96 protein-coding genes, 1 pseudogene and 2 riboswitches (1 of these 99 only partly in view) are annotated in these 114231 nt (G+C 72.0%); of the genes and pseudogenes, 26 read left to right on the top strand and 71 right to left on the bottom strand.

The window, feature by feature from the left end; genetic code table 11:
* Positions 1–810 carry the 3' portion of an aminopeptidase P family protein gene (locus ACGFRG_RS30085; protein WP_393268944.1) on the top strand. The gene continues 576 nt to the left of window position 1, outside the view, so only the last 810 of its 1386 coding nucleotides appear in the window; its start codon lies beyond the left edge, outside the window; it ends in the stop codon at positions 808–810.
* A gap of 167 nt (positions 811–977) precedes the next feature.
* Here ACGFRG_RS30085 and ACGFRG_RS30080 read toward each other — a convergent pair whose 3' ends face one another.
* Together ACGFRG_RS30080 and ACGFRG_RS30075 are read right to left on the bottom strand one after the other, a co-directional pair.
* Positions 978–1376, bottom strand: coding sequence for a RidA family protein (locus ACGFRG_RS30080; protein ID WP_361426307.1), 399 nt, complete (start codon positions 1374–1376; stop codon positions 978–980).
* On the bottom strand, positions 1373–2482 hold the full coding sequence (locus ACGFRG_RS30075; protein ID WP_361426304.1) for an acyl-CoA dehydrogenase family protein: 1110 nt from the start codon (positions 2480–2482) through the stop codon (positions 1373–1375). The genes ACGFRG_RS30080 and ACGFRG_RS30075 overlap by 4 nt, the downstream gene beginning before the upstream one ends.
* A gap of 163 nt (positions 2483–2645) precedes the next feature.
* Here ACGFRG_RS30075 and ACGFRG_RS30070 point away from each other — a divergent pair, with 163 nt between their 5' ends.
* Positions 2646–4265: an AMP-binding protein gene (locus ACGFRG_RS30070; protein WP_393268940.1), complete on the top strand. Its 1620-nt coding sequence runs from the start codon at positions 2646–2648 to the stop codon at positions 4263–4265.
* A 4-nt stretch (positions 4266–4269) separates the two neighbouring features.
* A complete protein-coding gene (locus ACGFRG_RS30065) occupies positions 4270–5178 on the top strand; it encodes a PaaX family transcriptional regulator C-terminal domain-containing protein (RefSeq protein WP_361426298.1) in 909 nt (302 codons plus the stop codon).
* 130 nt (positions 5179–5308) lie between these two features.
* On the opposite strand, the gene ACGFRG_RS30060 is transcribed toward ACGFRG_RS30065, so the two are convergent.
* The 3 genes from ACGFRG_RS30060 to ACGFRG_RS30050 all read right to left on the bottom strand — a co-directional run bounded on the left by ACGFRG_RS30060 (position 5309) and on the right by ACGFRG_RS30050 (position 9035).
* Positions 5309–5764 carry a TerB family tellurite resistance protein gene (locus tag ACGFRG_RS30060; protein WP_361426295.1) on the bottom strand — a complete coding sequence of 152 codons (456 nt, stop codon included), beginning with the start codon at positions 5762–5764 and terminating at the stop codon, positions 5309–5311.
* A gap of 128 nt (positions 5765–5892) precedes the next feature.
* Positions 5893–8223, bottom strand: a complete 2331-nt coding sequence (locus tag ACGFRG_RS30055) for a bifunctional salicylyl-CoA 5-hydroxylase/oxidoreductase (RefSeq protein ID WP_393268935.1) — start codon at positions 8221–8223, stop codon at positions 5893–5895.
* A complete protein-coding gene (locus ACGFRG_RS30050; RefSeq protein WP_361426289.1) occupies positions 8208–9035 on the bottom strand; it encodes an enoyl-CoA hydratase family protein in 828 nt (275 codons plus the stop codon). The genes ACGFRG_RS30055 and ACGFRG_RS30050 overlap by 16 nt, the downstream gene beginning before the upstream one ends.
* A gap of 326 nt (positions 9036–9361) precedes the next feature.
* Between ACGFRG_RS30050 and ACGFRG_RS30045 the strand changes: the two genes are divergently transcribed.
* The gene (locus tag ACGFRG_RS30045) at positions 9362–9823 is read left to right on the top strand and encodes an ATP-binding protein (protein WP_361426286.1); all 462 of its coding nucleotides are present in this window, start codon (positions 9362–9364) and stop codon (positions 9821–9823) included.
* On the opposite strand, the gene argF is transcribed toward ACGFRG_RS30045, so the two are convergent.
* From argF to ACGFRG_RS30015, 6 genes are all read right to left on the bottom strand, one after another.
* Positions 9783–10829 carry an ornithine carbamoyltransferase gene (gene argF / locus ACGFRG_RS30040; RefSeq protein ID WP_361426283.1) on the bottom strand — a complete coding sequence of 349 codons (1047 nt, stop codon included), beginning with the start codon at positions 10827–10829 and terminating at the stop codon, positions 9783–9785. The two genes, ACGFRG_RS30045 and argF, sit on opposite strands and share 41 nt — an antisense overlap.
* Before the next feature lie 84 nt (positions 10830–10913).
* The gene (locus tag ACGFRG_RS30035; RefSeq protein WP_361426280.1) at positions 10914–12146 is read right to left on the bottom strand and encodes an arginine deiminase; all 1233 of its coding nucleotides are present in this window, start codon (positions 12144–12146) and stop codon (positions 10914–10916) included.
* A 339-nt stretch (positions 12147–12485) separates the two neighbouring features.
* Positions 12486–15131 carry a polynucleotide kinase-phosphatase gene (locus tag ACGFRG_RS30030; RefSeq protein ID WP_393268929.1) on the bottom strand — a complete coding sequence of 882 codons (2646 nt, stop codon included), beginning with the start codon at positions 15129–15131 and terminating at the stop codon, positions 12486–12488.
* Positions 15128–16714 carry a 3' terminal RNA ribose 2'-O-methyltransferase Hen1 gene (locus ACGFRG_RS30025; protein ID WP_393268927.1) on the bottom strand — a complete coding sequence of 529 codons (1587 nt, stop codon included), beginning with the start codon at positions 16712–16714 and terminating at the stop codon, positions 15128–15130. The genes ACGFRG_RS30030 and ACGFRG_RS30025 overlap by 4 nt, the downstream gene beginning before the upstream one ends.
* Before the next feature lie 105 nt (positions 16715–16819).
* Positions 16820–17773 (bottom strand): homocysteine S-methyltransferase, encoded by a 954-nt coding sequence (gene mmuM, locus ACGFRG_RS30020; RefSeq protein ID WP_393269005.1) that lies wholly within the window; start codon positions 17771–17773, stop codon positions 16820–16822.
* A gap of 2 nt (positions 17774–17775) precedes the next feature.
* The gene (locus ACGFRG_RS30015) at positions 17776–18705 is read right to left on the bottom strand and encodes an LLM class F420-dependent oxidoreductase (RefSeq protein ID WP_393268924.1); all 930 of its coding nucleotides are present in this window, start codon (positions 18703–18705) and stop codon (positions 17776–17778) included.
* 248 nt (positions 18706–18953) lie between these two features.
* Here ACGFRG_RS30015 and ACGFRG_RS30010 point away from each other — a divergent pair, with 248 nt between their 5' ends.
* Positions 18954–19184 (top strand): hypothetical protein, encoded by a 231-nt coding sequence (locus ACGFRG_RS30010; RefSeq protein ID WP_393268921.1) that lies wholly within the window; start codon positions 18954–18956, stop codon positions 19182–19184.
* A gap of 74 nt (positions 19185–19258) precedes the next feature.
* On the opposite strand, the gene ACGFRG_RS30005 is transcribed toward ACGFRG_RS30010, so the two are convergent.
* The 5 genes from ACGFRG_RS30005 to ACGFRG_RS29985 all read right to left on the bottom strand — a co-directional run bounded on the left by ACGFRG_RS30005 (position 19259) and on the right by ACGFRG_RS29985 (position 22864).
* Positions 19259–19750: a DUF6099 family protein gene (locus tag ACGFRG_RS30005; RefSeq protein ID WP_361426265.1), complete on the bottom strand. Its 492-nt coding sequence runs from the start codon at positions 19748–19750 to the stop codon at positions 19259–19261.
* Positions 19751–19873: 123 nt separating this feature from the next.
* Entirely contained in the window at positions 19874–20323 is a 450-nt protein-coding gene (locus tag ACGFRG_RS30000; RefSeq protein WP_393268918.1) for a nucleotide pyrophosphohydrolase, read from the bottom strand.
* Positions 20275–21399: an AAA family ATPase gene (locus tag ACGFRG_RS29995; protein ID WP_393268915.1), complete on the bottom strand. Its 1125-nt coding sequence runs from the start codon at positions 21397–21399 to the stop codon at positions 20275–20277. Before ACGFRG_RS29995 ends, ACGFRG_RS30000 begins: the two co-directional genes overlap by 49 nt.
* 56 nt (positions 21400–21455) lie before the next feature.
* Positions 21456–21845, bottom strand: a complete 390-nt coding sequence (locus tag ACGFRG_RS29990; protein ID WP_361426257.1) for a cell division protein SepF — start codon at positions 21843–21845, stop codon at positions 21456–21458.
* A 113-nt stretch (positions 21846–21958) separates the two neighbouring features.
* Positions 21959–22864, bottom strand: coding sequence for an ABC transporter substrate-binding protein (locus ACGFRG_RS29985; RefSeq protein ID WP_393268911.1), 906 nt, complete (start codon positions 22862–22864; stop codon positions 21959–21961).
* Between the two features lie 240 nt (positions 22865–23104).
* Between ACGFRG_RS29985 and ACGFRG_RS29980 the strand changes: the two genes are divergently transcribed.
* Positions 23105–23899 carry a VOC family protein gene (locus ACGFRG_RS29980; RefSeq protein ID WP_393268909.1) on the top strand — a complete coding sequence of 265 codons (795 nt, stop codon included), beginning with the start codon at positions 23105–23107 and terminating at the stop codon, positions 23897–23899.
* Positions 23900–24030: 131 nt separating this feature from the next.
* Here the strand turns inward: ACGFRG_RS29980 and metE are convergent, their stop codons facing one another.
* Complete coding sequence (gene metE, locus ACGFRG_RS29975) at positions 24031–26349, bottom strand: 5-methyltetrahydropteroyltriglutamate--homocysteine S-methyltransferase (protein ID WP_393268906.1); 2319 nt, start codon at positions 26347–26349, stop codon at positions 24031–24033.
* A gap of 178 nt (positions 26350–26527) precedes the next feature.
* Positions 26528–26679, bottom strand: a riboswitch (cobalamin riboswitch).
* A 303-nt stretch (positions 26680–26982) separates the two neighbouring features.
* On the opposite strand from metE, the gene ACGFRG_RS29970 reads away from it, so the two are divergent.
* Entirely contained in the window at positions 26983–31404 is a 4422-nt protein-coding gene (locus tag ACGFRG_RS29970; RefSeq protein WP_393268903.1) for a molybdopterin-dependent oxidoreductase, read from the top strand.
* Here ACGFRG_RS29970 and ACGFRG_RS29965 read toward each other — a convergent pair.
* The 3 genes from ACGFRG_RS29965 to ACGFRG_RS29955 all read right to left on the bottom strand — a co-directional run bounded on the left by ACGFRG_RS29965 (position 31398) and on the right by ACGFRG_RS29955 (position 35654).
* Positions 31398–31889, bottom strand: a complete 492-nt coding sequence (locus ACGFRG_RS29965; protein WP_361426243.1) for a molybdopterin-dependent oxidoreductase — start codon at positions 31887–31889, stop codon at positions 31398–31400. The two genes, ACGFRG_RS29970 and ACGFRG_RS29965, sit on opposite strands and share 7 nt — an antisense overlap.
* A gap of 76 nt (positions 31890–31965) precedes the next feature.
* The gene (locus tag ACGFRG_RS29960) at positions 31966–34800 is read right to left on the bottom strand and encodes a molybdopterin-dependent oxidoreductase (RefSeq protein ID WP_393268900.1); all 2835 of its coding nucleotides are present in this window, start codon (positions 34798–34800) and stop codon (positions 31966–31968) included.
* Positions 34800–35654 carry an FAD binding domain-containing protein gene (locus ACGFRG_RS29955; protein ID WP_393268897.1) on the bottom strand — a complete coding sequence of 285 codons (855 nt, stop codon included), beginning with the start codon at positions 35652–35654 and terminating at the stop codon, positions 34800–34802. Before ACGFRG_RS29955 ends, ACGFRG_RS29960 begins: the two co-directional genes overlap by 1 nt.
* 254 nt (positions 35655–35908) lie before the next feature.
* On the opposite strand from ACGFRG_RS29955, the gene ACGFRG_RS29950 reads away from it, so the two are divergent.
* Positions 35909–37423 carry a PucR family transcriptional regulator gene (locus ACGFRG_RS29950; protein WP_393268894.1) on the top strand — a complete coding sequence of 505 codons (1515 nt, stop codon included), beginning with the start codon at positions 35909–35911 and terminating at the stop codon, positions 37421–37423.
* Positions 37424–37453: 30 nt separating this feature from the next.
* Here the strand turns inward: ACGFRG_RS29950 and ACGFRG_RS29945 are convergent, their stop codons facing one another.
* Both ACGFRG_RS29945 and ACGFRG_RS29940 read right to left on the bottom strand, forming a co-directional pair.
* Positions 37454–37849, bottom strand: coding sequence for a TOBE domain-containing protein (locus ACGFRG_RS29945; protein ID WP_361426232.1), 396 nt, complete (start codon positions 37847–37849; stop codon positions 37454–37456).
* Positions 37850–37859: 10 nt separating this feature from the next.
* The gene (locus tag ACGFRG_RS29940; RefSeq protein WP_393268890.1) at positions 37860–38411 is read right to left on the bottom strand and encodes an ATP-binding protein; all 552 of its coding nucleotides are present in this window, start codon (positions 38409–38411) and stop codon (positions 37860–37862) included.
* Positions 38412–38550: 139 nt separating this feature from the next.
* On the opposite strand from ACGFRG_RS29940, the gene ACGFRG_RS29935 reads away from it, so the two are divergent.
* Both ACGFRG_RS29935 and ACGFRG_RS29930 read left to right on the top strand, forming a co-directional pair.
* Positions 38551–39438, top strand: a complete 888-nt coding sequence (locus ACGFRG_RS29935) for a helix-turn-helix transcriptional regulator (protein ID WP_361426226.1) — start codon at positions 38551–38553, stop codon at positions 39436–39438.
* On the top strand, positions 39435–39650 hold the full coding sequence (locus ACGFRG_RS29930) for a DUF397 domain-containing protein (protein ID WP_361426223.1): 216 nt from the start codon (positions 39435–39437) through the stop codon (positions 39648–39650). Before ACGFRG_RS29935 ends, ACGFRG_RS29930 begins: the two co-directional genes overlap by 4 nt.
* Positions 39651–39724: 74 nt before the next feature.
* Here the strand turns inward: ACGFRG_RS29930 and ACGFRG_RS29925 are convergent, their stop codons facing one another.
* The 4 genes and pseudogenes from ACGFRG_RS29925 to ACGFRG_RS29910 form a co-directional block, all read right to left on the bottom strand.
* The gene (locus ACGFRG_RS29925; protein WP_361426220.1) at positions 39725–40033 is read right to left on the bottom strand and encodes an SCO5918 family protein; all 309 of its coding nucleotides are present in this window, start codon (positions 40031–40033) and stop codon (positions 39725–39727) included.
* Positions 40034–40124: 91 nt separating this feature from the next.
* A pseudogene (locus ACGFRG_RS29920) lies at positions 40125–40403 on the bottom strand (hypothetical protein); the annotation flags it as partial.
* Positions 40404–40449: 46 nt separating this feature from the next.
* Positions 40450–42000 (bottom strand): DEAD/DEAH box helicase, encoded by a 1551-nt coding sequence (locus ACGFRG_RS29915; protein ID WP_393268885.1) that lies wholly within the window; start codon positions 41998–42000, stop codon positions 40450–40452.
* Positions 42001–42312: 312 nt separating this feature from the next.
* Positions 42313–42516: a cold-shock protein gene (locus tag ACGFRG_RS29910; protein WP_361426214.1), complete on the bottom strand. Its 204-nt coding sequence runs from the start codon at positions 42514–42516 to the stop codon at positions 42313–42315.
* A gap of 690 nt (positions 42517–43206) precedes the next feature.
* Between ACGFRG_RS29910 and ACGFRG_RS29905 the strand changes: the two genes are divergently transcribed.
* The gene (locus ACGFRG_RS29905; protein WP_361426211.1) at positions 43207–43551 is read left to right on the top strand and encodes a MerR family transcriptional regulator; all 345 of its coding nucleotides are present in this window, start codon (positions 43207–43209) and stop codon (positions 43549–43551) included.
* A 171-nt stretch (positions 43552–43722) separates the two neighbouring features.
* Here ACGFRG_RS29905 and ACGFRG_RS29900 read toward each other — a convergent pair whose 3' ends face one another.
* Both ACGFRG_RS29900 and ACGFRG_RS29895 read right to left on the bottom strand, forming a co-directional pair.
* Positions 43723–45081 carry a class I SAM-dependent RNA methyltransferase gene (locus ACGFRG_RS29900; RefSeq protein WP_361426208.1) on the bottom strand — a complete coding sequence of 453 codons (1359 nt, stop codon included), beginning with the start codon at positions 45079–45081 and terminating at the stop codon, positions 43723–43725.
* Positions 45082–45235: 154 nt separating this feature from the next.
* On the bottom strand, positions 45236–47287 hold the full coding sequence (locus ACGFRG_RS29895; protein WP_361426205.1) for an APC family permease: 2052 nt from the start codon (positions 47285–47287) through the stop codon (positions 45236–45238).
* A 268-nt stretch (positions 47288–47555) separates the two neighbouring features.
* Between ACGFRG_RS29895 and ACGFRG_RS29890 the strand changes: the two genes are divergently transcribed.
* Positions 47556–48224: a TrkA family potassium uptake protein gene (locus tag ACGFRG_RS29890; RefSeq protein ID WP_361426202.1), complete on the top strand. Its 669-nt coding sequence runs from the start codon at positions 47556–47558 to the stop codon at positions 48222–48224.
* Positions 48224–48901 (top strand): potassium channel family protein, encoded by a 678-nt coding sequence (locus ACGFRG_RS29885; RefSeq protein ID WP_393268881.1) that lies wholly within the window; start codon positions 48224–48226, stop codon positions 48899–48901. The genes ACGFRG_RS29890 and ACGFRG_RS29885 overlap by 1 nt, the downstream gene beginning before the upstream one ends.
* A gap of 130 nt (positions 48902–49031) precedes the next feature.
* Here the strand turns inward: ACGFRG_RS29885 and ACGFRG_RS29880 are convergent, their stop codons facing one another.
* From ACGFRG_RS29880 to ACGFRG_RS29840, 9 genes are all read right to left on the bottom strand, one after another.
* Complete coding sequence (locus ACGFRG_RS29880) at positions 49032–49775, bottom strand: DUF3159 domain-containing protein (protein WP_361426196.1); 744 nt, start codon at positions 49773–49775, stop codon at positions 49032–49034.
* Between the two features lie 3 nt (positions 49776–49778).
* The gene (locus ACGFRG_RS29875) at positions 49779–50129 is read right to left on the bottom strand and encodes an OB-fold nucleic acid binding domain-containing protein (protein ID WP_067165247.1); all 351 of its coding nucleotides are present in this window, start codon (positions 50127–50129) and stop codon (positions 49779–49781) included.
* A gap of 102 nt (positions 50130–50231) precedes the next feature.
* The gene (locus tag ACGFRG_RS29870) at positions 50232–50921 is read right to left on the bottom strand and encodes a response regulator (RefSeq protein ID WP_361426193.1); all 690 of its coding nucleotides are present in this window, start codon (positions 50919–50921) and stop codon (positions 50232–50234) included.
* 31 nt (positions 50922–50952) lie between these two features.
* Positions 50953–53496 (bottom strand): sensor histidine kinase KdpD, encoded by a 2544-nt coding sequence (locus ACGFRG_RS29865; protein ID WP_361426190.1) that lies wholly within the window; start codon positions 53494–53496, stop codon positions 50953–50955.
* Between the two features lie 178 nt (positions 53497–53674).
* Positions 53675–54412 carry an ABC transporter ATP-binding protein gene (locus tag ACGFRG_RS29860; RefSeq protein ID WP_393268879.1) on the bottom strand — a complete coding sequence of 246 codons (738 nt, stop codon included), beginning with the start codon at positions 54410–54412 and terminating at the stop codon, positions 53675–53677.
* A gap of 80 nt (positions 54413–54492) precedes the next feature.
* Positions 54493–55707, bottom strand: coding sequence for an alginate lyase family protein (locus tag ACGFRG_RS29855; RefSeq protein WP_393268876.1), 1215 nt, complete (start codon positions 55705–55707; stop codon positions 54493–54495).
* 162 nt (positions 55708–55869) lie between these two features.
* Positions 55870–56661 carry a DUF3710 domain-containing protein gene (locus ACGFRG_RS29850; RefSeq protein ID WP_361426180.1) on the bottom strand — a complete coding sequence of 264 codons (792 nt, stop codon included), beginning with the start codon at positions 56659–56661 and terminating at the stop codon, positions 55870–55872.
* 1 nt (position 56662) lies between these two features.
* Complete coding sequence (gene dut / locus ACGFRG_RS29845) at positions 56663–57190, bottom strand: dUTP diphosphatase (protein WP_361426177.1); 528 nt, start codon at positions 57188–57190, stop codon at positions 56663–56665.
* Complete coding sequence (locus ACGFRG_RS29840) at positions 57187–57771, bottom strand: PaaI family thioesterase (protein ID WP_361426174.1); 585 nt, start codon at positions 57769–57771, stop codon at positions 57187–57189. Before ACGFRG_RS29840 ends, dut begins: the two co-directional genes overlap by 4 nt.
* A 58-nt stretch (positions 57772–57829) precedes the next feature.
* On the opposite strand from ACGFRG_RS29840, the gene ACGFRG_RS29835 reads away from it, so the two are divergent.
* Entirely contained in the window at positions 57830–58285 is a 456-nt protein-coding gene (locus ACGFRG_RS29835; protein WP_393268871.1) for a DUF3093 domain-containing protein, read from the top strand.
* A gap of 36 nt (positions 58286–58321) precedes the next feature.
* Here the strand turns inward: ACGFRG_RS29835 and ACGFRG_RS29830 are convergent, their stop codons facing one another.
* The 4 genes from ACGFRG_RS29830 to ACGFRG_RS29815 form a co-directional block, all read right to left on the bottom strand.
* Positions 58322–59305, bottom strand: a complete 984-nt coding sequence (locus tag ACGFRG_RS29830) for a hypothetical protein (RefSeq protein ID WP_361426168.1) — start codon at positions 59303–59305, stop codon at positions 58322–58324.
* 12 nt (positions 59306–59317) lie between these two features.
* A complete protein-coding gene (locus tag ACGFRG_RS29825) occupies positions 59318–59614 on the bottom strand; it encodes a DUF4193 domain-containing protein (RefSeq protein ID WP_067165176.1) in 297 nt (98 codons plus the stop codon).
* Positions 59615–60007: 393 nt separating this feature from the next.
* Entirely contained in the window at positions 60008–61255 is a 1248-nt protein-coding gene (locus tag ACGFRG_RS29820; RefSeq protein ID WP_361426165.1) for a HAMP domain-containing sensor histidine kinase, read from the bottom strand.
* 5 nt (positions 61256–61260) lie between these two features.
* Positions 61261–61914 carry a response regulator transcription factor gene (locus ACGFRG_RS29815; protein WP_101390599.1) on the bottom strand — a complete coding sequence of 218 codons (654 nt, stop codon included), beginning with the start codon at positions 61912–61914 and terminating at the stop codon, positions 61261–61263.
* 386 nt (positions 61915–62300) lie between these two features.
* On the opposite strand from ACGFRG_RS29815, the gene ACGFRG_RS29810 reads away from it, so the two are divergent.
* The gene (locus ACGFRG_RS29810) at positions 62301–62474 is read left to right on the top strand and encodes a hypothetical protein (RefSeq protein ID WP_361426162.1); all 174 of its coding nucleotides are present in this window, start codon (positions 62301–62303) and stop codon (positions 62472–62474) included.
* Between the two features lie 96 nt (positions 62475–62570).
* Here ACGFRG_RS29810 and ACGFRG_RS29805 read toward each other — a convergent pair whose 3' ends face one another.
* Both ACGFRG_RS29805 and ACGFRG_RS29800 read right to left on the bottom strand, forming a co-directional pair.
* Entirely contained in the window at positions 62571–63386 is an 816-nt protein-coding gene (locus tag ACGFRG_RS29805; protein WP_393268865.1) for an inositol monophosphatase family protein, read from the bottom strand.
* Between the two features lie 9 nt (positions 63387–63395).
* Positions 63396–64547, bottom strand: coding sequence for a ferrochelatase (locus ACGFRG_RS29800; RefSeq protein WP_393268862.1), 1152 nt, complete (start codon positions 64545–64547; stop codon positions 63396–63398).
* 189 nt (positions 64548–64736) lie between these two features.
* On the opposite strand from ACGFRG_RS29800, the gene ACGFRG_RS29795 reads away from it, so the two are divergent.
* Positions 64737–65972 carry an MFS transporter gene (locus ACGFRG_RS29795; RefSeq protein WP_361426153.1) on the top strand — a complete coding sequence of 412 codons (1236 nt, stop codon included), beginning with the start codon at positions 64737–64739 and terminating at the stop codon, positions 65970–65972.
* Positions 65941–67251, top strand: coding sequence for a D-arabinono-1,4-lactone oxidase (locus ACGFRG_RS29790; RefSeq protein WP_393268858.1), 1311 nt, complete (start codon positions 65941–65943; stop codon positions 67249–67251). The genes ACGFRG_RS29795 and ACGFRG_RS29790 overlap by 32 nt, the downstream gene beginning before the upstream one ends.
* A gap of 3 nt (positions 67252–67254) precedes the next feature.
* Here ACGFRG_RS29790 and ACGFRG_RS29785 read toward each other — a convergent pair whose 3' ends face one another.
* Positions 67255–68076, bottom strand: coding sequence for a hypothetical protein (locus ACGFRG_RS29785; RefSeq protein WP_361426147.1), 822 nt, complete (start codon positions 68074–68076; stop codon positions 67255–67257).
* Between the two features lie 497 nt (positions 68077–68573).
* On the opposite strand from ACGFRG_RS29785, the gene sepH reads away from it, so the two are divergent.
* A complete protein-coding gene (gene sepH, locus ACGFRG_RS29780; RefSeq protein WP_361426144.1) occupies positions 68574–69602 on the top strand; it encodes a septation protein SepH in 1029 nt (342 codons plus the stop codon).
* A 93-nt stretch (positions 69603–69695) separates the two neighbouring features.
* Here sepH and ACGFRG_RS29775 read toward each other — a convergent pair whose 3' ends face one another.
* Positions 69696–70544 carry a sulfurtransferase gene (locus ACGFRG_RS29775; RefSeq protein ID WP_361426141.1) on the bottom strand — a complete coding sequence of 283 codons (849 nt, stop codon included), beginning with the start codon at positions 70542–70544 and terminating at the stop codon, positions 69696–69698.
* A gap of 225 nt (positions 70545–70769) precedes the next feature.
* Between ACGFRG_RS29775 and ACGFRG_RS29770 the strand changes: the two genes are divergently transcribed.
* Positions 70770–71543 carry a VOC family protein gene (locus ACGFRG_RS29770; protein ID WP_361426138.1) on the top strand — a complete coding sequence of 258 codons (774 nt, stop codon included), beginning with the start codon at positions 70770–70772 and terminating at the stop codon, positions 71541–71543.
* Positions 71544–71638: 95 nt separating this feature from the next.
* On the opposite strand, the gene ACGFRG_RS29765 is transcribed toward ACGFRG_RS29770, so the two are convergent.
* The 4 genes from ACGFRG_RS29765 to ACGFRG_RS29750 form a co-directional block, all read right to left on the bottom strand.
* The gene (locus tag ACGFRG_RS29765; protein WP_361426135.1) at positions 71639–72286 is read right to left on the bottom strand and encodes a thymidine kinase; all 648 of its coding nucleotides are present in this window, start codon (positions 72284–72286) and stop codon (positions 71639–71641) included.
* 85 nt (positions 72287–72371) lie between these two features.
* A complete protein-coding gene (locus tag ACGFRG_RS29760) occupies positions 72372–73565 on the bottom strand; it encodes an alkaline phosphatase family protein (protein ID WP_393268852.1) in 1194 nt (397 codons plus the stop codon).
* The gene (locus ACGFRG_RS29755) at positions 73565–74152 is read right to left on the bottom strand and encodes a DUF5998 family protein (protein WP_188275427.1); all 588 of its coding nucleotides are present in this window, start codon (positions 74150–74152) and stop codon (positions 73565–73567) included. The genes ACGFRG_RS29760 and ACGFRG_RS29755 overlap by 1 nt, the downstream gene beginning before the upstream one ends.
* 36 nt (positions 74153–74188) lie before the next feature.
* Positions 74189–77446, bottom strand: coding sequence for a GNAT family N-acetyltransferase (locus ACGFRG_RS29750; protein WP_393268848.1), 3258 nt, complete (start codon positions 77444–77446; stop codon positions 74189–74191).
* A 188-nt stretch (positions 77447–77634) separates the two neighbouring features.
* Here ACGFRG_RS29750 and ACGFRG_RS29745 point away from each other — a divergent pair, with 188 nt between their 5' ends.
* Positions 77635–77916, top strand: a complete 282-nt coding sequence (locus ACGFRG_RS29745; RefSeq protein WP_188275429.1) for an HPr family phosphocarrier protein — start codon at positions 77635–77637, stop codon at positions 77914–77916.
* Between the two features lie 184 nt (positions 77917–78100).
* Here the strand turns inward: ACGFRG_RS29745 and ACGFRG_RS29740 are convergent, their stop codons facing one another.
* The 4 genes from ACGFRG_RS29740 to ACGFRG_RS29725 form a co-directional block, all read right to left on the bottom strand.
* Entirely contained in the window at positions 78101–78778 is a 678-nt protein-coding gene (locus tag ACGFRG_RS29740; protein ID WP_361426125.1) for a GntR family transcriptional regulator, read from the bottom strand.
* A 202-nt stretch (positions 78779–78980) separates the two neighbouring features.
* On the bottom strand, positions 78981–79751 hold the full coding sequence (locus ACGFRG_RS29735) for a M23 family metallopeptidase (RefSeq protein WP_393268843.1): 771 nt from the start codon (positions 79749–79751) through the stop codon (positions 78981–78983).
* A 13-nt stretch (positions 79752–79764) separates the two neighbouring features.
* Positions 79765–79925: riboswitch (cyclic di-AMP (ydaO/yuaA leader) on the bottom strand.
* Positions 79926–80139: 214 nt separating this feature from the next.
* A complete protein-coding gene (locus ACGFRG_RS29730) occupies positions 80140–81507 on the bottom strand; it encodes a M16 family metallopeptidase (RefSeq protein ID WP_393269002.1) in 1368 nt (455 codons plus the stop codon).
* A gap of 17 nt (positions 81508–81524) precedes the next feature.
* On the bottom strand, positions 81525–82883 hold the full coding sequence (locus tag ACGFRG_RS29725; RefSeq protein ID WP_361426119.1) for a pitrilysin family protein: 1359 nt from the start codon (positions 82881–82883) through the stop codon (positions 81525–81527).
* 213 nt (positions 82884–83096) lie between these two features.
* Between ACGFRG_RS29725 and ACGFRG_RS29720 the strand changes: the two genes are divergently transcribed.
* Positions 83097–85550 (top strand): DNA topoisomerase IV subunit A, encoded by a 2454-nt coding sequence (locus ACGFRG_RS29720; RefSeq protein WP_361426116.1) that lies wholly within the window; start codon positions 83097–83099, stop codon positions 85548–85550.
* An 83-nt stretch (positions 85551–85633) separates the two neighbouring features.
* Here ACGFRG_RS29720 and ACGFRG_RS29715 read toward each other — a convergent pair whose 3' ends face one another.
* A complete protein-coding gene (locus tag ACGFRG_RS29715; protein ID WP_393268839.1) occupies positions 85634–86782 on the bottom strand; it encodes a CobW family GTP-binding protein in 1149 nt (382 codons plus the stop codon).
* A 12-nt stretch (positions 86783–86794) separates the two neighbouring features.
* Complete coding sequence (locus ACGFRG_RS29710; RefSeq protein WP_361426113.1) at positions 86795–87943, bottom strand: citrate synthase/methylcitrate synthase; 1149 nt, start codon at positions 87941–87943, stop codon at positions 86795–86797.
* Positions 87944–88061: 118 nt separating this feature from the next.
* On the opposite strand from ACGFRG_RS29710, the gene ACGFRG_RS29705 reads away from it, so the two are divergent.
* The 3 genes from ACGFRG_RS29705 (at position 88062) to ACGFRG_RS29695 (ending at position 91767) form a co-directional block, all read left to right on the top strand.
* The gene (locus ACGFRG_RS29705; RefSeq protein ID WP_393268836.1) at positions 88062–89297 is read left to right on the top strand and encodes a citrate/2-methylcitrate synthase; all 1236 of its coding nucleotides are present in this window, start codon (positions 88062–88064) and stop codon (positions 89295–89297) included.
* A gap of 155 nt (positions 89298–89452) precedes the next feature.
* Positions 89453–91093 (top strand): ATP-binding protein, encoded by a 1641-nt coding sequence (locus ACGFRG_RS29700; RefSeq protein ID WP_393268833.1) that lies wholly within the window; start codon positions 89453–89455, stop codon positions 91091–91093.
* Complete coding sequence (locus tag ACGFRG_RS29695) at positions 91090–91767, top strand: response regulator (RefSeq protein ID WP_361426104.1); 678 nt, start codon at positions 91090–91092, stop codon at positions 91765–91767. The genes ACGFRG_RS29700 and ACGFRG_RS29695 overlap by 4 nt, the downstream gene beginning before the upstream one ends.
* 10 nt (positions 91768–91777) lie before the next feature.
* Here the strand turns inward: ACGFRG_RS29695 and ACGFRG_RS29690 are convergent, their stop codons facing one another.
* From ACGFRG_RS29690 to ACGFRG_RS29680, 3 genes are read right to left on the bottom strand one after another with little or no spacing between them, the layout of a single operon-like run.
* Positions 91778–92821, bottom strand: a complete 1044-nt coding sequence (locus ACGFRG_RS29690) for an ABC transporter substrate-binding protein (RefSeq protein ID WP_393268829.1) — start codon at positions 92819–92821, stop codon at positions 91778–91780.
* 57 nt (positions 92822–92878) lie between these two features.
* Positions 92879–93739: an ABC transporter permease gene (locus ACGFRG_RS29685; protein ID WP_361426098.1), complete on the bottom strand. Its 861-nt coding sequence runs from the start codon at positions 93737–93739 to the stop codon at positions 92879–92881.
* Entirely contained in the window at positions 93729–94559 is an 831-nt protein-coding gene (locus ACGFRG_RS29680; RefSeq protein ID WP_361426095.1) for an ABC transporter ATP-binding protein, read from the bottom strand. Before ACGFRG_RS29680 ends, ACGFRG_RS29685 begins: the two co-directional genes overlap by 11 nt.
* A gap of 134 nt (positions 94560–94693) precedes the next feature.
* Here ACGFRG_RS29680 and ACGFRG_RS29675 point away from each other — a divergent pair, with 134 nt between their 5' ends.
* Positions 94694–95383 (top strand): response regulator, encoded by a 690-nt coding sequence (locus ACGFRG_RS29675; protein WP_361426092.1) that lies wholly within the window; start codon positions 94694–94696, stop codon positions 95381–95383.
* A gap of 183 nt (positions 95384–95566) precedes the next feature.
* Here the strand turns inward: ACGFRG_RS29675 and ACGFRG_RS29670 are convergent, their stop codons facing one another.
* The 6 genes from ACGFRG_RS29670 to ACGFRG_RS29645 all read right to left on the bottom strand — a co-directional run bounded on the left by ACGFRG_RS29670 (position 95567) and on the right by ACGFRG_RS29645 (position 102503).
* Positions 95567–97165 carry a cation acetate symporter gene (locus tag ACGFRG_RS29670; RefSeq protein ID WP_361426089.1) on the bottom strand — a complete coding sequence of 533 codons (1599 nt, stop codon included), beginning with the start codon at positions 97163–97165 and terminating at the stop codon, positions 95567–95569.
* Positions 97162–97659, bottom strand: a complete 498-nt coding sequence (locus ACGFRG_RS29665; protein ID WP_393268824.1) for a DUF485 domain-containing protein — start codon at positions 97657–97659, stop codon at positions 97162–97164. The genes ACGFRG_RS29670 and ACGFRG_RS29665 overlap by 4 nt, the downstream gene beginning before the upstream one ends.
* Positions 97660–97807: 148 nt before the next feature.
* Entirely contained in the window at positions 97808–98536 is a 729-nt protein-coding gene (locus ACGFRG_RS29660) for a response regulator (RefSeq protein WP_393269000.1), read from the bottom strand.
* 5 nt (positions 98537–98541) lie between these two features.
* Positions 98542–99717 (bottom strand): histidine kinase, encoded by a 1176-nt coding sequence (locus ACGFRG_RS29655; protein WP_361426080.1) that lies wholly within the window; start codon positions 99715–99717, stop codon positions 98542–98544.
* Positions 99714–100229, bottom strand: a complete 516-nt coding sequence (locus ACGFRG_RS29650) for a DUF1453 domain-containing protein (protein ID WP_361426077.1) — start codon at positions 100227–100229, stop codon at positions 99714–99716. The genes ACGFRG_RS29655 and ACGFRG_RS29650 overlap by 4 nt, the downstream gene beginning before the upstream one ends.
* Positions 100230–100382: 153 nt before the next feature.
* Complete coding sequence (locus ACGFRG_RS29645; RefSeq protein WP_361426074.1) at positions 100383–102503, bottom strand: DNA topoisomerase IV subunit B; 2121 nt, start codon at positions 102501–102503, stop codon at positions 100383–100385.
* A gap of 433 nt (positions 102504–102936) precedes the next feature.
* Between ACGFRG_RS29645 and ACGFRG_RS29640 the strand changes: the two genes are divergently transcribed.
* Entirely contained in the window at positions 102937–103167 is a 231-nt protein-coding gene (locus tag ACGFRG_RS29640) for a hypothetical protein (RefSeq protein ID WP_067165114.1), read from the top strand.
* Between the two features lie 99 nt (positions 103168–103266).
* Here ACGFRG_RS29640 and ACGFRG_RS29635 read toward each other — a convergent pair whose 3' ends face one another.
* The 7 genes from ACGFRG_RS29635 to ACGFRG_RS29605 all read right to left on the bottom strand — a co-directional run bounded on the left by ACGFRG_RS29635 (position 103267) and on the right by ACGFRG_RS29605 (position 113971).
* Positions 103267–104097 carry a S1 family peptidase gene (locus ACGFRG_RS29635; protein WP_393268818.1) on the bottom strand — a complete coding sequence of 277 codons (831 nt, stop codon included), beginning with the start codon at positions 104095–104097 and terminating at the stop codon, positions 103267–103269.
* A gap of 140 nt (positions 104098–104237) precedes the next feature.
* Positions 104238–105779, bottom strand: a complete 1542-nt coding sequence (locus tag ACGFRG_RS29630) for an RNA polymerase sigma factor (protein ID WP_361426068.1) — start codon at positions 105777–105779, stop codon at positions 104238–104240.
* Positions 105780–106145: 366 nt separating this feature from the next.
* Positions 106146–107033: a FadR/GntR family transcriptional regulator gene (locus ACGFRG_RS29625; RefSeq protein ID WP_361426065.1), complete on the bottom strand. Its 888-nt coding sequence runs from the start codon at positions 107031–107033 to the stop codon at positions 106146–106148.
* Between the two features lie 160 nt (positions 107034–107193).
* On the bottom strand, positions 107194–109011 hold the full coding sequence (locus ACGFRG_RS29620) for an ATP-binding cassette domain-containing protein (RefSeq protein ID WP_393268814.1): 1818 nt from the start codon (positions 109009–109011) through the stop codon (positions 107194–107196).
* Positions 109012–109311: 300 nt separating this feature from the next.
* Positions 109312–110082, bottom strand: coding sequence for an NUDIX domain-containing protein (locus tag ACGFRG_RS29615; protein ID WP_361426059.1), 771 nt, complete (start codon positions 110080–110082; stop codon positions 109312–109314).
* A 185-nt stretch (positions 110083–110267) separates the two neighbouring features.
* Positions 110268–112367: a glycogen debranching N-terminal domain-containing protein gene (locus ACGFRG_RS29610; RefSeq protein ID WP_393268810.1), complete on the bottom strand. Its 2100-nt coding sequence runs from the start codon at positions 112365–112367 to the stop codon at positions 110268–110270.
* Between the two features lie 140 nt (positions 112368–112507).
* Entirely contained in the window at positions 112508–113971 is a 1464-nt protein-coding gene (locus ACGFRG_RS29605) for a DUF4192 domain-containing protein (RefSeq protein ID WP_393268808.1), read from the bottom strand.
* Positions 113972–114231: the final 260 nt, after the last annotated feature.

Below are 114231 nucleotides of genomic sequence, written 5' to 3'. Positions count from 1 at the left end.
CTGGTCAAGGACGCCTGGGAGGTCGAGCAGCTGCAACTCGCGGTCGACTACACCACCGACGGGTTCGAGGACGTCGTGCGCGCCCTGCCGAAGGCCTTCTCCCACGCGCGCGGTGAGCGCTGGCTGGAAGGCGTCTTCGGCCTGCGCGCGCGTGCCGAGGGCAACGGCACGGGGTACGACACGATCGTCGCTTCCGGCGCCCACGCGTGCGTGCTGCACTGGATCCGCAACGACGGCCCGCTGGATGCGTCCCGCCTGCTGCTGCTCGACGCGGGCGTGGAGACGGACACCCTGTACACCGCCGACATCACCCGCACGCTCCCCCTCTCCGGCCGCTTCTCCCCCGTACAGCGCCAGGTGTACGAACTCGTGCTCGCCGCCCAGGAAGCGGGCATGGCGGCGCTGCGGCCCGGCGCGAGCTTCCGCGACTTCCACCGCGCGGGGATGCGGGTCATCTCGGAGGGGCTGACCGAGTGGGGCGTCCTCAAGAGCCCGGACGGCGATCTGCACCGGCGCTACACCCTGTGCAGCAGCGGCCATATGCTCGGCCTCGACGTCCACGACTGCGCCAAGGCGCGCACCGAGACCTATCTGGACGGCGTCCTGGAGGAGGGCCAGGTGCTCACCGTCGAGCCGGGCCTCTACCTCCAGCCCGACGACGAGACGCTCCCCGCCGAACTGCGCGGCATGGGCGTCCGCATCGAGGACGACCTAGTGATCACGGCGGACGGCGCCCGCCTGATGTCGGGCGCGCTGCCGCGCACGGTGGCGGGGATCGAGGAGTGGATGGGGACGCTGTTGGAGGGGTGACGGGAGAGGCGGGAGCCTTGATGCGGGCGCGGGTCCGGGTGCGGATGCCGGTGCGGGTGCGGATGCCGGTGCGGGTGCGGATGCCGGTGCGGGTGCCGGTGCGGGTGCCGGTGCGGGCGCCGGTGCGGGCGCGGGTCGGGGCGGTTGTCATGCCTCGGCCCAGACGTTCACTCCAGCATCGCGAACCCGTCCAGTTCCACCATCGCCTGCTCGTCCCAGAGCCGTACGACCCCGATCACGGCCATCGCCGGGTAGTCGCGCCCGGCCAACCGGCGCCAGATGCGGCCGAGTTCGTGGGCCTGAGCGCGGTACTCGGCGACGTCCGTGGCGTACACGGTGACCCGGGCCAGGTCGGCGGGGGTGCCACCGGCGGCGGCCAGGGCGGCCAGGAGGTTGGTGAGCGCGGTCCGGAACTGCTCGGGCAGCGTCTCGCCGACCACCTTGCCGTCCGCGTCGAGCGCGGTCTGCCCGGCGAGGAAGACCACCCGGCTCCCGGTCGCGGTGACGGCGTGGCTGAAGCCGGTGGGCGGGGAGAGCTCGGCGGGGTTCACCCGGTGCAGGCTCATCGGTACAGCTCCTTCGCGATGATGGTGCGCTGCACCTCGGTCGCACCCTCGTAGATGCGCGGCGCGCGCACCTCCCGGTAGAGGTGTTCGAGCAGATGGCCGCGTTGCAGCGCCCGCGCGCCGTGCAGCTGGACGGCCGCGTCGACGACGTACTGGGCGGTCTCCGTGGCGAGCAGCTTCGCCATGGCCGCGTACTTGGGAACCTCCGCCGCGCCCCGGTCGTACGCGGCCGCCGCCCCGTACACCAGCAGCCGCGCCGCCTCCGTGCGCGTCGCCATCTCGGCGACCTGGTGCGCGACCGCCTGGAGGTCCTTGAGCGGGCCGCCGAACGCGGTGCGGCGCGCGGTGTGCGCGACGGTCGCGTCCAGCGCGGCCTGCGCCATGCCGACCGCGAACGCGCCGACGCTCGGCCGGAACAGGTTCAGCGTGCCCATGGCGACCCTGAATCCCCGGTCCGGCTCGCCGAGCACGTCGTCCGCGCCGACCCGCACGCCGTCGAAGGTGAGCGCCCCGATCGGGTGCGGCGAGAGCATGTCGAGGGCGGCGCCGCCGAGCCCGGGGCGGTCGGCGGGGACCAGGAAGGCGGTCACTCCGCGCGCGCCGGCCCCGTCCGTCGTGCGGGCGAACACCGTGCAGAAGTCCGCCTCGGGCGCGTTCGAGATCCAGCGCTTCTCGCCGCTCAGGCGCCAACCGGCGCCGTCCGGCTCGGCCTTGAGGGCGAGGGCCGCGGCGTCCGAGCCCGCGTCCGCCTCGCTCAGCGCGAAGGCGGCGACGGCCCGGCCGCTGGTGACCTCGGGCAGCCAGCGGGCGCGCTGCGCCTCGGTGCCGTGCGCGGCCACGGGGTGGGCGCCGAGGCCCTGGAGGGCGAGCGCGGTCTCCGCCTCGGTGCACGCGTACGCCAGTGACTCGCGCATCAGACACAGGCCCAGCGCGCCGGAGGTGAACAGTCGCTCCAGCAGACCCAGCTCGCCGAGGGCGGCGACGAGTGGCCGGTTGACGCGCCCCGGGTCACCCTTGTCGACGAGGGGACGGAGCCGCTCCTCGGCCGTGCCGCGCAGCCGTGCGCACCACTCCAGCTGTTCCGGCTCCAGCGCGAATGCGGGCATGGCGGCCCCTCTCGTCTCGCGTCCAGTCTCGCTGTGGTCCGCGCCGCGCGCCCCTGTGTCCCGCTCTGACCGCGCGTGTTCCCCCTACCCCACTCCTATCGCGAACCGTTGACTGTCGTCATCCAAACGATACGCTCCAGATGCGACAAGGGGGCGATCCCGTATGGAGCTGAAGACCTCAGCGCATGCCGACACGTTTTCCCGCGACCATCTGCCGCCCGCCGATCAGTGGCCGGAACTGGTCTTCGACCTCCCCGAGCTGCGCTACCCCGAGCGGCTCAACTGCGGCGCCGAGCTCCTGGACCGCACGATCGAGCGGTTCGGCGCGGACCGGCCCGTCTTCCGCACCGCCGAGGGCGGTCTGTGGACGTACGGGGAGCTGCGCGGCCGGGTCGACCGGATCGCCCACACCCTCACCAGCGGCCTCGGCGTGGTCCCCGGCAACCGGGTGCTGCTGCGCGGGCCGACCACGCCGTGGCTGGCCGCCTGCTGGCTCGCGGTGATGAAGGCGGGTGCGGTGGCCGTGACCGTACTGGCCCAGCAGCGGGCGCACGAGCTCGCCACCATCTGCGAGATCGCCCGGATCGAGCACGCCCTGTGCGACGCGCGGTCGCTGGCGGACCTGGAGCGGGCCGCCGTTCCGGGCCTTCGCGTCACCCCCTACGGGGGTGACGGCGGCGACGATCTGCTGCGGCTCGCCGACGCGCGCGTGCCGGACACCCCGTACACCGCCGTGGCCACGGCCGCCGACGACGTCGCCCTGATCGCCTTCACCTCGGGCACCACCGGCCGCCCCAAAGGGTGCATGCACTTCCACCGGGACGTGCTGGCCATCGCGGACACCTTCGCCCGCCATGTGCTGCGGCCAGAGCCCGACGACGTCTTCGCGGGCAGCCCGCCGCTCGGCTTCACCTTCGGCCTCGGCGGGCTCGTCGTCTTCCCGATGCGGGCGGGCGCCTCGTCGCTGCTGCTCGAACAGGCCGGTCCCCAGCAGCTGTTGCCCGCGCTCGCCCGCCACCGGGTCTCCGTCCTGTTCACCGCCCCGACCGCCTACCGGGCGATGCTGGACGAGCTGGACGGATACGACGTGGGGGCGCTGCGGCGCTGTGTGTCGGCCGGCGAGAACCTGCCCGCCGCGACCTGGCGCGCCTGGCGGGAGCGGACCGGGCTGAGCATCATCAACGGCATCGGGGCCACCGAACTGCTGCACATCTTCATCTCGGCGGCGGACGACGACATCAGACCGGGCGCCACCGGCAAGCCCGTGCCGGGGTGGCACGCGCGCGTGGTGGACACCAAGGGTCAGCCGGTGCTCGACGGCGAGCCGGGCCTGCTCGCCGTGCGCGGACCGGTCGGCTGCCGCTATCTGGCCGACCCCCGCCAGTCGGAGTACGTCAAAGGAGGCTGGAACCTCACCGGGGACACCTATGTGCGCGAGCCGGACGGCTACTTCCGCTATGTGGCCCGCGCCGACGACATGATCATCTCGGCCGGTTACAACATCGCGGGCCCGGAGGTCGAGGACGCCCTGCTGCGCCACCCGGATGTGGTGGAGACGGCGGTGATCGGCCGCCCGGACGAGGCGCGCGGACAGGTGGTCGTCGCCTACTGCGTGCTGCGCGAGGGCGTGGTGGCGGGCGAGGCCACGGCCGGGCTGCTGCGCGACCATGTGAAGGCCGAACTCGCCCCGTACAAGTGCCCGCGCGAGGTGGTGTTCCTGGACGCGCTCCCCCGGACGCCGACCGGCAAGCTGCAGCGCTTCCGGCTGCGGGCCCTAGAGTGATCACGTGGCCGAGCAGCACACTCCCCGATCCCTGATCGTCACCCTCTACGGCGCGTACGGACGCGAGAAGGAGGGTTCCCTCGCGGTCGCCGAGCTGATCCGACTGCTCGCCGCCGTCGGCGTCGACGCGCCGTCCGTGCGGTCGTCGGTGTCCCGGCTCAAACGGCGCGGGCTGCTGGTGCCAGAGCGGACCACCGCGGGCGCCGCCGGGTACGCGCTCTCCGCCGACGCGCGCCAGCTGCTCGACGACGGCGACCGCCGCATCTATCCGCACCCGCGGCCACGCGCGCGTGAGGGCTGGGTGCTGGCCGTCTTCTCGGTGCCGGAGTCCGAGCGCAACAAGCGCCATGTGCTGCGCTCCCGCCTCGCGGGGCTCGGCTTCGGCACGGCGGCGCCGGGTGTGTGGATCGCCCCCGCGCGGCTGTACGAGGAGACCCGGCACACCCTGGAACGGCTCCAACTCGCGCCGTACGTCGATCTGTTCCGGGGCGAGCACCTGGGCTTCGCACCGACGGCCGAGGCGGTCGCCCGGTGGTGGGACCTGGCGGCGATCGCCAAGCAGCACGAGGAGTTCCTGGGCCTGCACGAGCCGGTGCTGCGGGGCTGGGAGACGCGCGCGCACACCTCGCCCTCGGCCGGGGTACCTCCCGAAGAGGCCTACCGGGACTATCTGCTGGCCCTGGACTCCTGGCGCCGCCTGCCGTACGCGGACCCGGGCCTGCCCACCGCGCTGCTGCCGCCCAACTGGCCCGGCGAGCGCTCGGCGGAGGTCTTCCGCCGACTGCACACCAAGCTGCGGGACGCGGGCGCGGCGTTCGTGCAGGGACCTGACGCCGCCGTGCAGGGACCTTCCGCCAGCGAGGAGGGGCCCGACACCACCGTCCGGGGGCCTTCCGCCACGGACACGATCTGACGGATCAGGGCGGGCGCGCCCGAAGGCGAGAGGGCAGGGCGAGCCGGAAGCCACTGCCGTCGGCGAACGCGACCGTCGTACTCGTCGTCGCGCTGCGGGTCACGACGACGAGGGTGACGGAGTGGCGTCCCTACAGGTCGAACTCGGCCGGGGGCAGGTCCAGCGTGTAGCAGGCCTCGCGGACGACGGCCTGCTCGGTCTTGTCGAAGTCGCCGTCGGCGCCGCCGATGACGATGCCTATCTGGATCACCGCGCGCGCCTCGGCGGGCTTCTTCTTCGCCTTGGCGACCTCCTGGAGCACGCTGACCTTGCCGAAGTCGAAGTCGGCGGTGAGCTTGTTCAGGTAGTCGTCGAAGCGGCGCTGAAGGTCGTCGGCCGGGAAGTTCTGCAGCACCTCGTTGGTGGCGATGAGCTGGGCGACCCGGCGACGCTCGGAGGGGTCGACGGTGCCGTCGGCGGCCGCGACGAGGGCGCACATCGCCATGCTGGCGTCCCGGAACGCCCCGCTCTTCAGGTCGTTCTTCTTGGCCACGAGCTGCGTCTGCATCGTCGACGCGGACTCCTTGAAGCGGTCCCACAGGGCCATCGGTACTCCATCTGCTTTCGCTGGTCACTTCTACAACGCTGTGGAAACTCATGGAGCGGCCGAATGGTTCCCACGGCGCGGCACATGCCGTGCCCTTTGCCGCGTCAGGTGCCGTGTCACGTGCCGCGTCACTTCAAGGTGAGCCTCGGCCGGGGTGCGTCGGTACGCCCCGTCGGCGGCTTGCGGCTGCCCGCGCGGTACGGCTGCGGCCAGGGCGCGCCGGGGCCCGTGTATCCCTGCTCGGCCGCCGCGTGCAGCGTCCAGTTGGGGTCGTAGAGATGGGGGCGGCCCAGGGCGCAGAGGTCGGCGCGGCCCGCGAGCAGCAGGGAGTTCACGTCGTCCCAGGAGGAGATCGCCCCGACCGCGATGACGGGGATCCCCAGCGTGTTGCGGATCCGGTCGGCGTACGGCGTCTGGTACGAGCGGCCGAACTCGGGGCGCTCGTCCGCGACGACCTGGCCGGTCGACACGTCGATCGCGTCGGCGCCGTGCGCGGCGAACGCGCGGGCGATCTCGACGGCCTCCTCGGCGCTGGTGCCGCCCGCCGCCCAGTCGGTGGCGGAGATCCGCACCGTCATGGGCCTGTCGTCGGGCCAGATGCCCCGCAGCGAGTCGAACACCTCCAGCGGAAAACGCAGTCGGCCCGCGAGGGAACCCCCGTATCTGTCCGTGCGTTGGTTGGTGAGAGGGGAGAGAAAGCCCGAGAGCAGATAACCGTGGGCGCAGTGCAGTTCCAGCAGGTCGAAGTCGCAGCGGGCGGCCCGCCAGGCCGCCGCGGCGAACTGCTCGCGGATGTCGGTCAGCCCCGCGCGGTCGAGCGCGTGCGGGACCTGGTTGACACCCGGTCGGTACGGGATCGGCGAGGCGGCGACAACGGACCAGTTGCCGTCGTCCAGCGGCTCGTCGATGCCCTCCCACATCAGCTTGGTCGAGCCCTTGCGCCCGGAGTGGCCGAGCTGGACACCGATGGCCGTCCCCGGGGCCTGTCGGTGGACGAAGTCGGTGACCCGGCGCCAGGCCTTGGCCTGCTCGGGGGTGTAGAGGCCGGTGCAGCCCGGAGTGATCCGGCCCGGCGCGCTCACGCACACCATCTCGGTCATCACCAGGCCCGCGCCTCCCAGGGCCCGGGCGCCGAGGTGGACGAGATGGAAGTCACCGGGGACGCCGTCCACGGCGGAGTACATGTCCATGGCGGAGACGACGACACGGTTGCGCAGCTCAAGTCCGCGCAGCCGGAAGGGGGTGAACATCGGAGGCGTGTCGGGCGGGCAGTCGAAGGCGCGCTCCACCGTGCCGGTGAACGCGGGATCACGCAGCCGCAGATTGTCGTGCGTGACCCGGCGGCTGCGGGTGAGCAGGTTGAACGCGAACTGCCGTGGCGGCTGGTCGAGGTAGAGCCTCAGCTCCTCGAACCAGCGCAGGCTGGCCACGGCCGCGCGCTGGGTCGACTCGACGACGGGCCGGCGCTCGCTCTCGTACGCTGCTAGGGCGGCCGGCAGACTCGGCTGCTCCTCGACGCAGGCGGCCAGCGCCAGGGCGTCCTCGACCGCGAGCTTGGTGCCGGAGCCGATGGAGAAGTGCGCGGTGTGGGCGGCGTCGCCGAGCAGGACGGTGTTGGCGTGCGACCAGTGCTCGTTGACGACCGTGCGGAACGCGGTCCAGGCGGATTTGTTGCCGCGCAGGGACCGGCCGTCCAGGGTGTCCGCGAAGATCTTGGCGCAGCGGTCGGCCGAGGTCTGCTCGTCGAGCTCGGCGAACCCGGCGGCCCGCCACACCTCTTCGCGCATCTCGACGATGACGGTGGAGGCGTCGGCGCTGAACGGGTAGCCGTGCAGTTGCATCACGCCGTGCTCGGTCTCGGCGATCTCGAAGCGGAAGGAGTCGAAAGCGAAGTCGGCGGCGAGCCAGATATAGCGGCAGCGGTGGCCGGTGACGCGCGGCGCGAAATGCGCGGCGTGCGCCTCACGGGTGAGGCTGTGCACTCCGTCGGCGGCGATCACCAGGTCGTACTCGGCGGCGAGTTCGGCGGCGGGCGGGGCCTCGGTCCGGAACCGGAGCTCCACACCGAGCGTGCGGCAGCGCTTGTGCAGGATCTCCAGGAGCCTGCGTCGTCCGAGCGCGGCGAAGCCGTGTCCGCCGGAGGTGAGCGTGCGACCCCGGTGGACGATGTCGATGTCGTCCCACCGTACGAACTCGGCGCGCAGCGCCTCGTACACCACGGGGTCGGCGTGCTCGATCCCGCCGAGGGTCTCGTCGGAGAGGACGACACCGAAGCCGAAGGTGTCGTGCGGGGCGTTGCGCTCCCAGAGGGTGATCTCGCGGTCGGGGTCGAGCCGTTTGAGCAGGGCGGCGGCGTAGAGCCCGCCGGGGCCGCCGCCGACGACGGCGATCCGCAGCGCTCGTGCGGCGGGGTCGGGGCCGTCGTCCCGGCGGCCCGGCACGGTCAGCGCCCCTGCCATTTGGGGGGCCGCTTCTCGGTGAAGGCGGCGTGGAACTCGGCGTAGTCCTGGCCGTTCATCAGCAGGGCCTGGGTGGCGGCGTCGAGTTCGACGGCGGCCGCGAGCGGCATGTCGAGCTCGGCCGTGAGCAGCGCCTTGGTCTGCGCGTAGGCGAGGGCGGGGCCGGCGGCGAGGTGCCGGGCGAGCTCGGCGGCGCGCGCGTCGGCCTGCCCCTCGTCCGTCAACTCGCTGATCAGGCCGATCCGTTCGGCCTCGGGGGCCCGGACCGGTTCGCCGAGCATCAGCAGCCGGGTGGCGTGCCCGAGCCCGACGACGCGCGGCAGCAGATAGGCGGCGCCCATGTCGCCGCCGGACAGGCCCACCTTGGTGAACAGGAACGAGAACCGGGCCGAGGGATCGGCGATGCGGAAGTCGGCGGCGAGCGCCAGGACCGCGCCCGCTCCGGCCGCGACGCCGTGGACCGCCGCGATCACCGGGAAGGGGCATTCGCGGAGGGCCCGGACGACCTGTCCGGTCATCCGGTTGAAGTCGAGCAGCTGGGAGGTGTCCATCGCCAGGGTCGCGCCGATGATCTCGTCGACGTCGCCGCCGGAGCAGAACCCGCGCCCCTCGCCGGCGAGCACCAGGGCCCGCACGGCGCGCTCCCGGGCGAGCTCGGCGAGCAGATCACGCAGGTCCGCATAGGCCCCGAAGGTGAGCGCGTTCAGCTTCTCGGGCCGGGCGAGGGTGACGGTCGCGACCCCGTCCACCACGGTCAGCCGCAGGTGGCGCCAGTCTTCGGTGCGGGGCGCGGAGCTGGGAAACGGGCTCATGGAGTGCGGCCTCCTCAGCAAGCCGACAGATGCCTGCCCCTCGAAGGTATCACCGTTATGTGACTGTCGTCATGAGTACGCGATACGAGGGGTAGAGACCCAGAAGGCACAGCGGCACAGCGGCACAGCGGCACAGAGGGGCGAACGGCCCGCTCCCGATGTGGCGCACGTCCCTTTTTCGGCTGCCGGGGGCCTCTACTCGCCCGCGCACCGCACTTCGTAAAGTTGAACGAAGCACCAGAGCCCGGGCCCGTCCCCATCCACGTCCGGGAATCACCCCATCCGGTCCGAGACGACCCCACGCGACCCGAACGGAAACCTCCGCCTTGCCCGACCCCTCCGGCCCCGCCCGCGAACCGGCCGGCACCCCGACCTCCTGGCGTATCGCGCTCCCCCACACCAACGCCGCCGTGCCGATCGCGCGCGCCCTGATCCGTACCGCGCTCGCGGACATCGAGGCGTCGGCCGACAGCGACACCGCCGAGCTGCTCACCGCCGAACTGGTCGCCAACGCCGTCGAGCACACCGCCGGTGACCAGCCGATCGAGCTGGTCGTGGAGCTGCTGGCGTCGGGCTGCCAGGTCGAGGTGCACGACCGCTCGCCGCTGCCGCCGGGCGATCTCTCCGCGCCGGGGCCGCGGGACGAGCCCGACCCCTGGCAGGAGCACGGACGGGGTCTGCTGCTGATCCGCACGCTGAGCTCGGCGTGCGGTCACCGCCCCACCGCGCACGGCAAGGCGGTCTGGTTCACCCTGCCGACGCGCCCGCCGTTGCCGCCGCGCCGCTGAGGGTCGCACCGGCGAGGGTCGCGACCATCACCGCCTTGATGGTGTGCAGCCGGTTCTCCGCCTCGTCGAAGACGACCGAGTGCGCCGACTCGAAGACCTCGTCGGTGACTTCGAGCTCGGCGAGTCCGTACCGCTCATGGATCTCCTGGGCGACCGCCGTGCCCAGGTCGTGGAACGCGGGCAGACAGTGCAGGAACTTGACGTCCGGGTTGCCGGTGGCCCGCAGGACGTCCATGGTCACGGCGTAGGGCGCGAGCGTCTTGATGCGCTCGGCCCAGACCTCCTTGGGCTCGCCCATCGACACCCAGACGTCGGTGGCGACGAAGTCCGCGCCCGCCACGCCCCGCGCGATGTCCTCGGTGATCGTCAGACGCGCGCCGCTCTGCCCGGCGGCCTGGTGCGCGAGGGCGACCACGTCGTCGGACGGCCAGTACGCCCGGGGCGCCACGATGCGTACGTCCATACCGAGCAGGGCGCCGGTGACCAGGTAGGAGTTGCCCATGTTGTACCGGGCGTCACCCAGATAGGCGAAAGACGTCCGCTCCAGCGGCTTGTCGGTGTGCTCGGTCATGGTGAGGACGTCGGCGAGCATCTGGGTGGGGTGCCAGGCGTCGGTGAGCCCGTTGTAGACCGGCACACCCGCGTGCGCGGCCAGCGTTTCCGCCGTCTTCTGGGCGTCACCGCGGAACTGGATCGCATCGAACATCCGGCCCAGCACGCGCGCGGTGTCCCGCGCCGACTCCTTCTTCCCGATGTGCGAGCCCGCCGGGTCGATATACGTCGTGGAAGCGCCCTGGTCGGCGGCCGCCACCTCGAAGGAACACCTGGTCCGGGTCGACGGCTTCTCGAAGATCAGCGCGATGTTCCGGCCACGCAGCCGCTGGACCTCGGTCCCCGCCTTCTTGGCGGCCTTGAGCTCGGCGGCCAGCTCCACCAGAGCGCGGAACTCCTCGGCGGTGAAGTCCAGCTCCTTGAGGAAGTGGCGGCCTGCGAGATCTGTCGCCATGGTGGCTGCTCCTGGGTGACGGATACGGGGAGGCTGGAAGTATATACGATTGAACGCATCTCTATACGTCGCAGCTGTTCACGGCTATACGGCATCGCGCTCCACCGGGCAGCTCATACAACGCGGCCCGCCGCGCCCGCGCCCGAGCTCGCTGCCGGGAATCTCGATCACCTCGATGCCCTGCTTGCGCAGATGCGTGTTGGTGGTGACATTGCGCTCGTAGGCCACGACCACGCCCGGCTCGACCGCCAGCACATTGCAGCCGTCGTCCCACTGCTCGCGCTCCGCCGAATGCACGTCCTGCGTGGCCATCAAGACCCGGATCCCGTCCAGGCCCAGCGCGGCCGCGATGGCACGGTGCATGTGCTCCGGCGGATGGTCGGTCACCTTGAGCTCCTGCTCCCCGGCGCCCGGCTCGATCGTGTACGAGCGGAGCATGCCGAGCCCGGCGTACTGAGTGAAGGTTTCTCCGTCCACCATCGTCATCACCGTATCGAGGTGCATGAACGCCCGCCGCTTGGGCATGTCGAGCGCCACGATGCACTGCGCCGAACCGGCCGCGAACAGCCCGCGCGCCAGCATCTCCACGGCCTGCGGCGTGGTCCGCTCGCTCATCCCGATGAGCACCGCGCCATTGCCGATCACCAGGACGTCACCGCCCTCGATCGTCGACGGATAGTCGCTCTGCCCCTTCGACCAGGTGTGGAAGGAGCCCGCCTCCGGACCCGTGAAGAGAGGATGGTGGCGGTAGATCGCCTCGAAGTGCACGGTCTCGCGCTGCCGCGCGGGCCAGCGCATCGCGTTGATGGAGACGCCGTCGTAGATCCAGGCCGAGGTGTCCCGGGTGAAGAGGTGGTTGGGCAGCGGGCCGAGCAGGAAGTCGTCCAGCTCCAGCGCGTGGAAGCGGACCGAGACCGGCTCCGCGTGCCGCTCCAGGAACTCGCGCTTGGTCATCCCGCCGACCAGCGCCTCGGCGAGATCGGCGGCGGACAGATCGTCGAAGGCCGCCCGCAGATGCCCGGTCGCCAGCGGGCCGTACTCCTTCTCGTCGAAGACCCGGTCCAGTACGAGCCGTCTCGCCTGCGGGATCGCCAGCGACTCGCGCAGCAGATCGCCGAAGAGATGCACCTGGACCCCGCGGTCGCGCAACACATCGGCGAAGCCGTCGTGCTCCTGACGTGCCCGGCGCACCCAGAGCACATCGTCGAAGAGGAGAGCGTCCTTGTTGCTCGGCGTGAGCCGCTTCAGCTCCAGATCCGGCCGGTGCAGGATGACGCGGCGCAGCCGCCCGGTCTCGGAGTCGACATGGAATCCCATGCCCCCATCCTGTCCCGCCCAAAGCCCCCGCACCCGACGAACGCAGACGCCGGGGCGAGCGGGGCCGAGGCGAGCGGGGCCGAGGCGAGCGGGGCCCGGACGAGCATCGACAGCAGGCGGTCCCACCGAGGCCGACGGCCCGGACCGGACCGTGCCGAACCGGACCATGCCGTGCCGGGGCAGGCCGGGCCGGGGCAGGCCGGGCTGGGGCAGGCCACACCGGCCCGGCGCGGCCGGAAGGGCGAAGCCGCGCGGGCGAGCCATGGGCGCGGCGGGGCCGGGCAGGCCGGACCCGCTGGCCCGTAAGGCGGAGCCGCACCGATCCGCCCCCCGGCCGCGTCAGAGGCGGGGGTCCACCGGTTCCGACTCCAGGGCCAGGACCGCGAAGACCGCCTCATGGACGCGCCACAGCGGCTCGCCCGACGCCAGTCGCTCCAGCGCCTCCAGACCCAGCGCGTACTCACGCAGCGCGAGCGAGCGCTTGTGGCCCAGCGAACGGTGCCGCAGCCGGTCGAGGTTGTCGGGCCGCACGTACTCCGGACCGTAGATGATCCGCAGGTACTCCCGGCCGCGCACCTTGATACCGGGCTGTGCCAGACGCCCCTTGCCGTCCCGGGCGAGCGCCTGGAGCGGCTTGACGACCATCCCCTCGCCGCCCGCGCCGGTCAGCTCCAGCCACCAGTTCACACCCGCCCGCACCGACTCCTCGTCGCCGGTGTCCACGACGAGGCGCCGGGTGACCTGGAGCAGCCCGGTCGGGTCGTGCTCGACCAGGCGGTCCAGCCACGCCAGTTGCTCGTCGTGGGGCACCCCGGCCAGGCTGCGCCCCTGGGCGGCGAGGATCTGGAACGGTGCGAGCCGCACCCCGTCCAGACCGTCCGTCGTCCAGCAGTACCGCCGGTACGCCTCGGTGAACGCGGCCGCGTCATCGGCCCGTTCCCGCTGGCGCGCCAGCAGCCCGGCCACGTCGACCCCGCGCTCCCCGGCCGCCTCCAGGGCCCGCAGCGCGTCCGGGAAGACCGCCCCGGACGCGGCACCCACCGCCGCGTACTGCGAACGCAACAGGCCGGAGGCCTTCAGGGACCACGGCATCAGCTCGGCGTCGAACAGCAGCCAGTCCGTGCCGAGCTCGTCCCACAGCCCCGCGGCGGACACAGCCGTCCGCAGCCGCTCCAGCACCGCCTCGGTGACCGCCGCGTCGTCGAAGAACGGGCGTCCGGTACGGGTGTGCAGCGCCCCGGTGGGCCCGTCCACTCCGAACCGCTCGCGCGCCACCTCCGCGTCCCGGCACACCAGCGCCACCGCCCGCGAGCCCATGTGCTTCTCCTCGCACACGACCCGCGCGACACCGTCCGCCCGGTACTGCGCGAACGCCTCCGCCGGATGCTCCAGGTAGCCCTCCTCTCGGGAAGTCGCCGTCGGCGCCATCGTCGGCGGCAGATACGCGAGCAGTCTGGGGTCGACCGCGAACCGGCTCATGACTTCGAGCGCGGCCGCCGCGTTCTCCTCGCGCACCGCCACATTGCCCAGCTCCCGCGTCTCCACGACGCGACGGCCGTGCACATCGGCCAGGTCGAGCGGTCGGCCGTCATGGCCACCGGGCGCCTCGGTGGCCAGCGGACGGACCGGCTCGTACCAGACCTTCTCCGCGGGCACGTCGACGAGCTCGCGCTCCGGCCAGCGCAGCGCCGTCATCTTTCCGCCGAACACCGCACCCGTGTCCAGGCAGATGGTGTTGTTGATCCACGATGTGTTCGGCACCGGCGTGTGCCCGTAGACGACTGCCGCGCGGCCGCGGTAGTCCTCGGCCCACGGGTAGCGCACGGGCAGGCCGAACTCGTCGGTCTCGCCGGTCGTCTCTCCGTACAGCGCGTGCGAGCGGACACGCCCCGACGTACGCCCGTGGTACTTCTCGGGCAGACCCGCGTGACAGACGACCAGCTTGCCGCCGTCGAGCACATAGTGGCTGACGAGCCCGTCGATGAACTCCTTCACCTGTTCCTTGAATCCATCGTCCTCCTTCTCCAACTGCTCGATGGTTTCCGCCAGTCCATGGGTGCGCTGGACCTTCTTGCCACCCAGATAACGTCCGAGCTTGTTCTCATGGTTCCCGGGCACGCACAGAGCGTTACCGTCGGCCACCATTTTCATCACGCGCCGCAACACACCCGGGCTGTCCGGGCCGCGGTCGACCAGGTCGCCGACGAAGACCGCTGTACGGCCCTCGGGGTGGACGCCATCCACGTAACCCAGCTTGGTGAGCAGGCTGTCCAGCTCGGAGCGGCAGCCGTGGATGTCACCGATGATGTCGAAGGGGCCGGTGAGGTGTGCGAGGTCGTTGAAGCGTCGCTCGATCACGATCTCGGCGCGGTCCACCTCCGCCTCGGTGCGCAGGACGTGCACCTTGCGGAACCCCTCGCGCTCCAGGCCGCGCAGCGAACGCCGCAGCTCACGGCGGTGGCGTGCGATGACCTGACGGGGCATGCCGGCTCGGTCGGGACGGGCCGCGTTGCGTGCGGCGCACACCTCCTCGGGCAGATCGAGGACGATCGCGATCGGCAGCACATCATGCTCCCGGGCCAGCCGGACCAGCTGTCTGCGGCTCTCCACCTGCACACTCGTGGCGTCGACAACGGTCAGCCGCCCGGCCGCCAGCCGCTTACCGGCGATGTAGTGGAGCACGTCGAACGCGTCGCCGCTCGCGCTCTGGTCGTTCTCGTCGTCGGCCACGAGCCCCCGGCAGAAGTCGGACGAGAGGACCTCGGTCGGCTTGAAGTGCCGTCGGGCGAAAGTGGACTTACCCGATCCGGTGGCACCGATGAGCACGACGAGGGACAGGTCGGGGACGGCGAGCGTGCGCTTCGCGGGCGCGGTCTCTTCCGTACCGGTGGTGGCACTGGTGCTGGCGGTGGTACTGGTGCGTGCGCTGGTACCCGTACGGGCATCCGCGCTGTTGTCTGCGCTGTTGCTGGACTCGGCACTCATGCGGCGTTCGCCTCCTTCACGGTCGTCTCGGCCTCGGTGGGCGTCAGGGTCTCGGCGGGTGTCCCGCTGTCGGTGGATGTCTGGTTCTCCGTGTGCGCCGGGCCCTGGTTGCGCGTCGCGGCCCGGCGGGGCGGCTCGTCGCTCTTGATCACCTTGAATACGGCCATCTGCGTCGGCGGCCCCACCTCGGGATCGTCCGGCCCGACAGGCGCGAACTCGACGTCGTATCCGTGCCGTTCGGCAACCGCACCCGCCCAGTCGCGGAACTCCGCGCGAGTCCACTCGAACCGGTGATCACCATGGCGCACATGCCCGGCCGGAAGGGTCTCCCAGCGCACGTTGTACTCCACGTTCGGCGTCGTCACGATCGCCGTCCGCGGGCGTGCCGCGCCGAACACCGCGTACTCCAGGGCGGGCAGCCGGGGCAGATCGAGGTGTTCGATCACCTCGCTGAGCACCGCCGCGTCGTACCCCTTGAGCCGCTTGTCCGTGTACGCGAGCGAGCCCTGTGTCAGCGTGATGCGGTCGGCCTGCCGCTCGCCCATTCGCTCCAGCCTGAGCCGGCGCGCGGCGATCGTGAGCGCGCGCACCGAGACATCCACGCCCACGATCTCGGTGAACCGGACGTCCTTGAGGAGTTCCTGTATCAACTGACCCTGACCGCAGCCGAGGTCGAGCACACGGCTCGCCCCGGCCGCCGTGAGCGCCGCCATGATCGCCTCACGGCGACGCACGGCGAGCGGCACAGGCTTGTCCTCGGTGTCGGTCGTCTCGTCGACGGCGTTGTCGATGGCCTCGACCGCGATATCGTCGGCCTCGGCGAGTCGGACCAGCTCAAGCCGCTCCATCGCCTGCCGGGTGAGCCCCCAGCGCCGGGACAGATAGCGGCTGGTGATCAGCTTCTGCTCGGGGTGGTCGGCCAGCCAGCCGTCACCGGCGCGCAGCAGCTTGTCCACCTCGTCGGGCGGGACCCAGTAGTGCTTGGCGTCGTCGAGCACCGGCAGCAGCACATACAGCTGACGCAACGCGTCCGCGAGCCGCAGCTCCCCTTCCAGTACGAGCCGTACGTAACGCGACTCGCCCCACTGCGGGAACCTCTCGTCCAGCGCCAACGGCTGCGCCGACACCGAGGCCCAGCCCAGCGGCTCGAACAGCTTGCATACGAGGTCGGCGCCGCCGCGCGCGGGCAGCGCGGGCACCTCGATCCGCAGCGGCAGCGGCGCCTCGGCCCGTTCCGGCAGCGCGTTGCACACACCGCGCAACGCGCTCTTGAAGACGGTGCTCAGCGCGACGGACATCAGCGAAGAGGCCGCGTACGGACGGTCGTTGACGTACTGAGCCAGCGCGGAATCGGGCGCGCCGCCGCGCCCCTTGCCCTTGCCCCGCCGCACCAGCGCGACCGGATCCACCTCCAGGAGCAGCGCGGCCGTGCAGCGCTCGGCGCTCGCCTCGGGGTAGAGGACGTGCGCGATGCCATGGGAGGTGGAGAACGCCTGCGCCTTCCCGGGGTGCTTGTGCAGCAGGAAACCGAGGTCGGTGGCAGGGCGCTCAGGGGTACCGGTCGTGGTGATTGTCAGGAACACGCATCGAGTATCACCTGGTTCGCCCGGCTTCTACCAGGCATTTTCACCCAGGTCGGCCATCCCGGCACCCCTTGGTCGCATGCCGACGCCGCCCCGCCCCCGGCCTCACACCCCCTTCGCCACGCAGTCGGCCAGCTGTGCGATCTCCTGCGGACCCACCCGGCAGCAGCCGCCCACCAGACGGGCACCGGCGGCGCGCCAGGCCTCGACGCGAGACGGGTCGAAGGTGCTTCCGCCCCGCCAGGAATGGGCCTGTGCGTCCCAGCGCTCCCCGCTGTTGGGATAGACGACGACCGGCTTCCCGGTCACCGAGGCCGCCAACTCCACCGCCCGGTCCGCGTCGGCGGGAGTGCAGCAGTTCACGCCGACCGCGATCACCTGGTCGAGCGCCGCCGCCAGCTCGAACGCCCGGTCCAGCGCCTGGCCCGCCCGGGTGCGCAACCCCTCGACGCCGTACGAGAGCCACACCGGCACCCCGCATCCCTCGACCGCCCGCAGCAACGCCTCGGCCTCATCGGCGTCGGGCACCGTCTCCAGGGCGAGCACATCCGGCCTGGCCTCGGCCAGCGCCTCCACGCGGGGGCGGTGGAAACGCTCCAGCTCCCGCACCGTCAGCCCGTACCGGCCCCGGTACTCGCTGCCGTCGGCCAGCATGGCGCCGTAGGGGCCGATGGAGGCGGCGACCCAGACTTCGCGTTCGGGGGGCTCCCCCTCCCCTCCCCCCACCCCCTCCACCCCTGCCCCTGCCCCTGCCCCCGCCCTTCTCGCCAGCTCCACACTCCGGGCAAGGAGTGTCGTCGCCTCCTCGTGGGACACGCCTCGGTGGGCGAAGCCCTCGTAGGTGGCCTGGTAGCTGGAGGTGATCAGTACCTGTGCGCCCGCCCGTACGTACGCCCGGTGCGCGGCCTCGATCTCGCTCGGGTCGTCGGCGAGCAGCCGGGCCGACCACAGAGGATCAGACAAGTCACAGCCCTGGGCCTCCAGTTGGTTGGAGAGACCGCCGTCCAGGACCACGGTCCGTTCGGCGAGCGCGGCCGCGAGCGGACGGGCGGGACGCACGGTCACGGCCGGTTCAGCTGGGACTGGACCTGTGAGGCGATCAGTTCCAGGTGATCGAGGTCCTTCAGGTCGAGGACCTGGAGGTAGATCCGGGACGAGCCGACCGCCTCGTACGTACCGATCTTCTCCACCACTTCGGCGGGCGAGCCTGCCAGTCCGTTCGCCTTGAGTTCTTCCACTTCCCTTCCGATGGCGGCCGCGCGGCGCGCGACCTCCGCGTCGTTCTTCCCCACGCAGACGACCAACGCGTTGGAGTACACGAGGTCGTCCGGACTGCGTCCGACGCTCTCGGCCGCAGCGCGCACCCGCCCGAACTGGCGCTCGCTGTCGGCGAGTGAGGCGAACGGGATGTTGTACTCGTCCGCGTACCGTGCGGCCAGCCGCGGGGTGCGGGTCGCGCCGTGGCCGCCGATGAGGACCGGCACCTTGGCCTGGACGGGCTTGGGGAGCGCGGGCGAGTCCGTGAGCTGGTAGTACGTACCTTCGTGGCTGTAGGTCTTGCCGGTCTCGGTCGCCCAGAGTCCGGTGATGATCTCCAGCTGTTCCTCAAGGCGGGCGGACTTCTCCTTGGGGAAGGGGATCCCGTACGCCTTGTGCTCCTGCTCGAACCAGCCTGCTCCCAGGCCGAGTTCGATGCGGCCGCCGGACATCTGGTCGACCTGGGCGACCTGGATGGCCAGCACGCCGGGGAGCCGGAAGGTGCCGGCGGTCATCAGGGTGCCGAGGCGGATGCGCCGGGTCTCGCGGGCGAGGCCGGCCAGGGTGATCCAGGCGTCGGTGGGGCCCGGGAGGCCGTCGGACGAGCCCATCCGCAAGTAGTGGTCGGAGCGGAAGAAGGCGTCGAAGCCGAGATCTTCGGTGGCTCGGGCGACGCTGAGGAGGGTGTCGTAGTCGGCCCCCTGCTGGGGCTCCGTGAAGATGCGAAGATCCATGGATCCATCCTGCACCTTCGAACTGCCGTCAACCCTGCCCTTGCAGCGTGCCGTATGGCTGCCCGGTCGGGTGAATATGCGTCAACCTGGCGGGCGGCACACGTCCTGACCAGTGACTGTCGCGCTGAGTGGTCGTTTGCTGTGGCGGAGCCGGACCGCCCGGCCCGCGTGCCGGCGGCCGTTGCCGGTGCGTCTGCCGATCCGCCGTCCCGCAGCAGCGCGGGAGGGCTTGGGCCGAGGAGGCCGCCATGTCCCAGGAAGCCGTGCCCGAACAGGCCGCGCCGCAACAGCCGGCCGCGCAGTCCGTTCCCGAGCAGCAAGGTGCGCCGAAGGGGCTGCTGCAGCAGATGGAGGAACTGATGGCGGCGCTGACCGCCGATCTCTCGCAGCTGGACGCGGATCTGCAGTCCTCCGCCGACCGGACGCCGCCGGGCGGGGACGGCGAGGCACTCAGCGGGGGCCGCGCCTCGGGCAGCTGAGTCTGCCGCGCCCGCATCCCGGGGCACATCCCGCCCCGTATTCCGTTCTCGTCTCTTGTTCGCGCCCCATCCGTTCATGACGGCCTCGCCGTCGAGTCGCGCAGGACACCGGGCCGTCTCTCCTGCTCCCGTACGGTGAGCCGGCGGAGCATTCCGCGGACCCGGTCGCTCGACTCGTCGGCGGCGTCTATGGCTTCGATGCACTGCCAGTAGAGCCCTTCCTCGTCGGTGGCGCAGGCCACGCCGACCAGGGCCATCCCGACGTCTCCGAGCAGTCCGCCGAGCCCGGTCAGGGCCTGTCTGGCATCACTGACTTCGGAGAGCTGGGCCGCGCGGATGCCGCCGATGCGCAGCGCTGGGTGGTCGAGCGCTCCGCAGCCGCGTCCGCCGGTCTCGCTGAGGCCGAGGGCCTCGCCCCTGAGCTCCGGCGGGCCGGTGGCCGCCAGATGGCTGCCGATGGCCTGGGCGAGGGCTTGCGCCTGCCAGGCCTCGGCGACGATTTCGAGCACCGCGGTGCTTTGCGCGAGCGCTGACCTGCTGACCCCGATGAGCCGTACCGCGTCCATGAGCCGCCCCCGTTCATACGACGATCCGCTTCCCCGTTCACTACCTAGAGTGAGCTTTTGCGGCCCGGAAAGCCAGGGTAATTGGGAAATCTGTGGACAGGCAGGGGGTTTTGAATAACTCGCTCACTCCGAAGAGTGACCGTTTGGGCTTTCTTCGGGATTCTGTACAGGAGTTGTGCTGGTCGGGTGCGCGAGGGGCGGGGCGGTGGGGAGGGGGAAGCGGAGCTCATTGCGGTCGATCTTGGCGGAGAGCGCGGCGAGCGGGTCGATGCCGAGGACTTCGCAGAACTGGAGGAGATAGGCGAGGACATCGGCGACCTCGTCCCGCACGCGGTGGGCCGTGTCCGGGTCCTCCATGACGTGGTCCGACTGATCAGGAGTCAGCCACTGGAAGATCTCCAGGAGTTCGGAGGCCTCGACGCTGAGGGCGGAGACGAGGTTCTTGGGGGTGTGGTAGGGCTGCCAGTGGCGCGCGGCCGCGAAGTCGGCCAGCCTGCGCTGCAGTCCCGCTACGTCCGGTGGGGTCACGGCTCCAGGTCTACCACTGACACCCCGGCCACCCCACGCGCACATCCGGCGTCCGCCACGGCCCCGAGGAGGCGGATGTGGCCGCGTCGGCACATCTCGACGGCCAGCGCCACGAGTTCACCGGCCTGGCGCCGGTCGAGGCCGCGGTCGAAGCCGTCGGCGAGCACGGTGAGGGTCTGCATGGCGGACGGGACCTCGGCGACGGTGTCCATGGCGAGGACGCCGGGGCCGGTGAGCAGCACCAGGGCGAGCGCGAGGTAGCGCAGTTCGCCCTCGCCGAGGCGGTCGACGGGGGTCGGTGTCCGCTCGCCCCGGCCCACCTCGGCTCGTAACGTGCCGTCGGCGAGCGCGTGGCCGACGAGGGCGGTGACGGGGCCGGCGCAGCCCGCGCGGGCCGCCGTGACCAGGCGGGCGTGGCGGATGGCGCACTCGTCGGCGGTGCGCATCAGGACTTCGGCGAGGTTGTCGCAGCCGCGCCGCAGCCGCCCCTGGCCCGGCACCACGGGTTCGCGCATCCGCTGCGGCTGGGGGTCGCAGGCGAACACCGAGCGCAGCGCCACCACGACCTGCTCGGCGGCGGCGAGCACCCGCCGCTGCCCTTCGGTCTTTCCGGCGACCCGCAGCGGCAGCAGGGCTGTACCGAGCCGGTCGTCGGGGAGCGGGGCGCGGGTGACGGGCACCGCGCCCGCGGTGTGCCAGGCGGCCTGTACGGTCGAGCGCCCGGGGTCGCGCAGGGCCGTGGACAGGAGGGTCCGTCCGTCACTGGTCAAACGTTCGCCGACGACGCGGAGTTCCGGCTCGGCCTGAACGGCGAGGTCGAGCCGGACGGGACCGGCGGGGCCGTCGACGGTGCAGCCGATACGGAACCCGCGCCGGCCCTGGGCGTCGGCCTCGGCGCGCTCGGGCACGCATCCCTCGGGATCGCTGAAGACCGAGGCCAGTGAGGAGCCGGAGCCGAGCCGGGCCAGCGCCTCGTACGCCTGGAGGACGCTGGACTTGCCGCTGCCGCTCGGTCCCGCCAGGAAGGTCAGCGGGCCGAGCGGGAAGGACGCGCCCCGGTGCGACTTGAAGGCGGAGAGCCGCAGTTCGGTGACGGTGGGCCGGTCGCAGGTTCCGTTCATGGAACGGAACCGTACGAGCACAAAAAACGACGAACCGTTACGCCGCGATCATCTTCCTACGAATGAGGGACGACGGCCTCCGCGATGCCCTCCACCTCCGTGCCGACCGGGGCCAGCAGGAAGACGTTGCGGTCGACCCGGTGCATTCCGCTGCCTATGCCGAAGACGACTCCGCTGCTGAAGTCGAGGATCCGCTTGGCCACTTCGGTGTCGGCGCCGGTCAGATCGAGCAGGACCGGGGTCTGCGCCATCATGTACTCGGCGACCTCGCGCGCGTCCGCGAAGACCTGTACGCGCAGGACGACGAAGCGCCGCTGCTCGACGGCCGCGTACTCGTTGGGGATGGTTCGGTGGTCGACCCGCGACGGCCACTCGTTGCGGCTGCGCAGCGGAACGACCTGGGCGAGCCCCTCCCACTGTTCATCGGTGACGTCGTACCTGCTCACCGGACCACCTCGCCCATGTGCTGTATCTGCATCCGGCCATGATGACGCCGCTCACCCGTTCAGCCCAACTCCGACACGGCTCTGAGCTGTGAAGTTGTCCGGACCGAGGCGTACTAGCGTACGACGGTGGCCGCCACCGCGTCCGCGACCAGGACGAAGAAGCGGGCGTGGGCACGGGCGCTGCACGGTGTCTCGGGGTTCCACGGCAGCACCTGCGACCGGTCCTCGATCGACCGCCAGTGCGCATCGGCGCGCAGCTCCTCGATCGGAGTGGCGTTCACCCGTATGTCCGAAAGGATGATTTCGGCGGGCAGTGCCGCTGCCTCGGCCCAGGTGAGGGTGGCCCAGCTCGCCCCGGTGCCGGCGGGTGGCTCGACGAGATGGACGCCGTGTTCCGCCAGTGCGCGCAGTTCGGGCCAGGCGCCCGGGCGGGCCACATGGACCTGGTCGGTTCCGGCAGGCGACAGGGCGAGCACCCGGGGCCGCCCGGTCGTGTCCGCCGACGCGGACGCGCGCGTAGCGGCCGTCACCGTGCGCAGCCGCCGTCGCGCCGCGTCCAGGAGACGGGCGCCCTCTTCGTGGTGGTCGCCGCCGAGCGAGCGGGCCAGTTCGGTGAAGCGGTCCCTGATCCCGGCCAGGTCGCGCGAGTGCCCGACGTCGATCACGACGACCGGAACGTGCTCCTCAAGGTGCTTGGCGGTCTCAGGGGCGAGCCCGTAGACCTGGCCGCCGCCGTAGCTGACGGCGACCACGAGGTCGGGCCTGCCCTGGAGCAGGGTGTCCAGGTCCAGGGCGTGGCCCGCGCCCAGGTAGCGGATGCTGTCCAGGGGCAGCCCGCCCGCCTTGGCCCGGTCGGGCTCGGCGCCGTCGTGGAAGGAGCCGAAGGCCGCTTGTACGCCCACCCCGTTGTCCCACAGCGTGGCCGCGGCCTGGATGTAGGCGGTCACCCGGGCGGGCGTCCGCCCCGCCGTCGCCCGCTGTCCACGGTCGTCCGAGAACTGCCAGACCGGCTTTTCCATGAGGTCACCCGCTCCTGTACGTGTGCTGCGCGTCGGCGCCAGGTCACGCCGTACGCCCGAGTCGTCCCGCCCCGCCAGGATCCGTACCCGGGTACCTGCCCGGCCAGGCGGCGCGTCACCCCTGTCCGCGCGCTCCGGGCGTCCGCGCCCCGGCGGGTGGAAGCGCTCGACGCGCGGGCCGCGGCACTGCTGGCTAGCGTGGCAGGCCGGACCGACTGTCACACAGGAGAGAGCACTGTCATGGCCGCAGAACCCGAGGGCACTCCGTGTTGGGCCGATGCGATGTTCAGCGATGTCGAGAAGGCGAAGAGCTTCTACAGCGACGTGCTGGGCTGGACGTTCGGCGAGGCCAACTCCGAGTACGGCAACTACACACAGGCGTACGCGAACGGCAAGGCGGTGGCCGCCATCGTGCCGCCGATGCCCGGGCAGGAGGGGCAGTCGGCGTGGTGCCTGTACCTCGCGTCGCCCGATGTCGCCGCGACCGCGAAGAAGATCACGGACAACGGCGGCGAGGTCCTGATGCAGCCGATGCAGGTCGGCGACTTCGGCTCGATGGCCATCGCACGCGAGCCCAGCGGCGCGGTCTTCGGCGTCTGGCAGGCGGGCAGCCACGAGGGCTTCGAGGCCAAGGGGGTGCCCGGCGCGTACTGCTGGGCGGAGTTCTTCACCCGTGATCCGGCGAAGCTGGACAGCTTCCTGCCCTCCGTCTTCCCGTACAGCGCCAAGCAGATGCAGGACGACGCGGCTGACTTCCGGGTCTTCAGTGTGGGCGGCGACATGGTCATGGGGCGGATGAAGATGACCGACGACTTCCCGCCCGAGGTTCCGCCGTACGTCAATGTGTACTTCGCCGTCGACAACTGCGACACGGCCGTAGAAAAGGCGACGAAGCAGGGCGGCATCCTGCGGTTCGGGCCGATGGACACGCCGTTCGGCCGGTTCGCGGCGCTCACCGACTCCCAGGGCGCGGCCTTCTCGGTGATCGACATGTCGACGACGCAGGGCGACATGCCGCAGATGACCGACGTGTAGCGGGACGCACGCAGTACCGGGGAGGGCCTTCACGCGCGCGTGAAGGCCCTCCCCGGCCGTTTCACCGCCCTGCCATCTCCGTCCTCCCCGGCCGTTTCACCGCCCTGCCGTCCCCGCCGTCACCGGCCGGTTCACCTGCCCGCTGTCTCCGCCCTCACGGTGCGGGCCGCCGCGACCAGGTTCTCCAGGGACCGCCGGGTCTCGGCCCAGCCACGGGTCTTGAGCCCGCAGTCCGGGTTGACCCAGAGCCGGTCGGCCGGGACGGCCTCAAGTCCCCTGCGCAGCAGGGCGGCCGCCTCCTCGGCGCTCGGTACGCGCGGCGAGTGGATGTCGTAGACACCGGGGCCCACCTCGCGCGGGTAGCCGGCGGCAGCGAGCTCGTCGGCCACGCGCATATGGGAGCGCGCCGCCTCCAGGCTGATGACATCCGCGTCGAGGTCGTCGATGGCGCGCAGGATGTCGCCGAACTCGGCGTAGCACATGTGCGTGTGGATCTGGGTCTCCGGACGTACGCCCGCGGTGGTCAGGCGGAACGATTCGGTCGCCCACGCGAGGTAGGCCGCGTGGTCGGCGGCGCGCAGGGGCAGTGTCTCGCGCAGGGCGGGCTCGTCGACCTGGATGACCGAAGTCCCCGAGCGCTCAAGGTCGTTCACCTCGTCGCGCAGGGCGAGCGCGACTTGGCGGGCGGTGTCGGCGAGCGGCTGGTCGTCGCGGACGAACGACCAGGCCAGCATGGTGACCGGCCCGGTCAGCATGCCCTTGACCGGCCGACTGGTGAGCGACTGGGCGTACCCGGTCCAGCGCACGGTCATCGGATGCGGCCGGGAGATGTCGCCGGCCAGGACCGGCGGGCGCACATAGCGCGTGCCGTACGACTGGACCCAGCCGTGCTGGGTGGCGAGGTAGCCGGTCAGCTGCTCGGCGAAGTACTGCACCATGTCGTTGCGTTCGGCCTCGCCGTGGACCAGGACGTCCAGGCCCGCCTTCTCCTGGAAGGCGACGACCTCGCGGATCTCGGCCCTGATCCGCTCCTCGTAGCCCTCGGAGTCGATGCGTCCGGCCCGCAGATCGGCGCGCGCGGTGCGGACCTCGGCCGTCTGCGGGAACGAGCCGATGGTGGTCGTGGGCAGCACGGGCAGGCCGAGACGGGCGCGCTGGGCCGAGGTCCGCTGCCCGTACGGCTGGGAGCGGCGGGCGTCCGCCTCGGTCACAGCGGCGCTACGCACGCGTACCGCCGGGTCGCGGGTGAGGGCGGAACCGGCGCGCGAGGCCAGGTCGGCCCGGTTGGCGGCGAGTTCGGCGGCGATGGTGTGGGGGCCGTGGGCGAGCCCCCGGGCGAGCGTGGCGATCTCGGCCGTCTTCTGGCGGGCGAACGCCAGCCAGCGGGCGATCTGCGGGTCGATGTCGCGTTCCGCCGTCGCGTCGAGCGGGACGTGCAGCAGCGAGCAGGAGGCCGCGACGTCGACGCGGTCGGCAAGGCCCAGGAGTGTGCCGAGGGTGGCCAGCGACTTCTCGTAGTCGTTGATCCAGATGTTGCGGCCGTTCACCACGCCCGCGACCAGGCGCTTGCCCGGCAGACCGCCCACGGCCGCGAGGCTGTCGAGGTTGGCGGCGGCCGCTCCCGTGAAGTCCAGGCCGAGGCCGTCCACGGGCGCCTTGGCGAGGACGGGCAGGGCGTCGCCGAGCCGGTCGAAGTAGGACGCGACGAGGAGCTTGGGGCGGTCGGTGAGGCTCCCGAGCACCTCGTACGCGCGCGTGGCGGCTGCCAGTTCGGCGGGTGTGCGGTCCTGGACGAGGGCGGGCTCGTCGAGCTGGACCCACTCGGCGCCCGCCGCCCGCAGATCGGCGAGCACTTCGGCGTAGACGGGCACCAGCCGCTCCAGCAGGGTCAGCGGCTCGAAGTCCGCGGCGACCGAGGGGGCGGGCTTGGCGAGCAGGAGGTAGGTGACCGGCCCGACGAGGACGGGCCGGGCGGCGAGGCCCAGTACGAGCGCCTCGGTGAGCTCGGCGACCTGCTTGGCGGAGTCGGCGCCGAAGACGGTGTCGGGGCCGAGTTCGGGCACCAGGTAGTGGTAGTTCGTGTCGAACCACTTGGTCATCTCCAGCGGTGCCACGTCCTGGGTGCCGCGCGCCATGGCGAAGTAGCCGGCCAGCGCGTCGGCCTCGACGGCGGCGCGGTGGCGGGCGGGGATCGCGCCGACCATCACGCTGGTGTCGAGGACATGGTCGTAGTACGAGAAGTCTCCGCTGGGGACCTCGTGGATGCCGCTGTCGGCGAGCTGGAGCCAGGTGGCGCGGCGCAGCTCGCGAGCCGTGCCGCCCAGCTCCTCGGCGCTGACGCGGCCCTTCCAGTAGCCCTCGACGGCCTTCTTCAGTTCCCGGTGGTGGCCCTGGCGCGGGTAGCCGTACACGGTGGCGCGTGCCGCCGCGGCTGCGGACTCGGTGGTCACGGATCTCTCCTTCGCGAGAATGTCCCGGAACGACCCCGGCACGGGTCGCGGACGCGAAGGGATGACGGACAAGGCGCCACGCGCGCGAAGTGCCGCGCCGATACGCCCGCCGTGCACGCCGACCCGCCCACGAGGTCACCGGGATCTCCGCGCGCAGGTCCGCGCGCGGGCAGCGGGCAGGTCTTCGGACTCGCGGGCGCGCACGCCGGTCTCCCGGCGGACTCCTAGTGGCCGTCGCTTCCCGGACCCGGTCGGGCCCAGTGCGTATGACGGCGGTCGTTCCCGCTCACCGCTGCGGGGCAGTCCCGGATTCCCACCGGGTTCCCTCTTGCGACGCGCCTGCCTGGCGGACAGGGGCGAACCAGCTGCGTGAGCCACCCTACAGAGTGGGTCGGACCACCCGCTCGGGTAATAAAACGGGCCGCCCGCGGCCGATTTCGGCCCCCCTTTGTCGTCTCTCCGACGGCCCGTCCTCGCGCGCGTTGCCGCAGTCGAACACTCATGCTCACACCCTCGGGTCGCGGTTAGTGTGGCCGGTGTAACCACGCACGATCTGCGCGCGTGACATCGACGTAACGGGCATTTCGTACGGTCGGAACACAAGGATCCGGCCGGGACGAGAGGGGACACCCGTTGACCGCACAGGACTCGCGGACCGGCACCGAGCAGGTCCGCACGGTCTGCTCGTACTGCGGTGTGGGCTGCGGGCTGGTCCTCGACATCGGTGCGGGCCCCGACGGACGGCGCACCGTGCTCAAGGCGTCCGGCGACAAGAACCACCCCGCCAATTCCGGCCGACTGTGCACCAAGGGCGCGACCACCGCCGACATGCTGGCCGCGCCCGGGCGGCTCACCACCGCGCTCGTGCGCGGCGAGCGCGGGGACGGGCCCGTTCCCGCCCCGGTGGACGGGGCGATCACCGCCACGGCGCACCGGCTGCGGGCCATCGTCGACGCGCACGGGCCGGACGCCGTCGCGCTGTACGTCTCCGGCCAGCTCAGCCTGGAGGCGCAGTACCTGGCGAACAAGCTGGCCAAGGGATTCATCGGGACCAACCAGATCGAGTCCAACTCCCGGCTGTGCATGGCCAGCGCGGGCAGCGGCTACAAGCTGTCGCTCGGCGCGGACGGCCCGCCCGGCTCGTACGAGGACTTCGACAGGGCGGACGTCTTCCTGGTCATCGGCTCCAACATGGCCGACTGCCACCCGATCCTCTTCCTGCGGATGATGGAACGGGTCAAGGCGGGGGCGAAGCTGATCGTCGTCGACCCCCGGCGGACCGCGACCGCCGCCAAGGCCGACCTGTTCCTCCAGATCGAGCCAGGAGCCGACCTCGCGCTGCTCAACGGGCTGCTGCACCTCCTCCACGAGAACGGGGACACCGACCCCTCCTTCATCGCCGAGCACACCGAGGGCTGGGAGGCGATGGAGGGGTTCCTGGCCGACTACGCCCCCGGCGCGGTCAGCGAGATCACCGGGATCCCCGAGGAAGACATCCGTACGGCGGCGCGCTGGATCGGGGCGGCCGGGGAGTGGATGAGCTGCTGGACGATGGGGCTCAACCAGTCCACGCACGGCACCTGGAACACCAACGCGCTGGTCAATCTGCATCTGGCGACCGGGGCGATCTGCCGCCCGGGCAGCGGGCCGTTCTCGCTCACCGGCCAGCCGAACGCGATGGGCGGCCGCGAGATGGGCTACATGGGCCCCGGGCTGCCCGGACAGCGCTCGGTCCTCGTGGACGCGGACCGGGCGTTCACCGAGGAGCTGTGGGAGCTGCCCGCGGGCACCCTGCGCACCGACGGGGCGGGGCTCGGCACGATCGAGATGTTCCGGCGGATGGCCGAGGGGGACATCAAGGCGTGCTGGATCATCTGCACCAACCCGGTCGCCTCGGTCGCCAACCGCCGTACCGTCATCGAGGGCCTGGAGGCGGCCGAATTCGTCGTCGCCCAGGACGCGTTCGCCGAGACCGAGACCACCGCGTACGCCGATGTGGTGCTGCCCGCCGCGCTGTGGACCGAGGCCGAGGGCGTGCTGGTCAACAGTGAGCGCAACCTGACGCTGGCCCGCCGCGCCGTCGACCCGCCCGGCGAGGCGCTGCCGGACTGGCAGATCATCGCCCGGGTGGCCCGCGCGATGGGGTACGAGGAGGCGTTCGCCTACGCCGACGCCGAGGAGATCTTCGAGGAGATCAAGCGCGCCCACAACCCCGTGACCGGCTACGACCTGCGCGGGATCAGCTACGAGCGGCTGCGGTCCACACCCGTCCAATGGCCTGCCGCGAACGCCGGGGAACCGGACCGCAATCCCATCCGTTATGTGGACGGGAAGGGCGGCGGCCCGGAGTTTCCGACCGCGAGCGGGCGGGCGGTGTTCCACGCACGGCCGCACGTCCCGGCCGCCGAAATGCCGGACGACGCCTTTCCGTTCGTACTCAACACCGGGCGCCTGCCGCACCAGTGGCACACGCTCACCAAGACCGGAAAGGTGAACAAGCTCAACAGGCTCAACCCGGCGCCGTTCGTCGAGATGCATCCGCAGGATGCCGAGGCGCTGGGCATCGCCGACGGAGACTCGGTGGAGGTCGCCTCGCGGCGCGGGCGGGCCGTGCTGCCCGCGGTGCTGACCGACCGGGTGCGGCCGGGGTGCTGCTTCGCGCCGTTCCACTGGAGCGACCTGTTCGGTGAGTATCTGAGCGTCAACGCGGTGACCAGTGACGCGGTCGACCCGGTCTCGCTCCAGCCCGGGTTCAAGATGTGCGCCGTGTCGCTGGTCAAGGTGGCGACGCCGACGGGACCCGTGGCGACGGCGACGGGTGCGGGCGCAGGTGCGAACACCGGCACGGCCGCCGGCGCGAACATCGGTGCGGCCACCGGTGCGGGCGCAGGCACAGACGCAGGCACAGGCACGAGTGCGGGCATGGGCACGAGTGCGGACACGACAGGTGCGTCGGCACACCCGACTCCCCACACATTGGAGGCAATTGACACGAATCCGCCGAGCGGAGCAGGCAGCCCCGCTGCCGTGTTCGGGCTCGACGTCCAACCGCCGGTCCTCGCCGAGCACGAACGCCGATACCTGGCCGGATTTCTCGCCGGGCTGGAATCGGGGGCGCCCGGGGTTCCCGTACTGCCACCGGGAGCGCCGTTCTCCGAGGAGCACGCGCTGTGGGTGAACGGCGTGCTGGCCGGGATGTACTCGCGGGCTTCACGAACCGCCGTGGAGCCGCAGGAGGTGCCCGCCGAGCCCTCGGGCCGTGACGTGGTCGTCCTGTGGGCCTCGCAGACCGGCAACGCCGAGCAGGTCGCGGCCGTCACCGCCGAACGGCTCACCGCCGCCGGGCACCGGACCGCGCTGCTCGCCATGGACGACACCGCCCCGGGCGCGCTGTCCCCGGACGCCGATCTGCTGCTGGTCACCAGCACCACCGGTGACGGCGACGCGCCCGACAACGGCACCGGGTTCTGGGAGGCCCTGGCCGGGGCGGGCGCCCCGCGCCTGGACGGGCGGCGCTATGCCGTGCTGGCCTTCGGCGACTCGTCGTACGACGAGTTCTGCGGGCACGGGCGGCGGCTCGACCGGCGGCTGGACGAGTTGGGCGCGGTGCGGCTGCTCGCGCGCACGGACTGCGAACCGGACTTCGAGGAGCGGGCGCGGGGGTGGCTGGACGAGGTGCTGACGGTGCTCGACGCACCCGCGCCCGGGTCCGGCTCCGCGCCCGGGTCCGGGACGCCCGGCGCACCGGGGGCACCGGGGATGCCTGGCGCGTCCAGCCCGTCCAACTCGTCCGGCGCGCCCGGGATGACGGGCACGGCCGGCACGGCGGGCACGGCGGGCGCCGATGCTGGGCCGCATGCGGCGTCCGTCGCGCGTCCGGCCGGGGCCTCGCTCTCCCTGTCGAGTTCGCGGGCCGCCGCCGTCAGTGCCAAGCTCACCGGGAACTCGCTGCTGAGTCTGCCGGGCGCGGGCAAGGAGGTGCGTCGGTTCACGTTCGACACCCGTGAGAGCGACACTCCGCTCACGTACGCCGCCGGGGACGCGCTCGGCGTGCACCCCGTCAACTCCCCCGCGCTCGTGGCTGAATGGCTCGCGGTGACGGGGATCGACGCCGGGGCGCCGGTCGAGATCAGTGGGCTCGGCGGGGGCGGTGGGGCGGGCGAGGGCGGCCCGGTCGCGTTCGGTACCGCGCTGCGCGAGCATCTGGACATCACCACGGTCAGCCACGACCTGCTGAAGTTCCTCGCCGAGCGCACGCACGACCGTGACCTGCGGCAGTTGCTGCGGCCCGACAACAAGTGGCAGCTGACGCGCTGGTCGTGGGGGCGGCAGGCCATCGACGCGATCGCCGAGTACGGGGTGCGGGCGAGTGCGCAGGAGTGGGCGGGTGTGCTCAAACGCCTGCGCCCCAGGCTGTATTCGATATCGTCCAGCCCGCTGGCCGACCCGTACGAGGTGTCGTTGACGGTGTCGGTCGTCCGGTACGAGAACCGGCTCGGGCGCCCGCGCCAGGGGGTGTGCTCGGCCCTGCTCGCGGACGCGCCGCCGGACACGCCGATGCCGGTGTACGTGCAGCGCACCCGGCACTTCCGGCCGCCCTCGGACCCCGCGACGCCGATGGTGATGGTCGGCCCGGGCACCGGCGTCGCCCCGTTCCGGGGCTTCCTCTACGAGCGCCGGGCGCTCGGCCACACCGCCCCGAACTGGCTGTTCTTCGGGGAGCAGCACCGCGCGAGCGACTTCTACTACGAGGACGAGCTCGCCAAGCTCAGCGCCGAGGGCACGCTCACCCGGCTGGACACCGCGTTCTCGCGTGACCAGCGGGCCAAGGTGTACGTCCAGGACCGTATGCGCGAGCACGGCCCGATGCTCTGGTCCTGGCTCCAGGACGGCGCGCACTTCTACGTGTGCGGCGACGCCTCCCGGATGGCCAAGGACGTCGACAGGGCGCTGCGCGACGTAGCGACAGCGCACGGCGGGCTCGACGAGGAGTCGGCGACGGCGTACGTGAAGCAGCTGAGGGCCGAGAAGCGCTACGTACGGGACGTCTACTGACCCGCCGCCCTCCGCTCTGCGCCCGCCACTGACCCGCCCTCCACAGCAGCAGCCGGGAACGGGCCGAGCCAGATGCGGGTGATCGCGCTGACATAGCGCGCCCCGCACCGGTCCGACGGCACCACCAACTGGCTTCCCTCGGCGTCCAGTTCGCGCCCGTCCATGCGCGTGGCCAGCAGGACCGGCCGGTCGCCGAAGTCGGCGTCGATCTCCGCCCAGGCCAGGACGGTGTGATGGCCGTCGCCGCCGTCGACCGTCAGCAGGAAGCGCGCGCGGTCCTTGCGGCGCCGGATGTCGAACCCCGGCCCGGCGTCGCCCACCACCTCGCGCAGCAGCGGCCCCTCGAACGAATGGCGCTGCGGGCCGCTGGTCGCGCAGTCGAAGACGACGTCGGCCCGGTGCGCCGCCCAGCCGCCGCGCAGATCCGCGACGGTGAGCGCGGCGGGGCGGGCCACGTCCCCGCACAGCGCGAAGGTCCTCGGCACGGACCTCGCCGACGACTCCGGCAGGAGACTCGACTGCGAGCCGAGATCCCGTATCTGCCTCGCTGATGTGAATCCACTACCCGTCATGGTCCTGCACATGCCCATCCGGGGCGAGCCATACACGGTCCCGGGTCACGGGCAGTTCGGTGAAGCGGATGCCGGTCGCGTCGCGCAGCGCGTTGGCGAAGGCGGGGGCGACCGGGTTGAACGGGCTCTCGCTCATCGACTTGGCGCCGAGCGGTCCGATCGCGTCGGCGGTCTCCATGAAGTGGACCTCGGTGCGCGGCACGTCCGCGTACTGCGGCAGCCGGTAGCGGCGGAAGGCGGCCGTGGTGACCTCGCCGCGCTCGTCGACGCGTACGTTCTCGAAGAGGGTCGCGCCGAGCGCCTGGGCCACTCCGCCCTCGACCTGGCCCCTGCACTGCATCGGGTTCATCACCCGGCCCGCGTCGGCGGCGTGCACGCTGCGCAGGATGCGTATCTCGCCGGTGCCGGGGTCGACGGCGAGGCGGAACCACTGGGCGTTGAAGGCGACCGAGCGGGGCGAGCCGCCCCAGTGGCCGTCGGCGCTGAGCTCGCGTCCGGCCGCGCGGGCCGCCTCGTACAGCTCCTTGAGCGCGACCGTACGCCCGGCGCACTCGACCGCGTCCTCGGTCAGCCGGCATGCCTCGACGGGTACGCCGGTGTGCTCGGCGGCGTATGAAAGCACCTGATCGGCAAGGGAGTCGGCGGCGCGCATGACGGCCTTGCCCGCGACGACCGTGCCCGCGGAGCCGAAGGCTCCGGTGTCGTGGCGCACGACGTCCGTGTCCGACTGGCGGATCGCGATGCGCTCGACGGTCGTGCCCAGCGCCGAGGCGGTGATCTGCTTGTGCACGGTCGTCGTGCCGTTGCCGAACTCGGCGGTGCCGACGGCGATGTCGTACGTGCCGTCCTCCAGGAGTTTGACGGTCGCGTCGGCGAAGTGGCCGCCGGGCGGGCCGGTCGCGATCATGGACATGCCGGTGCCCTGGCCGACCAGCCAGCCCTCGGGCGCGTCGGCGGCGCTGCGGTCCTCGCGGATGGCCTCGCGTACGACCTCCAGGCACTGGTCGAGGCCGTAGCTGGCGATCTCCAGGTCCTCCTCCTCGCCGCCGGGGCTGATCATGTGCTCGCCGGGGCCGATGATGTTGCGCTCGCGCAGGACCAGCGGGTCGATGCCGAGGCGGCGGGCCAGCTCGTCCATCGCCGACTCCACGGCGAAGGTGACCTGGCCGAGGCCGTAGCCCCGGAAGGCGCCCGCGGGGACGGTGTTGGTGTAGACGGAGAAGGCGTCGACCTTCTTGTGCGGGGCACGGTAGACGGCCATCGACTCGCCGACGCTGTGGAACATCACGGCGGGCCCGTGGTTCCCGTACGCCCCCGTGTTGGCCACCACCCACAGCTGAAGCGCGGTGAGCGTGCCGTCCGCGCGGGCGCCGATCTTCACGCCGACCAGGAACGGATGGCGGGTGGTCGCCCCGTAGAACTGCTCGGCGCGTGTGTACTCCAGCTTCACCGGGCGGCGAAGGCGCAGCGCGGCGAGCACCACGATGTCCTCGACCAGCATCTCCTGCTTGCCGCCGAATCCGCCGCCGACCCGGCCCGCGACCACCCGCACCTCGTCCGGCGCCAGATCGAAGAGCGCGCACAGGGCGCGGCGGGTCAGGAACGGGGTCTGGGTGCTGGAGCGCACGGTCAGCCGCTCGCCCTCGCCGCCCTGACCTCCCTCGCCGCCCTGGCCTCCCTCGCCGCCCTGACCTCCCTCGCCGCCCTGACCTCCCTCGCCGCCGTCCTCGGACCCGGACCCCTTGGGCTCGAAGTACGCCAGCGCGCCGTGCGTTTCGAGGCTGGCGTGCTGGACGCGCTGCGTGCGGAAGGTCTCCTCGTAGACGGTGTCGGCCTCGGCGAAGCCGTCCTCGACCGAGCCGATCTCGCCGTGCACCTCGCCGACGACGTTGTTCTCGGGCCGGGCGATGCGCGATGCGGGCCCCTTGTCGTGGATGACGGGCGCCCCCGGCCGCATCGCCTCCTCGGGATCGACGACGAACGGCAGTTGCTCGTACGTCACGTCGATACGTCGACAGCCCTCCTCTGCCGCCGCCTCGCTGTCGGCCACGACGGCGGCGACCCGTTGCCCGATGTAGCGGACGGTGTCGTCGAGCAGCCGGGTGTCGTCGGGGTCCTCGGTGGGGTGCTCGTGGCGGGCGCTCGAATAGAGCCGCTCCGGCGCGTCGTGGTGGGTGAGGACGAGGTGGACGCCGGGGACGCGCAGGGCGGCGGCGGTGTCGATCGCGACGATCCGGGCGTGCGGATGCGGCGAGCGCAGCAGCTTCATGTGCAGCAGGCCGGGGACATCGACGTCGAACGTGTAGCGGGCGGTACCGGTGACGACCTGTGGCCCGGCCGGCGCCCCGAGGTTGCGCCCGACGGCCTGGCCCGCGCACGGCCGCTCGGTGTGCCGCACTCCCCGTACGGCGTCCTCGACGGCACGGTAGCCGGTGCAGCGGCAGATGTTTCCCTTGAAGGCGCGCGGCAGATCGGTGAGCTGATCCTCGTCGAGCGCGGCGGTGGTCATCAGGAACCCGGCGGTGCAGAACCCGCACTGGAAGCCCTGCGCGTCGAGGAACTTCTGCTGTACGGGATGGAGTTCGCCGCCCCGGGCCAGGCCCTCGACGGTGGTGACGGAGCGGCCGTCGGCTCGGACGGCCGGGTACAGACAGCTGTGCACCGGCTTGCCGTCCACATGCACCGTGCAGGCCCCGCAGTCCCCGGCGTCGCACCCCTTCTTCACCCCGAACCAGCCGCGCTCGCGCAGATACGTCCGCAGGCACTGGCCGGGGCGGGGCTCGGCGTCGAACTGCCGGTCGTTCACCTCGATCTGATACGTCATCACACACCTCGGCCGTTGGCGGGCTGGTAACAGGCGGGCTGGCCGTCGGTCAGCTCGCGGCGGATCTCCTCCGCGAAGCGCAGCGCCATATGGCGGCGCCAGGCCGGGAGGCCGTGGATGTCGTCGAACCAGTCGTCCTCGCCCACGGCCCACTCGATGGCGCCGCGCAACCGGGCGGCGTCCGGCGGCAGCGGGAACCAGAACCGGAACGGGCGCACGGTGGCGGCGGTGACCGTGACCGTGAGCGAGCCGTCCCCGGGGTCGAGCGTGCCGATGACGAGCGCTGCGGAACGCCCGAGTCCGTACAACGACGCCTGCCGGAAGGCCGTACGGCAGCGCAGGGCGCGGGCCGGAAGGGTGACCGAGCGCAGCAGTTCGCCCGGAGCCAGGTCCTTGCGTCCGGCCCCGACGACGAAGTCGGCGACCTTGACGCGGCGCAGCGAGCCGTCCTGGGCCTGGAGCAGACAGACGCCGTCGAGGGCGGCGGTCAGCGAGATCATCGGCCCGGCGGGCAGGCCGTTGCAGAGGTTGCCGCCGACGGTCGCCATGTTCCAGATCTTGAAGGAGGCGAGGAACGCGCGGCAGCACTGCTCGAAGAGGGGGGCGGCGGGGCCGCGCAGCTGCTTCCCGAAGCAGGAGAGTTCGGCGATGGTGCAGGTCGCGGCGATCTCGACCGAGCCGTCCGGCAGGCCGCGCACCGGCTCCCACCCCATCCGGCCGAGGTCCACCAGCCGGCGCAGCTGCGGCTGGGGCTCCGAGAAGAGGTAGGTGCCACCCCCCAGCCAGGCGTCGCCGGGCCGCCAGGGCCCGCGCCGCCGGGCGTCGCACACTTCGACGACCGTGTTCAGATCCATGGCTCCGCACCGTCTCCCCTGTGCCCGCCGCCGCGTTCGGCCGCAGTGTTCCAGCCAGTGAAGCCCGGGCGTACGGCCGGAAACGACTGGTGCGGCACACGGAAAACCTCCCAGTCCCACGATCATGAACTGGAGGATCCACCAGGAGTCATTCTCACTTCATCAACTGGCATTTACGATGTCGGAACTCGCACTCGCCTCGTGAATGTGAGAAGTCGGGCCGTCCGCCCGGCAGCCGCGCAAGGAGCCAGAGCATGCATGTCGGACACCTCCTCCAGCTCGACAGCCTGGACCTCGCCCTGCTGTGGGGCGAGGAGCCGCTCCTCGGCCGCGAGATCAGCGGCGTCACCGCCACCGACCTGGAGGACCCGGCGCGCTTCCTCCAGGAGGGCGAGATCGTGCTGAGCGGTCTGGTGTGGTGGAGTCCGGGCGAGGACCGCGCCAGGACCGACCGCTTCGTCTCCGCCCTGCGCACGGCGGGCGCGACCGCGCTGCTCGCGGGCGAGGAGACCCATGGCACGGTCCCCGCCGACCTCGTCGACTCCTGCCGCGAGCACCGCGTCCCGCTCCTGTCGGTGCCCGCGCGGACGAGCTTCAGGGCGATCACCGAGGCGGTGTACCTGCGCCAGTGGGGCGACCTCAGCCGCCTGCCCGCGCCGCACTACGCACTGCCCGAGAACGTACGCACGGAGCTGAGCCGGCTCCTGGAGCGCGGCGCGGACCCCGGCGAGCTCCTGGACCGCGCGTTCTCGCCGCTCGGCGCGCCGCCCTGCTATCTGCTGACCAGCAGCGGCCGTACGGTCGCCCGCACCCCGTCGGCTCCGCCCCTGCCCGCCCGGCGCGCGGCCCTCGGTCTGCGCGGCAGCTCCGGCGTGACCCTGCGGATCCGGGCCGACAGCGGCCCGTACGACACCTGGCATCTGCATCTGCCGGACGCAGCGGACGTCCCGCCGCGCGTGCTGCACGAGATAGCCGAGATCGTCACCCAGTCGCGGGACGACCACGACCGCCGCAGGACGGTGGCGCGCCGGGCGCAGGACGACTTGATGACATTGATCGCGTCAACTCATGACGAGGTGAAGGCGGTTGATCCGGCCGCCATGGCCGCGTGCGGACTCCCGGCCGAGGGGCCGTACCGGGTCCTGGCCGCGTCGACGCCCGGCACGGAGGGGCACGGGGCCGCCGACGCCCTCACGGAGGCGCTGAGCCACTTCGCCCCGGCGCCGTTCGCGGTGGGGGCGGCACCGGACGGCGGGGCGATCGCGGTCGTCCACGCACCGGACGCCGACGGGACCCAACTGGCCGCGATCTGGCCCCTGTTGGAGGACTGCCGTCCCGGTGTGCCGCTGCACGCCGGGGTGAGCGCGCCCGTGGAGGCGTCGCAGCTCGGCTCGGCGCTTGAGCAGGCGCGTTACGCGCTCGCGGCGGCCAGAACCGGGTCGCCCGGCGGCGCGGGCGTCACGGCCGTGGAGGACCTGTCGACCCTGGAGTCACTGCTCGCGGGGGTCCCGGCGGACGTACGGGCGGCGTACTGCGCCCGCACCCTGGGCCCGCTGCTGAAGACCGACACCCCCTCGCACACGACGCTCCTCGAAACACTGGAGGTCTTCCTGGCGCACAACTGCTCATGGGCCCGGACCGCCGAGGCACTGCACCTGCACGTCAACACGGTCCACTACCGCATCGAGCGGATCGAGCTGCTGACCGGCCGGGACCTGTCCCGCCTGGACCACAAACTGGATCTGCGGGCGGCGCTGCTGTGCAGGTGAGGGGGGCGGTCGCGGGGCTGAAGGTCGACGTCACGTCACATCAACATGGACGTTGGTCGACTTGACCCGTGCGGTGACGGTCACCCCGACCTCGATGCCGAGCTCGTCCACCGACTCGCGGGTCACCAGCGAGACCACCCGGTGCGGCCCGCACTGGATCTCCACCTGCGCGGCCACGTCGTCGACGACCACAGCGGTCACGATCCCGACGAACGAGTTCCGCACCGAGGTGGCCACCGCGCCGGGCACCTCGTGCTGCCCGACGGCCCGCTCGCGCGCGAACCCGGCGAGCCCGACCCCGTCGATCACCCGGTTCCCCGTACCGTCCCGCTCCATCCGCAACCGCCCGCCGTCGGCCCATCGCCGAACGGTCTCGGAACTCACGCCCAGCAGCCGCGCTGCCTGGCCAATGCTGTAGGTCGGCACGGGGAGCACTCTAGGGCCCGTCCGGCTGGGGCTCGGCCGGTGGATCCTGCCCGGGACGCCCGGTCACGGCCGAAACCTCGGCCCACACCGTCTTTCCGGGACCGTCGAGCCGTGGATGCCAGCCCCAGCGGTCGGCGAGCCCGGCGACGAGGAGGAGCCCCCGGCCCCCGGAGTCGTCCGCGTCCGGCGACCGGAGCGCGTCCGGCCTGGGCGGCAGGCGTTCGGCGCGGGCGTCGGTGACCTCGATCCGGGCGGTCCGCGAGTGTGCGGTCACTCGCAGCCGCAGCCGGAAGTCCCGGCCGGGGACATGGCCGTGCCGTACGGCGTTGGCGGTCAGCTCGGCGACGATCAGCACGATCGCGTCGTGCGCGTCGGCGCCGTACGGGATGCCCCACGCGTCCAGCCGGTGCGCGGCCAGTCTGCGGGCGAGGCGGGCGCCGCGCGGGGTGGAGGTGAAGCGCATCTCGAAGATGTGGTCGAGCGGCGCGTGAGGAGCGGTCAAGTAGCCGGTGGGGCAGGCGGGTTGGGTGATGTGCCCGGAGCTTGCGGGATTGGTCGTCACACCGGCAACGGTGTCGCCGGTCGCGTAGCGTGACCAGTGGTGACGCACCGACGCAAGCCGTTTGTACGCACGGTGTCGGTACGAGTACGAGACACGCGGCGTGACGACGCCCCCGGAGGGGCGTTGGGCCAGGGAGGCGATGGTGGTGACCAACACCAACGGTACGGGCAGGGAAACAGAGGCTGCCGTGACGGTCGACGACGGTGCCGGAGGGCAGGCGGCGGACAAGTCCGGCCAGGGCGTGGTCACGGCGTTCGGCCAGAGCATGAAGACACTGCGGGTGCGGGCGGGTCTGGAACGCGAGGAGTTCGGGCGGCGGCTGGGGTATTCGGCCTCCACTGTCGCGTCGTTCGAGCAAGGACGGCGGATTCCCTCGCCCAGGACGATCGACCAGGCGGACGAAGTGCTGGGGGCGGACGGGTTGCTGACGGTGTGGAAGGAGCAGGTGGAGCGGGCTCAGTATCCGGTGTTCTTCCAGGGGATGGCGGAGCTGGAGAAGGAGGCCGTCGAACTGCTCGCGTACGACACCCACGTACTCAACGGCCTGCTCCAGACCGAGGAGTACATGAGGGCCGTGCTCGACATGCGGCGCCCTGTCCTGGATCAGGAGACCATCGAGCAGCGCGTGACGGCCCGCATGGCCCGGCAGGACATCTTCAGCCGCTGGCCCGCGCCGCTGCTGAGCTTCGTGCTCGAAGAGGCGGCATTGCAGCATCCGTGGGGAGGCGAAGCCGTGCACCGGGGGCAGCTTGAGCAACTGCTGCTGATCGGCGACAAGCGGAACGTCGAGATTCAAGTCATGCCGACCGACCGCGAGTACAACGCGGGTGTGGACGGCGCGTTCACGGTCATCACACGCAAGGACGGAAAGAGGTTCGTCTACACCGAAGCGCAGGGAACCAGCGCCCTCCAGACCGAGCCGGAACAGACCACTCTCGCCGCCGCCCGCTATGGGATCATCCGATCACAGGCTCTCCCGTCGCGAGAGTCGCTCGCCTTCATGGAAAGGTTGCTGGGATCGCTATGAACAACTCTGAGTCCTCGGCCATCGCGTCCAACCTCGCTTGGTTCAAGAGCAGTTACAGCGGAGCCGAGGGCGGCCAGTGCGTCGAGGTCGCGGCCGGTACGGGAGTTGTGCACATCCGGGACTCCAAGGCCGTGGCCGGGCCGGTCGTCCGTGTGTCGCGCGAGGCGTGGGCGGGGTTCGTCGGGTCGGCCGCGTCGGAGCGGGACGCCTGACGGCCGTACGTACACGAGAGCCCTGCCGGTCCCTTGGGGCGGCAGGGCTCTCGTACGTGCGACGCAGCACCGGGTCAGACGGATGCGGGGGTGCCGAGCATCGCGGAAGCGCGCTGAAGGGAGCTGAGGCCGCGTGCGGGCGCGGCTGCGGGAAGGGTGCGGCAGGTGAAGCCGAGCTGGGTCATGGCCCGGAGGACTTCGGCGGCGCTGAAGTCACGGCGGTCCTGACGGGTGATGACCTGGCCGACCTGCTTGACCGGGTAGTGGCGACGGCCGATGGTCACGGATTCGCCGGCGTCCGGTTCGGGCTTGATGCCCTTCATCGATTCCAGCACACCGCTCTTGGTGAGCTCGAAGGGGAAGCGGGCGATGACGCAGCGCATATGGCCTCACAGGGAGAGCGGGGAAACGGACACGGACCTGCCAGGGTGCGGCGGTTCAGTGGGAGAGGGCGAGGAGGCGCCCCTGGGTGCTGCCTTGTTCGTCGAAGATGTCACGCAGGCGGACGCGGTCCGAGTAAGCGGAGCTGTCGCGGGCAGCGGTGAGGTCGGCGCGGGTGACCAGGCGGGTGCACTGGCCGTCCTGGTCGCAGACGAGGAGTCGACCCGTGCGAGCGGCGGCCAGGACGGCCAGTGCCACCTCGACGCTCATGTCGTCGGATACCTGCGGTCCGGCCGCGTCCATGACCTCGGGCACTGTCCTGTGCACGGAGTCGGCGCCCGCCGGGCGGGGCTGCATCTGGGTCGGCGTCAAAAGGTACCTCCTGCAGAGATGGGTCGGCCTGCCGATCGCGAAGGCTCTAGGCCGCCGCCGCGTTGGCGCCGGAGCGGTGTGCGGACGTGCGCCGGGCCGCCGGAGCGGGGCGACGTCGGCCCCGGGAGGAGGCGCTGCGCTTGGGGCGTTCGACCACGGGTGCGGTGATGACCACCGGAATGCCGGAGGGGGTCCGGGCGCCGGTGATGCGGCTCAGTTCCGCCTCGCCGGAGCGGACCTGGGTGATCGTCGGGGTGATCCTGGCGGCCGTCATCAGGCGGCTCATCTCGCGACGCTGGTTGGGCAGGACGAGGGTGACGACGCTGCCGGACTCGCCCGCGCGGGCGGTGCGGCCGCCGCGGTGGAGGTAGTCCTTGTGGTCGGTCGGCGGGTCGACGTTCACCACGAGGTCGAGGTTGTCGACGTGGATGCCCCGCGCCGCGACATTGGTCGCCACCAGCACGCTGACGTGCCCCGTCTTGAACTGCGCCAGTGTGCGGGTGCGCTGCGGCTGTGACTTGCCGCCGTGCAGCGCGGCCGCCCGGACGCCGCTGGCGAGCAGGTCCTGGGTCAGCCGGTCGACGGCGTGCTTGGTGTCCAGGAACATGATCACGCGGCCGTCGCGGGCCGCGATCTCGGTCGTGGCGGCGTGCTTGTCGGCACCGTGGACGTGCAGGACGTGGTGTTCCATCCGCGTGACCGCACCGGCCGAGGGGTCCACCGAGTGCACGACCGGGTCGGTCAGATAACGGCGCACCAGCAGGTCGACGTTACGGTCCAGGGTGGCGGAGAACAGCATCCGCTGCCCCTCCGGACGCACCTGGTCGAGCAGCGCGGTGACCTGCGGCATGAAGCCCATGTCAGCCATCTGGTCGGCCTCGTCCAGCACGGTGACGCCCACCTGGTTCAGCCGGCAGTCCCCGCGGTCGATGAGGTCCTTGAGCCGGCCGGGGGTCGCGACGACGACCTCGGCCCCGCCTCGCAACGCGCCGGCCTGCTTGCCGATGGACATCCCGCCCACCACCGTGGCCAGCCGCAGCTTGACCGAGCGGGCGTAGGGAGCGAGCGCGTCGGTCACCTGCTGTGCCAGCTCCCGGGTCGGTACGAGGATCAGCCCCAGCGGCTGGCGGGGCTCGGCACGCTGTCCGGCGGTGCGGGCGAGCAGGGCGAGGCCGAAGGCGAGGGTCTTGCCGGAACCGGTGCGCCCGCGGCCCAGGACGTCACGACCCGCCAGGGAGTTCGGCAGCGTCGCGCCCTGGATCGGGAACGGTACGGTCACGCCCTGCTTGCCGAGTTCGGCCAGCAGCGGCTCGGGCATGTCGAGATCGGCGAAGCCGTCGACGGCGGGCAGCGAGGGGGTGATCGTCTTGGGAAGCGCGAACTCGCCCTGTATTGCGGCGGGGCGGCGGCCGTAACCACCGGAACGGGTCGACCCACCGGAACGGGCCGATCCGCCGGAACGGGCCGATCCGCCGGACTGGGCCGATCCGCCGGACCGACGCGGCGCCTGCGAGCCGAAGCGGCTGCCGCCCTGTCCGGCGTCGGCACTGCCGTTACGGGTGCGGGCGGAGCGGTCGTTCATACGTGTGCGGTTCATGTGGAACCTTCCTCGATGTGGCACATATCAAGGAATTCCCGCAGCGATGAGCGGCGCGGATAATCACAGGTATGAACCGGTGGTAAAAGAATGCAACCCCGGCCGGCGGACATTCACGCGGGCGCAGTTGCCGAAATGGGCGACGCGATGGGGACGTGATGGGACCGCGGACTCACGGGGCCGCAGATTCACGGGGCTGCGGATTCATCCGAGCCGTTCGCTCCGCCAGGCGGAACGAGTGCGGGAAAATGCGTATAGCTGGGGCCCGCACCCCGAAGGATGCGGGCCCCAGCTACAAAGTGCGCGTCAGCGTCAGGCCGGAACGATGTTCTCGGCCGTCGGGCCCTTCTGGCCCTGCGCGATCTCGAAGGAGACCTTCTGGCCTTCCTGGAGCTCACGGAAGCCCTGAGCGGCGATGTTCGAGTAGTGGGCGAACACGTCAGGGCCGCCACCGTCCTGCTCGATGAAGCCGAAGCCCTTTTCCGCGTTGAACCACTTCACGGTACCAGCAGCCATGTCATATCTCCTTTGGGGCAGTGCATCGGAATCCACACCGCGTGGACACCGAGTCGCCGCAATGATTACCCCGCCCGGAAAATGACCGGAAATAAAGCACTCCCGTCGACAGAAACCGGCTGACCGGCTGACCGACTGGAGGAACTTGAAGTTTTGGGAACCACAACTGCAACTGAGATCGACAGTAGCACGCCTCAACGGTCTGCGTACGGTGAATAATCCACCCTCCGTCATTGCACCAAAAACCCTGGTCGTCCGGCCCGCCAAACTCTCACCTCGCGGGCGCAGATATTCGTTCCGGCTGCGACAGATATTCCCGGGCGGGCGCCGGGCGCCCCGCGCACCTCGCGCATCCGATACGGACATCGCGCACCCGATGTGAAAATCGGCGGAGTCCGGCGCGAGGGCGGGCGGGACGGGGCCGGGCCGGGGCGCCGGTGCGCCTGTGGCCGCCGCCACGACCTGCCCGAGCATCGCGCGCGACCGGCGGTCCGCCACGCCTCCCGAAGAAAAACTATCGTGACGAAGATAGACATTTACTCATCGCGGGGTTAGTCTTCCCGACGTAGCCGGGAAGCCTGAAGGCGGCACGGCGCTACACGGCACGGCAGACACGAAACTTCACAGCTCGGGGCCCGGGTGCCAGCACGGCACTCGGGCCCCCGTACGCGTCCCCGAAAGAAGAGGTCTATGCCCCCTCGCAGTACCCGCCCCGCCGACAAGTTCGACGACGACGACTACCCCGCGTACACCATGGGCCGGGCCGCCGAGATGCTCGGCACCACCCCCGGCTTCCTGCGCACCCTGGGCGAACACCGCCTGATCACCCCGTTGCGCTCGGAAGGCGGTCACCGCCGCTACTCCCGCTACCAACTGCGCATCGCCGGCCGCGCCCGCGAACTCGTCGACGCAGGCACCCCGATCGAAGCCGCCTGCCGCATCATCATCCTCGAAGACCAACTCGAAGAAGCCCGGCGCATCAACGAGCAACTGCGCACCCAGGGCCACGAGTCGCAGCCGAAGATCTCAGGCTGACCGGAACACAGGACCGCGACGGCCCGCCGGGAAGGCGACCTGACGCCTCATCAGAACAGCCTCAGATGTGCGCCAGTAGGGCCTCACGTGCGTCGAACATGCGTCAAAATGTCGCGCCCAACGCACGTGACGCCCGTGGCGCACGTGCCGCACACCCAGAGAAACCGCAGATCAGCGGCCCTTCTCAACAGGCTCAAGGATCGCCACGCACTCCACGTGATGCGTCATCGGAAAAAGATCGAACGCCCGCAGCGTCCGCACCTTGTACCCGCCCGTCGCGAAGTACGCCAGGTCGCGGGCCAGGGCCGCCGGGTCGCAGGCCACGTAGGCGATGCGGCGGGCGCCCAGGGCCGCGAGGTACTTCACCGTCTGCTTGCCCGCTCCCGCGCGCGGCGGGTCGAGGACGATCAGGTCCGCCTCGGTGATCTTCGTGCGGGGCAGGACCTGTTCGACCTTGCCCTGCTCGACGCGGACCCGGGGCAGGTCCGCGAGGTTGTGGCGGGCGTCCTCCACCGCGCGCTTGGAGGACTCGATGCCCAGCACCGCGCCCTGCTCGCCCACGCGGTCGGCCAGCGCGCCCGCGAACAGGCCGACGCCGCAGTACAGGTCCAGCGCCATCTCGCCCTTGCGCGGCATCAGGCCCTGCATCACGGCCTTCACCAGCGTGTTGGCGGCCTGCGGGTGGACCTGCCAGAAGCCGCCCATGCCGACGCGGTAGGTGCGCTCGTCGGCGTCCAGACCGGCGCGCTCGCGCACGAACGCGCGGCCGTGCACGCGGTGCACGCCGCCGTCCTTCTCCTCCACCCGCAGCACCGAGACCGGCTTGTCGAGCTCCACCAGGGGCAGACGGCCGCCGGGGCGCGGGGTCAGGACCACCTGGCGGTCGTGCGAGCCCGTCGCGGCGATCGCCTCGACCGACTCCATCTGCGGCCACTCGCGCTTCTCGATGCCGAGCTCGGTGACCCCGGGCGCGGCGATCATGCAGTGGTCGATCACCTGGACGTCGTGCGAGCGGTGCTTGCGCAGGCCCGCCCGGCCGTCCTCGTCGATGGCGTACTGGACGCGGGTGCGCCACGCCGGGACCTCGCCGGCGGGCAGCTTGTCGCCCTCGGCGGGCATGACCGTGCCGTCCCAGCCGGCCTCCTCGGGGGTGAGCCCGGCGAGCCGCTGGAGCTGTTCGGCGATCACCTCGCCCTTGAGGCGGCGCTGGGCGCCGGGCTTGGCGTGCTGCCAGTCGCAGCCGCCGCACTTGCCGGGGCCCGCGAACACGCACGGCGCCTCGACCCGGTCCTTCGACGCCTCGATGATCCGCACGGCGTCCGCGCGCAGGAAGCGGGAATCCTCCTCGCCCTCGGTCACCCGGGCGACGATCTTCTCGCCGGGCAGCGCGTGCCGCACGAACAGGACGCGGCCCTGCTCCGTGCGGGCGATGCAGTGGCCGCCGTGCGCGACGGGGCCGACCTCGACCTCGTACTCCTCCCCGACCAGCGAAGACGAAGCGGAAGACGAGGAATCGGACTCGTTCTGCATGGCGGGGGGACTCCAGAGGTACCAGGGATGAGGGGCCGCCGTCCGCGTACGGACGACAGCCCCTCAGTCTACGTGTGCCGATCGGTCGGGCCGAACGCTACGTGTGGCCCGTCGGCCGGGCCGACCGCTCGACCGTCGCCATATACGCGGCGGGTCACTTCTTGGCGCTCTGCTCCTTGGATCGCTGCGCCGCGACCGGGCCGCGCCGCACCGAACCCGGCGCGTTCCACTCCTGCCGCCTGCGGGCCCGCTTCTTGGCGGCCTCGGAGGACTGGAGCTGGTACGGGACGGACGTCACCATCACGCCCGGCGTGAAGAGCAGCCGGCCCTTCAGGCGCAGTGCGCTCTGGTTGTGCAGCAGATGCTCGTACCAGTGGCCCACCACGTACTCGGGGATGTACACGCTGACCGCGTCGCGCGGGCTCTCGCGGCGCAGGCCCCTGACGTACTCGATGACCGGGCGGGTGATCTCGCGGTACGGCGAGTCGATGATCTTCAGCGGTACGTCGATGCCGCGCCGCTCCCACTCGGCCTTGAGCGCCTTGGTCTCCTCCGCGTCCACGCTGACGCTGATCGCCTCCAGCTGGTTGGCGTGGAGCAGCTTGGCGTAGGCCAGCGCGCGCAGCGTCGGCTTGTGGAGCTTGGAGACGAGGACCACGGAGTGGACGCGGGAGGGGCGGACGTACTCGTCCGGGTGCTCCTCGGCCGCCGCGATCTCGTCCGAGACCTTGTCGTAGTGCTTCCGGATCGCGGTCATCGTCCCGTAGAAGATCACCATGCCCAGCAGGGCGACCCACGCGCCGTGGGTGAACTTGGTGGCGAGGACGACGACCAGGACGAGGCCGGTGAAGAAGGCGCCGAAGGCGTTGATCGCACGGGAGCGGACCATGTGGCGGCGCTTGGCCGGGTCCTGCTCGGTGGCGAGGTGCCGGTTCCAGTGCCGGACCATGCCGGTCTGGCTGAGTGTGAAGGAGACGAAGACGCCGACGATGTAGAGCTGGATCAGCCGGGTCGAGTCGGCGCCGTATATCACCGTGAGCAGGGCCGCGGCCCCGGCGAGCAGCACGATGCCGTTGGAGAACGCGAGCCGGTCGCCGCGGGTGTGCAGCTGGCGCGGCAGGTAGCGGTCCTGCGCGAGGATCGAGCCGAGCAGCGGGAAGCCGTTGTACGCGGTGTTCGCGGCCAGGAAGAGCACCAGCGCGGTGGCGGCCGCCAGGATGATGAAGAGGAAGTTCCCCTTGCCGAAGACGGCCTCGGCGACCTGCGAGATCACCGGGTTCTGCACATAGCCGGAGCCGACCGGGACGCCGTTGCTGAGCAGGTCGGAGGCGGGCTTCTCGGCCATCCGCACCTTGGTGACCATGGCCAGCGCGATGATGCCGCAGAACATCGTGACCGCGAGGCCGCCCATGAGGGCCAGCGTGGTCGCCGCGTTCTTCGACTTCGGCTTGCGGAAGGCCGGGACGCCGTTGCTGATCGCCTCGACGCCGGTGAGCGCGGCACAGCCGGAGGAGAAGGCGCGCAGCAGCAGGAAGACGAGCGCGAAGCCCGCGAGGCCCTGGTGCTCGGCGTGGATGGTGTAGTCGGCCGTCGGGGCCTTCATGGTGTCGTCGAGGACCAGGCCCCGGAAGGCGCCCCACGCGATCATGATGAAGACGCCGCCGACGAACACATAGGTCGGGATGGCGAAGAGGTTGCCCGACTCCTTGACCCCGCGCAGGTTCATCAGCGTGAGCAGCACGATGACGACCACGGCGCAGAGCACCTTGTGCTCGACGACGAACGGGACCGCCGAGCCCAGGTTCTCGATGCCGGAGGCGATCGAGACGGCGACGGTCAGGACGTAGTCGACGAGGAGCGCGCTGGCCACCGTGAGCCCGGCCTTGGGGCCGAGGTTGGTGGTGGCGACCTCGTAGTCGCCGCCGCCGCTGGGGTAGGCGTGCACGTTCTGCCGGTACGAGGCGACCACGGTGAACATCAGCACCACGACCGCGACCGCGATCCAGGGGCTGAAGTGGTACGCCGACACACCCGCCACGGAGAGCACCAGGAGGACTTCTCCGGGCGCGTACGCAACGGACGAGAGCGGGTCGGACGCGAAGACGGGGAGCGCGATGCGCTTGGGGAGGAGCGTTTCTCCCAGCTTGTCGCTGCGCAGCGCCCGGCCGATCAGGATCCGTTTGGGCACGTCGGTCAGTTTGGACACAACAGAGAAGCGTAAGGGTTCCGTATGGAGGTCTTGACCCGGGCCACCCGATAGTGTCCATCACCCGGTCCACAGCCGCTCACAGGACTGTCACGGGCCGGTTCCCGGTGGCGATGAACGCCACTTCGGTTTCATGCGTCTCAGCTTGCGCGGCGGGGCGTCGCCGAGGGGACGCCGTGGGGAAGTACGGACGCTGGTGAGTACATCCCGCCGCTCGCCGCATAAGCTCGTCACCGGGCACCGCCGACAAGGAAGTATGTGAGGGGACGTGCACATCGTCATCATGGGCTGCGGGCGAGTGGGAGCCGCTCTCGCGCAGACCTTGGAGCAGCAGGGGCACACGGTCGCCGTGGTCGACCAGGACCCCACCGCCTTCCGCAGGCTCGGTTCCGGGTTCGGCGGGCGCCGGGTCACCGGTGTCGGCTTCGACCAGGACACCCTGCGGGAAGCCGGGATCGAGGAGGCGGGCGCGTTCGCGGCCGTCTCCAGCGGCGACAACTCCAACATCATCGCGGCCCGGGTGGCCCGTGAGATGTTCGGGATCGAGAACGTCGCGGCCCGTATCTACGACCCGCGCCGCGCCGAGGTCTACCAGCGGCTCGGCATTCCCACGGTCGCCACGGTCAGCTGGACCGCCGACCAGATGCTGCGGCGGCTGCTGCCGTCCGGCGCGGAACCGCTGTGGAGCGACCCGAGCGGCGCGCTCCAGCTGGCGGAGGTGCACACCTCCACCGCCTGGATCGGCCACAAGATCAGCAAGTTGCAGGAGGAGACCGGCGTACGCGTCGCGTTCCTCACCCGGCTGGGCGAAGCGGTACTGCCGACCTCCCAGACGGTTCTGCAGGAGGGTGACCTGGTCCACGTGATGATGCGTACGGACGAGGTCGAGAAGGTCGAGGCGGCCTTCGCCCAGGGTCCCGAGGAGGGCGGTCACTGATGCGCGTCGCGATTGCCGGGGCCGGCGCGGTGGGTCGTTCCATCGCGGGCGAGCTGCTGGAGAACGGCCACGAGGTCCTTCTCGTGGACAAGGCGCCCACCGCCATCTCGGTGGAGCGGGTGCCGCAGGCGGAGTGGCTGCTCGCCGATGCCTGCGAGATCACCTCGCTGGACGAGGCGGCGCTGCAGCGCTGCAACGTGGTCATCGCGGCCACCGGCGACGACAAGGTGAACCTGGTCGTCTCGCTGCTCGCGAAGACCGAGTACGGCGTGCCGCGCGTGGTCGCCCGGGTCAACAACCCGAAGAACGAGTGGCTGTTCAACGAGTCGTGGGGCGTCGACGTCGCCGTCTCGACCCCGCGTCTGATGTCGGCGCTGGTCGAGGAGGCGGTGAGCGTCGGCGACCTCGTACGGCTGCTGCGCTTCAGCCACGGCGACGCCAACCTGGTCGAGCTGACGCTGCCGCCGGAGTCGGCGCTGGCGGGCACTCAGGTCGGCGATGTCGCCTGGCCCGAGGACACCTCGCTGGTCACGATCATCCGGGGCACCCGGGTGCTCACTCCGACGTCGGAGGAGACGCTGGAGGCGGGTGACGAGCTGCTGTTCGTGGCGGCGCAGGCGCGGGAGGAGCAGCTGGAGGATCTTTTGTCGGTCCGCCGCGAGGACTCTGCGAGCTGACCTCACGGGCGGGGGGCGGTCGTGTTTTGGCTGCGGGCCGTCTATGGCTGGTCGCGCAGTTCCCCGCGCCCCCAAGGGCGCGAAAAGGGGCCCGGGGTGCGTATCGCACCCCGGGCCCCTTTTCGCGCCATCAGCTCTCGGCGGCTTTCGCCGCCTTCGCGGCCTCTTCCTCCGCTTCCATCTCCGCGAACACGTCGATGGGCGGTGGGGCCTTGGCCAGGAAGATCCAGGTCAGCCAGACCGCGAGCAGGAACGGGGGGATCTTCAGGGCGATCAGGACCCAGCCCAACTGGGATGTGTTGGCCCACCAGTAGAGCGGGAACAGGACCGCGCACTTGGCGAGCAGGATCAGGCCCCAGGCCCAACTCGCCTTCGCGTACGCCTTCTTGCGGCCCGGGTTGCGGGTCCGCCAGGACAGGTTCTCCTTGAAGACCGGGCCCAGGATCAGGCCGATCAGCGGGACGCCGCAGACCGTCGTCACCAGGTACGCGACGGCCAGGCCGAGGGTGTAGAGCATGCCCGGCAGATAGAAGTCCTTCGCGTTGCCGGTCATCATCGCGAAGACCACGCCGAAAGCCACGCCGAAGACGCCGCTGAAGGCGTGCTTGACCGTGTCCTTGCGGGCCAGGCGGACCACCAGGAGCAGCAGCGAGACCGCGACGGCGGCGATCGCCGAGCTGTGCAGGTCCTTGTTGACCGTGAAGATCGTGACGAAGAGGAGCCCGGGCAGGCACGTCTCCACCATGCCGCGCACGCCGCCGAACGCCTCGAAGAGGGCTGCCTCGGTGACGGCTTTGGCGTCCGCGTCGGTGTCGGGCGCGGTGCGCGCGTGCCGTGCGGCGGTCGTGGTGGTCGGCTTGTCGACTGACGTCACCGGCTACTCCTGTCCGAGCGGTCGCAGTTCGTATTTGGGGTTGAACAGCACCCGCCGGCCGTGACTCATCGAGATCCGGCCCGAGGCGATGAGCTTGCGGCCGGGCTCGATGCCCACGATCGAGCGCCGTCCCAGCCACACCACGTCCAGCGGGGCGGTGCCGTCGAAGAGCTCGGCCTCCAGCGCCGGAACGCCCGCCCTCGGACGCAGGGTGACCGTCCGCAAGGTACCAGTCACCTTGACTATCTGGCGGTCGTCGCAGTCGGAGATGCGCGTGCACCCCGTGGCCTGCGTGTCCTCCTGCAGTTCCGCGGAGTGCAGCTCCTCCTGCGAGGTGGACAGCCGGTCGAGCATCCGGCGGAACCGCCCCGCGCGCTTCTCGGTTCCAAGGTCAGCACTCATACAGAAAGCGTACCGGCCCCCACCGACACGGGAGCAGCCCGCGCCGCCCTGGGCTCACGCCTCGAAGCGGTAGCCCATCCCCGGCTCGGTGATGAAGTGCCTGGGGTGCGCGGGGTCCAGCTCCAGCTTGCGGCGCAGCTGGGCCATGTACACGCGCAGATAGTTCGTCTCGGTGCCGTAGGACGGCCCCCAGACCTCCTGGAGGAGCTGCTTCTGGCTGACCAGGCGGCCGGTGTTGCGCACCAGCACCTCCAGGAGGTGCCACTCGGTGGGCGTGAGGCGTACGTCCCGCCCGTCCCTGTGGACCTTCTTCGCGGCCAGGTCGACGGTGAAGCCCTCGGTCTCCACGGTCACCACGTCGTCCGCGCCCTCGCCGCCGACCGGCTCGGCCCGCCGGACCGCCGCCCGCAGCCGGGCGAGCAGTTCGTCCATGCCGAACGGCTTGGTGACGTAGTCGTCGGCGCCCGCGTCCAGCGCCTCGACCTTCTCGTCCGAGGTGTGGCGGGCCGAGAGCACCAGGATCGGGACCCGGGTCCAGCCGCGCAGTCCCTTGATCACCTCGACGCCGTCCATGTCGGGCAGGCCGAGGTCGAGGACGACCACGTCGGGGTGGCGGGCGGCGGCGAGCTGGAGCGCGGTCGCCCCGTCGGGGGCCGCGTCCACCTCGTACTTCCGTGCCTTGAGGTTGATCACCAGCGCTCGGACGATCTGCGGCTCGTCGTCCACCACGAGCACCCGGGTCATGCGGGTCCTGCTTTCTGTCGAGGGCCGCGGGTCATGAGGTGACCTGGGCGGAGAGGTCGGCGACGACCGGGCTGGGGCCGGGCACCGCCTTGAGGGTCAGAACCATGGTCATACCGCCGCCGGGGGTGTCCTCGGCGGTGAGGGTGCCGCCCATCGACTCGACGAATCCCCGGGCGACCGCGAGCCCCAGTCCGACGCCGGCGCCGCGCGGAGCGTCACCGTACCGCTGGAAGGGCTCGAAGATCCGCTCTTTGCTCTCGTCGGGCACGCCGGGGCCGCGGTCGGCGACGCGCACTTCCACGCGGTCGCCGAGCGCGCTGGCGCCGACGACGACGGGGACGGCGTCGGGGCTGTACTTGACGGCGTTCTCGACGATGTTGGCCACGGCCCGCTCAAGGAGGCCGGGGTCGACGGCGACCATCGGCAGGGTCTCGGGGATGTCCAGCTCCACGCTGTCCTCGGGGACGCCGCCGAGCGCCATCGGGACCACCTCGTCGAGGTCGATCTCGCGGATGATCGGGACGACGGTGCCGGTGTTGAGGCGGGACATGTCGAGCAGGTTGCCGACGAGGTGGTCGAGCCGGTCGGCGCCGTGTTCGATGCCCGCGAGCAGCTCGGCCTCGTCCTCCTCGGACCACTCGACGTCACCGGAGCGCAGCGAGGTGACGGCCGCCTTGATGGAGGCGAGCGGGGTGCGCAGGTCGTGGCTGACGGCGGCGAGCAGCGCGGTGCGGATGCGGTTGCCCTCGGCGAGCTTGCGGGACTCCTCGGCCTCGTCCACCAGGCGCTGGCGGTCCAGCACCACGGCGGCCTGGGCGGCGAAGGCGCCGAGCACCCGGCGGTCCTCGGCGGGCAGCACCCGGCCGCTCAGGGCGAGCGCCATGTGGTCGCCGACGGGCATGTCGACATCGGCGTCCTCGGGCCGGGCGACGGGGTGCGGGCCGACGCTGCCCGCGCAGGTCCACGGCTCGACGTCGCTCGCGCGCTCAAGCAGGGCCACGGACTCCATGGCGAAGGTCTCGCGGACCCGCTCCAGGAGGGCGTCCAGGGTGGTCTCGCCGCGCAGCACGCTGCCGGCCAGGAACGACAGGATCTCGGACTCGGCGCGCAGCCGGGCCGCCTGGTGGGTGCGGCGGGCCGCGAGGTCGACGACGGAGGCCACCGCGACCGCCACGAACACGAAGATCACGATGGCCACGATGTTCTTCGGGTCGGCGATCGTGATCTTGTGGATCGGCGGGGTGAAGTAGTAGTTCAGCAGGAACGAGCCGACGGCCGCCGAGGCGAGCGCCGGGACCAGCCCGCCGAGCAGCGCGGCGGCCACCGTCAGCGTCAGGAACAGCAGCATGTCGTTGGCGAGCCCGAGGTCCGCGTCGACGTTGGTGAGCAGCAGGGACAGCAGGACCGGCCCGACGACCGCGGCCGCCCAGCCCCAGATGATCCGGGCCCGCCCCAGGCGTGCGCCGCGTGCCACCGGCAGCCCGCGCCCCTTGGCCACCTCGTCGTGGGTGACGATGTGGACGTCGAGGTCGGGCCCCGAGTCCCGGGCGACGGTCGCGCCGACGCCCGGCCCGAACATGTACTGCCAGGTCTTGCGGCGGCTGGAGCCGAGGACGATCTGGGTGGCGTTGACGCCCCGGGCGAATTCGAGCAGGGAGGCGGGCACGTCGTCGCCTATGACGTGGTGAAACGATCCGCCGAGGTCTTCGACCAGGGTGCGCTGGACGGCCAGCTCCTTGGGCGAGGCCGAGGTCAGGCCGTCGCTGCGGGCCACGTACACCGCGAGGATCTCGCTGCCGGAGCCCTTGGCGGCCATGCGGGCCGCGCGCCGGATCAGGGTGCGGCCCTCGGGTCCGCCGGTCAGTCCGACGACGATCCGCTCACGGGCCTGCCAGGTGGAGCGGATGTTGTGCTCGCCCCGGTACTGCTGGAGGTATTCGTCGACCCGGTCGGCGACCCACAGCAGCGCGAGCTCGCGCAGCGCGGTCAGATTGCCGGGGCGGAAGTAGTTGGACAGGGCCGCGTCGACCTTGTCGGACTTGTAGATGTTGCCGTGCGCCATCCGGCGGCGCAGCGCCTGCGGCGACATGTCGACGAGCTCTATCTGGTCCGCGCGCCGCACCACCTCGTCGGGCACGGTCTCGCGCTGGCGTACGCCGGTTATCGACTCGACGACATCGCCCAGCGACTCCAGATGCTGGATGTTGACGGTCGAGACGACGTCGATGCCCGCCTGGAGCAGCTCCTCGACGTCCTGCCAGCGCTTGGTGTTGCGCGAGCCGGGGACGTTGGTGTGGGCGAGCTCGTCGACCAGCGCGACGGCGGGTCTGCGCTCCAGGACCGCGTCGACGTCCATCTCGGTGAAGGCCGAGCCGCGGTACTCGATCTCGCGGCGCTGGATCTGCTCCAGGCCGTGCAGCATCACCTCGGTGCGCGGGCGGCCGTGGTGCTCCACGAACGCGACCACGCAGTCCGTGCCGCGCTCCACACGCCGGTGGCCCTCGGACAGCATCGCGTACGTCTTGCCGACGCCCGGTGCCGAACCGAGGTATATCCGAAGCTTGCCGCGTGCCATGGCCCCATTGTCTTTCAGGAAATCGCTGCGTACGCGATGCAGACCTTACGGCCACCGATCCGGGCAAATCGGACCGGGGGGTGGCCTGGCGTGCGTATTGACGCGATTCTGATGGCGCGGGCGGGGCGGCGGGCGTCAGCCGTGGTCGACGATCCGGTCAGCCGTGGTCGGTGAACGGTCAGCCGTGGTCGATGATCTGTCCGTCGCTGAGCTCCAGGACCCGGTCCGCCAGGCCCAGGAGCTGGGTGTCGTGGGTGGCGACGAGGGCCGTGACGCCCTCGCTGCGCACCACCGCGCGCAGCAGCTCCATCACCGCGAGGCCGGTCTCGGCGTCCAGCTGGCCGGTCGGCTCGTCGGCGATCAGGAGGGCGGGCCGGTTGGCGAGCGCGCGGGCGATGGCGACCCGCTGCTGCTGGCCGCCGGAGAGCTCGCCGGGCCGCTGCTGGGCGTGGTCGGCGAGCCCGACGAGCCCGAGCAGCAGCTCCACGCGCGCGTCGCGCTCGGCGGGATCGGTCCGGCGCAGCCGCATCGGCACGCCGACGTTCTCGGCGGCGCTGAGGATCGGTATCAGTCCGAAGGACTGGAAGATGAAGCCGATACGGTCGCGGCGCAGCGCGAGCAGACCGTCCTCGCCGAGCCCGGCCAGATCCGTGGAGTCGACGCTGACGCTGCCCCCGTCCGGCCGGTCGAGCCCGCCGACCAGGTTGAGCAGGGTCGTCTTGCCGGAGCCCGAGCGGCCCTTGAGCGCGACGAGTTCCCCGCGCGGCACCTCGAAGGAGACCCCGCGCAGCGCGTGCACGGCGGCCGCGCCCTCGCCGTACGAGCGGCGCAGGCCCTCGACGCGGACCATCGGACCGGCGCCCGGCTCCTCGGCGAGCGCCGCCGCGCCGCCGCGTCCGCTGGTGCTCTCGCTCATGCCCGCTCCCCCGTACGTCCGTGATGCCCCGCCGGGCGCCAGTATGGGCGGACCGCGCCCGGCCGGGCAATGGCTGTGGATCAGTTCGGGTTGTCGCCGTGCGTCAGCGTCTCCCAGGCGACGAAGAGGTTGTCGGATCCGGCCGGACGGTTCTGCTCGGTGAGCGTCTGCGTGTGGGCCATGGCGATGCCGAGCCGGTTGTGCAGGGCGTTGTAGCCGACCTCGGTGACCGGGCCGAGGCCGCGCTTGACGCTGCCGCCGCAGAGCCAGCCGGGCACCGCCGCGCCCAGCTCGTAGGTGGCCTGGAAGCCGAGCGCCTGCCGCAGCCGCTCGCCGACGTCCGTCGAGTAGAGGTCCTGGCCCTGGATACGGCTGGTCTCGGCGACGTGCGAGATCGCGGAGATGCCGTATCCGGTGTGGGTGAAGTCGCGGCAGGTCTCCTGCGTGAGGCCGGTGACGAAGGTGGACTGCCCCTGCCAGTACGCGACGATCTTGTCCCGGGTGTCGAGGTGCTGAGAGGGCACGGTCCTGGGCAGCGCCCCGTCCGAGGCGAGGTAGACATAGGCGGCGGCGCGGGTACGGAACCTGGCCATGGCCCTGTCGTACGAGGTGCGGTCGTCCAGGAAGACGGAGATGCCGACGGCGGCCTCCGTCATCGACAGCTCCCAGTTGCCGTTGGAGTTCGAGCCGTTGATCACCTCGGGCAGATAGACCGTGCGCAGCATGGTGGCGAACCGGCCCTGGTCGACCCAGCCGCCGTCGTACGTGGCCCGGACGATCTCGGCGGCGCGCGGCCACACCGAGCCCGCCCAGCCGGTCTGGAGGGGCGCGTTGGAGTTGGTGTGGGCGGTGAGGACGCCCGACCAGGCGTCCATGAGCTCAATCGCCTTCTTCGCGTACCGGCTGTCCTGGGTGATGTACCAGGCAAGCGCGTCGGTGTACGCGGCGAGGGCGTCCTCGCGCTCGTCGGTGCAGCCGTGGTTGGGGTGGGAGTACGAGCCGCACTCCACGACCGCGCGGGGCTTCGCCGTCCGGTCGAGCGAGGCGTACGGGCTGGCCGCCAGTTGCTCGTACGCGCTCTTCCAGGGCTGCGCTCCGGCGTCGACCTGCTCGCGGGCGAAGTCGAGGGAGGCGCGGGAGTCGAGGACGCCGGGGTGGACGAAGCCGGTCGGGGCGGGAGCCGCGGTTGCGGGGCGGGTCGTGGTGGTGAGGCCGACGGTGACGCCGAGCAGCGCTGTGGCCGCGAGCAGCGCGCCTGCGGTGCGGTGCCTGCGGTGGGCTGAGCGTGGGGGCATGTGGGGGCCATCCGTTCTTGTACATGAACGATGGGCGTCCTTTTGAACGCTCGTGATGGCCCGTGAACCTAGGGGGCGGTTATGGACACGTCAAGAATGCAGACGCCAAATGGGCCGCACCCCGCGTAGGGGTACGGCCCATCGGTTCAACCCGTTGTCGGGTCAGCGCACCTCGGTGATCTCCGGGCCGCGCTGGAGCTGGCCCATGCCGCCGGAGAAGCGCGAGCCCTCCTGCTCCTCCTGCTGGACGCCGTCGGGCATCATCTGCGCGTCCTCCGGGAGCTTCAGGACGATCGGGTCGCGCGGGGCCATCGGGCCCTCGCCGCGGACGACGACCGTGTCCTGGAAGATCTGCTCAAGCAGGCCCGCGGCCTGCGGCTGCACCGCGCCCTGGCCGGAGATGACACCGCGCAGGAACCAGCGCGGCCCGTCCACGCCCACGAAGCGGACCAGCTGCACCCCGTTGGTCCCGTCCGGCAGCTGCACCGGCACCTGGGCCCGCAGCTCCCAGCCCAGCGGACCCTCGACCTCGTCGATGATCCCGCCCTGCTGGGTGATGCCGGAGGCGATCTCCTCGCGGACCTCGCCCCAGATCCCCTCGTTCTTGGGGGCCGCGAAGGCCTGCAGCTGCACCGCGCTGTCGCGCAGCACGACGGTGGCCGCCACGATCGCGTCGCCCGCGACCTCGACCCGCAGCTCCATGCCCTCGACCCCGGGGACGAACAGGCCGCCCAGGTCGACCCGGCCCTCGCCGGCCTCCGACACCTCGGAGATGTCCCACGGACCGTCCGGCCGGGGGGCCGGCGGCAGGTTCACCCTACGCGGCCCGTCCTCGTCGGCGGCATCGTCGGCGTAGTCGGCATCGGCGCCTTCAGCATCGATGCCGTCGACGACCTGCTCGGCCTCGCCCGCCATGTCCTCGGCGGATCCGCTCTTCTTGCGACGTCCGAACACGTCACTGTCCTTCCCGGTCGGATACGACCGAAGCGTATCGATTCCCACCCTGTTCACTGCCGAGGGCCCTGCCCACCGCGGCATGACCGCCAGTGGAACCGAAGCCCCCCTCGGCCCGCGCCGAGCCGGGAAGCTCCGCCACCTCGTGGAAGCGCACCTTCTCGACCTGCTGGACGACCAGTTGGGCAATCCGGTCGAATCGCTCGAACCGCACGCTCTCGCGCGGGTCGAGATTGACCACGATCACCTTGATTTCCCCACGGTACCCGGCATCCACCGTCCCCGGGGCATTCACCAGGGCGACACCGCAGCGTGCGGCCAGGCCGGACCTCGGATGCACAAAGGCCGCGTACCCGTCGGGCAGGGCGATACTCACCCCCGTCGCCAGCACGGCCCGCTCCCCCGGAGCGAGTTCGGCGGCCTCGGTGGTCACGAGGTCGACGCCGGCGTCACCGGGGTGCCCGTACGCCGGAATCGGCACCTCCGGGTCGACACGGCGGATGAGGACGTCTACGGGATTACGGGTCACGGGTTCACCTCGAAGGCGCGGGCGCGCCTGACCTGGTCGGGGTCGGACATGACGGCCTGGATCTCCTCGGCACGGCCGTTGTCGATGAAGTGGTCCACCTTCACCTCGATGAACAGCGCGTCGGCCCGGACCGCCACGGGCCCGTCGGGGCCGCCTATCCGGCCGGTCGCGGTGGAGTAGATCTTCCGCCCGGACACGGCGGTGACCTCGGCCTCCAGGAACAGCACGGTGTCCACCGGCACCGGACGCACGAAGTCGGTCTCCAGGCGGCCGGTCACGGCGATGGTCTGGAGCAGCCAGTTCAGCGAGCCGAGCGTCTCGTCGAGCGCGGTGGCGAGCACCCCGCCGTGCGCGAGGCCGGGGGCGCCCTGGTGGGCGGGGCGCACGGTGAACTCGGCGGTCACCCGCACGCCCTCACCGGCCCGCGCCTGGAGGTGCAGCCCGTGGGGCTGTCCGCCGCCGCAGCCGAAGCAGTGCTCGTAGTGCGCGCCGAGCAGCTCTCCCGGGGCGGGCGCGCCGGGGTGCCTGACCGGCGGCGCGGCGTCGGCCGGGGGCGTCAGGGACGCAGATCTAGCAGTCACAGCCGCTGACCTTACCCGCGCTCCCGGGCGCGAAGCGCGTCGTGCCAAGCTTGCTGTCATGCAGCCGAACGCCCCTCAGTACACCGAACGCCTCACCGCGCCCCGCTCCTGGTGGACGATCGCCGCCCTGGTGGGCGTCGCGTGCGCGCTGATGCTGCTGCCGCTCGGCGGCCTGCCCCTCCTCGGCGGCCTCATCGGAGGCACCGCCGCGGCCGCCGTGGTGGTGAGTTCGTACGGCTCGGTGCGCATCCGGGTCGTCGCCGGCACCCTGGTCGCGGGCGACGCCAGGATCCCGGTGACGGCACTGGGCGAACCGGAGGTCCTGGACGCGGAGGAGGCCCGGGCCTGGCGGCTGCACAAGGCCGACCCCCGCGCGTTCATGCTGCTCCGCAGCTACATCCCGACGGCGGTACGGGTGACGGTCACCGACCCCGAGGACCCGACCCCGTACGTCTACCTGTCGACGAGGGACCCGCAGGCGCTGAAGGCGGCGCTGGACGCGGTGCGGGCGTAGCACCCCGCCCCTGGGGCGCCGCGGGCCCCCAGGCGGCTAACGGCCGAGCTCCTTGGGCAGCTCGCCCGGCCGCAGCGGGTCGGCGGGCTGCTCCAGCGGCGGAAGTTCGGGCAGCGCGTCCCACGGCACCTGCCGGGCGCGCAGATCCGCACGGACATGCGCGGCGAGCTTCTTCGTATCGCGCCGGTTCATCACGGCGCCCACCGCCGCCCCGACCATGAACGGCGTCAGGTTCGGCACATTGCGCATCATGCGCTTCATGATCTGCTGACGCAGCTCGCGCTTCATCTGCCCGCCGAGCGCGACGTTCACGGTCGACGGCTTGGTCACCCGGACACCCCGCTCCTCGGTCCAGGACGTCAGATACGCCGTGGAGCGCTGGGTGAGATTTCCGGACGGCCGCATTCCGTAGACCTCGTGGAGCTCGGCGATCAGCTTGAGCTCGATGGCCGCGACTCCGGTGACCTCCGCCGCCAGCTCGGCCGGCATCGCGGGCGGAACGGGCAGCATCGCGGCGGCGCCGATTCCCGCGCCCACCGCCGAGGTGGCGTTCGCGGCGCCGGTGATGAGTTTGTCGGCGATTTCCTCCGGGCCGAGACCCGGAAAGTGGCGGCGCAACGTCGCCAGGTCGCGCACCGGAATGCGCGGGGCGATCTCGATGACGCGATCGGCGAGGTGGCCAAGCCCTGCCTTCGCGCTCGCGCCGCTCTTGCGCACCCCGTTCTTCAGTGCCGGTACGCCTTTGTGGGCGGCGGCTTTTCCCAGGGCGCCCAGGCGTCGGGCCCCGGCCGCGGGCCCCGCCTGGTCGTCCGGTACTGCTTCGAGCGAGGCCGGCCGGCCCCGCTCGTCGTCACGTGCACGAGCGGCAGAGCTCTCCGCAGGGAGGGCGGAGGGCTCGACGGGCGTCTGGACGCCCTCTGCCGGGCCTGTGCCGCCCTGTGACGCCTCGGGCGTACCCGGGGCACCCTTTCGCCGGAACGGTCGCTTCCGGGGCGGTTCGGCGCCTTCCCCGCCTTTCACGGACGTGCCTGATCAGTCGCAGTCGCGGCAGATCGGCTGACCGTTCTTCTCCCGGGCCAGCTGGCTGCGGTGGTGCACGAGGAAGCAGCTCATGCAGGTGAACTCGTCGGCCTGCTTGGGCAGGACCCGAACGGCGAGCTCCTCGTTGGAGAGGTCCGCGCCGGGCAGTTCCATGCCCTCCGCGGCCTCGAAATCGTCGACGTCGACCGCCGAGGCGGACTTGTCGTTCCGGCGGGCCTTCAGTTCCTCAAGGCTGTCGGAATCGACGTCGTCATCGGTCTTGCGTGGGGTGTCGTAGTCCGTTGCCATGTCGCTCTCCCCCTCTGGGTGGTTGCGGTGTCTCCAGCGCACGTAACGCGTGAGAGGCCGGACTTGTGCCCGACCCGAGGCGGAGATTTTGCCTCACATCAAGGTCTGTTACTCAATCGACACCCAGCCGCACTCCTCAAGAGTGATCGTCTTGGATGGCGATCGGGACCGTACACGGTCCGAATGTCGCACTTCACGGGCGTCACCCCGTGTACTTCCCGTGATCTCGCCCCCCGGAAACCCGGACTTTTCCCGGTTTTCCGGCGGAGGCAATGATCACGGAGAGTAGATGGCCGGAAATTTGCCCTTGTGATTGATCACACACGGACAACTTCGGAACGGGTCCCGAAAATTCCGCTCAAAGCGAACTTCTCGACGGCATCGAAAAGCATCTCAAACTGGCATGGTGACACGCATCACGAGGCCGCCGCCCTCGCGGGGCTCCGCGATGATACGGCCTCCGTGGGCCCGCGCGACGGATCGCGCGATGGAAAGCCCGAGCCCGACCCCCTTGTCGCTGCCCGTGCGCTCCGTGCGCAGCCTTCGGAACGGCTCGAAGAGGTTGTCGATCTCGTACGCGGGAACCACCGGCCCCGTGTTCGAGACCAGCAGGACCGCCTGTCCCTGCTGGAGCTCGGTGGTCACCGAGACCCAGCCGTCCTCGCGGACGTTGTAGCGCACCGCATTCTGCACCAGGTTCAGCGCGATCCGCTCCAGCAGGACGCCATTGCCCTGGACCACGGCGGGCGCCCGCTCGCCGCGGATCTCCACGCCCTTGGCCTCGGCCTCCCCGCGCGCCTGGTCGATGGCGCGGGAGGCGACCTCGGCGAGGTCGACGGGCTTGCGGTCGACGATCTCGTTGTCGCTGCGGGCGAGCAGCAGCAGGCCCTCCACCAGCTGCTCGCTGCGCTCGTTGGTGGCCAGCAGCGTCTTGCCGAGCTGCTGGAGCTCCACGGGCGCCCCGGGATCCGAGAGGTGGACCTCCAGGAGCGTGCGGTTGATCGCGAGCGGGGTTCTGAGCTCGTGCGAGGCGTTCGCCACGAACCGCTGCTGGGCGGTGAAGGCCCGCTCCAGGCGGTCCAGCATGTCGTCGAAGGTGTCGGCGAGCTCCTTGAGCTCGTCGTCCGGACCGTCCAGCTCGATCCGCCGGGTCAGGTCGGTCCCGGCCACCCGGCGGGCGGTGCGGGTGATCCGGCCCAGCGGCGACAGGACGCGGCCGGCCATCGCGTATCCGAACGCGAACGCGATGACGCTGAGGCCGACGAGCGCCATCAGCGAGCGGGTCAGCAGGTCGTCCAGCGCGTGCTGGCGCTGCTCGGCGACGCACGCCTTCAGCGCGGCGTTCGCCTCGTCGGCCGACAGGCCGGGGGTGAGCGCCGGGCACGAGTTGCTGGTCAGCTGGATCTTGCTCTCGGGGAGCAGCTTGAAGGGCAGCTCGTTGGCCGAGTGCAGGGCCGTCGCCGCGAGCAGGTAGATGATCGAGAGCAGCAGGATGCCAGCGATCATGAACATGCCGCCGTAGAGCAGCGTGAGCCGTATCCGGATGGTCGGGCGCACCCACGGGAACGGGGGCTCGGCCCCTCGGGGGTCCCAGGTCGGTTTCGGTGGCGCCGCCGGTGGCGGCACGGGGGTCGTGGCCATCGGGGTCAGATCCGGTATCCCGAGCCCGGCACCGTGACGATGACGGGCGGCTCGCCGAGCTTGCGGCGCAGCGTCATGACGGTCACACGCACCACGTTGGTGAACGGGTCGGTGTTCTCGTCCCACGCCTTCTCAAGAAGCTGCTCGGCCGAGACGACGGCTCCCTCGCTGCGCATCAGGACCTCCAGGACCGCGAACTCCTTCGGAGCCAGCTGGATCTCCTTGCCGTCGCGGAAGATCTCGCGCCGGTTCGGGTCGAGCTTGATGCCGGCGCGCTCCAGGATGGGCGGCAGCGGCACGGTCGTGCGGCGGCCCAGCGCCCGCACGCGCGCGGTGAGCTCGCTGAAGGCGAAGGGCTTGGGCAGATAGTCGTCGGCGCCGATCTCCAGGCCCTCGACGCGGTCGCTGACGTCGCCGGAGGCGGTCAGCATCAGGACCCGGGTGGGCATCCCGAGCTCGACGATCTTGCGGCAGACGTCGTCGCCGTGCACCAGCGGGAGGTCCCGGTCGAGCACGACCACGTCGTAGTCGTTGACGCCGATGCGCTCCAGGGCGGCGGCGCCGTCGTAGACGACGTCGACGGCCATGGCCTCCCGGCGCAGTCCGGTGGCCACCGCATCGGCGAGCAGCTGCTCGTCCTCGACGACGAGTACGCGCACGGCGCTTTTCCTTCCTCTGAGCCCTCGCGGGCCGCAGTGCCCCGGGGGCACGTGGGCCCACGCGGGCGGTTCTCCTGAGCCCGTGTGGGCCGTTCTGTGGGCACTGAAGCAGTGACTGTGCGCTTCCATCCTGCCCCTTACGGCCATAAACCGGCGGTAAGACGGTGCCGTCGCACAGTCACCCCCCGACCTGCGGCTTCGCCGTCGGCGTCGGAATTCGCCGGATTCCCACGCGAGTTGAGGTTTCTGTGGGACGTGGCCTGGGGAGGACGACTGCACACCCGCGATCACGCCCTGTATCTGGCATGCCACATACAGGCTGCTCCTGATCGTGACCCACCGTCGGCACACCCCCGTGCCACCGACCCACGACGAGGGGGCGCACCATGGACGCATTCACCGCAGGACTCCTGCAGCGCATAAGGGCCACGGAGACGGACCTCACGCGGGCCCGCGAGAACGGCGACGACTTCCTCGTGGAAGTGGAAGAGGCCGAGCTCGACGATCTCCATCGTCTCGCCGCCGAACACGGCGTCGAGGTGGCGGCCACGGCAAGCTGAGCACGCACGCGAACCCCCGGCACCGCGGGACGGTGCCGGGGGTTCGCGCTGTCCGCGCCGGCGTCGGGGCGCAGGCGGGGGTTCAAAGACAGGCTCTCAGTCGTGCCAGGCGCCGTACTCCTCAAGGAGGGCCTGGAGCGGGGCGAAGAGCTCCGGGCTCGCCGCGATCGTCAGCTCCCGCGACGGCGGGTCTCCCGGGCGCCCACCGGTCAGGGCGCCCGCCTCGCGCGCGATGAGGTCGCCCGCCGCCAGGTCCCAGGGGTTGAGCCCGCGCTCGTAGTACGCGTCCAGGCGTCCGGCCGCCACGTCGCACAGGTCGATCGCCGCCGAGCCCCCGCGCCGCACGTCACGGAACCGCGGGATCAGCTTGGCCGCGATCTCCGCCTGGTGGGCCCGCACCGACTGGACGTAGGCGAAGCCGGTCGCGAGCAGCGACTGGGCGAGCGGGGCCGCCGGACGGCAGCGCAGCGGCCGCTCGCCCACGAACGCGCCGCCGCCGAGCACGGCGTGGAACGTCTCGCCGCGCATCGGCACCTCGACCACGCCCGCCACCCGCACCCCGTCCCGCTCGGCGGCGATGGAGACGGCCCAAGTGGGCAGACCGTAAAGGTAGTTGACGGTTCCGTCGAGCGGGTCGATGACCCAGCGCACCCCGCTGGTGCCCTCGCTGGAGGCGCCCTCCTCGCCGAGGAAGCCGTCGTCGGGGCGGTGCTCGACGAGGAAGCCGGTGATCAGCTTCTCGGCCGCGATGTCCATCTCGGTGACGACGTCGATCGGGCTCGTCTTGGTGGCGGCGACGCCCAGGTCGGCCGGGCGCCCGTCGCGCAGCAGCGCCCCGGCCCGCCGGGCGGCCTCCAGGGCGAGCGCTAGAAGTTCGCGGTTCTCGGTGTGTTCGGTGTTCTCGGCGGTCATCGTCGCTCCCTACGCGTACGGGCTGTCGGCGCCGGCCGCGGCGGGCCGCGGGGCCCGGGCGGGGCAGCAGCCGACCGGGCACAGGTCGTGCGAGGGGGCGAGCGCGCCCAGGGCGCAGCGCTCCACCGGCTCCCCGCGCTCGGCCGCCGCCCGCTCCAGGACGAGCTCGCGCACGGCCGCGGCGAACCGGGGGTCCGCGCCGACCGTGGCCGACCGGGCGATCGGCAGACCGAGCTCGGCCGCCTTGGCCGTGGCCTCCGTGTCGAGGTCGTACAGGACCTCCATGTGGTCCGAGACGAAGCCGATGGGCACCATCACGACCGCCGGGACGCCGTCCCCGTGCAGCGCCTCCAGGTGGTCGCAGATGTCCGGCTCCAGCCACGGGATGTGCGGGGCCCCGGAGCGGGACTGGTAGACGAGCCGCCAGGGCCGCTCCACGCCGGTCTCCTCGCGGACGGCGTCGGCGATCACGCGGGCCACGTCCAGGTGCTCGCGCACGTACGCGCCGCCGTCCCCATGCTCCTGAAGCGGGCCGGAGGTGTCGGCGGCGGCGGTGGGGATGGAGTGCGTGGTGAACGCGAGGTGGGCGCCCGCGCGGACCTCCTCGGGCAGCGCGGCCAGCGAGGCGAGCACGCCGTCGATCATCGGGCGCACGAAACCGGGGTGGTTGAAGTAGTGCCGCAGCTTGTCGACACGGGGCGGCTCGATGCCCTCCGCCTCCAGCGCGGCCAGCGCGTCCGCCAGGTTCTCGCGGTACTGGCGGCAGCCCGAGTACGACGCGTACGCGCTGGTCGTGAGCACGGCGATGCGGCGGTGGCCCGCCTGGGCCATCTCGCGCAGCGTGTCCGTGAGGTACGGCGCCCAGTTCCGGTTGCCCCAGTGGACCGGGAGGTCCAGGCTGTTCTGCGCGAAGTCCTTGCGCAGGGCGTCGAGCAGGGCGCGGTTCTGCTCGTTGATGGGGCTGACCCCGCCGAACCGGAAGTAGTGCTGACCGACTTCCTTCAGCCGCTCCCGGGGGATGCCCCGGCCGCGCGTCACGTTCTCCAGGAACGGGACCACGTCGTCGGGACCTTCCGGGCCGCCGAAGGAGAGCAGCAGCAGGGCGTCGTACGGAGCCGCTTCGGGGGCCGCTCCTGGAGCTTGATCGCGCAGATCGGACATGGCATCGATCCTGCCATCCGCCACTGACAACCGGGGCACCGGGAACGGGGCACGGCGAACCGGCCGCATCGGCGCCCGGGGAGGACGGCGCCCGGAAAACGTGGTGCGCACGCGCCACTCTGCACCGTAAGTTCAACACCGTAAGGTTTAGGAATTAACTGCTCGGTTGAGCCGGAAGCCGGAGCCCCCATGGCCAGTCCCTACCGCGCGATATTCGCCGCCCCCGGCGCCCTGGGGTTCTCCGCCGCCGGTCTGCTCGGGCGGATGCCGCTGTCCATGATGGGCATCGGCGTCGTCACGATGGTCTCCCAGCTCACCGGCCGCTACGGGCTCGCCGGCGCGCTCTCGGCGACGCTCGCCATGTCGGCCGCGGTGCTCGGCCCGTACATCTCGCGCCTCGTCGACCGGCACGGGCAGCGCCGGGTGCTGCGGCCCGCCACGCTCGCCGCGGTGGCCGCCGTCGCCGGACTGCTCGTCTGCGCCCAGCAGAAGGCGCCGGACTGGACGCTGTTCGTGTTCTCGGCGGCCGCGGGCTGTGTGCCGAGCGTCGGCTCGATGGTCCGGGCCCGCTGGGCCGAGATCTACCGGGGCGACGGCCAGAGCCTGCACGCCGCGTACTCCTGGGAGTCGATCGTCGACGAGCTCTGTTTCATCGTCGGCCCGATCCTCTCCATCGGGCTCTCCACCGCCTGGTTCGCCGAGGCGGGGCCGCTGATGGCGGCCGCCTTCCTGGTCGTCGGCGTCTTCTGGCTGACCTCCCAGCGCGCCACCGAGCCCGTCCCGCATCCGCGCGAGCACCACAGCGGCGGCTCGGCGCTGCGCTCCCCGGGCCTGAAGGTCCTGGTCGCCACGTTCGTGGCGACGGGCGCCATCTTCGGCGCGGTCGACGTCGTCACCGTGGCCTTCGCGGACGAGCGGGGCCACAAGGCGGCGGCCAGCCTGGTGCTCGCGGCGTACGCGCTCGGCTCGTGTCTGGCGGGGGCGGTGTTCGGGCTGCTGCGGTTCAAGGGCGCCATCGCCACCAGGTGGCTGGTGGGCGTGTGTGCGATGGCGGTGAGTATGATCCCGCTCCAACTGGCCGGGAGCCTGCCGTTCCTGGCCGTGGCGCTCTTTGTCGCGGGCCTGTCCATCGCGCCGACGATGGTGTCGACCATGGCCCTCGTCGAGCAGCACGTACCGCGCAGCAAGCTCACCGAGGGCATGACCTGGACCAGTACCGGGCTCGCGGTCGGTGTGGCGCTCGGTTCGTCGGCCGCCGGGTGGGCGGTCGACGCGGCGGGCGCGCGCTCGGGGTATCTGGTGCCCGTCGTGGCGGGAGCACTCGCGGCCGCGGTGGCGTTCTCGGGGTACCGCCGGCTGCGCAGGCCGGCGCGGCGACGGGAAGGGCTGGCAGATGAGCGGAGCGAGCAGCAGCACGTGGCGTAACTGGGCGGGCAACGTCACGGCCCGACCGGTCCGGGAGGTGTCCCCCGCCTCGGCGGCCGAGGTGGCCGCGGTCGTCCGCCGGGCCGCCGAGGACGGTCTGAAGGTGAAGGCGGTCGGCACCGGCCACTCCTTCACCACGGCGGCGGCCACCGACGGCGTGCTCATACGCCCCGATCTGCTCACCGGCATACGGGAGATCGACCGTACGGCGATGACCGTGACCGTCGAGGCGGGCACGCCCCTGAAGCGCTTGAACGCGGTCCTCGCGCGCGAGGGGCTCTCCCTCACCAACATGGGCGACATCATGGAGCAGACGGTCGCCGGGGCCACCGCGACCGGCACCCATGGCACCGGCCGCGAATCGGCGTCGATCGCCGCCCAGATCACGGGCCTTGAGCTGGTCACCGCGGACGGCTCGCTCCTCACCTGCTCGGCCAAGGAGAACCCGGAGGTCTTCGCGGCCGCCCGGATCGGTCTGGGGGCGCTCGGGGTGGTCACCGCGATCACCTTCGCCGTGGAGCCGGAGTTCCTGCTCACCGCGCGCGAGGAGCCGATGACGTTCGACCGGGTGACGGGCGACTTCGACGAACTGTTCGCGGAGAACGAGCACTTCGAGTTCTACTGGTTCCCGCACACCGGCAACTGCAACACCAAGCGCAACAACCGCAGCGCCGGCCCCGCCGCCCCGCCCGGCCGGGTGAGCGGCTGGGTCGAGGACGAACTGCTCTCCAACGGGGTCTTCCAGGTGGCCTGTTCACTGGGCCGGGCCGTGCCCGCGACGATCCCGGCCATCGCCAGGATCTCCAGCCGCGCCCTCTCCGCCCGGACGTACACCGACATTCCGTACAAGGTCTTCACAAGTCCGCGCCGGGTGCGGTTCGTGGAGATGGAGTACGCCGTCGCGCGCGAGGCCGTCGTCGACGTGCTGCGCGAGGTGCGGGCACTGGTCGACCGCTCCGGGCTGCGGGTGAGCTTCCCGGTGGAGGTGCGCACGGCGCCGGCCGACGACATCGCGCTCTCCACGGCGTCCGGCCGGGACACCGCGTACATCGCCGTGCACATGTACAAGGGCACGCCGTACCAGGCGTACTTCACCGCCGTGGAGCGGATCATGACCGCGCACGGCGGCCGCCCGCACTGGGGCAAGGTGCACACCCGCGACGCCGAGTACTTCGCCGCGGCCTATCCGCGCTTCGGCGAGTTCACGGCCCTGCGCGACCGGCTCGACCCGGAGCGGCGGTTCGCCAACGCGTATCTGCGGCGGGTGCTCGGCGACTGACGCTCAGGCGGCGGGCGGGGTCGCGGAGGACCCGGTGGACGGGGTCGCACCTGTGCCGCCGTCGGCCGTCCCCTTGCCGGTGTCGCCGCTCGGGGACGGGGAGGGCGGCGGGCTCGGGGTGCCGCCGGTCGTGCCCTGGCCGCCGGTGGTGGTGCCGGGCGAGGTGGACGGGGTGGGCGAGGGGCTGGTGCCGGTCGAGCCGCCGGACGTACCGCTGGTGCCGGACGTCGAACCGCCGCCCTGCCCCGGGTCCTTGGAGGACGGCTGCCCGCCGTCGGTGCCGGTGTCCGGGGTGCGCCGGTTGTCGCGGTCGGTCTCCGGCGCCTTGTCCGACGACCTGGCGCCGCCGCCGCTGACCACCGAGCCGAAGGTGGTGCCGCCCTTGCCGCCGCTCAGCTCCCCGCCCGACGCCAGTTCGTACGTGGTGATGCCCGCCATCGCGATGACGAAGACGACGGCGGCGCCGAGCGCGGACCGCTTCCAGCCCCGGATCCGGGTGCCGTGGACGGTGGCCGCGCCGAACTCCCCCTGGCGCGTCTCCTCGTACGCGGGCAGTCCCGGCGACTGACGGGCCTTCGGGATCGCCTGGACGGTGACGTCGCGCAGCTGCTCCCCGGTCCGCCGGAACAGATGCTGGAAGACCGTGCCGCCACAGGTGGCGACGATGCTCACCACACCGGCGCCGAGGATCGTCCCGTAGACGCCGAGCTTGGAGGCGAGCACGGCGGCCGCGATCGCCGCGAGCGCACTGCCCGCGACCTGGGGGACGCTCAGGTCGAGGCGCTTCTCGTCCTGCTTCGTCCCGGTATCCGGCTTCTCACCCATCTGAGCCTCTGTTCGCCCTTCTCCGCCAGCTTGTACGTAGAGGGGACCTATGGGCGAAGCGAATAGTTCCGTTTCTGGCGATTGTGTGAAGCACGACACGTACGAAGTACGTGTCGTCACGGCGCACGGCGTCCAACTCCCGCCCCCCGGGAGAACTTCGGCGGCGCGGCGGTCCACCCAGGTGGCCCGAATGGAGTACTGTGGCGAGCCCTGGGCCTGGTCTCCCTCACGGGTTTCCGGGTCCTGCGGGAGGGGGCCGAAAGCGGCACTCGAACCGGCGGAGCCGTGGCACCGTACGGGCGCCTGCTGGTGGAGCGACCACATCGGTCACTCTGCGTTGCAAACAGGTAACCGTGCCATAACGGCGTACCAGGGCACATGCCCGACACGCCGGGCAACTCGGCAATGTTGTGGCAGGCTGAACCCGGGCAGGCCACACTCGACTAGCGGAAGCAGCGACGCAGGTGACGTCGGCAGGCACCACCCGGGAGGTCCCCATGCCCGAACTGCGTGTCGTGGCCGTCTCCAACGACGGCACACGACTGGTGCTCAAGGCTGCGGACAGCACGGAATACACGCTTCCGATCGATGAGCGGCTGCGCGCCGCCGTGCGCAACGACCGTGCTCGCCTGGGCCAGATCGAGATCGAGGTGGAGAGCCACCTCCGGCCGCGCGACATCCAGGCGCGTATACGAGCCGGTGCCTCGGCCGAAGAGGTCGCCCAGCTCGCCGGGATCCCCGTCGACCGGGTGCGCCGCTTCGAGGGCCCGGTGCTCGCGGAGCGCGCCTTCATGGCCGAGCGGGCCCGCAAGACCCCGGTCCGGCGTCCCGGCGAGAACACCGGACCGCAGCTCGGCGAGGCGGTCCAGGAGCGGCTGCTGCTGCGCGGCGCCGACAAGGACAGCGTCCAGTGGGACTCCTGGCGCCGCGACGACGGCACCTGGGAAGTCCTGCTCGTCTACCGCGTGGCCACCGAGCCGCACGCGGCGAGCTGGACGTACGACCCGCCGCGCCGTCTCGTCCAGGCCGTCGACGACGAGGCCCGCTCGCTGATCGGCGAGAGCGACGACACCCCCGAGCCGAGCTTCCCGTTCGTGCCCAGGATCGCCCGGCTGCCCCGGGACCGGCCGCTGGACCGCGCCCTGGACCGGCAGTTGGAGCGGCCCACCGCGCCGGAGCCGGTGGCGGACGAGAGCGACTCGCTCACCAGCCTCCTGGAGGCGGTGCCCAGCTTCCGGGGCGACATGGTCGTGCCCGAGCGGCCCGCCGCCCCGCCCGAGCCGCCGGCGAGCGAGCCCGAGGCCGAGCCGGAGGTCGAGGAGCCGCCGGCGCCCGCCGCCTCGGCGGGTGCGGGCGCCGCGTACGCCGATGTCCTGATGCCGCGCTCGGTGAGCGGTCACCGCGACCGGCTCACCGGCACGACCGACCGCCAGGCCGAGGCGGACGGCGTCCGGCCCGGGCGCCGCGCCGCCGTGCCGAGCTGGGACGAGATCGTCTTCGGCACGCGCCGCAAGAAACAGGAGTAGCCGCGCCTGCGCGCAGGCTGTCGCTTCCCCGTAGGGGAAGCCCGTACGACCCGAGGGGCCCGCGCGCGGCGCGGGCCCCTCGGTGCACATGCGCTACTGCGGGTCGGGGCCGGTCGCCACCGGGCGCGACTCGTCCGAGGACCAGTGCGACCAGGAGCCCGCGTAGAGCGCGGCGGGGATGCCCGCGACCGCCAGGGCCAGCACCTCATGGGCGCCGGAGACCCCGGAGCCGCAGTAGACGCCGACCTCGGTGCCGGAGGCGCCCAGCGCCTTGAAGCGGTCGGCGAGGACGTCGGCGGCCAGGAAGCGCCCGTCGGGGCCGACGTTCTCGGTGGTCGGCGCCGAGACCGCGCCCGGGATGTGGCCGCCGACGCGGTCGATCGGCTCGACCTCGCCCCGGTAGCGCTCCCCCGCCCGGGCGTCCAGGAGCAGCCCCGAGCGGGCGAGGGCGGCCGCCGCGTCCGCGTCGAGCAGCCCCAGCGCGCCGGGCACGGGCTCGAAGTCGCCCTCGGCGGGCGTCGGGAGCTCGGTGGAGAGCGGGCCGCTCCAGGTGGCGAGGCCGCCGTCGAGGACCCGTACGTCCTGGTGCCCCGTCCAGCGCAGCAGCCACCACGCGCGCGCGGCCGCCCAGCCCTGGCCGCCGTCGTACACGACCACCGGCGTCCCGGCCGACACGCCCGCGCGGCGCATCACCGCCCCGAAGGCGGCGACATCGGGCAGCGGATGGCGCCCGGCCGGGCCGGGCGGGGCGGCGAGCTCCGCGTCGAGGTCGACGAAGACCGCGCCGGGGATGTGCCCGGCCGCGTACTCGGCCCGGCCGTCGAAGGGGGCGGCGCCGGCCGCCTTGGCCAGGCTCAACTGCCAGCGGATGTCGAGCAGGACCGGCGGCCGCGTCCCGGCCAGCTCGCTCGCCAGTTCGGATGCGCTGATGATGGCGTTCATGGGGCCATCCTCGCGCAGTGCCCGCCGCAACGTCATGGGCGCGAAACGGATGAGAAATGCCAAAGTGGGCATCCCTCCTGCGGGAACGCGCCAAAAACGGCGCGGCCGGGGCGCGCATCGCCTCCGGTGGTGCAAGCATCTGCGAGGGGGTGGGCGCGCGGCGCGGCCGGCCGCCCACTTCTTTAGGGCGCGTTGTCACAGCGATGGTCCGAGGAGAGAGTCACGATGTCCCAGGCAGAGACCCGGCACACACCCGGAACACCCTGCTGGGTGAGCCTCATGGTGCACGGCCTGGCGCCTATCCAGGAGTTCTACGCGGCGCTGTTCGGCTGGGAGTTCCGCCCCGGGCCCGCCTCGCTCGGCCCGTACGTACGGGCCTTGCTCGACGGCGCCGAGGTCGCGGGCATCGGGCAGCTCCCGCCCGACCGCCATCTGCCGATCGCCTGGACCACGTATCTGGCCACCGACGACGCGGACGCGACGGCCGAGGCGATCCGGCACTGCGGCGGCACGGTCGGGGTGGGCCCGCTGGACGCGGGCGACGCGGGCCGGCTGGTGATCGCCTCGGACCCGGAGGGCGCGGTCTTCGGCGCCTGGCAGGCCGAGGCGCACGTCGGCAACACGGTGGCGGGCGCACCGGGCACGCCCGTCTGGAACGAGCTGGTGACCCGTGAGACCTCCGCCGTCGGCAAGTTCTACGAGTCGGTGTTCGGCTACGAGGAGGAGGCGGTGGTCTCGGCCGACTTCGACTATGTGACGCTGCACCTCGACGGCCGCCCGGTCGCGTCCCTGCACGGCGTCGGCCACGCCCTGCCGCGCGACAAGGGCGCGCACTGGATGACGTACTTCGAGGTCACGGACGCCGACGCGGCGGCCCGCCGGGTCACCGAACTCGGCGGCCACGTGATCAAGCCCCCGCGCGACGGTTCGAGCGGCCGGGTGACAACGGTCGCGGACCCGGAGGGCGCGGTCTTCACGCTGGTGCGGTCGGCGGCCTGACTCAATCGGGCAGTCCGCACGCGGTACCGGGTGCCCTACAGGGGCGCGAGCAACCCGGCACGGTCCGCAGCCGAATACCCGCCCTCGCGAGGCGGCTACGCATCCACCGGAAGCACGTCCGGCGACAGCGCCGCCGCGCGTGCGGCCGCCGCTGTCATGCGCCGGCGGTGGTGGCGCCTGCACAGCACCTCGTAACCGATCTCGTCCTCGGACTGGTTGACGTCGCCGACCACCACCTGGGCGCCCTCGACGACCATCTCGCCGCCGACCGTGCGGGCGTTGTGCGTGGCCCGCGCGCCGCACCAGCACAGCGCCTCGACCTGAAGGACCTCGACGCGGTCGGCGAGCTCGACGAGCCGCTGGGAGCCGGGGAAGAGCTTGGAGCGGAAGTCGGTGGTGATGCCGAAGGCGAAGACGTCCAGGTCGAGGTCGTCGACGACCCGGGCGAGCTGGTCGATCTGGCCGGGCGCGAGGAACTGCGCCTCGTCGGCGATCACATAGTCGCAGCGGCCGCCCTTGGAGAGATGGGCGACGAGGTACGCGTAGAAGTCGAAGCCCTCGGCGGCCTCGACGGCGTCCGTCACCAGCCCGAGTCGGGAGGACAGCTTGCCCTCGCCCGCGCGGTCGTCCCGCGTGAAGATCATGCCCTGGAGTCCGCGCGCGGACCGGTTGTGCTCGATCTGAAGAGCGAGGGTGCTCTTTCCGCAGTCCATCGTTCCGGAGAAGAACACCAGCTCGGGCATGGGAGGGTGACGGCCTTTCGGGTCTGCGCACGCGCACGCGGCACGCGCGCGTGGCGGGCGGGAGAAGTACGGGAAGGGTGAAGGGTTACGAGCGTACTTCGATGAGCGGCACCAGCTGCTCGACGGGGGTCATCGAGCCGTGCATGCCGACCATCGCGGACTCGTTCGGCTCGTTGCGCGACGCGGTGATCACCACATCGGCGTGCGCGGCCGCGACGACGTCGCCGATCCGTCCGTGCACCCGCTCGTCGCAGGCGCCCGGCTGCCCGAACCAGCCGGCGGCTATGGCCTCCTCGCGGCCGGCCACCCAGAACTGCTCGCCGAGCACCTCGCGCCAGACGGCGAGGACGTCGGCGTGGGCGCCCGGGACCGCGTACACATGGCGGGCCCGGCCCTCGCCGCCGAGCAGGGCGACGCCCGCGCGCAGCTCCCAGTCCTCGTCGAAGTCGATACGGGACTGCTCGTCGAAGGGGATGTCGATCATGCCGTGGTCGGCGGTGACGTACAGCGCCGAGCGGGGCGGCAGCTGCTCGGCGAGCCGCTGGACGAGCCGGTCGACGTACATCAGCTGGCCGCGCCAGGCGTCGGAGTCGACACCGAAGCGGTGGCCCTTGCCGTCGACCTCGCTGTAGTACGTGTAGACCAACGAGCGGTCACCCGCGGCCAGTTGCTCGGCCGCGAGGTCCATGCGCTCCTCGCCGGAGAGCCGCCCGTGAAACGTTCCGCCACTGAGTGCGACCTTGGTCAGCGGGGTGTGCTCGAAGGTCGGCGACGACACCTGCGCGGTGTGGACCCCGGCCGCGTCGGCCAGCTGGAAGACCGTGGGGTACGGCTGCCACACATGCGGGTCGGTCCACGGCCGCCAGCGCAGCTGGTTCATCAGCTCCCCGGTCTCGGGGTTGCGCACGGTGTAGCCGGGCAGGCCGTGCGCGGCGGGCGGCAGGCCGGTGCCGACGGAGGCGAGCGAGGTGGCGGTGGTGGCCGGGAAGCCCGCGGTGATCGGGCGACCGGTGCCGCCGCGCGAGGTGCCGAGCAGCGAGTGCAGATAGGGCGCCTCGTCCGGGTGCGCCTTGATCTGCTCCCAGCCGAGGCCGTCGATCAGGAAGACGCAGTTCCGGTCGGCCGGGGCGAGCTCGGGGATCGCGGCGCTCACGCCGGGCACGCCCTGGCCCGCCGCGAGTGTGGGCAGCAGGTCGGCGAGCGAGCCGCTGCCGTACTCGGGCAGGGGGGCGGTGTCGAGGGCGAGGGGTTCCGGATCCTGCCAGTAGGGCTGGGCCATCAGCGGCCGGTCGCCGCGGTCGCCTCGGAGAGCGCCTGCGCGAAGGCGAGGGTCTGGCGCACGGTGTCCGGGCCGTCGCCGGCCTCGCTGACCCGCAGGCTCAGGTCGTCGGCCGTGGCGTTGCCGGTGTAGCCGTGGTCGGCGTCGCAGTTGGGGTCGCCGCAGGCGGCGGGCTCCAGGTCGATCCGGGACACCGCGCCCCAGCCGATGGTGAGGACCACCTCACGGGGCAGCACGCCCGGCGTGTACGACTCGGGGTTGGCGACGACGCGGCTGACCACCACGGACGAGATCCGGCCGATCTTCACGGACTCCGTCGAGGTCGTCGCGTACGGCGTCGGGGAGCTGGTGTCGGCGTTCTGCTCGTCGGTGTGGCTCACGATGAAACGATTGTCCGTGAGGACGAGGACCGTGACGTGGCGGCGCACCTCGTTGGCGTCGAAGGTGGTCTCCTGGTGCACCAGGTACGACGCGATGGGCTCACCACCGACGGCGGCCTCCACCGCCTCGGCCACAAGGGCCGGGTAGTAGCCGCTGCGCTCGATCGCCGCGCGCAGCCCCTGGGTCATCGTGCCGGTCTTCGCCATGGACTCCATCCTACGGGGCCCCGGGGCCCGATCGTTTCAGTAGCTGGGCAGGCGGCGGGGGCCGAGGTCGGTACGGGCCGGGGGCGGGGCGAGACGGACGGTGGCGCCGAGGGCGGTGAGGCCGTGCTGGGCGACGACGACCGGTTCCAGGGTGACCGCGACGATCTCCGGGTGGTCGTCGACCAGGCGTGACACCCGCAGCAGGAGCTCCTCCAGCGCCGCCGTGTCCACCGGGGCCGAGCCGCGCCAGCCGAACAGGAGCGGGGCGGTCCGGATCGACCGGATCAGCTCGGCGGCGTCGCGGTCGGTGGCCGGAACCAGCCGGTGGCCGGTGTCGCCGAGCAGCTCGGAGGCGGCTCCGGCGAGACCGAACGAGAGCACGGCGCCGACGGCCGGGTCGATGGCGGCGCGCACGACGGTGTCGACCCCGCGCGGCGCCATCGCCTGCACCACCGGCTGCAGCTCCTCCGGCTTGCCCAGCGCCTGGGTCAACTCGGCGTAGGAACGCCGCAGTTGCTCCTCGTTCGCGAGGTCGAGGCGGACTCCGCCGAGGTCGGGGCGGTGGCGCAGATGCGGGGCGGTGGTCTTGAGCGCGACGGGGTAGCCGAGGCGGGTGGCGGCTTCGACGGCGGCGTCGGGGTGCGGGGCGGGGTGGGCGGGGCGTACGCGGATGCCGTAGCGGGCGAGCAGCGCCTCGGCCGCGTCGCTGCCGAGCGTCACGCCCCTGGGGTCCGGGGCGTCGCCGAGCAGCCGCGCGATGTCCCGGGCGACCCCGGCCTCGTCGATGTCGTCGTACTCCGCCACCTTCCCCTGCTCGACGGCCTGCCGCCGCCACTGTCCGTACCGCACGGCCTGCGCGAGCGCCCGCACGGCGCGCTCGGCGGCGGGGTAGGCGGGGATGCGGTGGGGTGGGGGCGGGGGTTCGGGTGCGGGTTCGTCGTGGTCGGCGCTGTTCGATCCCCCACCCCGCCCCTTCCCGAAACCCTCCGGGGGTGGGGGTGGGGAGGGGTGGGTGGACGGGGGCGGGGCCCCCGGGCCCCCGGAAGGAGTGGGCAGGGACGCCGTTCCCTGGTCGCCGGAAGACGTGGGCGGGAGCGCGGTCCCCGGGTCGCCGGAAGACGTCGGCATGAGCGGGGCCGCTGGGCCCCCGAACGGCGTGGGCGGGAGCGCGGTCCCCGGGCCCCGGGAAGCGGGGGCTTCGCCCCCTGCTGTCCCGGCGGGGGTGCGGCCCTGTGCCCCCTCCGGCAGGCCGACGGGCGGCGCCGTGGGAGCCGACTCGGGCGCGCCGCCCTCCGGGCGCGGTGGGGTCACCCTCGCCCTGTTCGCCGTCGGCGTCCGCGGGGCCGTGTCCGTCGCGTTCGCCAGGGCTTGGGCCAGGCCGCCCAATTCCACATGGACCACCGCCACCGGCTTGGACGGGGCCGTGGACGTGGCCTGTTTGAGGGCGGTGGCCAGGGCCTCGTCGGGGTGGCCGGGGGTGCCGACCCAGGGGATCGCCGTCACCACCACCGCGTCGCAGAACTCGTCCGCGAGGGCCTGCGCCAGCGCGTCGCGGAAGTCGGCCGGGGTGGCCGCCGTCGTCAGGTCGCGGGGCGGCAGGGGGCGCAGGCCCTCGGTCAGGCAGGCGTCGTACGTCAGCAGGCCGAGGGATTCCGAGTTGCCCAGGATCGCCACGCGCGGGCCCGCCGGGAGCGGCTGGTCCGCGAGGAGCACGCCGACGTCGACCAGCTCGGTCACCGTGTCCACCCGGATCACCCCGGCCTGGCGCAGCAGTGCCGAGACCGCCGCGTCGGGGACGCGGGTCACCGGGACCGCGTGGCCGGGCGGGGTCGAGCCGCTGTGGCGCCCGCCCTTCACCGCCACCACCGGCTTCACCGCCGCCGTCCGCCGCGCGAGCCGGGTGAACTTCCTCGGGTTGCCGATGGATTCGAGGTACAGCAGAACCACGTCCGTATCGGCGTCCTCGTACCAGTACTGGAGGATGTCGTTGCCCGAGACGTCCGCCCGGTTGCCGGACGAGATGAACGTCGACAGGCCCGCCCCGCGCCGGTAGAGGCCCGAGAGCAGCGCGATGCCGATCGCTCCGGACTGGGTGAACAGGCCGATCCGGCCCCGGTCGGGCGACTCCGGCGCCAGGGACGCGTTCAGCCGTACGCCAGGGGCGGTGTTGATCACGCCGAACGCGTTCGGCCCGATCAGCCGCATCCCGTACGACCGCACCTGCCGCAGCAGTTCGCGCTGGCGCTCGCGGCCGGCCGCGCCGCTCTCCGCGTAGCCGGCGGAGAGGACGACGAGCCCCTGCACCCCGTGCTCGCCGCACTCCGCGACGGCCTCCGGCACCCGCTCGGCCGGTACGGCGACGACCGCCAGGTCGACCGGCTCGTCGATCTGCGCCAGCGAGCGGACCGCCGGTACGCCGTCGACCGTCAAGCCGCCATCGGCCGACGAACCGCCGTCGGGCGCGGAACTGCCGTCCCCGAACGCCCGGTTGACCGCGTACACCCGCCCCGCGAACCCCGCCCCGAGCAGATTGCGCAGCACCGTGCGGCCCACCCCGCCCGGCGCGCGGCCGACGCCGATGACGGCGACCGAGCCGGGGGCGAGCAGCCGCTGCACCGAGCGCGCCTCGGCGCGCTGCTCACGCGCGCGCTGCACGGCGAGGGATTCGGCCGTCGGCTCCAGGTCTAGCGTCAGATGGACCGAGCCGTCCTCGAAGGAACGCTTCTGCTGATACCCCGCGTCCGTGAACACCTTGATCATCTTGTTGTTGGCGGGCAGCACCTCCGCCGCGAACCGCCGGATCCCCCGCTCGCGCGCGACCTCCGCGATGTGTTCGAGCAGCGCGGACGCCACCCCGCGCCCCTGGTGGGCGTCCTGCACCAGGAAGGCCACCTCGGCCTCGTCGGCGTCAGAAGGGGCGGGCGCGAAGCGCCCTCCGGCAAGGGCGGCGGTGGGAGACGGGTGGGCAGAGGCGGGCCGGCCCTGCGCGTTGATCCGGTCGAAGCGGACGGTCGCGATGAACTCGCCGCCGACCGTCGCCGCGAGTCCGACCCGGTCCACATAGTCGTGATGGGTGAAGCGGTGCACGTCCTTGGCGGACAGCCGGGGGTAGGGCGCGAAGAAGCGGTAGTACTTGGATTCGTCCGACACCTGCTCGTAGAAGGAGACGAGCCGCTCGGCGTCGGCGGTCGTGATGGGCCTGATCCGGGCCGTGCCCCCGTCGCGCAGCACGACGTCGGCCTCCCAGTGGGCCGGGTACGCGGGGTCCTGCGTCTTCTCCTGCGGAGCCTGCATACGGGCAGCCTACGGGTCGCGGGGCCGGTTGGGGCGGGCCAAGGTAGGGAGCCGGAGCAGGGGGCCAGGGCAGGAGAGGAGCACAGGGCCGAACGGCCTTCGAGCCGGGGTCCGAGGTCGGTATGAGCACTCCGCAGGGCATGAGAGAATGGTCTAGACAACCGTCAGAGATTTCGAAGGGCATCACCATGGCTGAGCGCCGCGTCAATGTCGGCTGGGCCGAGGGCCTGCACGCCCGCCCCGCTTCCATCTTCGTCCGCGCCGCCACGGCGTCCGGCGTCCCCGTGACGATCGCCAAGGCCGACGGCAACCCGGTCAACGCCGCCTCCATGCTCGCGGTGCTCGGCCTGGGCGCGCAGGGCGGCGAGGAGATCGTGCTGGCTTCCGAGGCGGAGGGCTCCGACGCGGCCCTGGACCGTCTGGCGAAGCTCGTCGCCGAGGGCCTTGAGGAGCTGCCGGAGACGGTCTGACCGCACCCGGTCGGCCGACCCCGCGCTTCATCGAGCGAGCCGTGCACCCGAATTCGGGTGCACGGCTCGCTTTCTTGTGCGCGACTTCGCGACTTCACACCTTCGCGACTTCGCGTACGACGCTGATTTCGGGCAGCCGAAATCCGGCCCCTCGAATTACTTCTCTTTGTATACGGCGGCTTTGTTAAGCACGGGCGCTCGCGGTGTTTACGGCATGTTGCGAACTTCTCACGTCCGCCGGGCGACGCAGGCGATAGGCGGAAAAGGCACGCTCGGCGTGGAGGGCGGCGACGGACCTGGCCCGCTCGGCGTCGCCGCGCGCCACCGCGTCCACGATCGCCGCGTGCTCGGCCCAGGACTCACCGGGCAGCGCGGGCCGCTCCACCACGTACATCCAGGCGACCTTCTGCCGCAGCTGGGTGAGCAGCGCGATCAGGCCGGGGCTGCCGGACGCCTGGGCGAGCGTCTCGTGGAACCAGACGCCCAGCGAGCGCAGGTCCTCGCCCTGGGCCCGCCGGATGCGCTCCTGCCCCAGCCTGACCAGGCCACGCAGCACCTTGAGATGCGCCTCGGTGTGCCGCGTCGCCGCGCGCGCGGCGGCCAGCGGCTCCAGCAGCACCCGCATTTCGAGCAGGTCGGCCGCGTCCTGCTCGGTGGGCTCGGCGACACAGGCCCCGGCGTGCCGGCGGGTGGTCACGAAGCCCTCGGACTCCAGGGTGCGCAGCGCCTCGCGGACCGGGACGCGCGAGACTCCGTAACGCCGGGCGAGCACTTCCTCGGTGAGCCGGCTGCCGCGCTCGAAGAGCCCCGCGACGATGTCGTCGCGGATTGCCGTGCATACCGATTGCGCCGGAATACGCATGACCGAACCTCCGCCTTAATCCCCGCGAAACGCGGTCGATCGACGCCTGTTCGGCGACTCTATTCCAGCGGCTGTTAATTCCCGGTGACATGGCCTATTCCAGCGATACCTTTTGGCCAACGCGCCGACGCGGCAACGCACGAAGCCCCGGCACGAGGTGCCGGGGCTTCGATGACAGGGGGACGCTCGGCGCGTCGGTGGCTCAGACGGACACGCCGTGCGCGCGCAGGTACGCGACCGGGTCGATGTCTGAGCCGTACGTGGCGGCCGTGCGGGCCTCGAAGTGGAGGTGCGGGCCGGTGGTGTTGCCGGTGTCGCCGGAGAGGCCGATCTGCTGGCCCGGCTCGACCGACTGGCCGACGGAGACACCGATGGACGACAGGTGGCCGTACTGCGTGTACGTGCCGTCGTTCATCCGGATCACGATGTTGTTGCCGTACGCCCCGCCCCAGCCCGCCTCCACGACGGTGCCGAGCCCCACGGCGTGCACCACGGTGCCGCTGTCCGCGTGGAAGTCGATGCCGGTGTGGCTGCCGGAGGACCACAGCGAGCCGCCGGTCTTGTAGCCGGTGGAGACGTACGAGTCCGCTATCGGGGCGACGAAGGTGTTGAGGCGCTTGCGCTCGGCCTCGCGGGCGGCCCGCTCCTTGGCGGCGCGCTCCTCCTTGGCCCGGGCCTCGGCCTTGCGCTTGGCCTCGGCGGCGGCGCGGGCCTTGTCGGCGGCGTGCTGCTGCGCGGCGGCCTGGGCGCCGATGCGGTCGGCGAGCGAGTCGCCGATGACGATGGCCTGGGTGAGGCCGGTGTCCTCGACGGAGGCCGCGGCGGGGGCGGCGTGCTCGGCGGCGAGGGCCGGCGAGGCGAGGGTGCCCACGACTCCGGCGGTGGCCAGGGTGGCGATGCCCGCTATGTTCGTGCCCTTGCGCGACATGGCGCTGGGACGCCGGTGCTTCCCGGTGGCACGGGTGAACGCCATGAAGTGGCGGTGTCCTTTCCTTCCATCTCGCCTACCGGGTTAGCTGACGGGTTCGGAGCTGGAAGGTCTCCTACGGGCCCCTCCGCGGGCGGAGGTGTCCGATTCACCCCAGGGACTGAGTGGGTCCCCGGCTCCCCTGGCTCGCGCCAGTTGGGGACTCGGCGATCGCTGTCCGGTGCCGCGGCTGCGGCGGGTGGTGACGGACAGCCCGACCGACGCTAGACGGCTGATCTTTCAATCGCCAAACAGACGCCTGGTTTTGTAGCGCACGCCACATGACAGACAGGCAACCTCCCCAATAAACCGGACATACGGGAGGACCCCGGCGGCACAGCTGCCACCGGGGTCCTCCCCGTACCCGACGCCGCGCGCGCGGCGCGGCGCCCAATCAGCCCGCGACGACGGTGACTTCACCGATTCCGAGGGCCTTGACCGGCTCCTCGATCTGCGCCGCGTCACCCACGAGGACGGTCACCAGACGGTCCACCGGGAAGGCGCTGACGACGGCCGCCGTCGCCTCCACGGTGCCCGTCTCGGCGAGGCGCGCGTACAACTGCGCCTGGAAGTCGTCCGGGAGGTGCTGCTCGACCTGGTCGGCCAGCGTCCCGGCGACGGCCGCCGCCGTCTCGTACTTCAGCGGGGCGACGCCCACCAGGTTCTGCACGGCCGTCTCGCGCTCGGGGTCGGTCAGACCCTCGGCGGCGAGCTTGCGCAGCACCGTCCACAGGTCGTCGAGGGCCGGGCCGGTGTTCGGGGTGTCGACCGAGCCGCTGATGGCGAGCATGGCCGCGCCGGTGCCCTCGGCGCCGGAGCGCAGCACCTGACCGTACGCACGTACTCCGTACGTGTAGCCCTTCTCCTCGCGCAGGACGCGGTCCAGGCGGGAGGTGAGCGTGCCGCCCAGGCAGTACGTACCGAGCACCTGGGCGGGCCAGACGCGGTCGTGGCGGTCCGGGCCGACCCGGCCGATGAGCAGCTGGGTCTGGACGGCGCCGGGCCGGTCGACGATGACCACGCGGCCCGTGTCGTCGGCGGTGACCGGCGGCATCGGGCGCTCCTCGGCCGCGGTGCCGGTCCAGGCGCCCAGCGTGTCCGCGAGGACCGCGTCCAGGTCGGTGGCGCCGAGGTCGCCGACGACGACCGCGGTGGCCGCGGCGGGGCGCACATACGCCTCGTAGAAGGCCCGTACGGCGGCCGCGTCGATCCGCGTCACGGTCTCCTCGGTGCCCTGGCGCGGGCGCGACATGCGCGAGGTGGCCGGGAACAGCTCGCGGGAGAGCTGCTGGGCGGCGCGGCGGGCCGGGTTGGCCAGCTCGTGCGGGATCTCGTCGAGGCGGTTGCGGACCAGGCGGTCGATCTCCGCGTCGGCGAACGCGGGCGCGCGCAGCGCCTCGGCGAGCAGACCGAGCGCCTTGGGGAGCCGGGAGACCGGCACCTCCAGGGAGATCCGCACGCCGGGGTGGTCCGCGTGCGCGTCCAGGGTGGCGCCGCAGCGCTCCAGGTCGGCGGCGAACTCCTCGGCGGAGCGCTTGTCGGTGCCCTCGGAGAACGCGCGCGCCATGATCGTGGCGACGCCGTCCAGACCGGCCGGCTCGGCGTCCAGCGGGGCGGCGAGGAAGATCTCGACGGCCACCACCTGCTGGCCCGGGCGGTCGCAGCGCAGCACGGTCAGCCCGTTGGGCAGGGTGGCGCGGCCGGGGGCGGGGAACGCCCAGGGGCGCGCGGTGCCGGCCGCCGGCTGCGGGTGGAACTCCATGGTCACGCCGGTCTGGCTCACTGCTCTGCTCCCTTGGCGTCGGCGTCGGCCGCCTCGTCCTCGTCTGCTTCGGCGGTGGTCGGCTCGTAGACGAGCACCGCCCTGTTGTCCGGGCGCAGGGTGGCCCGGGCGACGTCCCGCACCTCTTCGGCGGTGATGTCGAGCACCCGGTCGACGGCGGTCAGGGCGAGCTGGGGGTCGCCGAACAGCACCGCGTACCGGCACAGTTCGTCGGCGCGGCCCGCGACCGTGCCCAGCCGGTCCAGCCACTCGCGCTCCAGCTGGGCCTGGGCGCGCTCCATCTCCTCGGCCGTGGGGCCCTCTTCGGCGAACCGGGCCAGCTCGTCGTCGACGGCCGACTCGATGTCCGGGACCTCGACACCGCCGGACGTCTTCACGTCCAGCCAGCCGAGCGAGGGCGCACCGGCGAGCCGCAGCAGGCCGAAGCCCGCGGCCACGGCGCTCTGGTCGCGGCGCACCAGGCGGTTGTGGAGCCGGGACGACTCGCCCCCGCCGAGCACGGTGAGCGCCAGGTCGGCCGCGTCGCACTCGCGCGTGCCGTCGTGCGGCAGCCGGTAGGCGGCCATCAGCGCGCGCGCCGGCACGTCCTCGTGGACGACCTCGCGCAGCTGCTCGCCGATCACACCGGGCAGCGCGCCGTCACGCGGCGGCTGCTTGCCGTCGTGGGTCGGGATCGAGCCGAAGTACTTCTCGATCCAGGCGAGCGTCTGCTCCGGGTCGATGTCGCCGACGACGGCGAGGACCGCGTTGTTCGGCGCGTAGTACGTACGGAAGAAGTTCCGCGCGTCCTCCAGCGTCGCCGCGTCCAGGTCGGCCATGGAGCCGATCGGCGTGTGGTGGTACGGGTGGCCCTCGGGGTAGGCGAGGGCGGTCAGCTTCTCGAAGGCGGTGCCGTACGGCACGTTGTCGTAGCGCTGGCGGCGCTCGTTCTTGACGACGTCGCGCTGGTTCTCCATGGACTCCTCGTCCAGGGCGGCCAGCAGCGAGCCCATCCGGTCGGCCTCCAGCCACAGCGCCAGCTCCAGCTGGTGCGTGGGCATGGTCTCGAAGTAGTTGGTGCGCTCGAAGCTGGTGGTGCCGTTGAGCGAGCCGCCGGCCCCCTGCACCAGTTCGAAGTGGCCGTTTCCGTGCACCTGGTGGGAGCCCTGGAACATCAGGTGCTCGAAGAGGTGAGCCAGGCCGGTACGGCCCTTGACCTCGTGGCGGGAACCCACGTCGTACCAGAGGCAGACCGCGGCGACCGGGGTCAGGTGGTCCTCGGAGAGCACCACGCGCAGGCCGTTGGCCAGCCGGTGCTCGGTCGCTGTCAGGCCGCCGGAGCCGGCCTGGGCGGTGGCCGTGTGACCCATGGGCATGTACGTCCCTTCGATCGCGGTGAAGAAGTCAGGAAGAAGTCCTGCCACTGTATGCAAGCGCACCGACACCTGGCGAAGTTCCCGGGTCGCGGTCCCTTGTTCCCGGGTCGCGGTCGGCGTTGTCAGTGGGACGGTCCACAATGGTCGGCGTCAGGAGCAGACCTTGTTGGTGGTCGCTGAGAAGAACTCGTTGGTGAAGGAGCCGCAGCCGCGATGGCCCGCCGCAGCACGAAGACCCCGCCGCCGGACGATTTCGAGGAGAAGATCCTCGACATCGACGTCGTGGACGAAATGCAGGGCTCCTTCCTTGAGTACGCCTACTCGGTGATCTACTCGCGGGCCCTGCCGGACGCCCGCGACGGCATGAAGCCGGTCCACCGCCGCATCGTCTACCAGATGAACGAGATGGGCCTGCGCCCCGAGCGCGGCTATGTGAAGTGCGCGCGCGTGGTCGGCGAGGTCATGGGCAAGCTGCATCCGCACGGCGACGCGTCGATCTACGACGCGCTGGTGCGGATGGCGCAGCCCTTCTCCATGCGCCTGCCGCTGGTCGACGGCCACGGCAACTTCGGCTCGCTCGGCAACGACGACCCGCCGGCCGCCATGCGCTACACCGAGTGCAAGATGGCGGACGCCACCTCGCTGATGACGGAGTCGATCGATGAGGACACCGTCGATTTCGCGCCGAACTACGACGGCCAGGAGCAGGAGCCGGTGGCGCTGCCCGCCGCGTTCCCGAACCTGCTGGTCAACGGCGCCACCGGCATCGCGGTCGGCATGGCCACCAATATGCCGCCGCACAACCTGGGCGAGGTCATCGCCGCCGCCCGCCATCTGATCCGGCACCCGGCCGCGGACCTGGAGGCGCTGATGCGCTTCGTCCCCGGTCCCGACCTGCCGACCGGCGGCCGCATCGTGGGCCTGTCGGGGATCAAGGACGCGTACGAGTCGGGCCGCGGCTCCTTCAAGATCCGCGCGACGGTGTCGGTGGAGAACGTGACGGCCCGCCGCAAGGGCCTGGTCGTCACCGAACTGCCGTTCACGGTCGGCCCGGAGAAGGTGATCTCCAAGATCAAGGACCTGGTCGGCTCGAAGAAGCTCCAGGGCATCGCCGACGTCAAGGACCTCACCGACCGCTCGCACGGTCTGCGCCTGGTCATCGAGGTCAAGAACGGCTTCGTCCCCGAGGCCGTCCTTGAGCAGCTCTACAAGCTGACGCCGATGGAGGAGTCCTTCGGCATCAACAATGTGGCGCTGGTCGACGGCCAGCCGCTCACCATGGGGCTCAAAGAGCTCCTGGAGGTCTACCTCGACCACCGCTTCGACGTGGTGCGCCGGCGCAGCGAGTTCCGCCGCACCAAGCGCCGCGACCGGCTGCACCTGGTCGAGGGCCTGCTCGTCGCGCTGCTCGACATCGACGAGGTCATCCGTCTCATCCGGTCGAGTGACAACTCGGCACAGGCCAAGCAGCGCCTGATCGAGCACTTCTCGCTGAGCGAGATCCAGACGCAGTACATCCTGGACACCCCGCTGCGCCGGCTCACCAAGTTCGACCGCATCGAGCTGGAGAGCGAGCGCGACCGGCTCACCGGTGAGATCGACGAGCTGACCGGGATCCTGGAGTCCGACACCGAGCTGCGCAAGCTGGTCTCGGCGGAACTCGCGGCGGTGGCCAAGAAGTTCGGCACCGAGCGCCGGACCGTCCTGCTCGAATCGGCCGGCGCCCCGGTCGCGGCGGTGGCCCTGGAGGTCGCCGACGACCCGTGCCGGGTGCTGCTCTCCTCCACCGGCCTGCTGGCCCGTACGGCGAACGCGGAGCCGCTGGCGGCGGGCGACGAGCGGCGGGCCAAGCACGACCTGATCGTCTCGGCCGTGCCCGCCACCCAGCGCGGCGACGTCGGCGCGGTGACCTCCACCGGGCGGCTGCTGCGGCTCGCGGTGATCGACCTGCCGCAGCTGCCGGACACGGCGGCCGCTCCCAACCTGTCGGGCGGGGCGCCGGTTTCGGAGTTCCTCTCGCTCGACGCGGACGAGAAGCTGGTCTGTCTGACGACGCTCGACGAGTCGTCGCCGGGGCTCGCGATCGGCACCGAGCAGGGTGTCGTCAAGCGTGTGGTGCCCGACTACCCGGCGAACAAGGACGAGTTGGAGGTCATCACCCTCAAGGACGGCGACCGGATCGTCGGCGCGGCCGAGCTGCGCACCGGCGAGGAGGACCTGGTCTTCATCACGGACGACGCCCAGCTGCTGCGCTACCAGGCCTCCCAGGTCCGCCCGCAGGGCCGCCCGGCGGGCGGTATGGCGGGCATCAAGCTGGCCGACGGCGCCAAGGTGATCTCGTTCACCGCAGTCGACCCGGCGGCGGACGCCGCGGTGTTCACGGTCGCGGGCTCGCGCGGCACGCTGCTCGGGGACTCGGCGGCGACCGCCAAGCTCACCCCGTTCGACCAGTATCCGCGCAAGGGCCGGGCCACCGGCGGAGTGCGCTGCCAGCGGTTCCTGAAGGGCGAGGACATGCTGGTGCTCGCCTGGGCGGGCGCGGCCCCGGCCCGGGCGGCGCAGGCCAATGGCGCGCCCGCCGAGCTGCCGGAGCCGGACCCGCGCCGCGACGGCTCGGGCACGCCGCTGGCCCACCCGATCACGGACCTGGCGGGCCCGGCCTCGTAACAGGGCCAGGGTCGTGACACGGCCCGCGAACACGACGGCGCGGCCCGGCTTTCGAAGAAGCCGGGCCGCGCCGTCGTGCGCGCTCACACGTCCGCGTCCGCCTCCTGTTCGGCCTCGTCGCGTCGTACGTACCGCAGGACGCCCCACATGGCGGCCTCGTCCGCGGCGTCGTGCGGGCCGCTCGCCACGGCCGCGTCCAGGGACTTCTCCAGCCCCTCGGCGTCGATGCGGGAGCCGATGAGGACGAGCTGGGTCAGCCGCTCCTCGCCCGGCGCCCAGGGCTGCGGGTAGAAGCGCAGGAAGCGGCCGACGGCGTGGACGGCGTACCGGTTGCGCGGATCGGCGGCGCCGAAGTCGACGAACCCCTTGATGCGGTAGAGCCCTTCGGGGCGGCTGTCGAGGAAGGCCATCAGCCGGCGCGGGTCCATGGGCGCGGCCGAGGTGAAGGCGACGGACTCGTACGCGGTGTGCAGATGTGCGGCGTGGCCGCAGCCGGAGCCGCAGTGGTCGCCGTGGTCGCCCTCCGGGCCGTGCGCGTCGTCGTCCAGCAGGTCCTCGAAGGCGAGCTGGCCGACCCGCTCGGCGGCCGGTCGGCGGTCGAAGAACAGCTCCGGGTCGACCCGCCCGTACCGCGCCTCGACCACCGAGGCGCCGCCCAGCGACTCCCGCAGCCGGTCAAGCCGGGACCGCTCCACCCGGTCCGTCTTGTTGAGCACCACGAGGTCGGCGACGGCGAGATGCCGGTCGATCTCGGGGTGCCGCTCCCGGGTGTCCTCGTACTCCGCGGCGTCGACGACCTCGACCAGACCGCCGTAGACGACCCGGGGGTTCTCGCTGGCCAGCACCATCTTGACCAGTTCCTGCGGCTCGGCGAGACCGCTCGCCTCGATGACGACGACGTCGAGCCGGGCGGCGGGCCGGGTCAGTTTCTCCAGATAGACGTCGAGCTCGCTCGCGTCGACCGCGCAGCACAGGCAGCCGTTGCCGAGCGACAGCGTGGAGTCGCCGAGCTGCCCGGCCACGGTCATGGCGTCGATCTCGATGGACCCGAAGTCGTTGACGATCGCGCCGATACGGGTCCCCCGGCTGGCCCGCAGCAGGTGGTTGAGCAGCGTGGTCTTGCCCGAGCCGAGGAAGCCCGCGAGGACCACGACGGGGATCTCCCGGCCCGGCCGGCTCGCGGACCCGCTCGCGGACTGGCTGGAATGCTGGCTCGGACCGGTCGGGCTCAAGGGGGACCTCTCTCAGGGCGCGGGCACGGGCTGCGGCGGGGGCGGGCCGACATAGCGGGCCGCCGGGCGGATGATCTTCGAGTCCTCCGCCTGCTCCAGGATATTGGCGCTCCAGCCGACCACCCGGGCCGCACAGAACGTCGGCGTGAACATCTCGCGCGGCACCCCGCACAGCTCCATGACCACGCCCGCGTAGAACTCCACGTTGGTGTGCAGCTCACGGCCGGGCTTCAGCTCGGCGAGGATCGCCTCGACCTGCTTCTCGACCTCGACCGCGAACGTGACGAGCGGACCGCCGAAGCCCTCCGCGATGGAGCGCAGCATCCGCGAACGCGGGTCCTCGGTGCGGTAGACGGGGTGGCCGAAGCCCATGATCCGGTCACCGGCGAGGACGCGCTCGCGCACCCAGCCGTCGATGCGGTCCGGGCCGCCGATGGCGTCGAGGGTGTCCAGGGCGCGGCTGGGGGCGCCGCCGTGCAGCGGCCCGGAGAGCGCGCCGACCGCCGCGACCAGGGACGCCGCCACGTCGGCGCCGGTGGAGGCGACGACGCGGGCGGTGAAGGTGGAGGCGTTGAAGCCGTGGTCCACGGTGGAGATGAGATACCGCTCGATCGCCCGCACCCGGTCGGGCGAGGGCAGCGAACCGGTCATCATGTAGAGGTAGTTGGCCGCGTACGACAGGTCGTCGCGCGGCTCGACGGGCGCGAGCCCCTGCCCCAGCCGGTAGAGCGCGGTGAGCAGGGTGGGGACGGCCGCGCAGGCGGCGAGCGCGTCCTCGCGGCGCCGGTCGGCGTCGAGGTCGTAGACCGGCCGGAAGCCCTGGGCCGCGCCCAGCAGGGACAGCGCGGTGCGCAGTCCGGCGAGCGGCCCGGAGGCCCTGCCCGCGGCGGCGATGCCCGGGAGCGCGGCGCCCACCTGCGGCGGCAGATGGCGCAGCGCGGCCGTGCGGGCGCCGAACTCGGCGCGGGCGGCGGCGTCGGGCAGCTCGCCGTGGAACATCAGGTGCCAGACGTCCTCGAAGCTGCGGGTCTGCGCGAGCTCGACGGCCGAGTACTGGCGGTAGTGGTAGAAGCCCTCCGTGCCGCGGACGTCTCCGAGTGCGGTGTCCGTGACGACGACGCCCGCGAGTCCGCGGGGTACTGCCGTGGTGGTGGTCGGCATGTCTGTTCCTCCCTCAATCTTGATTTCGACTGTCTATGATTGACGATACGGCTGTCAATATTGATTGAATCAATATGACCCTCTGTGGATACGGTGACCTCATGACGGATCAGGTGCGATGACGGATCAGACGCGACTCACCACCCGCGAGGCGGCGGACCGGCTCGGCGTGAAGCCGGAGACGGTGTACGCGTATGTCAGCCGGGGCCAGCTGAGCAGCGAGCGGGCGCCCGGCGGGCGCGGCTCCACCTTCGACGCCAAGGAGGTCGAGGCGCTGGCCCGGCGCGGCGGCCGCCGCGAGCCCGCCGGGGGCGGCGCCGAGCTGAGCGTGCGTACCGGCATCACCCTCATCGACCGGGACCGGTACTACTACCGGGGCGTCGACGCGGTCGAGCTGTCCCGGACGTACGGGTACGAAGAGGTCGCCGAGTGGCTGTGGACCGGCGAACTGCGGCCCGGCGTGCGCTTCAGCGCGCCCCGGGAGTCGCTGGACGCGGCCCGGCTCGCGGTCGGCGCGCTGCCCGCGCACTCCGGCGCGATGGACCGGCTGCGGGTCGCGGCGATCGCCGCCTCGGCCGCCGACCCGCTGCGCTTCGACCTCTCGCCCGAGGCCGTCCTCGGCTGTGGGCGCGCCCTGATCCCGACCCTGGTCCGCGCCCTGCCGAAGGCCGGCGGCTCCGAGCTCCCGGACCGCCCCGGCGACCGGAGCCTGGCCGCGCGGCTGTGGCCGCGCCTGACCACCCGTACAGCTGATACAGCGTCAGTCGACCTGCTGGACACGGCACTTGCCCTGCTCATCGACCACGACCTCGCGGCCTCCACGCTGGCCGCGCGGGTCGCCGCCTCCGCGCGGGCGCATCCGTACGCCGTGGTCTCGGCCGGGCTCGGGGTGCTGGAGGGGCCGCTGCACGGGGCCGCCAGCGGGCTGGCCCACCGGATGCTCGCCGAGGTCCTGGAGCGCGGCGGCGCGGCCCCCGTCGTCGCCGACCACCTCCGCTCCGGCCGCCGCGTCCCGGGCCTGGGCCACCGGCTCTACCCCGCCAAGGACCCCCGCGCACAGGCGCTGTTCGCGCTCCTGGAAGAGCTTCCGTACGCCGCCCGCGCGCTTGACGCGGCCCGCGACGTGGTCGCCACCACCGCCCGCCACACCGCGCTGCACGCCAACGTCGACCTGGCGCTGGCGGTGCTGACCGTCGCGGCGGACATGCCCGCCGAGGCGGGCGAGACGGTGTTCGCGGTGGCACGCACGGCGGGCTGGCTCGCGCACGCCCTGGAGGAGTACGAGGAGCGCCCCCTGCGGATGCGCCCGAGCGGCCACTACACGGGCCCGAAGCCGCCGCAGCCGCTTCCCTGACGTGGCGGCCGGGAAACGGCGGGCGGGGCGGACGGCCGGCGGGTCAGGGAGACCGGTCCCTCCCGAGGGCGGTGACCGGGGCGAGGGCGGTGACCAGGGCGGCCCGGGCCGAACAGATTTCGGAATGCGCCGCACGGCGTCTACCGTGCACAGCCATGAGCGCCGTCCCCAGCCCGCCCGCGCCGAGACGGCGGCGGTTCGGCTGGCCCCAGCGCGTCTTCTCCCAGGTGCTGCTGATGCAGCTGGCCATCGCCGCCGGTGTCGCCGTGGTCGCGACCGGCCTCTTCCTCGCCCCGCTCAGCCATCAGCTCGACGACCAGGCGATGCGCCGCGCGCTCGCCATCGCCCAGTCGACCGCCGCCCAGCCGCTCATCACGGCCGATCTGCTGGCCTCGCGGCCGAGCGCCGACGGCCCGGTGCAGCGGGAGGCCGAGCGGGTACGGCGGGCCACCGGCGCCGAGTACGTGGTGGTCATGGACCGGCGCGGGGTGCGCTGGTCGCACCCGGACGTCCGGCAGATCGGCAAGGTCGTCTCCACCGACCCCAGCGACGCGCTCGCGGGCCGCGACGTCATGGAGATCGACAGCGGCACGCTCGGCCGCTCGGCACGCGGCAAGGTGGCGCTGCGCGACTCCGGCGGGGCGATCGTGGGCGCGGTCTCCGTCGGCATCGAGTACGACAGCGTGCGCGCCCGGCTGCTCGCCGCGATCCCCGGGCTGCTCGCGTACGCGGGCGGCGCGCTGGCGGCGGGCGCCCTGGCCGCGTATCTGATCTCCCGCAGGATCCAGAAGCAGACCCGTGACCTGGCCTTCTCCGATATCTCGGCGCTGCTCGCGGAGCGCGAGGCGATGCTGCACTCGATCCGCGAGGGCGTGGTCGCGCTGGACCGGTCCGGCCGGATCCGGCTGCTCAACGACGAGGCCCAGCGACTGCTCGGCGTAGGCCCCGAGGCGCGCGGCCGCCCCCTGGACGAGGTGCTGGGCGCCGGGCGGACCACCGATGTGCTCGCGGGCCGCGTCTGGGGCACCGATCTGTTGACCGTACGCGGCCATCGCGTCCTGGTGGCCAACCGGATGCCGACCGACGACGGCGGCGCCGTGGCGACCCTGCGCGACCGCACCGAGCTGGAGCGCCTGGGCCGCGAGCTGGACTCCACCCACGGCCTCATCGACGCCCTGCGCGCCCAGGACCACGAGCACGCCAACCGGCTCCACACCCTGCTCGGCCTTCTGGAGCTGGAGATGTACGACGAGGCGGTCGAGTTCGTCACCGAGGTCGTCGGGGTGCATCGCACCACCGCCGAGCAGGTCACCGAGAAGGTCCGCGACCCGCTGCTCGCGGCGATGCTGGTCGGCAAGGCCACGGTCGCGGCCGAGCGGGCCGTCGCCCTGCGGATCTCGGCGGACAGCCTGCTGCCGGACCGGCTCGTCGACCCGCGCGGTCTGGTCACGGTGGTCGGCAACCTCGTCGACAACGCGCTGGACGCGGCGGCCGGATCCCCTGGCGCCTCGGTCGAGGTGATGCTGCGCGCCGAGGGGCGTACGGCCGTACTGCGCGTGCGCGACAGCGGCCCCGGCGTCCCGGCCGGGCAGCGCGAACAGATCTTCACCGAGGGCTGGTCGACCAAGGCGCTGCCCGCCCACGGCAAGCGGGGCCTGGGCCTCGCGCTGGTACGGCGGTTCGCCGAGCGGCAGGGCGGCCACGCGCGCGTGGCGGCCGCCGCGGACGGCGGCGCCGAGTTCACCGTCGTCCTCCCGGAGGCACTGAGCGAGGCGCTGGACGGGGAGGCGCGGTGATCGACGTCCTCGTCGTGGACGACGACCGCCGAGTCGCCGACATCAATGCCGCGTACGCCGGGAAAGTTCCCGGTTTCCGGGTGATCGCGACGGCGCATTCGGCCGCCGAGGCGCTCGCGCTGCTCGCCGAGCGCCCCGTCGATCTGATCCTGCTCGATCACTATCTGCCGGACGAGAACGGCCTCGCCGTCGTACGGGAGCTGCGCCGCCTGGGCCACCACACCGACGTGATCATGGTGACGGCGGCCCGCGACGTGACCACCGTCCAGGCCGCGATGCGCCAGGGCGTGCTCCAGTACCTCGTCAAGCCGTTCACCTTCGCGGGACTGCGCTCCAGACTGGAGGCGTACGCGGCCCTGCGCCGCACCCTCGACGGTGGCGGCGAGGCCGAACAGGCCCAGGTGGACCGGATCTTCGGCGCCCTCTCCGTCCCCACCGAGCCCGGCCTGCCCAGGGGCCACTCCCCCACCACCGCCGAGCTGCTGCGCCAGGTGCTCCTGGCGGCCGACGGCCCGCTCTCGGCGCAGGAGATCGCGGAGCGGGCGGGGGTGAGCCGGCAGACCGCCCAGCGCTATCTCAAGCTCCTGGAGCGGTCCGGCCGGGTGCGGCTCGGCCTGCGGTACGGGGAGACCGGCCGCCCCGAGCACCGCTACGAGTGGGCGACCGGCCGCTGACCCGCGTGCCTCAGCCCTTGGGGACCTTGTTCACGAACTCGGTGGTGAACGTCTTGGCGAGATCGACATCGGCGTTCTTGAGGTTGGGGCTGAACGCCTTGAGCACCTTCTCGACCGTCTCGGGCCCGTTGGCCGGCATCACCCCGTCCTTGGTGAACATGGGCAGAGTGGCCTTGATCGACTCCGCGTAGAGCGCCTTGCCGCCCTTCGCGTAGTCGGCCGGCATCTTCGCGGCGATCTCCTGCGCGCTGTGCGAGGACATCCAGCGCAACGTCTTGACCAGCGCGTTCGCCAGCTTCTGGACGGTCTCCTTGTGCCCGTCGACCCAACTGGCGTTCATGTAGAGGCTGGACGAGGGGTACGGGCCGCCGAGCGCCTGCTGCGAGCCCTCCGGCGTGCGCATGTCGATCAGGACCTTGCCGAGCTTCTGGTCGAGGATGGTGGCGACCGTCGGATCGGTCGTCATCCCGCCCTGGATCGCGCCCTGCTTCAGCGCGGCGATGAACGTCGGGCCCGCGCCGACCGCGACCGGGGTGAAGTCGCTGGTCTTCACGCCGTCGCGGACCGCCAGGTACTTGGTGAGGAAGTCGGTCGACGAGCCGAGGCCGGTGACACCGAGCTTCTTGCCCTTGAAGTCCTTGGGACTCGCGATGTCGCCCGCGGCCTTGGTGGAGACGACCTCGACCTCGCCGGGCGCGTGCGAGAACTGCACCACGGACGTGACCTGCTTGCCCTTGGTCTGGAGGTCGAGCGTGTGGTCGTAGAAGCCGACGGTGCCCTGGACGTCGCCGGAGATGAGCGCGGTCTCCGCCTGCACCCCGGCGGGCTCGCTCATCAACTGGACGTCCAGGCCCTCGGCCTTGAAGTAGCCCAGCCGCTCGGTGAGCATCGCGGGCAGATAGATGACCTTGTCGAGCCCGCCGACCATGATCTTGACCTTGTTCGACGAGCCGCCGGCGGAGTCGTCCGAGCCGCAGGCGGTGAGGGTGGTGGCGGCGAGGGCGCCGGCCAGAACTGCTGTGGTGAGGGAGCGGAGGTGGTGGTGGCTGCGCATGTCGTCACGTCCCGTGAGAGGGGGAAGGGCTACTGGGGTGCTGCGGAGTGGGGAAGGTCAGCGGTCGCTGCCCGGCTCGGCGGGCCGCCAGCGGAACAGCCGCCGTTCGGCGAAGGTGAGCAGGCCCTCGGTGAGCAGCGCGACGACCGCGAGGATGACCATCGCCGCGTAGACACCGGCGGCGTTGAACGTCCCCTGCGAGGAGGCGACGAGCAGGCCGAGGCCCTTGGTCGCGCCGATGTACTCGCCGACGATCGCGCCGATCAGGGCGAAGCCGAAGCTGACGTGGAGGCTGGTGAAGATCCAGGACGTGGCGGAGGGGATGACGACCTGGAAGGTGACCCGGCGGTTGCTCGCGCCCAGGACGCGGGCGTTGTGCACGAGATTGCGGTCGACCTCGCGGGCACCCTGGAAGGCGTTGAAGAAGACCGGGAAGAAGACCAGGACGACCGCCGAGGCGACCTTCGACGCCGGGCCGAGCCCGAACCAGATGAGGAAGATCGGCGCGAGAACGATGCGCGGGATCGCGTTGAGGACCTTGATGTACGGGCCGAGCACATCGGCGAGGAAGCGGATCCGGCCGAGCGTGATGCCGAGGACGACACCTCCGGCGACGCCCACGACCCAGCCGAGCAGTGCCTCGTAGAGCGTGTACCAGATCTGCTCCCACAGGGAGCCCTGGGCGGTGCCGTGCACGGCCCAGTCGCGCATCTGGTCCCAGATCTTCGACGGCATCGAGAAGTTGAACGGGTCGATGGCCTTGGTGCGGGCCAGGATCTCCCAGAGCGCGAGCACCGTGACGAGCAGCAATACGCGGCTGCCGTGGACGAGGAGGCGACGGTTGCGGGCGGCGCGCGCCCGGGCCTTGGTGCGCTCGGCGGCCCGGACCGGGACGGCGGCGATGGCGTCAGGCGACATGGGCGGCACCCCGCTCACGGGTGATGCGTACTTCCTCGCCGAGCGACTCCCAGATCTCCCGGTAGATCTCGATGAACCGGGGTTCCAGGCGGATCGACTCGACCTTGCGGGGGCGCGGCAGATCGATGGCGAAGATCTGCTTGACGGTGGCGGGGCCCGCGGTCATCACGACGACCCGGTCCGCCAGGGCGATGGACTCCTCCAGGTCATGGGTGACGAAGACGACGGAGGACCCGGTGCCGGACCACAGGTCGAGGAGTTCGTCGGACATCAGCGCCCTGGTCTGGACGTCGAGCGCCGAGAACGGCTCGTCCATCAGCAGGATCTCGGGGTCGTTGACGAAGGTCGCGGCGAGCGCGACGCGCTTGCGCTGGCCGCCGGAGAGCTGGTGCGGATAGCGGTCCTCGAAGGCGGCGAGACCGACGCGGGCGAGCCATTCGCGCGCCCGCTCCTTCGCCTCCGCCTTCGGTACGCCCCGAAAGCGCGGCCCGGCCATGACGTTCGACAAGACGGTCCGCCAGGGGAAGACGGCGTCCTGCTGGAAGACGAAGCCGACCTTGTCGCCGATGCCGTCGACCGGCTCGCCGCCCACCAGGACTTCGCCTTCGGTGGGCTCCTCCAGGCCGCTGACCAGCGTCAGCGTCGTGGACTTCCCGCAGCCGGTCGGGCCGACCACGGCGACGAACTCACCGCGCTCCACGGTCAGGTCCAGGTCCCGTACGGCCGTGTGCAGCGCGCCGGACGGCGTACGGAACGACTTGCCCGCGCTCCGCAGCTCGATGGCGGGGCAGGTGCTGGGGCCCCTCTGCTCAGTACTCATGGAGCGGGACCGTAGATGTGGCCCGCGGCACAGCGGCAGCCTTGTGGGCGCAAGACGTTCTTCTGCTCGCAAACCCCTGTTGTGCTCGTTTTGCTCGCGCTACAACTGCGGGGATTCAACGGGAGGGAAACACGTTGATTGACGTCCTGGTCGTGGACGACGACTTCCGTGTCGTCGAGATCAACGCCGCATACGTCGGGAAGGTTCCCGGGTTCCGGGTCGTCGCCCGGGCGCACAGCGCTGCCCAGGCGCTGGCGACGCTGGAGCGGCACCGGGTCGATCTGGTGCTGCTCGATCACTTCCTGCCGGACGAGACCGGTCTCGCGCTGGTCCGCCGGATGCGCCAGCTCGGCCATCACACCGATGTGATCATGGTGACCGCGGCGAGCGATGTGGCCACCGTCCAGGCCGCGATGCGCCATGGCGCGCTGCACTTCCTGGTGAAACCGTTCACCTTCGCGGGCCTGCGGGCCAAGCTCGACGCGTACGCGAGCCTGCGCCGCACCGTCGACCGGGCGGGCGAGGACGGCGCCGAGGGCGCCGGACAGGACCAGGTGGACCGGATCTTCGGGGCGCTGCGGACCGCCGCCACCGCCCCCGGGCTGCCCAGCGGCCACTCGCTGCCGACGGCGGAGCTGATCCGCGAGGTCCTGCACCACGCGGACCATCCGCTCTCCGCCCATGAGGTGGCCGGGCGCACCGGACTGAGCCGCTCCACGGCCCAGCGCTATCTGCGCCTGCTGGAGCAGTCCGGCCGCCTCCGCCTCACCCTGCGGTACGGCGAGACGGGCCGCCCGGAACACCGGTACGCCTGGGCGGTGTGAGGGGTAGCCGGTGCGGTGCCGGGTGCCCATGGGGCCGCGGGGCTGTGTCATTGTGCGGCTCCGCCGCGTGGGCGCGACCAGCCACGCACGGTCCGCAGTCGAAATCCCCTCCCCAGCGGGATGCTTGGAAGCGGGCTCACCCGGAACGGGGAAGCGGCCGGGGCGGATCGATCCTGCTGATCACTACACCGCCCCCGCCCCCGTCAGCGACCGCACCTCCGTCTCCGCGTGGCGGGCCGCGTCCGCGGGCTCGTGCGAGGTCAGCGTGCCCAGCCAGCCCGCCAGGAAGCCCAGCGGGATGGAGACAAGGCCGGGGTTCTCCAGCGGGAAGAACTGGAAGTCCATCCCGGGGAAGAGCGCGTGTGGCCCGCCGGAGACCACCGGCGAGAGCACCACCAGGACCAGCGCCGGAACCAGTCCGCCGTACACCGACCACACCGCGCCCCGGGTGGTGAAGTTCCGCCAGAACAGCGAGTAGAGCAGCACCGGCAGATTGGCCGAGGCGGCCACCGCGAAGGCGAGACCGACCAGGAACGCCACGTTCAGATCGCGGGCGAGCAGCCCCAGCGCGATGGCCACGGCTCCGATGCCGACGGCGGCGACCCGGGCCACCGCGACCTCGCTGCGCTGCCTGGCGTGCCGACGCCGCAGCGACGCGTACAGGTCATGGGCGACGGAGGCGGAGGAGGCCAGGGTGATACCGGCGACGACGGCCAGGATGGTGGCGAAGGCGACGGCGGCCACGACCGCGAAGAGAACCGTTCCGCCTGTGGAAGCCGCGCCGCCGCCCAGATTGAGGGCTAGCAGCGGAACGGCCGTGTTCCCGGCGGCGTTCGCCGACTTGACCTCGGCGGGGCCGACCACGGCGGCGGCGCCGAAGCCGAGCACGATCGTCATCAGATAGAAGCCGCCGATGAGCCCGATCGCCCAGACCACCGAACGCCGGGCGGCCCGCGCGGTCGGCACCGTGTAGAAGCGGGAGAGGATGTGCGGCAGCCCCGCCGTACCCAGGACCAGCGCGAGGCCCAGGCTGATGAAGTCGAGCCGCGCGGTCCAGCCGCCGCCGTACCTCAGCCCCGGGGAGAGGAACTCCTTTCCATGGCCGCTCCGTTCGGCCGCCGTGTTGAGCAGCAGGTTGATGTTGCCGTGGAAGCGCATCAGCACCAGCACGGTGAGCGTGATCGCACCGGCCATCAGCAGGACGGCCTTCACGATCTGGATCCAGGTGGTGGCCCGCATCCCGCCCAGCGACACATAGATCACCATCAGCGCGCCCACACCGATGACGGTCCACGAGCGCTCGGCGGAACTGGCCCCGCCGAGCAGCAGCGCCACCAGGCTGCCCGCGCCGACCATCTGCGCCACCAGATAGAGAACGGACACGGTCACCGAAGAAGTTCCCGCCGCGATCCGCACCGGGCGCTCCCGCATCCGGGCCGCGACCACATCGGCGAGCGTGAACCGCCCGCAGTTGCGGACCAGTTCGGCCACGAGCAGCAGCACCACCAGCCACGCCACCAGGAAGCCGACGGAGTAGAGCATCCCGTCGTAGCCGAAGAGGGCGATGAGCCCGGAGATGCCGAGGAAGGAGGCGGCCGACATATAGTCGCCCGCGATGGCGAAACCGTTCTCCATGGGGGAGAACAGCCGCCCGCCCGCGTAGAACTCCTCCGCCGAGCCATGGCGGTCCCGGCTCACCCAGGTGGTGATCGCCAGCGTCGCCGCGACGAACGCGCTGAACAGCAGGAGCGCCAGCGCCTGATGGTCCCTGCCGACGCTCACCTGGCGATCCCCCCGCTCATGTCCTGTTCCCTCTTCTGCTCGAACACGGCCCAGCGCAGCTCAAGTGCCGCCCGGTCCCGGCGCAGCCGGGCATGCCGCGCGTACGCCCAGGTCAGCAGGAACGTGGAGAGGAACTGCCCGAGCCCGGCGAGCATCGCGACATTGACCGCCCCGAACACCTGACGGGCCATCACGTCGGGTGCGGTGGTGGCCGCGACGACATACGCGACGTACCAGGCGAGAAAGGCGAACGCGGCCGGGACGACGAACCGGCGGTAGCGGCTGCGGACTTCCTGGAAGGCGGCGCTGCGCTGCACCTCCAGATAGATGTCGGCGGCGCTACGGCTCTGGTCCGCGCCGGTGGTCTGCTGTTGCTGCGGGACGGGCACCGGCGCCGTCGTACCGTCCAGCTCGCCCCACCCGGAGGCGAGCGCGTCGTACCAGGGGTCGTCGATCCGTGCCGCCGCCGGTTCGTGCCCTTCCTGTCTGTCCACCGAACAACTCTCCTTGTCCACGACCCTGTTCGGCCGCGTGCCCAAGGATGGGCAGAGGGGACGCCCCCGCACTCTTCAACGCCCCCTCTTCACCCCATTAGGTGATGGCGGAACTCACCCGGCGGCGGAACTCAGGTGGCCGTGGAACTCAGGCGGCGGGACCCGGTGGCCGCGTGAGGCCGTGCTGATACGCGTACCGCACGGCCTGCGCCCGGTCCCTGGCACCCGTCTTGGCGAAGATGTTGTTGATGTGGGTCTTCACGGTCGCGGTCGAGATGTGCAGCGCTCGGGAGATCTCCGGGTTGGACAGCCCCTCGGCGACCAGGCCGAGCACTTCGCCCTCGCGTCCGGTGAGCCCGTCCGGCAGCACCACCGGAGCGGGCGCGGGCGGCGGCGACGTCACCCTTTCGAGCAAGCGCCGCTGTACCGAGGGCGCGAGCCCGGCCTGCCCGGCCAGCACGTCCTGTATCGCCCGGACGATCTCGTCGCCGCCCGCGTCCTTGGTCAGATAGCCGCGCGCCCCGGCCTGCAGCGCCGGGAAGAGCGAGTCGTCGTCCGCGTAGGTCGTCAGGATCACCACCTGCGTCCCCGGGTACTGGGAGCGGATACGGCGGGTCGCCTCCGCCCCGTCGCAGCGCGGCATCCGCAGGTCCATCAGCACCACGTCCGGGGCCACTTCGGCCACCAGCGCGACCGCCTCCTCCCCGTCCTTGGCCGCGCCGACCACCTCGACGCCGGGCAGCAGCCCGAGCAGCATCACGATCCCCTCGCGCACCACCGACTGGTCGTCCGCCACGACCACTCGTATCGCCCGGGCCCCCGCGTGCCCCTCCCCCGCCCCGGCGCCCCCGCCGGTCGCACCGCCCCCGCCGGTCATGTCGGTCATGCCGGCACCCTCAGCCGCACCACGAAGCCCTCCTCGTCCGGTCCCGCCTCCAGAGTCCCGCCGAGCAGTTCGGCGCGCTCCCTCATCCCGAGCAGACCGTATCCGGAACCGCTCGCCGCCAGCTCGTCCGCCACCCGGCCGCCGCCGAAGTCCCGCACCTCCAGCGCCACTTCGTCCGGCAGGTATTCGAGCCGCATGGCGACGGTGGCACCCGGCGCGTGCTTGCGCACATTCGTCAGGGCCTCCTGCGCCACCCGCCGCACCGCCTGCGACGCCTCGGCCGCCAGCGCCCGCCGCTCCCCCGACACCTCGACGCCCGCCGGTCCCCCGGGGCCGGTGCCGTCGACGAGCGTGCGCAGAAAGTCCTCGACCGGTGTCATCTCGCCGCGCAGCGCCGAGAGCGCCTGCCGGGTCTCGGCCAGCCCGTCCCGCGCCATCGACCGCGCCGCCACCACCCGCTCCAAGATCTTGTCCCGGAACTCTCCGGCGGGCTCGCGCTCGATCATCAGCCGGGCCGCCTCCAGATGCACCAGCTGCGCGGAGAGGCTGTGGGCCAGCACGTCGTGGATCTCCCGGGCGATCCTGGCCCGCTCGGCGAGCGCGGCGGACTCGGCCTCCGCGGCCCGCGCGGCCCGTTCCTGGGCGAGCAGCCGCTGGGCGGTGCCGCGCGCCTCGGCGTCGAGCCGCAGCACATACCCGGCGAGCCCGAGCCCGGCGGTGCTGATGGCGGTGGTCAGCGCGCCGTCGGTGTTCACCGCCGCGTACGCCCCGAGCGCCACCATCGTGCACGGCACGGCGGCGCCGAGCGGGAGCCGTTCGAGCGCGGAGACCGCGGTGCCGCACCACACGATCACGGCGAGGATGTGCCAGCCGGTCTGCTGGGCCACCACCGCCACCGTCATCAGCGACGCCAACAGAGCGAGCGAGGGCCACAGCCGGTGCGCGAGCGTCTGCCGCCAGAAACCGCGGGCCAGCGCCACCGTCGCCGCGACGATAGCGACCCCGGCGACCCACGACCAGCCGTGCGGCCCCCGCTCACTGACCGCCGTCCACAGCAGCGCGCCGAGCAGCACCGTGCGCACGGCCCAGGCGATGCCGCGCCGCACGGGGCTCAGGCCCTCGTGGGTGAGCGCTTCCCGCGAGGGCCAGGCGAACCAGACGTCCTGGGTCACACGCGGTCCTTCCACAGCGGGCGGGCCATGCTGTCGTCGGCAACACCGTACGACGCGCGCACGGACCGGGCCCGCCATACCAGGATGCCGCTGCGGACCAGGATCGCGGCCGCGAGCCCGAGCAGCAGCGCGCCCGTGCCCATGTGGATCCCGGCCAGGACGCCGATGCCGGCGAGCCCCACCCGGACGGCTATGCCCACGACCCAGACGAACGCGGTCGCCCTGGTCCCCCTGCTCCACACCGAGCCGTCCGGCTCGGCCCACACCTTGGTGGTCCAGCCCCAGGCCGCGCCCATCAGCAGCCCGGTGACCAGCTCGGCGCCGAGCAGCAGCACCGACAGGGCGTGATGGTCCGGGTCGACCAGGCCCTTCTCCCGTATCGACAGGTACACCAGCACCGCCGGGACGAGCCACCAGCGCTTGGCGTCGGCCAACCGCTGGGGCCGCACCTGACGCGAGACGATCAGCGCGATGACGGCCACCGCCACCAGCACATTCACGAGCGCGGACATCTGGGCCTCCGAACGACGACTGCGAGGAAATCCCTACGCCATCGAAGTTACGGAAACCGCCTGGTCAGACACATCGGAGCTGGGGTTGAACGTGGGTGGAGCCAGCAGCTCCACCCACGGGTGGACACCCGCCCCGGACCCGGGACCGGGCGGCTACGCGTCGATGCGTGAGCGGTCCAGGGTGGCGGCGGAGCTGGTGATGAACTCCTTGCGCGGTGCCACCTCGTTGCCCATGAGGAGGTCGAAGACCTGCTCGGCGGCGTCCAGGTCGCCGATGTTGATGCGGCGCAGGGTGCGGTAGCGGGGGTCCATGGTGGTCTCCGCGAGCTGGTCCGCGTCCATCTCGCCCAGGCCCTTGTAGCGCTGGATGGCGTCCTTGTACCGGATGTTCTTGCGCTGGAACTCCAGGAGTGTCTGGCGCAGCTCGTTGTCCGAGTAGGTGTACACGTACTTGTCCTGGCCCTTCTTGGGCTGGACCAGTTCGATGCGGTGCAGCGGCGGCACGGCCGCGAAGACCCGGCCCGCCTCGACCATCGGGCGCATGTAGCGCTGGAAGAGGGTCAGCAGCAGGATGCGGATGTGGGCGCCGTCGACATCGGCGTCGACGAGCAGCACGATCTTCCCGTAGCGGGCGGCGTCGATGTCGAAGGTGCGGCCCGAGCCCGCTCCTATGACCTGGATGATCGCGCCGCACTCGGCGTTCTTCAGCATGTCCGACACGGACGCCTTCTGAACGTTGAGGATCTTGCCGCGGATCGGCAGCAGGGCCTGGAACTCCGAGTTGCGGGCGAGCTTGGCGGTGCCCAGCGCGGAGTCGCCCTCGACGATGAACAGCTCGCTGCGCTCCACGTCGTCGCTGCGGCAGTCGGCGAGCTTGGCCGGCAGCGAGGACGACTCCAGGGCGGTCTTGCGGCGCTGAGCCTCCTTGTGCTGGCGGGCGGCGATCCGGGTCCGGGCGGCGGCCACGATCTTGTCGAGGACCGCGCGCGCCTGCGCCTTGGCGTCGCGCTTGGTGGAGGTCAGGAACTCCTTGAGCTCCTTGGCGATGACATTGGCGACGATCCGGTTGGCCGCCGAGGTGCCCAGGACCTCCTTGGTCTGGCCCTCGAACTGCGGCTCGGCCAGGCGCACGGTCACCACCGCCGTCAGGCCCTCCAAGGCGTCGTCCTTGACGACGTCGTCCTCCGCGACGCGCAGCAGCTTCGCCGAGCGCAGCACCTCGTTGACGGTCTTGGTGACCGAGCGCTCGAAGCCGGTGACATGGGTGCCGCCCTTGGGGGTGGCGATGATGTTCACGAACGACTTCACATTGGTGTCGTAGCCCGTGCCCCAGCGCAGCGCCACATCGACCGCCAGCTCCCGGGTGACCTCCGTCGGGGTCATATGGCCGCGGTCGTCGAGAACCGGGACGGTCTCCTTGAAGGTGCCCTGACCGGTCAGCCGCAGCACATCGCAGACACCCTTGTCCTGGGCCAGGTACTCGCAGAACTCGCTGATCCCGCCGTCGAAGCGGAACGTCTCTTCCGTCTTGCCCTCACCGTCGAGACCACGTTCGTCCCGTACGACGATGGTCAGACCCGGCACCAGGAACGCCGTCTGACGCGCACGCTGGTGCAGCGTCTCCAGGGAGAGCTTCGCGTCCTTGAGGAAGATCTGGCGGTCGGCCCAGTAGCGGATGCGCGTACCGGTACGGGTCTTGGGCACCCGCTTGCCCTTGAGGAGGCCGCTGGAGGGGTCGAAGGGCGCGTCGGGGCCCTGCTCGGTGAACATGCCCGGCGTGCCGCGGCGGAAGCTGATCGAGTGGGTCGCGCTGTTGCGGTCGACCTCGACGTCGAGGCGGGCCGAGAGCGCGTTCACCACGGACGCGCCCACGCCGTGCAGACCGCCGGAGGCGGCGTAGGAGCCGCCGCCGAACTTGCCGCCGGCGTGCAGCTTGGTCATGACGACCTCGACACCGGAAAGGCCGGTCTTGGGCTCGACGTCGACCGGGATGCCCCGGCCGTTGTCCCGCACCTCGACGGAGCCGTCGTCGTGCAGGATCACCTCGATGAAGTCGCAGAACCCGCCCAGGGCCTCGTCGACCGAGTTGTCGATGATCTCCCAGAGGCAGTGCATCAGGCCGCGGCTGTCGGTGGAGCCGATGTACATGCCGGGGCGCTTGCGGACCGCTTCGAGGCCTTCAAGGACGAGCAGGTGCCGCGCGGTGTAGTTGGAGCCGTCCCGGTCAGCGCCGGTCAGCAGCGCAGTGGACGGAACGGACGTCTCGGCGGTCACGCAGTTCGCTCCTCGCTGAATTTCACTTCGCCCCCGATGGGCAGGGGGCCGGCGTCGGTCGCCGGTCAGAGGGTACCGAGGCCTGGTAGAGCCGTTGTCACGCCACCCTCGCGATTACTCATGCTAGTCCAGTGTCGTATACGTGTTCGATCCCTCGTTGGAGTGATGCGGATATCACGTTCCCATCCAGGCATGAACCATTTAGGCTCCGGGCACGTCCTCATGAACAACCGGCAACCCCGCCGGGAGGGCCAAACGAGACAAGCAACGCGAAACCCGTAAAGCAACGCAATACGGCTCATTCGCCGCCAACCGGCAGCAGACAGCCACCTTGACCAAGAAGTTTCGAGGAAAAGGCACGAGCGGGAACGTTTTCGGCCTGGTTGGATGTTGACCCTGGTACGACAGCTCGTCGAGCTAGAGAAGAGGCGACGTGACTACTGTTCTGACCCCCGCGAGCCCCCTGACGGCCGCCGACCGTTGCGACCGCTGCGGCGCACAGGCATACCTGCGCGTCCTTCTGACCAGCGGCGGCGAACTGCTCTTCTGTGCTCACCACGGACGCAAGTTCGAGCCGGAACTGAAGAAGATCGCCGCTGAGATACAGGACGAGACGGACCGCCTCACGGCGGTGCCCGAATCCGCAGGTGAAGAGGATCGCTGAACCTCGCACTGACGACGAGCCAGGGCCGGTCCAGGACCGGCGACGGGCGGCCGCCCCCGCGTGCGGGGGCGGCCGCCCGTTCTCATACCCGTACGCCCGCTACAGGGGCGCGGCGTTGCGGGACGACGCCGTGAACGCCGAGATCCGGGTGTAGACACCGGGGCTCTCGGCCTCGCCGCAGCCGCTGCCCCAGGACACCAGACCGATGAGCCGCCCCCGGGCGACCAGCGGCCCCCCGCTGTCGCCCTGGCAGGCGTCGTGGCCGCCCGCTGGGTCGCCTGCGCAGAGCATGGTGGCCCCCAGGTACTCACCGTCCGAGTTCCCCGGGTAGGCGCGCGCACAGACCCCGTCCGAGAGCACCTTGACCCCGGTCGCCCGCAGCCCGGAGGCATAGCTGCCCCGGCCCGAGGTGTCCCCCCAGCCGTAGACGGTGGCCGACGTGCCCACCGCGTAGGCGCCGTCATTCGGTCCGGCGAGCCCGATCACGTACGACTCGGGCAGCGTCTCGGCGAGAGTGAGCACCGCCAGGTCACCGGCGTTGGTGACCGGGTCGTACTTCGGGTTGACCCAGGTGTCCCGTACGGCGAGCTCCCGGCCGCCTTTGCCGCGCAGCTGGGTGCGGCCCGCGATCACCTTGAGGTCGCGCACCCCGTTCGCGCCCAGCACCTCCCGGCTGAGGCAGTGCGCGGCGGTGACCACCTTCGTGGGCGTCACCACCGCTCCCCCGCAGAACTGGCCCGCGCGCGTACGTCCGAACCGGTCACGGCTGGAGAGCGCGACGACGTACGGACTGTCCTCGACGCGTACGGGCATGCCCCCGATGACCACACTGTCGGCGGCGGCGGGGACGGGCGCGGCCAGGGGCACGGCGGTCGCGGCGGCCGTCAGGGCCAGCACTCCTCGCAGCGCTCGGGCGGTGGGACGTCGCATACCTTCTCCTGACTCCGGGTGGGGCGGGCACACCTCAGAGTCAACGAGCCGATGACGCCCCGCACCCGCTCAGACACGCGCGAGGGCCCGGCTCCTGACGGAACCGGGCCCCAGTGGCGCAGGGATACGCGGGGTACGACCTAGTCGAGGTAGTCGCGCAGCACCTGCGAACGCGACGGGTGGCGCAGCTTCGACATGGTCTTCGACTCGATCTGACGGATGCGCTCACGCGTCACTCCGTAGACCTTGCCGATCTCGTCCAGCGTCTTCGGCTGACCGTCGGTGAGGCCGAAGCGCATGGAGACCACGCCCGCCTCACGCTCGGACAGCGTGTCCAGGACCGAGTGCAGCTGCTCCTGCAGGAGCGTGAAGCTCACCGCGTCGGCCGGCACGACGGCCTCGGAGTCCTCGATGAGGTCACCGAACTCGCTGTCGCCGTCCTCACCCAGGGGGGTGTGCAGCGAGATGGGCTCGCGGCCGTACTTCTGGACCTCGATGACCTTCTCCGGGGTCATGTCGAGCTCCTTGGCCAGCTCCTCCGGGGTGGGCTCGCGGCCCAGGTCCTGGAGCATCTGGCGCTGCACGCGCGCGAGCTTGTTGATGACCTCGACCATGTGCACCGGGATACGGATGGTGCGGGCCTGGTCGGCCATGGCGCGGGTGATCGCCTGACGGATCCACCAGGTGGCGTACGTGGAGAACTTGTAGCCCTTGGTGTAGTCGAACTTCTCGACCGCGCGGATCAGACCGAGGTTGCCCTCCTGGATCAGGTCCAGGAAGAGCATGCCGCGGCCGGTGTAGCGCTTGGCCAGCGAGACCACGAGGCGGAGGTTGGCCTCCAGCAGGTGGTTCTTGGCGCGGCGGCCGTCCTCGGCGATGATCTCCAGCTCGCGCTTCAGCTTGGGGGCGAGCTTGTCGGCGGCCGACAGCTTGTCCTCGGCGAACAGGCCGGCCTCGATGCGCTTGGCGAGCTCGACCTCCTGCTCGGCGTTGAGCAGCGGGACCTTGCCGATCTGCTTCAGGTAGTCCTTGACCGGGTCGGCGGTGGCACCGGCGACGGCGACCTGCTGAGCGGGAGCGTCGTCCTCGTCGTCGTCGGAGAGGACGAAGCCCTTGTTCTCGCCCTCGGCCTCCTCTTCGTCGCCCTTGCCGGGCGCGACGTCCTCAAGCAGCTCCTCGCCCTCAAGGACCTCTTCGTCGCCCTTCTTGCCGGCGGTCTTCTTCGCGGCCGTCTTCTTGGCCACGGCCTTCTTGGCGACAGTCTTCTTCGCGACCGTCTTCTTGGCGGCGGCCTTGGGCGCGCCGACCTCGTCGGCCGACACGTCCACGGTCTCGGCCGCCGGAGCGGCGGTGGCCGCGACGGTCTTGGTCACGGTCGTCTTGGCCGCGACAGTCTTGGTGGCGGTGCGCTTCGCCGGGCTCTTTGCTGCGACGCTCTTCCGGGTGCGCTTGGGAGATTCCGCGGCACTGACCATCAGCGTCACACCCTCTTCCTCGAGGATCTGGTTGAGGCTGCGCAGAACATTCTTCCACTGGGTTGGCGGAATCTGGTCGGCTTCGAAGGCCCGACGCACGTCATCGCCGGCGATCTGCCCATCAGCCTTTCCCCGCTCGATGAGCGCCATCACAGACTCTGACTCGGCGATCTCCGGCGGGAGCGTACGGGATGTGCTGGCCGACACGAACAACCTCTCGGAACGATGGAAAACGGCTTCCGGCTCCGCCCATGATCGGGCCGGAGCCGACGACCGTCGGCTGGGGATTGTGCCGACGGCGCGGGCTGAACCTCGGAGCTGCACAGCGCCGCGAGCGGCCGCTGTATTCCTTCCTCGGCTGTTACCTCTTAGGTCATCGCACGGTTTCGAAGAGTGTTACGCCCAATCTACGTGGCCCGAGTCACACCCCATTCGCGATATAGGTGACCACATAGGGACAAAGTGCCCGCAATCGTGTCGCCGGACCCCCGAGGCCCGGCGACACGCGCTTCCTTCCTTCACGGCGGTACGGGACCTGGTGGTGCGAACCCATACCCCGCCCACGCTCCGCCGTCAGTGCTCGCGCGGGGCGGGGACGACGCGCTCCACCTCGGGGTGGACGGTCAGCAGCTGCCGCATGGCCGTCTCGGCCGCCACGCCGTCGCCGCCCGCCAGCGCGTCCACGATCCGGGCGTGGTGGGTGAGCGCGGCCTCGGTGGGGCGGTCACAGCCGGTGACCGGGCCGCCGGAGACCTGGAGGGCGGCGCCGACGATGCCGGAGAGGTGCTCCAGCATGCGGTTGCCCGCGGCCTGGATCAGCAGGGAGTGGAACTCGGCGTCGGCCCGCGAGAAGGTGATCACGTCGCCCTGGCCGAGCGAGTGGACCATGATCTCCACCATGTCGCCGAGGCGCTGCTGGATGTCGTCCCGGCCGTGGCCCGCCGCGAGGCGGGCGGCCAGCGGCTCGATCGTCCAGCGCAGCTCGCTGAGCTCGCGGCGCTGGTCGTCGCGCTGCGGCCCGAACGCGCGCCACTCGATGATGTCGGGGTCCAGCAGATTCCAGTCGCTGACCGGACGGACCCGGGTGCCGACGTTCGGGCGGGCGCTTACCAGGCCCTTGGCCTCCAGGACGCGGAGCGACTCGCGGACGACGGTCCGGGAGACCTCGAAGCGCTGGCCGATCTCCTCGGGGACCAGCGGACGGTCGGCGCCGAGGTCGCCGGAGACGATCATCTGGCCGAGCTGCTGGACGAGTTGGCCGTGCAGCCCTCTCCCGCGGCTGCCCGCCGCGCGGCGGCCCACCCGGCCGAGGTCGGCCTCGCCCCCGTCCCAGGCGGGGAGGGCGACGCGGTCGGCGCCGCGCGCCTCCGCGTAGGGGTAGCGGTCGAGTTCGCCCGGTCCTGCGAGGCCGTTGTCGGCGGCGCGGGCGGTGGTCATCATGGTGTGCGCAAGGGTACTCACGCATCCTTTGTCGGCGGGACTCCCACGGCCCTTGAGGTCTTTGGTGAAAAGCACACGAAAGGGTGATCTCCGCACCCCTCGCAATTGACGCTTTATCGGAAAGAAGCGGGCATTCCCAGGGGAGTTGTGGCCGAGCCCGTACGCCGGGGTCGCAGCGCGGTCACCAACGGGCCCTGCCGCGAAGGCCGGTGAACACATAGGCGCAGAGCAGCACCGTGAGCGAGAGCGCGAGCGCCGCGCCCTGGGGTCTGGCGAGCAGACGCAGGGCGGCCGTGAGCCAGCCGTCCAGCTCGTGCGGCCAGCGCAGCCAGGCCACCTCCCGCAGCCGCCCGGGCAGCCCGGCGACCGACCGCGCGTGCGGACTCGACAACGCCTTCTGTACGAGCGGTACGACAAGTACGGGCACCGCCAGGACGGCCGCGAGCCCGGCCGTGGTGGCCCGGAAGATGCCCGCCGCGAGCAGCCCGGCCCAGGCGCAGCCGACGGTGAGACCGGCCCAACTCGCCGCCAGCGAGGGCCAGTCCGGTGGGATCCGCGCCAAGTCGCTCCCGTACACCAGCCGCAGGGCCTGGCCGTCCAGGACTACCGTGAGCGCGGCGAGCAGCAGCGCGGCGGCGGCCGACACGGCGAGCTTGGCGAGCAGCAGCCCGAGCCGGCGCGGCACGGTGCCGCGGTCGGCGGCGAGCGCGGGGTAGCGGTACTCCTCACCGAAGGCGAGCGCGCCGAGGACGCCCGCGCCGAACGCCGCCGGGGGCAGCGGCAGCAGCCCCGGCCAGGCGGCGGCCAGGTGCGGCAGCGGGGTGCGCCCGCCGCGCCCGAGCAGCACGGCGAGGACGACCGACCCGACGAGCACGGCCGCGCCCAGCAGATACGTCGTGCGGACCCCGAGGAGCCGGCGGAGTTCATAGCGGAGCGGACGCAGGGGGGTGCGGGGGCGGGTGGGCGTGATGAGGGGGAGCGAAGAGCGCGGGGATGCCGGGGGGTTGGTGGGGGCGCCGTGGCCCTCGGGCATGTCGGGCGTGGGGAGGGGAGCCGTCGCTGCCGGGCCGGTGGTGACTTCGCGCGGCGGACCGGGGGGCACGGCCATGCGGGGCGGCAGGGGCGGGTTGGTGTCGCCGAACTCCTCGGTCAGGCGGTGGACGAGGACGCCGTGGCGGAAGGCCGTCTCACCCACCTCGGCGCAGGTGGTGCCGTAGACGGACAGATGGCAGCCGTCCTCGGTGACCACCTCGACCGAGCGGCGGGCGGCCCGGGCCTCGCGGCTGACGAGGGTGCCGAGGCGGACGGCGTGCGGGCTCGCGACCGCCACGCGCGGGCGCAGCCGGGTGCGGGCGAACGCGACGGCGTCCTGGTCCGCGACCAGGCGGCCCCCGTCGACGGTGACCACACGGTCGGCCACCCGGGCCGCTTCCTTGGGGTCGGCGAAGGTGCACAGTACGGTGCCGCCGTGGTCGGCGTGGCCGCGCAGCAGTCCGTACAGCCAGCTGTTGTCGCGCGGCGAAAGGCCCTCGGCGGGCTCGTCGAGGACGAGAGTGTGCGGGTCGCCGAGCAGGGCCGCGGCGAGTCCGAGCCGGCGGTCCATGCCGAGGGAGAGGGTGCCGAGCCGCTGGTCGCCGAGGCCGTCGAGGCCGACGACGTGCAGCATCTCCTCGGCCCTGGTCACCGGGACCCCGGCGACCGCGCACATGAGGCGCAGCTGGCCCCGGACCGTACGGGCCGGGTGGCCCGGCACATCGCCGAGCAGGGTGCCGACCTCACGGGCCGGGTGGGCGACGCGGTGCAGCGGGCGGCCCCGGAAGTAGGTGACACCCCGGCCCGGTTCGAGCTCCAGCATCAGACGCAGGGCCATCGTCTTGCCCGAGCCGGGGGCGCCCAGCAGGGCGGTGATCAGGCCCGGCCGGGCCTCGAAGGTCAGGTCGTCCACCTCGGGCGGACGGTCGCGGTGGGGGGCGCTGGTGAGTCCGATGGCCTGGAGCATCGCTTCTCTCGCGGGGGTGAGACCGCTCGACGGCACGGCGGGAGGGCGGGTACCGGAGTAACATAACGCGACATTTCAGACTTTTCGTGTACTACGCGACCGTGGTGGCGAGGTGTCAGCGCACGGCGTGCACACCTGGCCGTGTCAGCACACCGCGCGCCCCATGGCTGCGCCAGCTCGCCGCGCGCACCGCAAGGCCGTGTCGGCACATCGCGCGCACCAAGCCTGCTCCGCTCCGGCGGCAGCACCAAGCCCCGAGCGCCCTGCCCCAGCCGCCCCGCCCGCGCCCGCGGGCCCGGCTCAGACCTCCGGGCGCAGCATCGGCGGGTTCAGGAGCGTCGCTCCGCCCGCACGGAAGAGCTGGGCGGGGCGGCCGCCCTGGCGGGTGGTGGTGCCGCCGGCCGGGACGAGGAAGCCCGGGGTGCCGGTCACCTTGCGGTGGAAGTTGCGCGGATCGAGGGCCACGCCCCACACCGCCTCGTACACCCGGCGCAGCTCCCCCACGGTGAACTCGGCGGGGCAGAACGCCGTGGCCAGCGACGAGTACTCGATCTTGGAACGAGCCCGCTCCACGCCGTCCGCGAGGATCTGGGCATGGTCGAAGGCGAGCGGGGCGGGCTGCTCGTCCTCCCGGCCGAAGCCGCCGTCCTGGCTCAGCAGGTCCTCGACCGGCGCCCAGCGGGCGCTGTGCGCGTCGCCGCCCGCGCGGGGGGCCGGCAGGTCGGGCGCGAGCGCCAGGTGCGCCACGCTCACCACCCGCATGCGCGGGTCGCGCCGGGGATCGCCGTAGGTGGCCAGCTGCTCCAGATGGGCGCCGTTGCCCGGCGCGGGGGCCGGGGCCGCCGGGGCCTGGGCACACAGCCCGGTCTCCTCGCTCAGCTCGCGGGCCGCCGCCGTCGACAGATCCTCGTCACCCCGCACGAATCCGCCGGGCAGCGCCCACCGCCCCTGGAACGGCGGCTCGCCGCGGCGGACGACCAGCGCGCACAGCGCGTGGCGGCGCACGGTGAGCACGACCAGGTCGACGGTCACGGCGAAGGGCGGGAAGGCCGACGGGTCGTAGGGAGACATAGAGCGATCATAGTCGTCTCCCTGACGATAAACACGCCCTCGGACGCCTCTGGCCGCAACGCCTTCACCGCTCGTCCCATGCCTCGCACCCAGGGCGCCTCGCGCGAGGGTCCTGCCGTCGTCCGCCACGTCGCTCACCAGGACGTCCTCCTCGGCCTCGGTACCGGATTCGCTCAGCACTGCGTTCAGCCTCCCAACTGGAGCCGGTCGGCGGCCTGCTCGACCATGCCGACGCCGAGCCTGCTGACCCGTACGGCGAAGGGCTCCCCCGCGACGCTCAGCCCCGACAGTCGCACCGCGCCGAGCGGGGCGGACCGCACGGGGAACAGCGCGACCGTGCCCGCCGGGGCGTCCGGGCGGATCCCGGCGAGCGCGGTGAACAGCTGGACCACCGAGGCCGCGGCGACGGCGGCCGGGCGGCAGGCGGCCGGGTGCGGCAGCGGGGCGCTGTCGGCCGTGCGCTGCTCCCCCGCGTACATCTCGGGCAGCCGGTAGCCGAACGCCTCGGCCGCGTCCAGGACTCCGCGCAGCAGCGCGCCGGCCTCCTTCTCGTACCCGGCGGCCGCCAGGCCCGCGACCGCGACGGCCGTGTCGTACACCCGCACCGCGCCCGCCCGGTGGCCGAACGGGTTGTACCCGGCCTCCTTGGCACCGAGCCCGCGCAGGCCCCAGCCCGAGTCCATGACCGGGCTGCCGAGCAGTCTCGCCAGCTGTTCGGTCTGCACCTTGTCGAGCAGCCCGGCGGCGAGCTGGCCCGCGCCGAGGAGGCCGGTGTCCAGGAGGTGCGCGGCGCCCGCGCCCAGCGGTGGGACGAGGCGGCCGTCGGCGGTGCGGGCGGCGGCGGGGCGCCCGCCCGCCAGGTCCTCGATCCAGAACTCCTCCCGGAACCGCTCCCGCAGCGCCGCGGCCCAGACGGCGCACTCCTCGGCCCCCGGACGGCCGCACTCGCTCAGCAGCTCCGACCCCAGTACGGCGGCGCGGTGCGCGTGGGCCTGGGTCTCGGCGCGCACCAGGCCCACCGCCGGGCCCGGCTCGACGAGATACCCGGTGCCCGCACGGGCACGCAGCCAGCGCAGACAGCGCTCCGCCACCGGCAGCAACTCGGCCACCTCGGACTCGGCCAGCCCCCAGCGGCGGGCCTCCGCGAGCACCACGGGGAACGCCAGGGTCGCCTCCACCCCGGTGCAGCTGGGCGGCAGATGCGGTCCCGCGTCCCGGACCGGACCGGGCAGCGGCCCCAAGTCCCGCCCGTTGTCCGACAGTTGCGTACGGGCCACCGCGCGCAGGGTCGCCGCCGCGAGCCGGGTGGTGAGCGGCAGGGCCATCCGCGCGGCCCACAGCGCCTCCGCCGGGGCCGGTCCGGTGCGCCAGGGCACTCCCGCCGCCGCGTACACATCGGCCGGGTGCGCCGGGTCGCGCACCAGGAGCGCCCGCAGGTCGTCGAGGCCGCTCTGGAACAGTGGCGCGACCCTGGGGTCGTCGCCCTCCGCCTCGGCGTGCGGCAGCGCCTGACCCGCGGCCTGCCCCGGCGACCTGGCCGGGCGGTCCGCGCGGTCGGTACGGATGTGCAGCTCGATCGTGTACGAGCCGCCCGGGGGCAGCTCCACGTCCCAGCGCAGCACGCCCGCCGAGGCCAGCGCGTCGGCCGGGGGCGGCTGGGCGCTCACCACGGCGTGCGCGCCGGGGCCCGTCCAGCGCATCCCCGAGGCATGGACGCTGCCCGGCAGTTCGGGCCCGGCCCGGCCCGCCGCGACCGCGCCCAGCTCGGCGAGGTCGGTGCCGAGCGCGATCTCCACAGGGAGCCGGAGTGGGCGGGGCGACGCGCTGCGCAGCGTGATCCGCTCGCTGCCGTCGGCCCGGCGCACCCGCTCGATCGCGATCTCGGGGTCGGGGCCGCTGTCGGCCGGGGTGCGCACCACCGCGCTGAAGCGGGCGCGATCGGCCGATATCGGCCGGCCCTGGAGCGCGATCGGCTCCCGCCCGGCCACCTTCAACTGGCAGCGCGCGAGCAGCCGTCGGCCGTTGCGGTAGAAGCCCTCCAGGCCGTGCCCGGTGAGCTGGCCGTGCTCGGCCGAGACGACGAGGCCGGGCAGGGCGACCGAGATCAGGGCCGAGTGCACCGACGGAAGTTCACCGTAGCCGGGGCCGGGGCCACCGCCGGGGGCGCCGCCGGTCCGGCGGGCGTCGGGGAGGCCGGGCGCGGGCGCCTGCCGCCGCACCGGTCCCGGCGCCGTGGACATCGGGCCGCCCGGGGCGGGGGCCCGGGGCGGGACATTGAACGCCATACGCTCCATACGCTGCCTGTTTCCGGGCATTCGGGCCACATCCGTCCGTCGAGCGGACGGCCCTGGTGCGCCGTCCCACCGGTGAACGCGACGGGCCGTACGCGGGTCACGGAGCGACACGCCGTGGCGTGGACCCGGTGTCATCGGCCCGTCCCGTCGCGCTCGCCCGCCTTGCCCGCACGCCGGGTTCCGCGCGGGGCGGTCCGGGCGCCCGGCGTGCCCCCGTCGGGCCCCACAGGCCGGTTCGGGGTTCGGGTCGGGGTTTCCTTCCGGCTCGCCGGGGCCTTGCGGCGGAGCTTCGGCCGATGAGGCGAGGCCACCAACCGGCCCGGCCCCCGCCGCGCCGATTCCACCCCTTGTTCCCACTCCCCCTGTTCCCGATCCCCCTGCTCCTCCCGTTCCCCCTGCTCCTCCCGTTCGCCCTGTTCCTCCCGTTCCCCCTGCTCCTCCTCTTGCGCCCGCTCCCGTTCCGCCCGCTCCTCGCGCAGGCACTTGCGCAGGGCCTCCGGGTTCAGGCCCTCGTTGCAGGCCTGGTGCAGGAGCAGGGCGAACTGGCAGCCGGGGTCGACCCGCAGAGCCAGGCCCAGAGCCACCCGGGCGGCGGGCTCGTCGCCGGTCGACCAGGCCACCCAGCCCGCCAGGCTCAGCGGCGCCGCCGCGTGTTCCGCATAGCGGCCGACGCAGCGGCGGGACAGGGCGCGCCACAGGCGCAGGGCCGGGGCCGCGTCCGGGCCCTCCATCCACTCCGCCGCGCGGTCCCGTGTGGTGCGGTCCTGGAGGCCGAGCACCAGCGCCGCCGCCTCGTCGTGGGCGATCAGGCCGTCGTCGAGCGCGTCCCCGTCGCGGCGGCCCGCTGCCGGGGGCGCGCCGGACAGGCGTCGCATCAGGAGGCCCGCCAGGTCCAAGGTCTCGCGGCCGACCCGCGCACGCTCCTGTTCGTCCAGGATGCGGGGCACCAGCCGCTCCTCCGTCGCCGCGAGCACCCGTTCCTGCTCGGCGGCCGCCGCCGGGCGCTCCCACGGGGTGAGCCTCGCCTCCAACTCCCGCAGGGTGCCGCGTACTTGGAGTCCGGCGTAGGTCGCGGCCGCCGCCAGCGCCGACGTACCGGGCAGGGCCAGCGTCCTGCCCCGCGGTGGGCAGCAGCGCGCGTCGGGGCAGCAGTACGACCAGTACCGGCCGTCCGAGATGCACAGCGCCTCCAGGACCGGCACGTCCAGGGCGCCGCAGGCCGTACGCAGCTGCTGCGCCAACGGCCTCAGCCTTTCCATGACGTGACTGCCCGTCATATCGCTGACCGGGTCCGGGTCCTGGCACAGGAACACGAGGATCCCGTCCGGGCGCGGCCCGCGCCGCTCGCTTCCCGTGACCAGGCACTCGGCCAGTTGCTCCGCGACATGCGGCCACTCCGCGGGCGAACGCGGGATGCCGAGCCGGAGCCGCCCGCCGAAGCGGCCCCGGCGACCATGGAGGGCGACCATCACGACGGAGTCCGTCGGGTGGAAGCCCATCAAATACGGCAGCGCGTCCGCCAGGTCGGCCGGGTCGCGCAGGGTGATCTGCGGGTCGTCGTCGGAGAGTTCGTGGGAATCGCGGTGCTTGTTCATGTCTCGACGGTCCCGCCCCCGGGCGCCGCCGACCACCCCTGTGGATAACGTTGTCCACAGGCCAGAACAAGCCACGCCACCACTCGGCATACTGAGGTGGCGACCACCACCCCGCACACCGGTGGACCCGGTCGCGGGGGGGGGGGGGGGGGGGGGGGGGGGGGGGGGGGCGGCCCGCCGGGGGGGCGGGGGGGGGCCGGCCGGGCGCCCCCCCGCCCGCCGCGCCGCCCCCCCGGCCGGGGGGGGGGGGGGGGGGCGGG

Source organism: Streptomyces sp. NPDC048696, from assembly GCF_043198895.1.
In the GTDB taxonomy this organism is placed as follows: domain Bacteria; phylum Actinomycetota; class Actinomycetes; order Streptomycetales; family Streptomycetaceae; genus Streptomyces.
The sequence above is the reverse complement of the archived record's forward strand: the minus strand, read 5'-3'. Positions and strand labels throughout refer to the sequence as shown.

Coding starts and splice junctions, on each gene's coding strand:
- ACGFRG_RS29865 (WP_361426190.1), bottom strand. CDS start 53,496: ATGGCACGCGGCAAGCTTCGGATATACCTCGGTTCGGCACCGGGCGTC.
- ACGFRG_RS29765 (WP_361426135.1), bottom strand. CDS start 72,286: ATGCCCGAGCTGGTGTTCTTCTCCGGAACGATGGACTGCGGAAAGAGC.
- ACGFRG_RS29775 (WP_361426141.1), bottom strand. CDS start 70,544: ATGAACGCCATCATCAGCGCATCCGAACTGGCGAGCGAGCTGGCCGGG.
- ACGFRG_RS29905 (WP_361426211.1), top strand. CDS start 43,207: ATGCCCCCTCGCAGTACCCGCCCCGCCGACAAGTTCGACGACGACGAC.
- ACGFRG_RS29910 (WP_361426214.1), bottom strand. CDS start 42,516: ATGGCTGCTGGTACCGTGAAGTGGTTCAACGCGGAAAAGGGCTTCGGC.
- ACGFRG_RS29735 (WP_393268843.1), bottom strand. CDS start 79,751: ATGGCGTTCACCCGTGCCACCGGGAAGCACCGGCGTCCCAGCGCCATG.
- ACGFRG_RS30005 (WP_361426265.1), bottom strand. CDS start 19,750: ATGGACGCGGTACGGCTCATCGGGGTCAGCAGGTCAGCGCTCGCGCAA.
- ACGFRG_RS29870 (WP_361426193.1), bottom strand. CDS start 50,921: ATGACCCGGGTGCTCGTGGTGGACGACGAGCCGCAGATCGTCCGAGCG.
- ACGFRG_RS29925 (WP_361426220.1), bottom strand. CDS start 40,033: ATGCGCTGCGTCATCGCCCGCTTCCCCTTCGAGCTCACCAAGAGCGGT.
- ACGFRG_RS29875 (WP_067165247.1), bottom strand. CDS start 50,129: ATGCTCGACCGGCTGTCCACCTCGCAGGAGGAGCTGCACTCCGCGGAA.
- ACGFRG_RS29855 (WP_393268876.1), bottom strand. CDS start 55,707: ATGCCCCCACGCTCAGCCCACCGCAGGCACCGCACCGCAGGCGCGCTG.
- ACGFRG_RS29960 (WP_393268900.1), bottom strand. CDS start 34,800: ATGACGTATCAGATCGAGGTGAACGACCGGCAGTTCGACGCCGAGCCC.
- ACGFRG_RS29885 (WP_393268881.1), top strand. CDS start 48,224: ATGCGCGTCGCGATTGCCGGGGCCGGCGCGGTGGGTCGTTCCATCGCG.
- ACGFRG_RS29615 (WP_361426059.1), bottom strand. CDS start 110,082: ATGTCTCCCTACGACCCGTCGGCCTTCCCGCCCTTCGCCGTGACCGTC.
- ACGFRG_RS29740 (WP_361426125.1), bottom strand. CDS start 78,778: ATGCGTATTCCGGCGCAATCGGTATGCACGGCAATCCGCGACGACATC.
- ACGFRG_RS30050 (WP_361426289.1), bottom strand. CDS start 9,035: ATGAGCCCGTTTCCCAGCTCCGCGCCCCGCACCGAAGACTGGCGCCAC.
- ACGFRG_RS30075 (WP_361426304.1), bottom strand. CDS start 2,482: ATGCCCGCATTCGCGCTGGAGCCGGAACAGCTGGAGTGGTGCGCACGG.
- ACGFRG_RS30060 (WP_361426295.1), bottom strand. CDS start 5,764: ATGGCCCTGTGGGACCGCTTCAAGGAGTCCGCGTCGACGATGCAGACG.
- ACGFRG_RS29795 (WP_361426153.1), top strand. CDS start 64,737: ATGGCCAGTCCCTACCGCGCGATATTCGCCGCCCCCGGCGCCCTGGGG.
- ACGFRG_RS29980 (WP_393268909.1), top strand. CDS start 23,105: ATGGCCGCAGAACCCGAGGGCACTCCGTGTTGGGCCGATGCGATGTTC.
- ACGFRG_RS29790 (WP_393268858.1), top strand. CDS start 65,941: ATGAGCGGAGCGAGCAGCAGCACGTGGCGTAACTGGGCGGGCAACGTC.
- ACGFRG_RS29900 (WP_361426208.1), bottom strand. CDS start 45,081: ATGCAGAACGAGTCCGATTCCTCGTCTTCCGCTTCGTCTTCGCTGGTC.
- ACGFRG_RS29770 (WP_361426138.1), top strand. CDS start 70,770: ATGTCCCAGGCAGAGACCCGGCACACACCCGGAACACCCTGCTGGGTG.
- ACGFRG_RS30070 (WP_393268940.1), top strand. CDS start 2,646: ATGGAGCTGAAGACCTCAGCGCATGCCGACACGTTTTCCCGCGACCAT.
- ACGFRG_RS29750 (WP_393268848.1), bottom strand. CDS start 77,446: ATGCAGGCTCCGCAGGAGAAGACGCAGGACCCCGCGTACCCGGCCCAC.
- ACGFRG_RS29805 (WP_393268865.1), bottom strand. CDS start 63,386: ATGACCGCCGAGAACACCGAACACACCGAGAACCGCGAACTTCTAGCG.
- ACGFRG_RS29915 (WP_393268885.1), bottom strand. CDS start 42,000: ATGAACCGCACACGTATGAACGACCGCTCCGCCCGCACCCGTAACGGC.
- ACGFRG_RS29720 (WP_361426116.1), top strand. CDS start 83,097: ATGGCCCGCCGCAGCACGAAGACCCCGCCGCCGGACGATTTCGAGGAG.
- argF (WP_361426283.1), bottom strand. CDS start 10,829: ATGGCGACAGATCTCGCAGGCCGCCACTTCCTCAAGGAGCTGGACTTC.
- ACGFRG_RS29710 (WP_361426113.1), bottom strand. CDS start 87,943: ATGCCGACCACCACCACGGCAGTACCCCGCGGACTCGCGGGCGTCGTC.
- ACGFRG_RS29785 (WP_361426147.1), bottom strand. CDS start 68,076: ATGGGTGAGAAGCCGGATACCGGGACGAAGCAGGACGAGAAGCGCCTC.
- ACGFRG_RS30035 (WP_361426280.1), bottom strand. CDS start 12,146: ATGGGATTCCATGTCGACTCCGAGACCGGGCGGCTGCGCCGCGTCATC.
- ACGFRG_RS29835 (WP_393268871.1), top strand. CDS start 57,830: ATGCAGCCGAACGCCCCTCAGTACACCGAACGCCTCACCGCGCCCCGC.
- ACGFRG_RS29660 (WP_393269000.1), bottom strand. CDS start 98,536: ATGACCGGCGGGGGCGGTGCGACCGGCGGGGGCGCCGGGGCGGGGGAG.
- ACGFRG_RS29700 (WP_393268833.1), top strand. CDS start 89,453: ATGAGCGCCGTCCCCAGCCCGCCCGCGCCGAGACGGCGGCGGTTCGGC.
- ACGFRG_RS29620 (WP_393268814.1), bottom strand. CDS start 109,011: ATGCTCCAGGCCATCGGACTCACCAGCGCCCCCCACCGCGACCGTCCG.
- ACGFRG_RS29680 (WP_361426095.1), bottom strand. CDS start 94,559: ATGAGTACTGAGCAGAGGGGCCCCAGCACCTGCCCCGCCATCGAGCTG.
- ACGFRG_RS29760 (WP_393268852.1), bottom strand. CDS start 73,565: ATGGCCCAGCCCTACTGGCAGGATCCGGAACCCCTCGCCCTCGACACC.
- ACGFRG_RS30080 (WP_361426307.1), bottom strand. CDS start 1,376: ATGAGCCTGCACCGGGTGAACCCCGCCGAGCTCTCCCCGCCCACCGGC.
- sepH (WP_361426144.1), top strand. CDS start 68,574: ATGCCCGAACTGCGTGTCGTGGCCGTCTCCAACGACGGCACACGACTG.
- ACGFRG_RS29950 (WP_393268894.1), top strand. CDS start 35,909: ATGCATGTCGGACACCTCCTCCAGCTCGACAGCCTGGACCTCGCCCTG.
- ACGFRG_RS29860 (WP_393268879.1), bottom strand. CDS start 54,412: ATGAGCGAGAGCACCAGCGGACGCGGCGGCGCGGCGGCGCTCGCCGAG.
- ACGFRG_RS29820 (WP_361426165.1), bottom strand. CDS start 61,255: ATGGCCACGACCCCCGTGCCGCCACCGGCGGCGCCACCGAAACCGACC.
- ACGFRG_RS29930 (WP_361426223.1), top strand. CDS start 39,435: ATGAACAACTCTGAGTCCTCGGCCATCGCGTCCAACCTCGCTTGGTTC.
- ACGFRG_RS29995 (WP_393268915.1), bottom strand. CDS start 21,399: ATGAACGGAACCTGCGACCGGCCCACCGTCACCGAACTGCGGCTCTCC.
- ACGFRG_RS29985 (WP_393268911.1), bottom strand. CDS start 22,864: ATGGAAAAGCCGGTCTGGCAGTTCTCGGACGACCGTGGACAGCGGGCG.
- ACGFRG_RS29825 (WP_067165176.1), bottom strand. CDS start 59,614: ATGGCAACGGACTACGACACCCCACGCAAGACCGATGACGACGTCGAT.
- ACGFRG_RS30030 (WP_393268929.1), bottom strand. CDS start 15,131: ATGAGTGCCGAGTCCAGCAACAGCGCAGACAACAGCGCGGATGCCCGT.
- ACGFRG_RS29955 (WP_393268897.1), bottom strand. CDS start 35,654: ATGGATCTGAACACGGTCGTCGAAGTGTGCGACGCCCGGCGGCGCGGG.
- ACGFRG_RS29730 (WP_393269002.1), bottom strand. CDS start 81,507: ATGGAGTTCCACCCGCAGCCGGCGGCCGGCACCGCGCGCCCCTGGGCG.
- ACGFRG_RS29705 (WP_393268836.1), top strand. CDS start 88,062: ATGACGGATCAGACGCGACTCACCACCCGCGAGGCGGCGGACCGGCTC.
- ACGFRG_RS30000 (WP_393268918.1), bottom strand. CDS start 20,323: ATGTGCGCGTGGGGTGGCCGGGGTGTCAGTGGTAGACCTGGAGCCGTG.
- ACGFRG_RS29610 (WP_393268810.1), bottom strand. CDS start 112,367: ATGGCGTTCAATGTCCCGCCCCGGGCCCCCGCCCCGGGCGGCCCGATG.
- ACGFRG_RS29810 (WP_361426162.1), top strand. CDS start 62,301: ATGGACGCATTCACCGCAGGACTCCTGCAGCGCATAAGGGCCACGGAG.
- ACGFRG_RS29605 (WP_393268808.1), bottom strand. CDS start 113,971: ATGAACAAGCACCGCGATTCCCACGAACTCTCCGACGACGACCCGCAG.
- ACGFRG_RS29690 (WP_393268829.1), bottom strand. CDS start 92,821: ATGCGCAGCCACCACCACCTCCGCTCCCTCACCACAGCAGTTCTGGCC.
- ACGFRG_RS29635 (WP_393268818.1), bottom strand. CDS start 104,097: ATGCGACGTCCCACCGCCCGAGCGCTGCGAGGAGTGCTGGCCCTGACG.
- ACGFRG_RS30015 (WP_393268924.1), bottom strand. CDS start 18,705: ATGGATCTTCGCATCTTCACGGAGCCCCAGCAGGGGGCCGACTACGAC.
- ACGFRG_RS29650 (WP_361426077.1), bottom strand. CDS start 100,229: ATGTCCGCGCTCGTGAATGTGCTGGTGGCGGTGGCCGTCATCGCGCTG.
- ACGFRG_RS30055 (WP_393268935.1), bottom strand. CDS start 8,223: ATGGCAGGGGCGCTGACCGTGCCGGGCCGCCGGGACGACGGCCCCGAC.
- ACGFRG_RS29755 (WP_188275427.1), bottom strand. CDS start 74,152: ATGGCGAAGACCGGCACGATGACCCAGGGGCTGCGCGCGGCGATCGAG.
- ACGFRG_RS29685 (WP_361426098.1), bottom strand. CDS start 93,739: ATGTCGCCTGACGCCATCGCCGCCGTCCCGGTCCGGGCCGCCGAGCGC.
- ACGFRG_RS29935 (WP_361426226.1), top strand. CDS start 38,551: ATGGTGGTGACCAACACCAACGGTACGGGCAGGGAAACAGAGGCTGCC.
- ACGFRG_RS29800 (WP_393268862.1), bottom strand. CDS start 64,547: ATGTCCGATCTGCGCGATCAAGCTCCAGGAGCGGCCCCCGAAGCGGCT.
- ACGFRG_RS30010 (WP_393268921.1), top strand. CDS start 18,954: ATGTCCCAGGAAGCCGTGCCCGAACAGGCCGCGCCGCAACAGCCGGCC.
- ACGFRG_RS29725 (WP_361426119.1), bottom strand. CDS start 82,883: ATGCCCATGGGTCACACGGCCACCGCCCAGGCCGGCTCCGGCGGCCTG.
- ACGFRG_RS29745 (WP_188275429.1), top strand. CDS start 77,635: ATGGCTGAGCGCCGCGTCAATGTCGGCTGGGCCGAGGGCCTGCACGCC.